The sequence below is a fragment of the Lentzea sp. NPDC051838 genome (assembly GCF_040681245.1).
Classification (GTDB): Bacteria; Actinomycetota; Actinomycetes; order Mycobacteriales; family Pseudonocardiaceae; genus Lentzea.
Genome location: NZ_JBFAYI010000001.1, coordinates 800022 through 910167, shown reverse-complemented (window position 1 = coordinate 910167; position 110146 = coordinate 800022). Strand labels below are relative to the sequence as shown.

General features: G+C 69.1%; 120 protein-coding genes and 1 pseudogene (2 of these 121 only partly in view). 62 read left to right on the top strand and 59 right to left on the bottom strand.

Annotated features, from left to right (window positions below):
• A protein-coding gene (locus AB0M24_RS04060; protein WP_363760742.1) for a hypothetical protein crosses the window boundary here: on the bottom strand, window positions 1–385 show its start. It extends 542 nt beyond the left edge of the window; 385 of the gene's 927 nt are visible here — the first part of the coding sequence; it begins with the start codon at window positions 383–385; its stop codon lies beyond the left edge, outside the window.
• Window positions 386–435: 50 nt separating this feature from the next.
• On the bottom strand, window positions 436–1002 hold the full coding sequence (locus tag AB0M24_RS04055; RefSeq protein WP_363760739.1) for a WHG domain-containing protein: 567 nt from the start codon (window positions 1000–1002) through the stop codon (window positions 436–438).
• Window positions 1003–1068: 66 nt separating this feature from the next.
• Here AB0M24_RS04055 and AB0M24_RS04050 point away from each other — a divergent pair, with 66 nt between their 5' ends.
• Together AB0M24_RS04050 and AB0M24_RS04045 are read left to right on the top strand one after the other, a co-directional pair.
• Window positions 1069–1560, top strand: coding sequence for an FBP domain-containing protein (locus AB0M24_RS04050; RefSeq protein ID WP_363760736.1), 492 nt, complete (start codon window positions 1069–1071; stop codon window positions 1558–1560).
• A gap of 9 nt (window positions 1561–1569) precedes the next feature.
• A complete protein-coding gene (locus tag AB0M24_RS04045; RefSeq protein WP_363760733.1) occupies window positions 1570–2346 on the top strand; it encodes a DUF6183 family protein in 777 nt (258 codons plus the stop codon).
• Between the two features lie 4 nt (window positions 2347–2350).
• On the opposite strand, the gene AB0M24_RS04040 is transcribed toward AB0M24_RS04045, so the two are convergent.
• Window positions 2351–2527, bottom strand: a complete 177-nt coding sequence (locus AB0M24_RS04040; protein WP_363760730.1) for a hypothetical protein — start codon at window positions 2525–2527, stop codon at window positions 2351–2353.
• A 159-nt stretch (window positions 2528–2686) separates the two neighbouring features.
• On the opposite strand from AB0M24_RS04040, the gene AB0M24_RS04035 reads away from it, so the two are divergent.
• The 3 genes from AB0M24_RS04035 (at window position 2687) to AB0M24_RS04025 (ending at window position 4764) form a co-directional block, all read left to right on the top strand.
• On the top strand, window positions 2687–3241 hold the full coding sequence (locus AB0M24_RS04035) for a sigma-70 family RNA polymerase sigma factor (RefSeq protein ID WP_363760727.1): 555 nt from the start codon (window positions 2687–2689) through the stop codon (window positions 3239–3241).
• Window positions 3238–3645: a hypothetical protein gene (locus AB0M24_RS04030; RefSeq protein ID WP_363760724.1), complete on the top strand. Its 408-nt coding sequence runs from the start codon at window positions 3238–3240 to the stop codon at window positions 3643–3645. The genes AB0M24_RS04035 and AB0M24_RS04030 overlap by 4 nt, the downstream gene beginning before the upstream one ends.
• Before the next feature lie 72 nt (window positions 3646–3717).
• Complete coding sequence (locus AB0M24_RS04025; RefSeq protein ID WP_363760721.1) at window positions 3718–4764, top strand: M4 family metallopeptidase; 1047 nt, start codon at window positions 3718–3720, stop codon at window positions 4762–4764.
• On the opposite strand, the gene AB0M24_RS04020 is transcribed toward AB0M24_RS04025, so the two are convergent.
• A complete protein-coding gene (locus AB0M24_RS04020; protein WP_363760718.1) occupies window positions 4761–5870 on the bottom strand; it encodes a nucleotide disphospho-sugar-binding domain-containing protein in 1110 nt (369 codons plus the stop codon). The two genes, AB0M24_RS04025 and AB0M24_RS04020, sit on opposite strands and share 4 nt — an antisense overlap.
• Before the next feature lie 267 nt (window positions 5871–6137).
• On the opposite strand from AB0M24_RS04020, the gene AB0M24_RS04015 reads away from it, so the two are divergent.
• The 5 genes from AB0M24_RS04015 (at window position 6138) to AB0M24_RS03995 (ending at window position 11799) form a co-directional block, all read left to right on the top strand.
• Window positions 6138–7043, top strand: coding sequence for a polyprenyl synthetase family protein (locus AB0M24_RS04015; protein WP_363760715.1), 906 nt, complete (start codon window positions 6138–6140; stop codon window positions 7041–7043).
• Between the two features lies 1 nt (window position 7044).
• The gene (locus AB0M24_RS04010; protein ID WP_363760712.1) at window positions 7045–8070 is read left to right on the top strand and encodes a hypothetical protein; all 1026 of its coding nucleotides are present in this window, start codon (window positions 7045–7047) and stop codon (window positions 8068–8070) included.
• Window positions 8061–9356: a cytochrome P450 gene (locus tag AB0M24_RS04005; RefSeq protein ID WP_363760709.1), complete on the top strand. Its 1296-nt coding sequence runs from the start codon at window positions 8061–8063 to the stop codon at window positions 9354–9356. The genes AB0M24_RS04010 and AB0M24_RS04005 overlap by 10 nt, the downstream gene beginning before the upstream one ends.
• On the top strand, window positions 9329–10468 hold the full coding sequence (locus AB0M24_RS04000; protein ID WP_363760706.1) for a class I SAM-dependent methyltransferase: 1140 nt from the start codon (window positions 9329–9331) through the stop codon (window positions 10466–10468). Before AB0M24_RS04005 ends, AB0M24_RS04000 begins: the two co-directional genes overlap by 28 nt.
• A gap of 68 nt (window positions 10469–10536) precedes the next feature.
• Window positions 10537–11799: a hypothetical protein gene (locus tag AB0M24_RS03995; RefSeq protein WP_363760703.1), complete on the top strand. Its 1263-nt coding sequence runs from the start codon at window positions 10537–10539 to the stop codon at window positions 11797–11799.
• On the opposite strand, the gene AB0M24_RS03990 is transcribed toward AB0M24_RS03995, so the two are convergent.
• The 3 genes from AB0M24_RS03990 to AB0M24_RS03980 form a co-directional block, all read right to left on the bottom strand.
• Entirely contained in the window at window positions 11784–11948 is a 165-nt protein-coding gene (locus AB0M24_RS03990; protein WP_363760701.1) for a DUF397 domain-containing protein, read from the bottom strand. The genes AB0M24_RS03995 and AB0M24_RS03990 overlap by 16 nt on opposite strands.
• Window positions 11926–12786: a Scr1 family TA system antitoxin-like transcriptional regulator gene (locus AB0M24_RS03985; RefSeq protein WP_363760698.1), complete on the bottom strand. Its 861-nt coding sequence runs from the start codon at window positions 12784–12786 to the stop codon at window positions 11926–11928. Before AB0M24_RS03985 ends, AB0M24_RS03990 begins: the two co-directional genes overlap by 23 nt.
• Before the next feature lie 88 nt (window positions 12787–12874).
• Window positions 12875–16552, bottom strand: a complete 3678-nt coding sequence (locus AB0M24_RS03980) for a TIR domain-containing protein (RefSeq protein WP_363760695.1) — start codon at window positions 16550–16552, stop codon at window positions 12875–12877.
• Window positions 16553–16616: 64 nt separating this feature from the next.
• Between AB0M24_RS03980 and AB0M24_RS03975 the strand changes: the two genes are divergently transcribed.
• Together AB0M24_RS03975 and AB0M24_RS03970 are read left to right on the top strand one after the other, a co-directional pair.
• A complete protein-coding gene (locus AB0M24_RS03975) occupies window positions 16617–17183 on the top strand; it encodes a TetR/AcrR family transcriptional regulator (protein ID WP_363760692.1) in 567 nt (188 codons plus the stop codon).
• 68 nt (window positions 17184–17251) lie between these two features.
• Entirely contained in the window at window positions 17252–18631 is a 1380-nt protein-coding gene (locus tag AB0M24_RS03970; RefSeq protein ID WP_363760690.1) for a carboxylesterase family protein, read from the top strand.
• Here the strand turns inward: AB0M24_RS03970 and AB0M24_RS03965 are convergent.
• Window positions 18628–19050, bottom strand: a complete 423-nt coding sequence (locus AB0M24_RS03965) for a hypothetical protein (protein WP_363760687.1) — start codon at window positions 19048–19050, stop codon at window positions 18628–18630. The two genes, AB0M24_RS03970 and AB0M24_RS03965, sit on opposite strands and share 4 nt — an antisense overlap.
• A gap of 154 nt (window positions 19051–19204) precedes the next feature.
• A complete protein-coding gene (locus AB0M24_RS03960) occupies window positions 19205–19963 on the bottom strand; it encodes an NAD(P)-binding domain-containing protein (protein ID WP_363760684.1) in 759 nt (252 codons plus the stop codon).
• 32 nt (window positions 19964–19995) lie between these two features.
• On the opposite strand from AB0M24_RS03960, the gene AB0M24_RS03955 reads away from it, so the two are divergent.
• From AB0M24_RS03955 to AB0M24_RS03945, 3 genes are read left to right on the top strand one after another with little or no spacing between them, the layout of a single operon-like run.
• Complete coding sequence (locus AB0M24_RS03955; protein WP_363760681.1) at window positions 19996–20352, top strand: hypothetical protein; 357 nt, start codon at window positions 19996–19998, stop codon at window positions 20350–20352.
• Window positions 20353–20407: 55 nt separating this feature from the next.
• Window positions 20408–21007, top strand: coding sequence for a thioredoxin domain-containing protein (locus AB0M24_RS03950; protein WP_363760678.1), 600 nt, complete (start codon window positions 20408–20410; stop codon window positions 21005–21007).
• Entirely contained in the window at window positions 21004–21540 is a 537-nt protein-coding gene (locus AB0M24_RS03945; protein ID WP_363760675.1) for a vitamin K epoxide reductase family protein, read from the top strand. Before AB0M24_RS03950 ends, AB0M24_RS03945 begins: the two co-directional genes overlap by 4 nt.
• On the opposite strand, the gene AB0M24_RS03940 is transcribed toward AB0M24_RS03945, so the two are convergent.
• Both AB0M24_RS03940 and AB0M24_RS03935 read right to left on the bottom strand, forming a co-directional pair.
• Window positions 21537–22022 carry a hypothetical protein gene (locus AB0M24_RS03940; RefSeq protein WP_363760672.1) on the bottom strand — a complete coding sequence of 162 codons (486 nt, stop codon included), beginning with the start codon at window positions 22020–22022 and terminating at the stop codon, window positions 21537–21539. The genes AB0M24_RS03945 and AB0M24_RS03940 overlap by 4 nt on opposite strands.
• Complete coding sequence (locus AB0M24_RS03935; protein WP_363760669.1) at window positions 22022–22837, bottom strand: helix-turn-helix transcriptional regulator; 816 nt, start codon at window positions 22835–22837, stop codon at window positions 22022–22024. Before AB0M24_RS03935 ends, AB0M24_RS03940 begins: the two co-directional genes overlap by 1 nt.
• 86 nt (window positions 22838–22923) lie before the next feature.
• On the opposite strand from AB0M24_RS03935, the gene AB0M24_RS03930 reads away from it, so the two are divergent.
• Window positions 22924–23691, top strand: a complete 768-nt coding sequence (locus AB0M24_RS03930) for an SDR family oxidoreductase (protein WP_363760665.1) — start codon at window positions 22924–22926, stop codon at window positions 23689–23691.
• On the opposite strand, the gene AB0M24_RS03925 is transcribed toward AB0M24_RS03930, so the two are convergent.
• Window positions 23688–24218, bottom strand: coding sequence for an HAD-IA family hydrolase (locus tag AB0M24_RS03925; protein ID WP_363760662.1), 531 nt, complete (start codon window positions 24216–24218; stop codon window positions 23688–23690). The genes AB0M24_RS03930 and AB0M24_RS03925 overlap by 4 nt on opposite strands.
• Window positions 24215–24952, bottom strand: coding sequence for a DeoR/GlpR family DNA-binding transcription regulator (locus AB0M24_RS03920; protein WP_363760660.1), 738 nt, complete (start codon window positions 24950–24952; stop codon window positions 24215–24217). The genes AB0M24_RS03925 and AB0M24_RS03920 overlap by 4 nt, the downstream gene beginning before the upstream one ends.
• 8 nt (window positions 24953–24960) lie before the next feature.
• Here AB0M24_RS03920 and AB0M24_RS03915 point away from each other — a divergent pair, with 8 nt between their 5' ends.
• From AB0M24_RS03915 to AB0M24_RS03895, 5 genes are read left to right on the top strand one after another with little or no spacing between them, the layout of a single operon-like run.
• A complete protein-coding gene (locus AB0M24_RS03915; RefSeq protein ID WP_363760657.1) occupies window positions 24961–26196 on the top strand; it encodes an MFS transporter in 1236 nt (411 codons plus the stop codon).
• A 10-nt stretch (window positions 26197–26206) separates the two neighbouring features.
• Window positions 26207–26878 carry an RraA family protein gene (locus AB0M24_RS03910; protein WP_363760654.1) on the top strand — a complete coding sequence of 224 codons (672 nt, stop codon included), beginning with the start codon at window positions 26207–26209 and terminating at the stop codon, window positions 26876–26878.
• Between the two features lie 4 nt (window positions 26879–26882).
• Window positions 26883–27449, top strand: coding sequence for a TIGR03086 family metal-binding protein (locus AB0M24_RS03905; RefSeq protein ID WP_363760651.1), 567 nt, complete (start codon window positions 26883–26885; stop codon window positions 27447–27449).
• A gap of 48 nt (window positions 27450–27497) precedes the next feature.
• Complete coding sequence (locus AB0M24_RS03900; protein ID WP_363760648.1) at window positions 27498–27896, top strand: VOC family protein; 399 nt, start codon at window positions 27498–27500, stop codon at window positions 27894–27896.
• A 5-nt stretch (window positions 27897–27901) separates the two neighbouring features.
• Entirely contained in the window at window positions 27902–28315 is a 414-nt protein-coding gene (locus AB0M24_RS03895) for a YciI family protein (protein ID WP_363761566.1), read from the top strand.
• A 129-nt stretch (window positions 28316–28444) separates the two neighbouring features.
• On the opposite strand, the gene AB0M24_RS03890 is transcribed toward AB0M24_RS03895, so the two are convergent.
• From AB0M24_RS03890 to AB0M24_RS03875, 4 genes are all read right to left on the bottom strand, one after another.
• Window positions 28445–31582 carry a S8 family serine peptidase gene (locus tag AB0M24_RS03890; protein WP_363760644.1) on the bottom strand — a complete coding sequence of 1046 codons (3138 nt, stop codon included), beginning with the start codon at window positions 31580–31582 and terminating at the stop codon, window positions 28445–28447.
• 113 nt (window positions 31583–31695) lie between these two features.
• A complete protein-coding gene (locus tag AB0M24_RS03885) occupies window positions 31696–32202 on the bottom strand; it encodes a hypothetical protein (RefSeq protein ID WP_363760641.1) in 507 nt (168 codons plus the stop codon).
• A gap of 45 nt (window positions 32203–32247) precedes the next feature.
• Entirely contained in the window at window positions 32248–32928 is a 681-nt protein-coding gene (locus AB0M24_RS03880) for an aspartate/glutamate racemase family protein (RefSeq protein WP_363760638.1), read from the bottom strand.
• Window positions 32929–32937: 9 nt separating this feature from the next.
• Entirely contained in the window at window positions 32938–33492 is a 555-nt protein-coding gene (locus tag AB0M24_RS03875) for a TIGR03086 family metal-binding protein (RefSeq protein ID WP_363760635.1), read from the bottom strand.
• 67 nt (window positions 33493–33559) lie between these two features.
• On the opposite strand from AB0M24_RS03875, the gene AB0M24_RS03870 reads away from it, so the two are divergent.
• Window positions 33560–34333, top strand: coding sequence for a helix-turn-helix domain-containing protein (locus AB0M24_RS03870; RefSeq protein WP_363760632.1), 774 nt, complete (start codon window positions 33560–33562; stop codon window positions 34331–34333).
• On the opposite strand, the gene AB0M24_RS03865 is transcribed toward AB0M24_RS03870, so the two are convergent.
• Window positions 34326–34763, bottom strand: coding sequence for a VOC family protein (locus AB0M24_RS03865; RefSeq protein ID WP_363760629.1), 438 nt, complete (start codon window positions 34761–34763; stop codon window positions 34326–34328). The two genes, AB0M24_RS03870 and AB0M24_RS03865, sit on opposite strands and share 8 nt — an antisense overlap.
• 108 nt (window positions 34764–34871) lie before the next feature.
• Here AB0M24_RS03865 and AB0M24_RS03860 point away from each other — a divergent pair, with 108 nt between their 5' ends.
• The 3 genes from AB0M24_RS03860 (at window position 34872) to infA (ending at window position 36610) form a co-directional block, all read left to right on the top strand.
• Entirely contained in the window at window positions 34872–35462 is a 591-nt protein-coding gene (locus tag AB0M24_RS03860) for a LysE family translocator (protein ID WP_363760626.1), read from the top strand.
• 178 nt (window positions 35463–35640) lie between these two features.
• Entirely contained in the window at window positions 35641–36399 is a 759-nt protein-coding gene (locus tag AB0M24_RS03855; protein WP_363760623.1) for a GNAT family N-acetyltransferase, read from the top strand.
• Window positions 36389–36610, top strand: coding sequence for a translation initiation factor IF-1 (gene infA / locus AB0M24_RS03850; RefSeq protein WP_363760620.1), 222 nt, complete (start codon window positions 36389–36391; stop codon window positions 36608–36610). Before AB0M24_RS03855 ends, infA begins: the two co-directional genes overlap by 11 nt.
• Here infA and AB0M24_RS03845 read toward each other — a convergent pair.
• The 13 genes from AB0M24_RS03845 to AB0M24_RS03785 all read right to left on the bottom strand — a co-directional run bounded on the left by AB0M24_RS03845 (window position 36594) and on the right by AB0M24_RS03785 (window position 47800).
• On the bottom strand, window positions 36594–37847 hold the full coding sequence (locus AB0M24_RS03845; RefSeq protein WP_363760617.1) for an RNA polymerase sigma factor: 1254 nt from the start codon (window positions 37845–37847) through the stop codon (window positions 36594–36596). The genes infA and AB0M24_RS03845 overlap by 17 nt on opposite strands.
• A 7-nt stretch (window positions 37848–37854) precedes the next feature.
• Window positions 37855–38085 (bottom strand): hypothetical protein, encoded by a 231-nt coding sequence (locus AB0M24_RS03840; RefSeq protein WP_363760615.1) that lies wholly within the window; start codon window positions 38083–38085, stop codon window positions 37855–37857.
• Window positions 38086–38147: 62 nt separating this feature from the next.
• Window positions 38148–38933 carry an HAD family hydrolase gene (locus AB0M24_RS03835; RefSeq protein ID WP_363760612.1) on the bottom strand — a complete coding sequence of 262 codons (786 nt, stop codon included), beginning with the start codon at window positions 38931–38933 and terminating at the stop codon, window positions 38148–38150.
• Window positions 38930–39769: an NAD(P)H-binding protein gene (locus AB0M24_RS03830; protein ID WP_363760609.1), complete on the bottom strand. Its 840-nt coding sequence runs from the start codon at window positions 39767–39769 to the stop codon at window positions 38930–38932. The genes AB0M24_RS03835 and AB0M24_RS03830 overlap by 4 nt, the downstream gene beginning before the upstream one ends.
• The gene (locus AB0M24_RS03825) at window positions 39766–40521 is read right to left on the bottom strand and encodes a TetR/AcrR family transcriptional regulator C-terminal domain-containing protein (RefSeq protein ID WP_363760606.1); all 756 of its coding nucleotides are present in this window, start codon (window positions 40519–40521) and stop codon (window positions 39766–39768) included. The genes AB0M24_RS03830 and AB0M24_RS03825 overlap by 4 nt, the downstream gene beginning before the upstream one ends.
• Window positions 40522–40587: 66 nt before the next feature.
• Window positions 40588–41235 (bottom strand): SGNH/GDSL hydrolase family protein, encoded by a 648-nt coding sequence (locus tag AB0M24_RS03820; RefSeq protein ID WP_363760603.1) that lies wholly within the window; start codon window positions 41233–41235, stop codon window positions 40588–40590.
• A gap of 48 nt (window positions 41236–41283) precedes the next feature.
• Window positions 41284–41979: a hypothetical protein gene (locus AB0M24_RS03815; RefSeq protein WP_363760600.1), complete on the bottom strand. Its 696-nt coding sequence runs from the start codon at window positions 41977–41979 to the stop codon at window positions 41284–41286.
• Between the two features lie 103 nt (window positions 41980–42082).
• On the bottom strand, window positions 42083–42307 hold the full coding sequence (locus AB0M24_RS03810; RefSeq protein ID WP_363760597.1) for a hypothetical protein: 225 nt from the start codon (window positions 42305–42307) through the stop codon (window positions 42083–42085).
• Window positions 42304–42816 (bottom strand): general stress protein, encoded by a 513-nt coding sequence (locus AB0M24_RS03805; RefSeq protein ID WP_363760594.1) that lies wholly within the window; start codon window positions 42814–42816, stop codon window positions 42304–42306. Before AB0M24_RS03805 ends, AB0M24_RS03810 begins: the two co-directional genes overlap by 4 nt.
• Before the next feature lie 39 nt (window positions 42817–42855).
• Entirely contained in the window at window positions 42856–44118 is a 1263-nt protein-coding gene (locus tag AB0M24_RS03800) for a GNAT family N-acetyltransferase (RefSeq protein WP_363760591.1), read from the bottom strand.
• Window positions 44100–45731 carry an MFS transporter gene (locus AB0M24_RS03795; RefSeq protein ID WP_363761564.1) on the bottom strand — a complete coding sequence of 544 codons (1632 nt, stop codon included), beginning with the start codon at window positions 45729–45731 and terminating at the stop codon, window positions 44100–44102. The genes AB0M24_RS03800 and AB0M24_RS03795 overlap by 19 nt, the downstream gene beginning before the upstream one ends.
• Before the next feature lie 85 nt (window positions 45732–45816).
• Window positions 45817–47073: a hypothetical protein gene (locus tag AB0M24_RS03790; RefSeq protein ID WP_363760589.1), complete on the bottom strand. Its 1257-nt coding sequence runs from the start codon at window positions 47071–47073 to the stop codon at window positions 45817–45819.
• A gap of 145 nt (window positions 47074–47218) precedes the next feature.
• Entirely contained in the window at window positions 47219–47800 is a 582-nt protein-coding gene (locus AB0M24_RS03785; protein WP_363760586.1) for a sigma-70 family RNA polymerase sigma factor, read from the bottom strand.
• Between the two features lie 114 nt (window positions 47801–47914).
• Between AB0M24_RS03785 and AB0M24_RS03780 the strand changes: the two genes are divergently transcribed.
• The gene (locus AB0M24_RS03780) at window positions 47915–48172 is read left to right on the top strand and encodes a hypothetical protein (RefSeq protein ID WP_363760583.1); all 258 of its coding nucleotides are present in this window, start codon (window positions 47915–47917) and stop codon (window positions 48170–48172) included.
• Window positions 48173–48371: 199 nt separating this feature from the next.
• Here the strand turns inward: AB0M24_RS03780 and AB0M24_RS03775 are convergent, their stop codons facing one another.
• Window positions 48372–48611 carry a hypothetical protein gene (locus tag AB0M24_RS03775; protein ID WP_363760580.1) on the bottom strand — a complete coding sequence of 80 codons (240 nt, stop codon included), beginning with the start codon at window positions 48609–48611 and terminating at the stop codon, window positions 48372–48374.
• A gap of 61 nt (window positions 48612–48672) precedes the next feature.
• On the opposite strand from AB0M24_RS03775, the gene AB0M24_RS03770 reads away from it, so the two are divergent.
• Window positions 48673–49404 (top strand): SDR family oxidoreductase, encoded by a 732-nt coding sequence (locus AB0M24_RS03770; protein ID WP_363760577.1) that lies wholly within the window; start codon window positions 48673–48675, stop codon window positions 49402–49404.
• Here the strand turns inward: AB0M24_RS03770 and AB0M24_RS03765 are convergent.
• Together AB0M24_RS03765 and AB0M24_RS03760 are read right to left on the bottom strand one after the other, a co-directional pair.
• A complete protein-coding gene (locus AB0M24_RS03765; protein WP_363760574.1) occupies window positions 49386–49889 on the bottom strand; it encodes a DUF2087 domain-containing protein in 504 nt (167 codons plus the stop codon). The two genes, AB0M24_RS03770 and AB0M24_RS03765, sit on opposite strands and share 19 nt — an antisense overlap.
• Before the next feature lie 67 nt (window positions 49890–49956).
• Entirely contained in the window at window positions 49957–50433 is a 477-nt protein-coding gene (locus AB0M24_RS03760; RefSeq protein ID WP_363760571.1) for a hypothetical protein, read from the bottom strand.
• A gap of 49 nt (window positions 50434–50482) precedes the next feature.
• Here AB0M24_RS03760 and AB0M24_RS03755 point away from each other — a divergent pair, with 49 nt between their 5' ends.
• Entirely contained in the window at window positions 50483–51451 is a 969-nt protein-coding gene (locus AB0M24_RS03755) for a YafY family protein (protein WP_363760568.1), read from the top strand.
• Here AB0M24_RS03755 and AB0M24_RS03750 read toward each other — a convergent pair.
• Genes AB0M24_RS03750 through AB0M24_RS03735 form a run of 4 tightly spaced genes read right to left on the bottom strand, consistent with a single transcriptional unit; the run spans window position 51439 to window position 55904 of the window.
• On the bottom strand, window positions 51439–52194 hold the full coding sequence (locus AB0M24_RS03750) for a DUF3626 domain-containing protein (protein WP_363760565.1): 756 nt from the start codon (window positions 52192–52194) through the stop codon (window positions 51439–51441). The two genes, AB0M24_RS03755 and AB0M24_RS03750, sit on opposite strands and share 13 nt — an antisense overlap.
• Window positions 52184–52813 (bottom strand): DUF2238 domain-containing protein, encoded by a 630-nt coding sequence (locus AB0M24_RS03745; RefSeq protein ID WP_363760562.1) that lies wholly within the window; start codon window positions 52811–52813, stop codon window positions 52184–52186. Before AB0M24_RS03745 ends, AB0M24_RS03750 begins: the two co-directional genes overlap by 11 nt.
• Entirely contained in the window at window positions 52810–53568 is a 759-nt protein-coding gene (locus tag AB0M24_RS03740; protein WP_363760559.1) for an SWIM zinc finger family protein, read from the bottom strand. The genes AB0M24_RS03745 and AB0M24_RS03740 overlap by 4 nt, the downstream gene beginning before the upstream one ends.
• Window positions 53568–55904, bottom strand: a complete 2337-nt coding sequence (locus tag AB0M24_RS03735) for a DEAD/DEAH box helicase (RefSeq protein WP_363760556.1) — start codon at window positions 55902–55904, stop codon at window positions 53568–53570. The genes AB0M24_RS03740 and AB0M24_RS03735 overlap by 1 nt, the downstream gene beginning before the upstream one ends.
• Before the next feature lie 41 nt (window positions 55905–55945).
• On the opposite strand from AB0M24_RS03735, the gene AB0M24_RS03730 reads away from it, so the two are divergent.
• The 7 genes and pseudogenes from AB0M24_RS03730 to AB0M24_RS03700 form a co-directional block, all read left to right on the top strand.
• Window positions 55946–56701, top strand: a complete 756-nt coding sequence (locus AB0M24_RS03730) for a TetR/AcrR family transcriptional regulator (RefSeq protein ID WP_363760553.1) — start codon at window positions 55946–55948, stop codon at window positions 56699–56701.
• Between the two features lie 106 nt (window positions 56702–56807).
• Window positions 56808–58049 carry a hypothetical protein gene (locus AB0M24_RS03725; RefSeq protein ID WP_363760550.1) on the top strand — a complete coding sequence of 414 codons (1242 nt, stop codon included), beginning with the start codon at window positions 56808–56810 and terminating at the stop codon, window positions 58047–58049.
• Window positions 58046–59002: a transporter substrate-binding domain-containing protein gene (locus AB0M24_RS03720; protein WP_363760546.1), complete on the top strand. Its 957-nt coding sequence runs from the start codon at window positions 58046–58048 to the stop codon at window positions 59000–59002. Before AB0M24_RS03725 ends, AB0M24_RS03720 begins: the two co-directional genes overlap by 4 nt.
• 11 nt (window positions 59003–59013) lie before the next feature.
• A complete protein-coding gene (locus AB0M24_RS03715; protein WP_363760543.1) occupies window positions 59014–61143 on the top strand; it encodes a tetratricopeptide repeat protein in 2130 nt (709 codons plus the stop codon).
• Complete coding sequence (locus AB0M24_RS03710) at window positions 61143–62111, top strand: protein phosphatase 2C domain-containing protein (RefSeq protein WP_363760540.1); 969 nt, start codon at window positions 61143–61145, stop codon at window positions 62109–62111. The genes AB0M24_RS03715 and AB0M24_RS03710 overlap by 1 nt, the downstream gene beginning before the upstream one ends.
• 55 nt (window positions 62112–62166) lie before the next feature.
• Entirely contained in the window at window positions 62167–62931 is a 765-nt protein-coding gene (locus AB0M24_RS03705) for a dienelactone hydrolase family protein (protein WP_363760537.1), read from the top strand.
• A 45-nt stretch (window positions 62932–62976) separates the two neighbouring features.
• Window positions 62977–64515: pseudogene (locus AB0M24_RS03700) on the top strand (glycoside hydrolase family 9 protein); the annotation flags it as partial.
• Window positions 64516–64603: 88 nt separating this feature from the next.
• Here AB0M24_RS03700 and AB0M24_RS03695 read toward each other — a convergent pair.
• Window positions 64604–65566, bottom strand: a complete 963-nt coding sequence (locus AB0M24_RS03695) for a helix-turn-helix transcriptional regulator (RefSeq protein WP_363760534.1) — start codon at window positions 65564–65566, stop codon at window positions 64604–64606.
• Window positions 65567–65682: 116 nt separating this feature from the next.
• Here AB0M24_RS03695 and AB0M24_RS03690 point away from each other — a divergent pair, with 116 nt between their 5' ends.
• Genes AB0M24_RS03690 through AB0M24_RS03680 form a run of 3 tightly spaced genes read left to right on the top strand, consistent with a single transcriptional unit; the run spans window position 65683 to window position 68224 of the window.
• Window positions 65683–66993, top strand: a complete 1311-nt coding sequence (locus tag AB0M24_RS03690) for an MFS transporter (protein ID WP_363760531.1) — start codon at window positions 65683–65685, stop codon at window positions 66991–66993.
• Between the two features lie 24 nt (window positions 66994–67017).
• Window positions 67018–67440, top strand: a complete 423-nt coding sequence (locus AB0M24_RS03685; RefSeq protein ID WP_363760528.1) for a hypothetical protein — start codon at window positions 67018–67020, stop codon at window positions 67438–67440.
• A gap of 16 nt (window positions 67441–67456) precedes the next feature.
• Complete coding sequence (locus AB0M24_RS03680) at window positions 67457–68224, top strand: alpha/beta fold hydrolase (RefSeq protein ID WP_363760525.1); 768 nt, start codon at window positions 67457–67459, stop codon at window positions 68222–68224.
• On the opposite strand, the gene AB0M24_RS03675 is transcribed toward AB0M24_RS03680, so the two are convergent.
• A complete protein-coding gene (locus AB0M24_RS03675) occupies window positions 68213–69241 on the bottom strand; it encodes a LacI family DNA-binding transcriptional regulator (protein WP_363760522.1) in 1029 nt (342 codons plus the stop codon). The two genes, AB0M24_RS03680 and AB0M24_RS03675, sit on opposite strands and share 12 nt — an antisense overlap.
• Before the next feature lie 157 nt (window positions 69242–69398).
• Between AB0M24_RS03675 and AB0M24_RS03670 the strand changes: the two genes are divergently transcribed.
• The 3 genes from AB0M24_RS03670 to AB0M24_RS03660 are packed head-to-tail and all read left to right on the top strand — an operon-like array spanning window position 69399 to window position 72190.
• Window positions 69399–70412, top strand: coding sequence for a sugar ABC transporter substrate-binding protein (locus AB0M24_RS03670; protein ID WP_363760519.1), 1014 nt, complete (start codon window positions 69399–69401; stop codon window positions 70410–70412).
• 3 nt (window positions 70413–70415) lie between these two features.
• The gene (locus AB0M24_RS03665) at window positions 70416–71429 is read left to right on the top strand and encodes an ABC transporter permease (protein ID WP_363760516.1); all 1014 of its coding nucleotides are present in this window, start codon (window positions 70416–70418) and stop codon (window positions 71427–71429) included.
• A complete protein-coding gene (locus tag AB0M24_RS03660; protein WP_363760513.1) occupies window positions 71426–72190 on the top strand; it encodes an ATP-binding cassette domain-containing protein in 765 nt (254 codons plus the stop codon). Before AB0M24_RS03665 ends, AB0M24_RS03660 begins: the two co-directional genes overlap by 4 nt.
• Here AB0M24_RS03660 and AB0M24_RS03655 read toward each other — a convergent pair.
• On the bottom strand, window positions 72159–72518 hold the full coding sequence (locus AB0M24_RS03655; RefSeq protein WP_363760510.1) for a DUF4440 domain-containing protein: 360 nt from the start codon (window positions 72516–72518) through the stop codon (window positions 72159–72161). The two genes, AB0M24_RS03660 and AB0M24_RS03655, sit on opposite strands and share 32 nt — an antisense overlap.
• Here AB0M24_RS03655 and AB0M24_RS03650 point away from each other — a divergent pair.
• Window positions 72513–72890 carry a helix-turn-helix domain-containing protein gene (locus tag AB0M24_RS03650; RefSeq protein ID WP_363760507.1) on the top strand — a complete coding sequence of 126 codons (378 nt, stop codon included), beginning with the start codon at window positions 72513–72515 and terminating at the stop codon, window positions 72888–72890. The genes AB0M24_RS03655 and AB0M24_RS03650 overlap by 6 nt on opposite strands.
• On the opposite strand, the gene AB0M24_RS03645 is transcribed toward AB0M24_RS03650, so the two are convergent.
• Genes AB0M24_RS03645 through hrpA form a run of 3 tightly spaced genes read right to left on the bottom strand, consistent with a single transcriptional unit; the run spans window position 72864 to window position 77800 of the window.
• On the bottom strand, window positions 72864–73379 hold the full coding sequence (locus AB0M24_RS03645) for a hypothetical protein (RefSeq protein WP_363760504.1): 516 nt from the start codon (window positions 73377–73379) through the stop codon (window positions 72864–72866). The genes AB0M24_RS03650 and AB0M24_RS03645 overlap by 27 nt on opposite strands.
• 17 nt (window positions 73380–73396) lie before the next feature.
• Window positions 73397–73915 (bottom strand): hypothetical protein, encoded by a 519-nt coding sequence (locus tag AB0M24_RS03640; RefSeq protein WP_363760501.1) that lies wholly within the window; start codon window positions 73913–73915, stop codon window positions 73397–73399.
• Window positions 73916–73933: 18 nt separating this feature from the next.
• The gene (hrpA, locus tag AB0M24_RS03635) at window positions 73934–77800 is read right to left on the bottom strand and encodes an ATP-dependent RNA helicase HrpA (RefSeq protein WP_363760498.1); all 3867 of its coding nucleotides are present in this window, start codon (window positions 77798–77800) and stop codon (window positions 73934–73936) included.
• A gap of 76 nt (window positions 77801–77876) precedes the next feature.
• On the opposite strand from hrpA, the gene AB0M24_RS03630 reads away from it, so the two are divergent.
• The 4 genes from AB0M24_RS03630 (at window position 77877) to AB0M24_RS03615 (ending at window position 80643) form a co-directional block, all read left to right on the top strand.
• Complete coding sequence (locus AB0M24_RS03630; protein ID WP_363760495.1) at window positions 77877–78449, top strand: DUF4240 domain-containing protein; 573 nt, start codon at window positions 77877–77879, stop codon at window positions 78447–78449.
• A 69-nt stretch (window positions 78450–78518) separates the two neighbouring features.
• Entirely contained in the window at window positions 78519–79100 is a 582-nt protein-coding gene (locus tag AB0M24_RS03625; RefSeq protein ID WP_363760492.1) for a DUF4240 domain-containing protein, read from the top strand.
• A gap of 650 nt (window positions 79101–79750) precedes the next feature.
• Window positions 79751–80317, top strand: coding sequence for a DUF4240 domain-containing protein (locus tag AB0M24_RS03620; RefSeq protein WP_363760489.1), 567 nt, complete (start codon window positions 79751–79753; stop codon window positions 80315–80317).
• Window positions 80317–80643, top strand: coding sequence for a hypothetical protein (locus AB0M24_RS03615; RefSeq protein WP_363760486.1), 327 nt, complete (start codon window positions 80317–80319; stop codon window positions 80641–80643). Before AB0M24_RS03620 ends, AB0M24_RS03615 begins: the two co-directional genes overlap by 1 nt.
• Here AB0M24_RS03615 and add read toward each other — a convergent pair.
• On the bottom strand, window positions 80610–81584 hold the full coding sequence (gene add, locus AB0M24_RS03610; RefSeq protein ID WP_363760483.1) for an adenosine deaminase: 975 nt from the start codon (window positions 81582–81584) through the stop codon (window positions 80610–80612). The genes AB0M24_RS03615 and add overlap by 34 nt on opposite strands.
• A 113-nt stretch (window positions 81585–81697) precedes the next feature.
• On the opposite strand from add, the gene AB0M24_RS03605 reads away from it, so the two are divergent.
• The 6 genes from AB0M24_RS03605 (at window position 81698) to AB0M24_RS03580 (ending at window position 87774) form a co-directional block, all read left to right on the top strand.
• Complete coding sequence (locus tag AB0M24_RS03605; protein ID WP_363760480.1) at window positions 81698–82732, top strand: DUF6461 domain-containing protein; 1035 nt, start codon at window positions 81698–81700, stop codon at window positions 82730–82732.
• 10 nt (window positions 82733–82742) lie between these two features.
• A complete protein-coding gene (locus AB0M24_RS03600; RefSeq protein ID WP_363760477.1) occupies window positions 82743–83114 on the top strand; it encodes a DUF4180 domain-containing protein in 372 nt (123 codons plus the stop codon).
• A 51-nt stretch (window positions 83115–83165) separates the two neighbouring features.
• Window positions 83166–84212 carry a beta-eliminating lyase-related protein gene (locus AB0M24_RS03595; protein ID WP_363760474.1) on the top strand — a complete coding sequence of 349 codons (1047 nt, stop codon included), beginning with the start codon at window positions 83166–83168 and terminating at the stop codon, window positions 84210–84212.
• Complete coding sequence (locus AB0M24_RS03590) at window positions 84209–85327, top strand: site-specific integrase (RefSeq protein ID WP_363760470.1); 1119 nt, start codon at window positions 84209–84211, stop codon at window positions 85325–85327. Before AB0M24_RS03595 ends, AB0M24_RS03590 begins: the two co-directional genes overlap by 4 nt.
• A gap of 367 nt (window positions 85328–85694) precedes the next feature.
• Window positions 85695–87203: a M4 family metallopeptidase gene (locus AB0M24_RS03585; RefSeq protein WP_363760467.1), complete on the top strand. Its 1509-nt coding sequence runs from the start codon at window positions 85695–85697 to the stop codon at window positions 87201–87203.
• Window positions 87204–87309: 106 nt separating this feature from the next.
• Window positions 87310–87774 carry a hypothetical protein gene (locus AB0M24_RS03580; RefSeq protein WP_363760464.1) on the top strand — a complete coding sequence of 155 codons (465 nt, stop codon included), beginning with the start codon at window positions 87310–87312 and terminating at the stop codon, window positions 87772–87774.
• Here the strand turns inward: AB0M24_RS03580 and AB0M24_RS03575 are convergent.
• Window positions 87729–88172 carry a nuclear transport factor 2 family protein gene (locus AB0M24_RS03575; protein WP_363760461.1) on the bottom strand — a complete coding sequence of 148 codons (444 nt, stop codon included), beginning with the start codon at window positions 88170–88172 and terminating at the stop codon, window positions 87729–87731. The two genes, AB0M24_RS03580 and AB0M24_RS03575, sit on opposite strands and share 46 nt — an antisense overlap.
• 107 nt (window positions 88173–88279) lie before the next feature.
• Between AB0M24_RS03575 and AB0M24_RS03570 the strand changes: the two genes are divergently transcribed.
• Both AB0M24_RS03570 and AB0M24_RS03565 read left to right on the top strand, forming a co-directional pair.
• Window positions 88280–88654, top strand: a complete 375-nt coding sequence (locus AB0M24_RS03570) for a YciI family protein (RefSeq protein ID WP_363760458.1) — start codon at window positions 88280–88282, stop codon at window positions 88652–88654.
• On the top strand, window positions 88651–89829 hold the full coding sequence (locus AB0M24_RS03565; RefSeq protein ID WP_363760455.1) for a sigma-70 family RNA polymerase sigma factor: 1179 nt from the start codon (window positions 88651–88653) through the stop codon (window positions 89827–89829). The genes AB0M24_RS03570 and AB0M24_RS03565 overlap by 4 nt, the downstream gene beginning before the upstream one ends.
• Here the strand turns inward: AB0M24_RS03565 and AB0M24_RS03560 are convergent.
• The 3 genes from AB0M24_RS03560 to AB0M24_RS03550 are packed head-to-tail and all read right to left on the bottom strand — an operon-like array spanning window position 89801 to window position 92377.
• Window positions 89801–90493, bottom strand: a complete 693-nt coding sequence (locus tag AB0M24_RS03560; protein ID WP_363760452.1) for a histidine phosphatase family protein — start codon at window positions 90491–90493, stop codon at window positions 89801–89803. The two genes, AB0M24_RS03565 and AB0M24_RS03560, sit on opposite strands and share 29 nt — an antisense overlap.
• Window positions 90494–90503: 10 nt before the next feature.
• A complete protein-coding gene (locus AB0M24_RS03555; protein WP_363760449.1) occupies window positions 90504–91331 on the bottom strand; it encodes an undecaprenyl-diphosphate phosphatase in 828 nt (275 codons plus the stop codon).
• Complete coding sequence (locus tag AB0M24_RS03550; protein ID WP_363760446.1) at window positions 91328–92377, bottom strand: LLM class F420-dependent oxidoreductase; 1050 nt, start codon at window positions 92375–92377, stop codon at window positions 91328–91330. The genes AB0M24_RS03555 and AB0M24_RS03550 overlap by 4 nt, the downstream gene beginning before the upstream one ends.
• A 71-nt stretch (window positions 92378–92448) precedes the next feature.
• On the opposite strand from AB0M24_RS03550, the gene AB0M24_RS03545 reads away from it, so the two are divergent.
• From AB0M24_RS03545 to AB0M24_RS03530, 4 genes are all read left to right on the top strand, one after another.
• On the top strand, window positions 92449–93414 hold the full coding sequence (locus AB0M24_RS03545; protein WP_363760442.1) for an aldo/keto reductase: 966 nt from the start codon (window positions 92449–92451) through the stop codon (window positions 93412–93414).
• 49 nt (window positions 93415–93463) lie between these two features.
• Entirely contained in the window at window positions 93464–94147 is a 684-nt protein-coding gene (locus AB0M24_RS03540) for a carbonic anhydrase (protein WP_363761562.1), read from the top strand.
• Window positions 94148–94217: 70 nt separating this feature from the next.
• Window positions 94218–94937, top strand: a complete 720-nt coding sequence (locus tag AB0M24_RS03535) for a hypothetical protein (RefSeq protein WP_363760439.1) — start codon at window positions 94218–94220, stop codon at window positions 94935–94937.
• On the top strand, window positions 94934–95146 hold the full coding sequence (locus tag AB0M24_RS03530; RefSeq protein WP_030465938.1) for a DUF5703 family protein: 213 nt from the start codon (window positions 94934–94936) through the stop codon (window positions 95144–95146). Before AB0M24_RS03535 ends, AB0M24_RS03530 begins: the two co-directional genes overlap by 4 nt.
• On the opposite strand, the gene AB0M24_RS03525 is transcribed toward AB0M24_RS03530, so the two are convergent.
• Window positions 95139–96071, bottom strand: a complete 933-nt coding sequence (locus AB0M24_RS03525; protein ID WP_363760435.1) for an aldo/keto reductase — start codon at window positions 96069–96071, stop codon at window positions 95139–95141. The two genes, AB0M24_RS03530 and AB0M24_RS03525, sit on opposite strands and share 8 nt — an antisense overlap.
• 70 nt (window positions 96072–96141) lie before the next feature.
• Between AB0M24_RS03525 and AB0M24_RS03520 the strand changes: the two genes are divergently transcribed.
• The 3 genes from AB0M24_RS03520 to AB0M24_RS03510 all read left to right on the top strand — a co-directional run bounded on the left by AB0M24_RS03520 (window position 96142) and on the right by AB0M24_RS03510 (window position 101174).
• Entirely contained in the window at window positions 96142–96864 is a 723-nt protein-coding gene (locus tag AB0M24_RS03520; protein WP_363760432.1) for a helix-turn-helix transcriptional regulator, read from the top strand.
• Window positions 96865–96910: 46 nt separating this feature from the next.
• Entirely contained in the window at window positions 96911–100549 is a 3639-nt protein-coding gene (locus AB0M24_RS03515; protein ID WP_363760429.1) for a hypothetical protein, read from the top strand.
• Window positions 100550–100736: 187 nt separating this feature from the next.
• Complete coding sequence (locus tag AB0M24_RS03510) at window positions 100737–101174, top strand: hypothetical protein (protein ID WP_363760426.1); 438 nt, start codon at window positions 100737–100739, stop codon at window positions 101172–101174.
• Window positions 101175–101199: 25 nt separating this feature from the next.
• On the opposite strand, the gene AB0M24_RS03505 is transcribed toward AB0M24_RS03510, so the two are convergent.
• The 9 genes from AB0M24_RS03505 to AB0M24_RS03465 all read right to left on the bottom strand — a co-directional run bounded on the left by AB0M24_RS03505 (window position 101200) and on the right by AB0M24_RS03465 (window position 109876).
• The gene (locus tag AB0M24_RS03505; RefSeq protein ID WP_363760423.1) at window positions 101200–102195 is read right to left on the bottom strand and encodes a hypothetical protein; all 996 of its coding nucleotides are present in this window, start codon (window positions 102193–102195) and stop codon (window positions 101200–101202) included.
• A complete protein-coding gene (locus AB0M24_RS03500; RefSeq protein WP_363760420.1) occupies window positions 102192–103298 on the bottom strand; it encodes a hypothetical protein in 1107 nt (368 codons plus the stop codon). The genes AB0M24_RS03505 and AB0M24_RS03500 overlap by 4 nt, the downstream gene beginning before the upstream one ends.
• Window positions 103299–103309: 11 nt before the next feature.
• Entirely contained in the window at window positions 103310–104143 is an 834-nt protein-coding gene (locus AB0M24_RS03495; protein WP_363760417.1) for an alpha/beta hydrolase, read from the bottom strand.
• 57 nt (window positions 104144–104200) lie between these two features.
• Window positions 104201–104983, bottom strand: a complete 783-nt coding sequence (locus AB0M24_RS03490) for an SDR family NAD(P)-dependent oxidoreductase (protein WP_363760414.1) — start codon at window positions 104981–104983, stop codon at window positions 104201–104203.
• Window positions 104984–104993: 10 nt separating this feature from the next.
• Window positions 104994–106319: a M20/M25/M40 family metallo-hydrolase gene (locus AB0M24_RS03485; protein WP_363760411.1), complete on the bottom strand. Its 1326-nt coding sequence runs from the start codon at window positions 106317–106319 to the stop codon at window positions 104994–104996.
• Window positions 106320–106338: 19 nt separating this feature from the next.
• Window positions 106339–107229, bottom strand: a complete 891-nt coding sequence (locus tag AB0M24_RS03480) for a glutaminase (protein ID WP_363760408.1) — start codon at window positions 107227–107229, stop codon at window positions 106339–106341.
• A 30-nt stretch (window positions 107230–107259) separates the two neighbouring features.
• Window positions 107260–107847, bottom strand: a complete 588-nt coding sequence (locus AB0M24_RS03475; RefSeq protein WP_363760405.1) for a DUF6801 domain-containing protein — start codon at window positions 107845–107847, stop codon at window positions 107260–107262.
• Window positions 107848–107991: 144 nt separating this feature from the next.
• Window positions 107992–109149, bottom strand: a complete 1158-nt coding sequence (locus AB0M24_RS03470; RefSeq protein WP_363760402.1) for a helix-turn-helix domain-containing protein — start codon at window positions 109147–109149, stop codon at window positions 107992–107994.
• Window positions 109150–109207: 58 nt separating this feature from the next.
• Complete coding sequence (locus tag AB0M24_RS03465) at window positions 109208–109876, bottom strand: GAP family protein (RefSeq protein WP_363760399.1); 669 nt, start codon at window positions 109874–109876, stop codon at window positions 109208–109210.
• A gap of 79 nt (window positions 109877–109955) precedes the next feature.
• Between AB0M24_RS03465 and AB0M24_RS03460 the strand changes: the two genes are divergently transcribed.
• Window positions 109956–110146 carry the 5' portion of a hypothetical protein gene (locus AB0M24_RS03460; RefSeq protein ID WP_363760396.1) on the top strand. Its footprint extends 220 nt past the window's final position, so only the first 191 of its 411 coding nucleotides appear in the window; its start codon is at window positions 109956–109958; its stop codon lies off the right edge, out of view.

Genomic DNA, 110146 nt, shown 5'->3' with positions numbered 1-110146 from the left:
GGCCGGTCTCGAGCAGAGCCAGCCCGACGACAGCGGCGTTGCGGTCGTGCGCCTTCCGCACGAGCCACTGTCCGGTTCGTCGGACGCGGGCACGTCCGGCGCGCAAGGCGGCTGCCCGGATGTGGTCGTTGGCGCGGATCGGGACGTCCAGGCGGGCCAAGGTCTCCGCGAGCTGCTCGGCTGAACCGGTGTCGGTGGCGAAGTACGCGTCGAGCACGGTGGCGACATCGGCGCCCTCGGCGCGTCGGTCCTGGTCGCGATGGTGACGTGCCCGGAAACCCTGGAAGCGGGCCTCATCCGGATACGGAGACCCGTCGAGAGGCAGAGGGCCGTCCGGGAACTGGCGGTGCAGTGCCACGGCGTGGTCGAAGAGAGATCCGCTCATGCGCGGACGCAGGACTCGATTCTGTCGATCATGGTCACGAGGTTAGCGCATCAACTGGGCCATGAGCGCAGAAGTGAGTCGAGTGCGTCGAGCGCACGGGTCCACGACGCCTCGACCCCGCGCGGATGGCTGTGGAACGCACCCGCGCGCTCCAGCGACACGTACCCGTGGAACGTGCTGTGCAGCAGCCTCACCGCGTCGGTCTGGTCGGGCTCCCACAGGTCGTAGCCGCGCAGCACCGCCCGCGTCATCTCGGCGTGCTTGCCGGCCGCGCTCAACGCCGCCGTATCGGGGTCGAGCGCCATCTGCGTCGCCGCGTACCGGCCGGGGTGCTCGTGCGCGTAGGAGCGGTAGGCGTTCGCGAACGCCACCAGCGCGTCCTTGCCGGAGCGGCCGGCCAGCTCCGAGGACACCCGGTCCGCCAGCTCGGCCAGTGCCAGCACCGCGAGCCGCACGCGCAGGTCGTGGGCGTTGCGGATGTGCGAGTAGAGCGACGCGTCCTTAACGCCGAAGCGCCGGGCGAGCGCGGACACGGTCACGTTCTCGAAGCCGACCTCGTCCGCCAGTTCCGCGGCCGCCTGCGTGAGGCGTTCAGCGGTGAGCCCCGCGCGTGCCATCCGTCACCCTTCCTAGGGTCCTTAATTATTTGCCTAGGACCTCTAGGAAGCCTAGCGTCCTGGGACGTGAAGCCGCTCAACGAACACGACATCCGCACGTCCTTCGTCAATTCCACCAAGGGCGAGGCGAAGCGCATGCACGTCCCCAAGGATCTTGCCGAACGGCAGTGGGACGACCTCGACTTCCTCGGCTGGCGCGACCCGGCCGCGCCTGATCGCGCGTACCTGGTGGTCGAGCTGGACGGACGGCTCGTCGGGATCGCGCTGCGCAGGGCGGCGCAGGCGGGGCGGGCGCGCAAGACGATGTGCGCGTGGTGCCTGACCACGCATCCTGGTGACGGGGTGTCGTTGATGACCGCGCGCAAGGCCGGGAAGTCCGGGCAGCTGGGCAACTCGGTCGGCGTCTACGTGTGCGCTGACCTGCAGTGTTCGCTGTACATGCGCGGGAAGAAGAGCGCTGGACCTGGGTCGCGGTTCAAGGAGTCGATCACGCTGGACGAGCAGGTCGAGCGGATGCTCAACGGCGTCAGCGCGTTCCTCGATCGAGTGAACTCGTAGGCTCCGCGCGTGGTTGATCACCGGCACACCGCTTCGATGCTCGCCTCGCGCGGCGCCGACCTGTCCGCGGCGCGGTCCACCGAGGAACGGGCGTGCCTCGTGCACGAGCTCGTGCTCAGGGGAACGCCTGGCCGCCCGCTCGGCGACCACCCGCTGGCCTGGCTTCCGCTGACTCGCTCTGAGCTGGAAGAACATGTCGATCTGCCGGAGTACGACGACGACGGCCACGCCCGGTTCACCCGGCCGAGGGGTCGGCAGTGCGGCTGGACGGTCATCGCCGGAGCACAGATCCCGGCCGCTCGGGAGACCGCGTGCCTCGATCACACGACGGCCGCGGTCGACGGCTGGACCAAGGGTTCCAACGGCACCATCGAGGCGAGGGGCTTCGAGTTCGACGAGCCCGTGCCCGCGGAGCTGCTCCCGAACGTGCTGCTCGGCCTGAAGCTGCAGTGCACGGACGGCGAGAAGAAGACGTTCTGGGTGGCCGAGGCGACACCGGCCGAGGTGTGGCGCGAGCTGTTCGCCGCCTCGTCACTGGGAGGCGCCTGCAACGCGGGCACGTACGGCGCTTACGGCAGGCTGGCTGCCTGGCGGTCGCTCGCCGGGCTCGTCGGGTTGGAGAACGCGGAGGCCGCGGACGTCGAAGCCCGCGTGAACGAGTGGCACTGGTATCGGTTCGACCCCGAGACCTGCTGGTTCGAGGGCGTGGACTGGGACCTCGCCGTCATCGCGTTGTCGCCGGACCGGACACGACTCACCGTGCTCGCGGCCACCGACACGGACTGAAGGATCAGAGCTCGAGCACCAGCTCGGCCGTGCACGCGCGGGCGCAGGGCCACGGGTCGCCGCACTCGGTGCAGCCGGTCGCGGCGGGCAGGTGCGTGTCGAGCACGTGCACGGCGCGGGTTCGGTAATGCTCCAGGTCAGACTCCCAGTCGTGGTGGGAGGACGCGGTCGCACTCGTCATGTTCATCAGTCCTCGGGTCGAGCTGCTGGACTTCAGCATGCACCCGAGACGCTCGTTTGTGACGCGCATTACGCCAAACAAGACCGTGTTCGTCGGAAATCAGACAACCGGGTGGTGGCGAACCCGCATCTGGGCAGGGCCGCGCGGCATCATGTCCACATGGACATCCCAGCGCTGGTGGCCGCGGCCGCGCGTGGTGACCAGTCCGCGTGGGACGCCCTGGTCAGGCAGTTCAGCGGGCTGCTGTGGTCGATCGCCCGCGCTTACCGGCTGAGCGACGCCGACGCGGCCGACGCCGTGCAGTGCACCTGGATCAAGCTGGTCGAGCACCTCGACCGCATCGCCGAGCCCGAACGGCTCGCGGGCTGGCTCTCGACCACGGCGCGGCACGAGTGTCTGCAGCTCATCCGCAGGTCAGGGCGGCTGCCGGAGCCCGCTGAGGAGATCGACGACTCCCCCGACCCGGCGCCGGCCGTCGACCACGAGCTGCTCGAAGGCGAACGCAACGCCGCGCTCTGGCACGTCTTCGACCAGCTGCCGGACCGGTGTCGGCGGCTGCTGCGCGTGCTGATGGCCTCGCCGCCACCCGCCTACGCCGATGCCGCGCTCGCCCTGGACATGCCGGTCGGCAGCATCGGGCCGATCAGGCAGCGGTGCCTCGGCAAGCTGAAAGTGCTGGTCGGAGGCAACGAGCTGCTTCGGGAGCGGTCATGAACGACGACGACTTCCTCGACGTCCTGCGCGCCGCGGCCGACGAGTTCGACCCGGTCCCGGCCGGCGTGCTCAGGGACGCGAGTGCCGCGCTCGCCCTCAGGACCCTCGACGCCGAACTGGCCGAGCTCACCGAACAGGAATCACTCGTCCGTGGACAAGACGGGCCGACGACACTCGCCTTCGAGTCCGAGCGCGTCACCGTGAGCCTGGAGATCAGCGACACGACCATCCGCGGGTTCGTCACGGGCGCGGAGGGCGAGGCGGTCGTGGAGACGCCGCGGTCACGCCGCCACGTGCCCATCGACGACGGCTGGTTCACCGCCACCGAGGTGCCGCCGGGACTGGTGCGCATCCGGGTGACGGCGCACGACGGCACGGAGGTCGTCACGCAGTGGGCCGGTTAGTGGAACGCCCTGTATTTGACGGCGATGCGGCGCCTCCTCCCCTGGTACAAGGGGAAAGAGGGGGAAACGCACATGGTCTGCTTCATCCTGCCCGCACACCTGCTCATCGAGCTCGCCGACGCCGGCAACATCGACGTCCGCGACACCATCCCGACCCTGCTCGCCTCGGCCGCCCTGCGCACCCAGCGCGACACGCTCACCGAGGCCGTCCAGTTCCTCGGCCTGAACGCCGGCCAGCTCCGAGGGCCCAGCGCGGAGTTCAAAGCCGTGCACGACGTCCAAGGCGGCGACGAGCGCAACCTGCCCGGCGTCCTGCGCCGCAAGGAGGGCGACGGCGCCAACAGCGACCCGTCCGTCAACGACGCCTTCGACAACGCCGACAAGACCTACGACTTCTACCGCGACGTCCTCGGACGGCACAGCGTCGACGGCAACGGGCTCAAACTCGTCAGCTCCGTCCACTTCGGACGCGGCTTCGACAACGCCTTCTGGGACGGCACCCAGATGGTCTACGGCGACGGCAGCGGCAAGGTCTTCCAGCCCGGCGCGCTGTCCCGCGACATCTCCGTGGTGGGCCACGAGATCACGCACGGCGTCGTGCAGTACACGGCGGGTCTGCGCTACCGCAAGCAGTCCGGCGCGCTCAACGAGTCGTGGGCGGACGTGTTCGGCTCGCTGGTCAAGCAGCACGCGCTCGGCCAGTCCGCCGACCAGGCCGACTGGCTCATCGGCGCGGGCATCCTCGGCACCCAGTTGCAGGGCGTCGCGCTGCGGTCGATGAAGGACCCCGGCAAGGCCCACCAGCTCGACCGCCAGCCCGCCCACATGCGCGACTACGCCGACCTGCCCGACGACGGCAACCCCCGCAACGACAACGGCGGCGTGCACATCAACTCCGGCATCCCCAACAAGGCCTTCTACCTCGCCGCGACGCGCCTCGGCGGCAACGCCTGGGACAGGGCGGGCAAGGTCTGGTACGACGCGCTGGCCACGAAACTCGGCGTGAACTCGAACTTCGCCGAGGCCGCCGCGGCGACGACGGCGAGCGCTCAGACGCTGTTCGGGGCCGACGTCGCGGCCACCGTCCGGTCGGCGTGGAGCGACGTCGGCGTCAACTAGAGCAGCGTCATCAGCTCGGCGACGATCTGCGCGGGAGAAGGCCTCGACGCGTTCTCCCGCGCCAGGTCCGCGGCCGCCTCCGCGAACGACGGGTCGGACAGCAACGACGACACCTGCCCCGCGACGCCCTCGACGTCGCCGATGAGCCCGGCCCCGGTCTTGGCGAGCTGCGCCGCGTTGAACTGCTGGTCACCCACCTGCGGCAGCACGAGCTGAGGCACCCCGGCGGCCATCGCCGTCATCGTCGTGCCTGCACCGCCCATGTGCACCACCGCGGCACACGACGGCAACACCAGGTGCAACGCGAGCTGCGGCGAAGCCAAGAACACGTTCGGCGGCAGCGGGCCGAATCTCGGGTGCGACGCCGGATCAGTGGTCACCACGACGTCGACGTCCAGCTCTCCCAACGCTTCCGCGACCTGAGGAGCCAGGAACAGATCGGAGCCCAGCTCCGCCATCAACGTGCCCCACGTGACGCACACCAACGGCCGAGATCCCGGCGTCCGCAGCCATTCGGGCAGCACCGCGTCACCGTTGTAGGGCACGAACCGCATCAACGCCCGCGGCGACGCGTCACCCGGCAGCTGCATCGCCGCCGGACACGGGTCGAGCACCAGGTCCGAGTCCGTCCGCAGGGCCGAGAGGCCGAACCGCGACGCCACCGCGGGATCGAGGCCGTAGATCGCGGTGAAGTCCGCCGCCCACAGGTGTTTCACCACCGGCACGCACAGGATCTGCGCCGCCGCCATCGCGGCCAGGTTGAACGGCTCGTGCACCACCACGTCCGGCCGCCACGACCGCCCGAACGCCACCAGGTCGTCCACGACCGCCTCGGCGTAGCGGACGATGATGTTGCCCGGAGTGATCTTGGTGGACTCCGTGTCGTGGGAGATCTCGCCCGCCGCGGCCATCTCCGCGTAGACCTTTGCCAGGTCGAGATCCTCGCCGACAGGCACAACGGGAACACCGGTCGCGGCGACCGCGGGCACGAGCGACGGCTGGCACGCCACCCTTACCTCGTGCCCCGCCGCCAGCAGCGCCCACACGAACGGCACGAGCGGGTAGTAGTGAGAACGCCAGGCCCAGGTGCTGATCAGAACTCGCATCGGGCAATGGTGGATAAAGGACGGCGACCTGTCACGAGCACGGCTCGGTTTGTTGCCCTTCGGCCATGGAAAGCGTCTTGATTCGGAGTTGCCGCGGAATGACTCGCTAATGTCCGGGCCTTCTCCGGAAGGACGGCGTCAATGACATCCCTGGCAGCACCGGTACGAACAACACACGATTTTCGCGCCCAGGTGGACAGGGCGCTCGAAAGGTTCTTCGCAGCCAAATCGGACGAGCTGCCCGGCGACGAGCACCTTGATCGTCTGATGACCGAACTGCGGGCATTCGTGTTCTCCGGCGGAAAGCGCCTCAGGCCGTTGTTGTGCCTGCTGGGCTGGCAGGGAGCGCTGAGCACGTCACCTCCGGACGAGCTCGCCGCGGCCGCCGCGTCGTTCGAGCTCTTCCACACCGCGGCACTCATCCACGACGACATCATGGACGCCAGCGACACCCGCCGCGGCCGGCCGGCCGTGCACAGGGCAGTCGGCGTCCCTGCGGCCATCATCGCAGGTGACATGTGCTGGGCGTGGTCTGACGAGATGCTGCGGACCAGCGGCTTGCCGGAGCGGAACCTCACCGCGGCGCTGCCCACGATCGCCACCATGCGCACCGAGCTGATGGCCGGGCAGTACCTCGACGTCAGCCCGCCGGGCCTGGAGGAGGCGAGGCTCGCGCACGCCCACCGGGTCAACCTGCTCAAGACCTCGCGGTACACCGTCGTGCGCCCCTTGCAGGTCGGCGGCATCCTCGCGGGTGCGTCGCCCGAGCTGCTGGAGGTCTACCAGCAGGCCGGTGAGCTGCTCGGATCGGCGTTCCAGCTGCGCGACGACCTCCTCGGCGTCTACGGCAGCCCATGCGAGACCGGCAAACCCAACGGCGACGACCTGCGCAACGGCAAGCGCACGGTCCTCGTCGCCCTGGCCCTGCGCGGCGCCGACGACCGGCAGACGCACCTGCTCCGCACCCACCTCGGCGACCCGCAGCTCACCGACGACGAGGCCGCCGCACTGCGCGACGTCATCACCGACACCGGTGCGCGCGCCGAGACCGAGCAGCTGATCGCCGACCAGACGAGTGCCGCGATCGCGTTGCTCACCAACGCGCCGATGCAACCCCACGGCCGCACCGAGCTGATCGACCTCGCCACCCGCCTCGCGTTCCGGAGCGTCTGACGTGCACCCTGACCTGCTCACCTTCTACTGCCCACTGCCCCAAGAGGTCAGCGAGCAGCACGACGACCTGCGCGAGAACACCCTCACCTGGGTGCGGAAGTTCGACCTGGCCGACGGCGACCCGCAGCGCACGATCATGCTCGCCTTCACCGGCGCCGCCTACAGCGCCTACGCCACCCCGCACGCCACCGGAGCGACCGCGCAGGCCCTGTCCGACTACAACGCCTGGGCCTGGGCCGCGAACGACGTCGCCGGATCCGACCTGGCCGCCGGTGAGCTGATCGTCCACCTCGGCCGCTGGGAACGCCTGATGCGCTCACCCGGCTCGTTCCCGCAGGCCACCGACCCCATGGACGTCGCCCTCGACGACGTCTTCTCCCGCCTGCGCGACCTACTGACGCCGGTCCAGTGGGAACGGTTCGTCGCAGGTCAGAGCCAGTGGCTCTACAGCATGGGCTGGGAGGTCGGGCTCCGCGAGCAAGGCGGCCCGGCGACGCTCAACGACTACCTCGCCGTGCGGATCGGCTCGGTCGGCTGCTACTCGGCCGTGTCCTACATCGACGCCGTGGAGGGCATCGAGCTCGACGAACAGCAGTGGGCGAGCCGCACGGTCCGCGCCGCCGCCGAGTCCGCGATGCTCGTCGCCGCCCTCGACAACGACCGCACCTCGTACAACCGCGAACGCAAGCTCTCGGTCCGCAAGCACAACATTTTCGACGTCGTCCGCGCGGAGCACCCCGAGACATCATTCGAGAACGCGGTCTCAACTGCGATCGGACTTCGAGATCGCGCCATGACGCTGTATCTGCAACTAAGGAAACGCATTCTGGACGGCGCGGACGACACAATGTCCAGGTACGTGGCGGGAATCGACCGGATCGTGAGCGGGAACATCGACCTCGCCACGGCCGCCGTGCGTTATCTGGATCCCGAGACGTCTCATTTGTTCCGCCGCGTCGACGTGCCTCAGTCCACCGCCGTTCCCCTTTCGGTTCCGACCGTCTCCTGGTGGTGGAAATGCGTCTGAGCAAGGTTCCCGGCGCGCTCCCGCTGGCCGGCCACCTCCACCGTCTCGTCCGCAACCCGCTCGACTTCCTGGCGTCCGTCCACGAACACGGCGACCTGCTCGAACTCAAGCTCGGCCCGCAGCGGGTGTTCCTGCCCTGCCACGGCGAGCTCGCGGGCGACGTGTTGCGCGACTCCGCGACGTTCGACAAGGGCGGCTTCGCCTACGACCGCGCCCGGCTGCTGTTCGGCAGCTCCGGCATCGGCACCTGCGACTACGCCCACCACCGCACGCTGCGCCCGCTCGTCCAACCCGCGTTCGCCCGGCCACGCCTGGAGCGCTACGCCGACATCATGCGCGAAGAGGTCGACGCGCTCGTCGACTCGTGGCACCCCGGCGACGTCCTCGACGTCAAACGCGTGATGGACGGCCTCTTCTGCCGCGTCACCGCCCGCACCCTGTTCTCGTCGGACCTCGGCGGCGCGGCGGTCGACGAGGTCGGGCACTGCATCCCGATCATCGTCGACGGCGTCTTCGCGCGGATGATGGACCCGACCGGCCTGTGGCCGCGCGTCCCCACCCCGGCCAACCGCCGGTTCGACGACGCCATGACCCGCCTGGCCGCTCTGACCGCGGACATCCTCGCCCGGCACCGTCGCAGCGGCGTCACCGACCACGGCGACGTGCTCTCCGCGTTGATCGCCGCCGGGCTCAGCGACACCGAGATCCACGAACAGATCATGGTTCTGCTGGTCAGCGGTATGGAGACCACCGCGACCACCATCGCGTGGACCCTCAACCTGCTCTGCGACCACCCCGACGTCGAAGACCGCATGCGCACCGAACTCGCGACGTCGGAACGCGCCGAGTACACCCGCCGCGTCATCAACGAGGTCCTGCGCCTCTACCCGACGGCATGGCTCTTCAGCCGCCGCACCACCTGCGACACCACGCTGGGCGGCCACCACATCCCGGCGCGCAGCATGATCGCCGTCAGCCCGTTCGTGCTGCACCGCGACCCGAAGGTCTTCCCGGACCCGGCCCGCTTCGACCCGGACCGGTTCCTGGAGCTGAACCCGGTGCAGCGCCAGGCCTACATCCCGTTCGGCGCGGGCGCCCGCAAGTGCATCGGCGACGTCTTCGGCATGACCCAGGCCGTCATCGCGCTCGCCGGAATCCTGTCCCGCTGGACGCTGCGCCGCGCACCCGGCGTGACCCCGCGCGTCGTCCCGAAAGCCGTGCTCGTCCCCGCGAACCTCTCCCTGATTGCTGAGGCCCGATGCACCTCGACCACCTCGAACGCCTGATCCTCGCGGCCGGCGGCTCCGAACGTCAGCTCACCGAGATCACCAAGGAGCTCGGCCTCGACGCCGTGGCTCTCGTCCTGGCCAACGAGATCGCCTTCCGCGCCTCGATCCGCCCCCACGCCTCCGAAAGCCTTGTGGCACTGGACGTCCACCACTCCGGCGCTATCGCCACGTTCGTCTTCACCGTGGGCTCAACGGTGACCGTCTCGCCGGGTTCCACCGACGACGTCGCGATGCGGCTGGAGTACGAGCTGCACGACCTGGTGCGCCTCATCTTCGGCCCGTCCCGCCCCCGCGCCACCGGCACGTTCGCCGCGACGTTCCTGCCTCCGTACGCCGGCGGCACCGCGCTGCCCGATCCGATGAGTGTGCTGTCGAGCTTGCAGGCCAACGGAACCGTCATGTCCGGTCTCTCGCAGCACCACCCGGACCTCGGCGACCTGGCCCGCACCCACCTCACCGACAAGTGGGGCGGCGTGCACTGGTTCGCCGACGTCTACGAACAGCACCTGCGCCCGTACCGCGACCTGCCCGTGCGCGTGCTGGAGATCGGTATCGGCGGCTACGGCCACCCCGCGCAGGGCGGCGAGGGCATGCGCGTGTGGAAGCGCTACTTCCACCGGGGCCTGGTGATCGGCGCCGACATCTACGACAAGTCCGGCGTCGACGAACAACGCATGATCACCGTGGTCGCCGACCAGAGCTCGCCGGACGCGCTGATCGCGATCGACGAGCAGTACGGCCCGTTCGACATCATCATCGACGACGGCAGCCACGTGAACTCCCACGTCCGCACGTCGTTCGAGACGCTGTTCCCGCGTCTGCGCAGCGGTGGGCTGTACGTGATCGAGGACCTGTACACGAGCTTCTGGCCCGGCTACGGCGGCAACCCGGCCGCCGGACCCACGACGTCGGTCGGGCTGGTGCAGTCGTTGGTCGAAGGGCTGCAGCACGAGGAACGGCCTGGGTTCGCACCGGGGTACTTCGAGCGGCACGTCACGGGCGTGCACGCGTACCACAACCTGGCTTTTGTGGAGAAGGGCGTGAACCTGGAGGGTGGCGTGCCGTCGTGGGTGCCGCGCGAGCCTCTGGGGTCAGATGCCCATTGGTGACTTGTCCTTGTTCTGGCACCTGTCGGCCGCCCTTCCCGCCACTACGCTCGATCTTGGGGAGGTGCTGGGTGGACGTGCCGATCGGATTCTTCATCCGGGCTTCCGCGATGCCGTTTCCCGCACCTGTACCTGAGCAACCACCACCGGCAGCTCAGGAACTGCCGGACGTCGAACTCGATCCCGAAGCCGCTGCGGACGCCTACGACAAGGCGCTCCAGCTCGAATGGGACTGGCCCGAGCGCGGCCCCGCCGTGCTTCCCGAGATCGAGAACCTGCTGAAGCTCGCCGCGTCGGCCGGCCATGCCAACGCCATGGCCAAACTCGGGCTCTTCGAGGAAGGCAGGACGCGCGCTTCGCTGGCGTGCGAAGACTCCTTTCGGGCGTCTCCGGCCCAGATCACGGCGGCCGAGCGCTGGTACTGGCTGTCCGCGCACAACGGGAGCGGTTTCGGCGCGATGCACATGGGTCGGATCGCGGAGGAAGAGCACGGCAACGCCGCAGAAGCCCTCTATTGGTACGAGAAGGGCGTCAAGCTCGGGTTCGGCAGGGCTCAGGAACGCTACGACGGACTGCACATGAGGCTGTCGCACGGCCTCGGTGCCCTCGCTGGAAGGAAGCCCATGAGCAACTCCCATCCCGCGTTCCTCGAGTGGTTGCGGGAGGAGTTCGAGGGCCGCGAAGCCATGGCGTTCGCGTTCCTGCTGGGCGATCTCGCCGACGCGTGCGGCGGCGCGTACGGCGAGTGGGGCACGTTGTCCGACAAGGAGCAGGTGACGCTGGTGATGCACTTCAGCGGCCTGCTCCCGACCAAGTTCATGCTGCGCGAGGCCGCGTTCGAGTACCACGAAGGCATCGGCGACGGAAACCTGCGCCGCGCTGTGGAGCGAATCGCCGCGAACCCCGGGCTGCCCGCCGCCGAGTTCGCGCCCGTCTGGTGGCAACGCAGGCTCGAGGGCCGAGTGTGCCGGGAAAAGGTCCGGTGCCGCGTCGAACTGACGATCGACGACTACGACCAGTGGTACGTCCTGCTGGCCGAGCTCTACAAAGGGCCGCCGCGCAGCGATGACAACCCGGAGACGAGGATCGACCTCAAGCTGATCCGCCTCATGATGGCCCGCCAACGTTCCCACGCCTTTCCCCTGGACAGGGAGAAGGACCTGTGGGAGTTCACCCTGTTGTTCACGCCGGGAGAGCTGGAACTGCTGCACAAGATCCACAAGATCTGCATCGAGCTCCCGGACAAGGGAGACGGCTTCCGCCAGTTCTGGAGCGGCATCGACGCGGCGCTGCGAGCAGCGGAGGCCACGTCGACGCCCTACTCCGACGACTGACTGACCTGGCTCAGCAGCCACGTCCACTGGTCCGCCGTGAGCGGGAGGTGCGTGGCGGGTGCCTTGCTGTCCCGGATGCCGACGCCACGGCCCACCTCGACGCAGTTGCCGTCGTTCGCGCTGTAACTACTCTTGCGCCACCTGGTCATGCTCGGACTCCTCACCGATGATGTCGGTGATCAGCTTCCTCGATCGCGCCTCGTCCAACGCCGTCCGTCCGAGTGACGTCACGACGTTCTCGTAGCGAGCGACGGAGATCTGGTCTTCGAGGAAGATGTTGGCGCCGTGGCTCTCCAGGTAGACGATCGGTGGGATCTTCTTGAAGGTGAGCAGGTCGAAGTCTCCCGCGAGTCCGGCGTGCGGGCCGTGCGCGGTGGGGATCAGCCGAATCGTGAGGTAGGGCCGCACCGAGAGGCGCAGCAGGTGATGGCGCTGCTCCGCCATGACGCTCGCGTCGCCGACCGGAAGCCGAAGTGCCTGCTCGTGCATGAAGACGGTGATCGTGCGACTGCCGTCGAGAACCGCCTGCTGCCGTCCGGACCGGGTGTGCACGACGTCGGGCACGTCTTCAGGCAGATCCACGGCCGAGTTCGCCAGGTGGAAGGTGTAAGCGGGCGACTGAAGGAGGCCGTGCACCACGTTCATCGACCAGCCGGTGATCGTGGAAGCGATCTTCTCGTGCTCGCGCAACGTCCGTGCTCGGTCCGAGCCGGAACCGATCGGCTGGACCCAGTCGCGCATGTGCGTTTCGCGGTGCAGCGCCATGAGGTGGACGAACTCGGCGGGCGGCGTCCGCAGCAACCCGAGCAGCTGAGCGAGCTCCAGCTCGGTCGTACCTTCCTTGCCGTTGATCAGCTCGGAGACCTTGGCTTCCTGCCAGCCCAACAGGTCGGCGGCGGCGCGGTTGGTCAGGTCGGCCGCCCGCAGCAACGCCCGTATCGCGTCACCGAACTCGCGGCCGCGCACCGTGGATCTCCGCAAAGGCATGCAGGGACGGTAGAACCGGGCGTCCGTTTGGCTCCACTCATTCCAAGCAGGTCAACCTGAAAGCATGCTGTTTGGCCGCCTTCCAAACTCACGAGCACGTGTCCCGGTAGGGCACGCCGGAGACGATCTGCTCCCAGTCCACTTCGGACAGGCCCTGGCCCACGATCGCGCACGCCGCGCGGACGGGGTCGTCCAGCACTGCTCTCAGCTCGCTGAAGTCCCACAGCTGTACGCCGTCGTGGCTGTCCGCGGTGGCGAGCAGCGTGCCGTCGGGGCTGAACGACAACGGACCGTTCGAGCGTCGCGGCAGGGGCTGGCCGAGCCGGCGAGGGCTGGCGGGATCGGACACGTCCCACAGCGTGACGGTACCGTCGGCGCTGCCCGTGGCGAGCAGGCGGCCTCGTGGGGCGAACGCCGCCTGGGCGACGTCCGGGATCGGCTGCCCGAGGCGCAACGGGGTCTTGGCGTTCCTCATGTCCCACACGAGTGCGTGGCCGCCGGCGCCCACGCTCAGCAGTACCTGGCTGTCCGCGGAGAAGGTACCGAGGGAGGTTGTGGTGACGTGGCCGCCGAGCCTGATCGGAGCGCTCGGTGAGTGCATGTCCATCACGTCGACGGAGCCCCCGCGACCCGAGACCACGAGCATGCGGCTGTCCGGGGAGAACGTGACTGCTTGCGCGCCGTAGGTGAAGAGCTCCGTCATGCGCGACTCGGGATCGCGGGCGTCCCACAGCGTCACGTTGCCGCTGCCCTTCGAGGTGGTCGCGAGGAGCTTGCCGTCCGCGGAGAACTTGATCTGGGAAGCCTCCATCCTGCGGGTCTGTCTGGGGTTGGCGGGATCCGTGACGTCCTGGATGGTGTCGCCCACCGCGAGTGCGCGGCCGTCGGCCGCGAACGCGACCTCGTTCGACCTGCCGCTCGACGAGGTGCCGAGCGTGCGCGGTGAGGCGGGGTCGGTGAGCTGCCACAGGGTGGCGCGGTCCACGCCACCCACCGCGAGCACCTTGCCGTCGGGGCTGAAATCGAGGCTGACGACGCCTCCTCCGAAGGGGACACCGGCAGGCCGTGGACGGAGACGGCCGGTGAGGTCCCACAACGCGCCCGCACGACCTCCTGCCGTGGCCAGGGTGCGGCCGTCCGGCGAGAACGAGACGGTGGCGACTTCGCCGCTGTGCCTGTGCGGGAGCTCGTCGAGCGGGCGGGGAGCGTCGGGGTCGCTGACATCCCACAGGGTGCTGCCGGACTGGCTGCCGACGGCGAGTGTGCGGCCCTGGGGTGAGAAGGCGAGGCTGGAGATCAACGCCGAGTTGTCCGGGAGCTGCCGCAGGAACCGCGGATGGTCCGGGTCGGCCACGTCGAACAGCACCACCGTGCCGTAAGAGAGACCCGCGAGGACTTTTCCGTCTGCGGAGAAGGCGACAGCCTGCACCGGTCCGTGCTGACCAGGAAGGTCTCCCAGGTGGCGGTTCGACGCGTCCCACAAGCTGCTTCCGATCACCACGGTGTTTCCGGCAGGTGAGTACGCCACGCCCTGGTCGTGCTTGTCTGCTCTGTGCAGGTCGGGTCCGGCGGCCTTGGGGTGAGCGGGGTCGGTCGTGTCCCAGCGCTGAACCGTGCCGCCGCCCGCGGCCACGAGGGTTCCGCTGTCCGGGGTGAACGTCAGATCGCTGCTGAAGGTGTAGTCGCCGGGCAAGGAGGGGCCCACTTGTCGTGGTGCCGTGCCGGTCAGGTCCCACAGGAGCACCTCGCGGTTGCCGGCGACAGCGGCCAGCAACCGGCCGTCCGGGGAGAAGGCCGGTGTGTGCAGGTGGGTTCCGGGGACGGCGAGCCGGTGGCTGGTCTCACCTCGGACGGTGATCGCGCCGTCGAAGCCCGTCGTCGCGAGGAGTGGGGAGTGACGTGCGTAGACGGCCTCGGTCTGGTCGGGCAGCTCACCCAGGTAGCCGGTGCCCGTGAGGGTCTGGGCGAGGCGGGACAGCGCCGTGCTGTTGCCGGGGTCCACGTGCCTGGCCACGACGGCGAGGCGCAAGGAGGCGGACGTGTAGTGGTCGCCGAGCGCGTCGGCTCTGGTGACGAGTTGCTGGGCCAGAGCGACGCGGTGGCGTGCCTCGGCTTCCGCTTGGCGGGTCTCGGCGATCTGCTGGCGGTTGTACGCGACCGCGGCGGCGATGAGGGCGAGCACGAGCAGGACGGACAGCACGACGACCGTGCGGGTGCGGCGAAAGCGGTCGTGGCGCAGGCTCGCGCGGAGGAAGTCGCCGGCGGTCCGGGAGAGGTCGATGCGACCGGTGACGTCCTCGTGGGCCGCGTGCAGGTGTGCGCCCTGCCACAGCCGTGACGACGTCCGGCCCGCGGTGGACCACTCACCAGCGGCGTGCTCGACCGCGCGGCGGGTGCGCAGTGCGGCGGCGTGCTCGACGATCGCTTCGGCGAGTGGCGGCCACTCGGTGAGGAACGCCTCGTGCGCGACGCCGACGACGTTGTTGCCCGCCACGGTGTCGGTGGTGAGCAGGTGGCGGGCGACGAACTCGGTGTGCTCCGGTAGCGAGTGGGAGTGTCGGCGCACGGGTTGGCCGTGTTCGTCGACCGTGACGAGGGACAGCAGCGCCGCGAGGACGGCACGTTCGGTGTGGCCGCTCGCGATGGTGGCGTGCAGAGCGGCGTTGGCTTGCTCGAGAAGGGCTCCGCGCACCCCGCCGAGAGCGTCGTAGCGTCCGGCCGAGAGTCTGCCGCCGCGGCGGACGCCTTCGCTGAGCTCGGCGAGGGTGTAGGCGAGCAGCGGCAGTGCCGTGCCGTCACCGGTGTCCGAGACCATGCGGGCAGTGAGGCGGTCGTCCACGGTGATGCCGGCGATCGCGGCCGGCTTCTCGATGATCTGCCGCAGGGCTTCCGCGCGCAGGGGCACGACCGGGTAGACGCGTCTGCAGAGGTCGCCGAGGTGCGGGTCGGACAGCAGCCGCGTGAGGTGTTCCGGGCGGATGGTGCAGACGGTTCGGGCGTTCAGCTCGCGAAGCCGTGCGGCCAGTGCCGCGCGTTCGTCCACATCGGACCGGCAGAGGACCTCTTCGAGCTGGTCGATCATCACCAGCGGGTGCTGTGCTTCGTGGTGGGCGAGCACGCGGATCGCGTCGTGACCGGGCACGACGACGGGGCTGACGCCGGGGAGGCCGGTCATCGCGGGAACCAGGCCTGCCCTCAGGAGCGACGACTTGCCGCAGCCGGACGGCCCGACGACGAGCGTGCCGCCGTGGTTCTCCGTGACCAGCTCGACGAGGTCGGCGACCTCGCGTTCACGGCCGAAGAAGACTCGGTGGCGGTCGATGTCGAGCGGCGCCAGGCCGGGGAACGGTGAGCGGCCGTCCGGCCAGTGCGGATCTCCTGCCGCGTCGATCTCGGCCAGCGCTCTGGCGACGCGCGCCCTCGCGGTGGCCGGGTCGGTGAGGTCGGTGTGCTGCACGTCGTCGAGCAGCGGGTGCACGACGATGCCGGGACGCACCGGCAGGATTCGCGTGCCGAGCAGGCGGGCGGTGTTGAGCTCGGCGGTGCACCACGAGGAGGCGAGGTAGTCCGTCGTGATCACGCAGAGCAGCGCGTTCGCCCAGCGCAGGCGCTCGTGCAGGCGGCGGACCCACTCGTCGCCGACCGCGATGCCGTTGCGCGGGTCGCGGTCGAGGAAGACCTCGTGGCCGTCTGCTTCCAGCCAGTCGTGCAGCTCCGCGGCCAGTGCCAGGTCCGGGCCGGCGTAACTGACGAACACCTTGGCCACTTGTTCAGCACCCCCGTTCGGACGCGAATGGTAGCGCCTTGCTCGGCCGTGCTAACTTTTGCTCATGCGAGCAAAGTCGGTCACGGAGCAGGCTCGGCGGGCGCAGATCGTCGCCGCCGCCATCGCGACGATCGCGGAGCTGGACTACGCGGAGACGTCGTTCAAGGCGATCGCGGCACGTGCCGGGCTGAGCAGCACCGGGCTGATCTCGTACCACTTCCGCAACAAGCAGGAGCTGGTGGACGTGGTGTTCGCCGACATCCTCGAGCGGTTTCAGGGGTTCGTGTCCGCGCGGATGGGGCAGGCGACGGCGCGCGAGGAGCTTTCCGCGTTCCTGCGGGCCAACGTGGCGTTCATCCGGGAGCACCGGGACGACATGCTCGCGTTCCTGCGCATCAGGGCGCACGCGGCGGTGACCGACGGGGGCATCGCCGACTCCGATCACGTGGGGCTCGCCGATCTTCTGCGGCAGGGGCAGGAGGCGGGCGAGTTCCGCGGGTTCGACCCGGACGTGATGGCGGTGTTCGTTCTCGCGATGCGCAACGGCGTCGTACTGCGGTCCGGGGTACTCGATCTCGACGTCTGCGAACAGGAGTTGATCGCGGCCGTCGAACTGGCCACAGGGGGTTAGTCATCTTGCGTCGGGGGATGTTCTTGGCCGCAGCGCTTCTGTTGAGCGCCTGCGGGAAGGGGGATGCGGTGCCGTCTGATGTCGTTTCGGTGGACACCGGGCAGGTTCGAGGGGATCAGCGCGACGGGCACCTGGTGTTCCAGGGGGTTCCTTACGCTCGCGCCTCGCGGTGGATGCCGCCGGAGCGGGCGGCGGCGTGGAGCGGTGTGCGGGACACGGTGACGCCGGGGAGTCCTTGTCCGCAGGTCGGATCCAGCTACTCGGAGACTCGGAGCACGGACGAGGACTGCCTGTTCGCGAACGTGTCCACGCCTTCGGTGACGGGTGCCAAGCCCGTGATGGTGTGGATCCACGGGGATGGCGCGATCGGCGCCGGGCACTTCTTCGACGCTGAACGCCTTGCGCGGCAAGGGGATGTCGTCGTGGTGACGTTCAACTACCGGATGGGCGTGTTCGGCGGGTTCGGGCTGCCGGGCCTTCCGCACTCCGGCGAGTTCGGGCTGCTCGACCAGCGGGCGGCGCTGGAGTGGGTGCAGCGCAACATCTCCGCGTTCGGAGGGGATCCGGGGAACGTGACGTTGTTCGGGGTGTCGTTCGGCGCCACGGCCGTCGGTTCGCATCTGATCGCGCGGCGGCCGCTGTTCCACCGGGCGATCATGCACAGTTCGTTCACGCTGGTGGACGTGCCTCGCGGCGCCTGGTACCCGGATCTGGAGGCGTTGCCGTCGCTGGCGTTCCGGCCGGTCGCGGAGATCCAGGAGATCGGCGCGGCGATCGCCGGCGAGCTGGGGTGTGCGGACGTTTCTTGCCTGAGGCGGCTGCCTGTGTCGAAGCTCCTGGACTACCCGCAGATCATGAACATCTTCCAACCGGTCGGGTACGGCGGCTCCGTGCTGCCTCGGCTGCCCGGCGACTCGTTGGAGGCGGGTGAGTTCCTGGACGTCCCGATGCTGGTTGGTGCCACACGGGATGAGCACAAGAGCTTCGTCGAACTGTTCCGGCCGGGCGCGATGTCCACTGAGGACTACTCGCGGTTGGTGCGGGAGGCATTCCCCGAACGTGCCGTGGAGATCTCACGGGAGTACCCGGTGTCGGCCTTCGCTTCGCCGAAGGACGCGTGGGCCACGCTGCTGACGGATCGTGTGTGGGCGCGGGCGACGTTTCGGCAGAACACGTTGTACGCGCGCAAGGCCCCGGTCTACGCCTTCGAGTTCGCCGCGCAGGACGCTGGGCATTCGGCGGACATCGAGTACCTGTTCCCGGAGGACGACTTCGCTCACGACCGTGCGCTGTCCGACTACATGATCAAGACGTGGACGGACTTCGCGCGGTCCGGCACCCCTGGGTGGCCGCGGTTCTCGGAGGGGCAGTACGTGCAGTCACTGGCTCCCGGTGCGATCGGGCGAGTCGACTACGCGGCCGAGCACAAGCTCGCGTTCTGGGGTTAGCCGAGGCTTTTCGCGAACTCCGACACTTCCTCGACCTGGTCGCGGGTCAGCCTTCGGACGGCCCAGACGATCTCGCCGAGACCCGGTATCGGTGTGCCTTCCGGGATGACTCCGGTCAGCTCGGCGAGATCGTCGGCCGCGATGTCCAGCAACGGCGCCATGTCGCCCAGCAGGTCAGGAGTGAGCTTCTTGCGGCCCATGCCGACCTGGTTGTAGCTGGAATGGGCCCAGTACCGGCGCCCCTCCGTGAGGTGGAGAATCGACTTGGACACACCGAGCGGGGACAGATTCCGGTTGGAGAGCAACCGCATGACGACGGCTCCAGGTCCGCTGCTCGCCATGAAGAGATCGAGACAACTTGGCATCATGGCGGGGCCTGGACGTTCCTGCTGCGGCAGCGAGTCTGCGAACGCGAGCACCTCCGCTCGCTGTTCGGATGTCAGCGACAGGCAAGAGTCCACCAGCCGATAGATCTGTCCGCCGGCCAAGCGCTCCTGTGGCATGAGGTGGCCGGGGACGGGTTGCCCGGCGAGGACCAGGCGGTCTGATTCGTGCAACGTCTCCCCCGGTGCTCTAGCGGCGCAGGATGGTCAGCAGTCCGTCGAGGGCCCCGCGCAACGCGTCGGAATTGGCCTCGTCGAACCAGGTCGTGCGGATGCGCTCGTTGCTGCCACCCGCGGTCTCGTGGTCGGCGGCGAGCTGGGCCAGCGTGCGGGTCTCGTCGCCCAACGACCGGCCGACGCCCTGGAAGAGGTCACGGAGGTACCGGTCGGCATCCCCGGAAACGATGCCATGGTCCGTGGCCCACGAGGCGAGCGTGGCGAGGTAGGCGTAGTGCGTGGTCAGCGTGCCGGTCAGCGCGGAGAACACGTCGAACGCCGCCTCGTCCGCGACCGGCAGAGCACCACCGAGGCGGTCGAAGAGGGCGTCGACGACCGGGTGCGACGGGTGGACGACCGTGATGGAGCGGCGTTCGCGGATGGCGGGCAGCGGAATGGCCCTGACCACCGGAGAGTCGGTGCCGAGTGTCTCGCGCAAATCCGCGACGCCGGCCATCACGTTGACGACGACTTTGCCGGAGATCCGGAGGCCGGCGAGGGCCTCGTGGTGGTCCTGGCGGCGCACGGCGATGATCACCAGGTCGGAGTTGTCGACGACGTCCTGGTTGGAGGCGCACACGTGCACGCCGGGGAAAGCCGAGGCCAGCGCGGCGGACGTGGTGGCACCGCGCGGGGACAGGTAGATCTCGATCGACGTGTCGCCGTCGTGACGCAGGCCTGTCACGAGTGCCCGGCCGATCTCGCCCACCCCGATGATGCCGACACGTTTCATGGTCGTCAGCGTAGGTCGCTACTCTGGATCACGTGACCTCCCGGACCCGTGCGTATCTCGTGCGCGTGTTCGCCGTGCTCGCGCTGGTGGCCGGGGTCGCGATGATGCAGGGCACTCCGTGTGAGACGGAGTTCGCCTGGACCGCGCAGTGTCCGACGTCGAGCACCCACGTGGTGGCGCACTCCGACACCGCCGACGACGGCGGGTTGATCGAGGGCATTCTCGTCGCGGGCGCGTGTCTCGTGGTGGCGCTGGCGGTGCTGATCGGGTTCGCCGTGCTGCGGCGCGCCGGGTCCGTGCCCGCACGCCTGGTCCCGGTGCCGGTCTGGTCTCGTCCTTCACGTCGGCTGGAAGTCCGGCTGGCGCAGCTCTGCGTGCTGCGCACATAGACCTCCCGAAGGTCCTCGGCCCATTTCCCAGCCTTCGTCGGAGGTTTCTTCAGCCATGTCCAAGAACGCCCGTCTGTCCCTGATCATCGTCGCCGTCGTCGCGGTGGTGGTCGCCGGTTTCTTCCTGTTCTCCCGCAACGACACCACGGCCGCGCCACAGTCGAGTGACGGCAAGGTGTCCGTCGTCGAGTACCTCGACGTGGAGTGCCCGTCCTGCCGCGCCGCCTACCCCGGCGTGGAGAAGCTCAAGAGCGAGTACGGCGACCGCGTCACGTTCGCCATCAAGCACTTCCCGCTGCCCATGCACCGCAACGCCGAGCTGGCCGCGATCGCCGTCGAGGCCGCCGACGTGCAGGGCAAGAAGGACGCGATGTTCAAGGCGTTGTTCGACTCGCAGCAGGAGTGGGGCGGCCAGCAGACGTCGCAGCGCGCCGCGTTCGTCGGCGTCGCGCAGCAGGTCGGCCTCGACACGGCCGCGTTCGAGAAGGCGCTCGACGACCCGGCGCTGCGGGACCGCGTGCTGGCGTCGCGGACCGAGGGATCGAAGCTCGGCGTGCAGGGGACGCCGACGTTCTTCATCAACGGCACCAAGTTCAGCGGCGCGCCGTCGTACGACAACCTCAAGGCCGCGATCGACCGGGAGCTCGCCAAGTGAACCGGATCGTCGCGTGGGTGCTCGCGCTCGGCGGGTTCGTCGGCCTGGTCGCCTCGTCCGTGCTGACGATCGAGAAGATCGCGCTGCTCAAGGACCCGTTCTACGTGCCGACGTGCAGCATCAACCCGGTGCTGAGCTGCGGCTCGATCATGAAGACCGCGCAGGCAGAGGCGTTCGGGTTCCCGAACCCGCTGATCGGCATCGCGGGCTTCGCGGTCGTGACGACCGTGGGCGTCCTGCTGCTCGCCGGGGTGACGTTGCCGCGGTGGGTGTGGATCGGGCTGCAGGTCGGCGTGACGTCCGGCGTGCTGTTCGTGCACTGGCTGATCTTCCAGTCGCTGTACGAGATCGGCGCGCTGTGCCCGTACTGCATGGTCGTGTGGGCGGTGACGATCCCGATCTTCTGGTACACGACGCTGCGCAACATCAAGCCGGACTTCCAGTACCACAGCGTCGTGCTGATCCTGTGGTACCTGTTGATCGCGGCCGGGGTGCTGCAGGCGTTCTGGTTCTACTGGTCGACGCTCTTCTAGAACCAGCGCGCCCATCCGGAGTTCGCGAAGATCGTCAGGCCTGGGCCGCCCGGCAGGATGTTGCGCTCGTTCAGCCGGGGCGCGTCCCAGTCGAGCACCATGCCGTCGTCGAGGTGCAGCAGCCCGAACGCCTCGGCCACCAGGGAGTCCACGTCACGCGCCTGCACCGTCCAGTACCGCCCCGCCAGCCAGTCGGGGTCGGCCTGGTGCGGGTGCGTGACGAGGAACGCCACCTCGCAGCGTGCCTGCACCGCCGTGTCACGGAAGTAGTGCGCGAACGGCAGCGCGGGGTCGTCGGCGAGGCGGGGTGTGGGTTCGTGGTCGCGGAGGCCGAGGAAGTCGTGCTGGCGGAACCACACCGTCGTGCACGTGTGGTCGTCGAGGCGTTCGGTCTTCGCGTCGACCAGGTTGAACGGGCCGAACGCGTCCAGGTCGAGGTGACCGGGCGCGTAGAACGCCGCGGCCAGCAGCTTGCGGCCCATCACCCAACCGTAGCGCCGAGCACTCCCAGGAACTCCAGGGCCTCGGCCGCCGGAGATCCGACCGGTGCGCTGTAGAGCACGAGGTACTGGTCGCGGTCCGTGAGCGCGAGCGAGTCGCAGTCGACGGTGATCGGCCCGACCACCGGGTGGCGGAACGTCTTCGTGAGCGTCGGCGCGGCCTGCACGTCGTGCCGATCCCAGAGCCGGGCGAAGTCCTGGTCGGCACGAAGCTCGTCGATGAGACCGGTGACCGCCGGATCCGCCGGGTAGCGGGCCAGGGTGGCACGCAGTCGCATCACGGCGTGGTGCCGGAACTCGGCGGTGTCGGAGACCCCCGACAACAGCGGTGGTCCCAGGAACACCCGGCGCGCGAGGTTGCGGTCCTGCGAGGCGAAGTCGCCCATCAGCGCGGCCGCGAGGTCGTTCCACGCCAGCACCTCGAACACGGCGGACGTCACGAACGCGGCGGTCTGCGGCAGCCGTTCGAGCAGCGCGAGGATGCTCGGCCGGACGTCGCGCCGATGCAGCCCGGTGCGGACCGGGGCACTGCCCGCGAGGACGTGCAGGTGGTCGGACTCCGCGTCGGTGAGCCGCAGCGCGCCCGCGAGACCGGCGAGGACCTCCCCCGACGGCCACGGCGCCCTGCCCTGTTCGAGCCGGATGTAGTACTCGGTGGAGATGTGCGCGAGGACCGCGACCTCCTCGCGGCGCAGGCCCGGTGTGCGTCGCCGCGGACCGGAGGGCAGACCGACGTCCTCCGGGGTGAGCCGTTCGCGGCGGCTGCGGAGGAACGCGCCGAGCTCCTGCTTGTCCATACCCCGAGTCTGCCCTTCTCGCGGCCGCTGATCCTGGTACTACCTGTGCCTGCATCCGTTCGGGGCGCCGCGCTGACATTGGTGTCATGACTCAGAACAACGCACTGCTCACCGGCAAGGTCGTCTTCATCACCGGAGCGAGCCGCGGCATCGGGGCGGCCGCGGCCAGGCTCTTCGCCGCCGAGGGTGCCTCCGTCGTGCTCGCCGCCCGCAGCCGGGAACCGCTCGACCTCCTCGTGAAGGAGATCCGTACGGCGGGCGGTGTCGCGGACGCCGTGACCATGGACCTCGCCGACCGCGCGAGCATCCGTGCCGCCGTCGATCGTGTCGAGGAGCTGCACGGACGGCTCGACGGCGCGTTCAACAACGGTGCCACCATCCAGCACCCAGGACCGCTCGACACCACCAGCGACGAGGACGTCGACGTGCAGTTCGCCGTGAACTTCCGCGCCCATTGGGTCGCGATGACGGCCGAGGCCGCGTTGATGCGACGGGGAGGTGCCGGCGCGATCGTCAACACGTCCAGCATCGGCAGCCGGCGCGCCAACCCCGCCCTGCCCGCGTACGCGGCGATGAAGCGGGCGCTCAACTCCCTCACCGAGACCGCGGCCGTCACCTGGGCGCCCCAGGGAATCCGGGTCAACGGCATCACGCCCGGCGGCACGGCCACGGAGATGATCGACGCGTGGGAGGCGGCGACTCCCGGTGTCGTCGACCGCATCACCGCTTCGACACCGTTGGGGCGCATGGCCGAGCCGCGTGAGGTCGCCGAAGTGGCCGCGTGGCTGCTCAGCGATCGCGCGTCGATGGTGACGGGCGCGATCGTGCCGGTCGACGGCGGCGCCGGGGCCTAGAGCAGGAAGCGCAGGCCGTCGATGCCGGTGAAGTGGTGGCCGCGCATGCCGAGCCGTTCGGCGGCCTCGACGTTCTCCTGCTTGTCGTCGACGAACAGGATGTCGTCGTCGCCGAGCCGTTCGCGGCACCACTCGAACGCCTCCGCTTCCGGCTTGGCGTGGCCGATGCGGCACGAGAACCCGCGCACCTCGAACAGGTCGAGCCACGCGTAGGTGCGTTCGAAGTTCCGGGCGTGGTCCTCGGGGATGTTGGACAGCAACGCGATCCGCTGCTCGGCCCGGTTCAGCGCGTGCAGGAACGCGACCATCTCGTAGTCGACCCGGCTCCAGCTCTGGACGTCCAGGTCGACGAGCGACGGGTGGCCGACGAGGTCCCAGTACTCGTCCGCGGTCACGTCGCCGCGGTCGTAGGCGGGGCGGTGCTCCCAGTAGGAGTCCCAGAACTCGTCCGAGGTGCTCATCTGCTGCATCACCAGGGGTGACTGGTCGCGTGCGATCACGCCGAACATGTCGAACAGCACGATCACGCCGTCACCACCGTCACGCCCGCGGATTCCAGGCCTTCGTCGCCGTCCGCGTCGGTCACCACCGCGTCCAAAGAGGACGCCGGCGCGACGAACGCCAGCGCGGTGCGGGTCAGTTTCGAGGCGTCGACGGCGGCGATCACGCGCCGGGCCGAGGCGATGGCGGTGCGTTTCACCGAGGCGTCCTCCAGGTCGAAAGCGGTGAGGCCGTGCGAGGCGGACAGGCCGCAGCATCCGATCACGGCGGTGTCGAAGCGCAAGGCCTGCAACGAAGCGAGCGTCAACGGTCCGGTCAGCGCGAGCTCGCCGGGCCGCGGTCGTCCGCCCGGTACGAGCAGCGTGAGAGAGGTGCTGGAGGACAGCGCGTTGACGGCGTGCAGCGAGAGAGGCATCACGGTCATGCGGCGGTCGTGCAGCAGACGAGCGACCTCTAGACACGTGGTGCCGCTGTCGAGCACGACCGACTCACCATCCGCGATCAGGCCCGCGACGGCCGCGGCGATGCGGCGCTTGGCGTCCATGTTCTCGTCGGTGCGCAGCGCGAACGGGGGCTCCTCGCCGCGCAACAGCAGGCTGCGGGCGCCGCCCCGATAGCGTTCGAGGACGCCCTGAGCTGCGAGAACCTCCAGGTCGCGGCGAATGGTCATCTCGGACGCACCGGTCAGCGTCGCCAGGTCGGCCACGCCGAGGGAGCCGGCGTCGCGCACGGCCTCGGTGATCTGCTTCAAGCGGGACACGATCGCGATTGAACATCAGTGGTGTTCGAAACACAACCTTTCGAACACGGCAACCGTTCGTTAGCGTGAAGCATGTGAACGCTCTCAAGGCCGCGCGGGTGGCCACCTTCACGTACTTCGCGCTCAACGGGTTCCTGCTCGGGCTGTGGCTCGTGCACATCCCGACCGTCGAGCAGCGCACCGGCATCGACCACGCCGAGCTCGGCCGGTTGCTGCTGCTGCTCGGCCTGGGCGCGTTCGTGGGCATGAGGGTCGGCGGCAGGATCACCGACAGCAGGGGCGTGAAACTGATCCTGCCGATCGCGGGCGTGTTCAACAGCGTCACGGCCGTGCTGCCCGGTCTGGCCGTCGGGCAGTGGACGCTCGGTGCGGCGCTGCTCATCTTCGGCATCGGCAACGGCCTGATCGACGTGAGCATGAACGCGCACGCCGTGGTGGTGGAGCGCCACTACGAACGCCCTGTCATGTCGGCCTTCCACGCGACGTGGTCGCTCGGCGGTGTGGCGGCGGCGTTGATCGGTTCCCGCACGCTCAGCTGGGAGCTCTCCCCCGCTGTCACGCTCGGGTCGGCGGCGGTGCTGGGTGTCGTGGTCAGCGTCGTACTGGCTCGGATGTTGCTCGACGAGAAGGAAGAGCAGCACGTCCAGGCCACCGGCAAGCGCAAGGTGCCGCGCCGGATCTGGGTGATGGCCGTGCTCGCGGGTCTGGTGATGCTGAGCGAGGGCGCGGCGTACGACTGGAGCGCGCTGCACCTGCAGGACGTCCTCGACGCGTCGCCGGACATCGCGGCGCTCGCGTACGGCGCGTTCGCGACGACGATGACCGGTGGGCGGCTGCTCGCGGACCGGATCACCGCTCGGGTGGGCTCCGTCGCGGTGCTGCGCTGGGGTTCGGCGATCGGTGCGGTGGGGATCGTGACGGCGGCGTTGTCGCCGTGGATCTGGCTGGCGCTCATCGGCTGGGCGATCGCCGGAGCCGGGCTCGCGGGCACGGTCCCGCAGTTGTTCAGCGCCGCCGGACACGCGGAACCGGGTGCGGCCGCGGCGAACATGTCGCGGGTGGTCGGGATCGGGTACGTCGGCGTGCTGGCCGGGCCGGCGGTGATCGGGTGGCTGACGCACCTGGTGCCGCTCAACATCGCGTTCTTGCTGCCCGTGGTGTTCTGCGTGGTGGCGGCGGTGTCGGCGAACGTGCTGCGGAACGACTCGCGCACCGAGTCCACCGAGAAAGCGGTGTCGGCGTAAGAATCTGCGCATGGATCTCGCTGAGTTGGATCTCACCACCGCGCACCTCGCCGACGCCTGCATCCGGGCGAACATCCCGGTCCGCACGGTTACCCTCACGCCGGTCATCCCCGGCACCAAGACGGCGGGCCGCGTCCTGCCCGCCCGGCACGCGGGCAGCGTCGACGTCTTCCTGGAGGCCGTAGAACGCTCGCAGCCCGGCGACGTGCTGGTCGTCGACAACGACGGCCGCACCGACGAGGCGTGCGTGGGCGACCTGATCGTCCTCGAAGCCCGCGCCGCCGGGCTCGCCGGTGTCGTGATCTGGGGACTGCACCGCGACACCCAGGACATCCGCGCGATCGGGCTGCCGGTGTTCAGCCTCGGTGCGAACCCCACGGGCCCGCTCAGCTTGCGGGACCGTGCGCCCGAGGCTCTCTCGACGGCGGAGGTCGACCAGTGGACGGTCACCACGGACGACGTGGTGTTCGGCGACGACGACGGCGTGCTGTTCGTGCCGGTCGCCGACGTCGAAGCCGTGCTGGCCAAAGCCGCCGGGATCCGTGACGTTGAACGAGCGCAGGCCGAGCGCGTCAGGCAGGGTGAGTCCCTGCGCAGCCAGCTGAAGTTCGGCGACTACCTGGCGAGCGGGCTGACGTTCCGCGAGCATCTGCGCAAGATCGGCGGCGCCGTCGAGGAGTGAGGCCATGATCGCGGACAGGTACCGGGCTCGTGCAGAAGCTTTCGAGGCAAAGGTCGCGGCAGTGCGCGCGGACCAGTGGACGAACGCGTCGCCGTGTGCCAAGTGGACCGCTCTTGAGGTCGTGGACCACGTCATCGAGATGCACGGCGTGATGCTCGGCGTCCAGATTCCGCGCACCGACGATCCTCTGACGGACTTCCGCGAGGCCCGGCGCCAGGTGCAAGAGGCGCTGGACTCGGATCGAGCGACGTCCGAGGTCGCGACGCCGATGGGCCCGATGATGCTGGAGGACCACGTCGACCAGGTCGTGAGCGACGACCTCGTGCTGCACGGCTGGGACCTCGCCCGCGCCACCGGCCAGGACGAGACGATCCCCGCACCCGACGTGGAACGCCTCTGGGCTTCGGCGCGGTCCGTGCCCGCCGACCTCATGGAACGCTTCCGCACGCCCGGCGCGTTCGGTCCGGACATCGAGGTCTACGGGCCCGAAGTCGTCGTCGGCGAGGACGCCCCGCTGCAGGACCGGCTGCTCGGGTATGTGGGTCGCGACCCCGTGTCGAAATCGGTCTGAGCACTTCGACGGGTCGGTGCAAGGCCACCGCTGAGAGGAACTTTCACCATGGACTGGACCCTGGAAGTCGTCGTCGTGCCGGTCTCGGACATCGACCGCTCCAAGCGCTTCTACGAAGAGCAGCTCGGTTTCAAGGTCGACCACGACACGACGTTCAACGAGGACACCCGCGTCCTGCAGCTCACCCCGCCCGGCTCCGGCTGCTCGATCGTGCTGGGCAAGGGCATCGTCAGGGGCGAGCCCGGCACGCTGAAGGGCGTGCAGCTGGTCGTCTCCGACCTGGAGAAGGCCCGCGCGCAGCTGGTCGAACGCGGCGTCGAGGTCGGCGAGATCGTGCGCATGAACGAGGCGGACGGCGGGTCGTTCATCTTCTTCGACGACCCGGACGGCAACAGCTGGGCCGTGCAGGAGATCAAGGCTCGCGCTACCGGTGGGGAGTGGAAGTGAAGTACATGCTGGTCAGCTACGGCGGCAACCAGGAGGACTGGGAGGGCCTCGCCGCGTGGTCGGACGAGGACATGCACCGCATGATCAACTACATGCGGGCGCTGGACGCCGAGCTGCGTGCGTCCGGTGAGCTGCTGCAGTCGGAGGGACTGAGCGGTCCGGCGCGGGCGTTCGTGGTGCGTGGCGGCGACGACGGCAAACCGAGCGTCGTGGACGGGCCGTTCGCGGAGTCCAAGGAGGTCATCGCCGGGTACTGGGTGGTCGACGTGGCCAGCGAGGAACGGCTGCTGGAGATCGCGCAGAAGTGCTCGGCGTGTCCTGGGCCTGGCGGGAAGCTCCTGAACCAGCCGATCGAGGTGCACCCGATCATGAGCGCGCCCGATGTCGACCCGGACACGTTGGCGCCGTACCAGAAGTAGAGGAACGGGGCCGGGCTGTCCGGGCGCGGTGGGGTGGGGCGACTGGGCGTGGAGCTGGGTCGCCGGACGCCGTGGAGTTGGGGGGAGGGGCCGGGTAGTCCGAGCCCCTCCCCCGCTATTTCCGTTGCGTCACTTCAGGTCGTACGCGCGGATGATGGTCTGCTGAACCTCACCACCCGAGTCCGCCGCCCGAGCCTTGAACGACACGTTCTTGGCCCCGTGCGGGTGGAACAACGTGACCTTCCAGCCGCCCCGCGTCTTCTGCAACGGCACCGGCTTCCACGTCTTGCCCTCGTCGAAGGACATCTGCACCGCCGGGTCCTTGATGTCGGTCACCACACCGGTTCCGTTGCGCTCCACCGTGATCGGCACGGTGACGACGCGACCGGCGCGGTTGAGCTCGTCCAGCCGGGGCGCGAACCGGACCGCCAGCAGCGGCACCGGCTTGTACTCCTCGCCCGCGACGAACTCCGACGTGAACTGCCAGTCGGCGGTGATCTGCGACGACTGCGAGTCGCGCGTGGCCTCGACGTGGGCCTGGTAGCGCTTCTTCTCCGCCGGCACGTCCGCGATGTTCGCCGAGCCCGCGTACGGCCGGTCGGAGATGACCTTGCCGTCGAGGGTCACGACGGTGCGGCCGGTGTGGGCGCCGCCGCCGAACATGCCCTGTGCGGCGAAGATCGGCACGTCGAGCCGCAGCCGGTTGCCGGAGCGGCCGGCGAACCGCACGTAGCGCGAGTCGTTCGGCAGACCGGGGCCGTAGACGGCGCTGTTCCAGTGCTCGGTGACCGGCTTGCCGAGCTTGAAGACGCGCGGCTGGGCCGAGTACTGGTAGCCGTGGCCGGGGTACTCGCCGAGCTTCGCGAACTCGGTGAGCGAGCCGGACCAGTCGACGTCGGGCGTGTAGAACTCCTTGAGCCGCAACGGCAACGGACCGGAGGCGCCGTTGTCGCGCTGGCCGATCGAACCCGGCACGCGGGCGTGCGTCACCGAGTTCACGCGAGCCAGGTCGCGGTCGCGCACCGTGCGCTGGACGTCCGCCGGCACGCGGCCCTTCTCGGAGATCCGCACGTGGTACTGGTACGGGCTGCCGTCGAACTTGCCGTTGGCGTCGGGCTTGGCCATGACCGTCTGCGCGTAGAACCCGAACTTCGGCCACGACGTCTTGGACGCACGGATGAAGAACCCGTCGAACGAGTTCATCAGCCAGGTGCCGCCGGTCTCGCCCCAGTTCGCCTGCATGTTGAAGCCCAGCTCAGCGGTCGCCGACTTGGCTTCCTGCTCCAGCGCGATCGACGGCTGGGTGGCCTGACGCGCGTCGAACACCAGGTCGGTCGGGCCCGTGATCTCCAGCGCCGGTTCGGTCAGCGTGGTGGACGAACCGCGTTGCGCCGGGTCGGCGGGAGGCGTGTAGATCGAGCCGTCGAGGAAGAACGTGCCCTTGGGCAGGCGCTGCACCAAAGTGCCCGACGGGTCGAACCGGAAGTACGCCATCGGCTGGTTCACGTCGACGAACCGGTAGGTGTAGTCCGGCGTCGCCTTGCCGTTGCGGTCGAGGAACGTGATCTTCACGTCGTAGCTCTCGACCTCCTTCACCACACCGATCGGCACGCGCACACCGTCGGACGACACCACGACGGCGCCGTAGATCGCGTCGGGTGCGGCCACGCGGGTGTCGGCGGTGACGACGGCGTCGGCGGACCCACCGGCGGGGATCGTCAGCTTCGACGGCGACACGCTGAACAGCGACCCGGCGGGCTTCACGTCGGCGACGCTCAGGTCGATCGTCACGTCCGTGGTGCCGCTGTTGCGGTAGGTCAGCTTCTGCGTGATGGCCTTGTCGTCGTCGTGCGGCCACAACGCCGTGCCCAAGGACAAGCTTCCCGCCGACGTCGTCACGGCGGACGACACCGCACGGGCCACGTCGAGACGTCCGGAACCCTGCTCGTAGACGGTCAGCGACGGGTTCGGCTTGGCGCTGTTCATCAGCGCGGCCTTCAGGTCACCGGCCTTCCACGACGGGTGCTGCGAGGCGAAGATCGCCGCCGCGCCCGCCACGTGCGGGGTGGCCATCGACGTGCCGGACAGCGCGACGTGCCCCTCGTCGACCGGCGTGCCGATCTGCCCGTTCTTCGCCTTCGCCGCCACGATGTCGACGCCCGGCGCGGTGATGTCGGGCTTGATCGCGTTGTTCACCCAGCGCGGGCCGCGCGAGGAGAACTCGGCGAGCTTGTCGTCGCGGTCCACGGCGCCGACGGTGAGGGCAGCGTCGGCGGACGCGGGTGAGCCGACCGTGCCACCGGAGTTGCCGGCGGCGACGACGAACAACGCGCCGGTCTGCTCGGTGATCTTGTTGAGCGCCAGCGACATCGGGTCGGTGCCCTCGTCGGGCCACGAGCTGCCGAGGCTCATGTTGATCACGCGAGCCTTGGTGGCGGCCCACTCCATGCCGGCGATGATGTCGCTCTCGCGGCCGCCGCCGTAGTCGCCGAGCACCTTGCCGTTGACGAGCTTCGAGTCAGGCGCGATGCCCTTGTACTTGCCCTCGCCCGTGATCGTGGAGGCGACGTGCGTGCCGTGGCCGAGGCGGTCGTCGGTGGTGTCGCTGTCGCTGAAGTTCTTCGACTCGACGACGGCGCCCGCGAGGTCCGGGTGCGTCTCGTCGACACCGGTGTCGAGCACGGCGACCGTGACGTCCTTGCCCGTCAGGCCCTTCGCCCACGCCTGGGGTGCGCCGACCTGCGCGGCGCTGCGGTCCAGCGACGCGGTGACCTTGCCGTCGAGCCAGATCTTCCCGGTGCCCGCCGCCCGAGCCCCGGTCCAGAATCCGCTGTTCTTCTCGACAGTGACGGCGTGTGCGTTGATGCTCGGCAACGACTCCGCGTTCGCCGCGCTGATCCCCTGCCCCTGCACGATCAGCGGAACGGTCTTGCTGGAGGCGTCGTCGTAACCGGATCTCGCGAGCAGCGAGACGTCGAACAGCCGCGGGTCGAGCTCACCGGAGTTGAGCCTCGCCTGCGCATCCTCGGGAACGACGTGGAGGTCGCCCTTCGGATCCTTGAAGGTGCGGAAACGGACGTTGTCCCTGCCCCTGACCTGGACCTTGCCGTTGGTGACGACGACCTCGTCACCGGTGACGAGCGTGACCTTGGTGGTCAGCCCGTCGGCCTGCACCTCTTGTTGTTGTGGTGCCGCGGAAACCGGAACGGCTGCCGTGGCGGCAACCACGACAGCCGTCAGACCCGCGGCCAGATGTGATCGTTTCAACGCGAACTCCCCTGGTTCACCGATGGAGGTATAGCCCTCAGTGACTAAGACCCCGCTCAGCGTGTCCGCGTTGGCACCTGCGCCACATCACTTCTTCACAGAATGGCCCGTTTTCAGGTGATCGGGCTGTTCGCCAACGACACGACGGTCCCGACCACCAAGATCGTCGCCACGGTCGGCATGAACCAGTGCGGAAGTGTCCGAGCACGCCACAACGTCCAGATCGCGACGAGCGCGAGCAGGATGCCGAACACGATGCTGCCGAGGTGGCCGATGTCGGTCAGCGGCCGCGCTTCCGGACACACGGGCGGGCAGTAGACGATCGGGAAGCCGTTGGTCAGCGCCGACCAACCGGCGCCGAGGATCCCTGCGCTGGCGACGCCGCCGCCGTTGCCCTGGGCACCAGCCGTGAACGAGATCGCCCACCAGAGCTGGATGAGCGCGATGCCGATCAGCGTGGTCGTCTCGGTCAGGCTCAGCGTCCCGTGCAGGTCGAACAGGCCGACGCCGAAGTCGATGACGATGTGCAGCACGCTCACGAACATCGTCAGCAGGCCGAGCCAGAGCCAGACCGGCATCCGCCAGTCGCGGCCGGACCACGCGAACTGCTCGCTGCGCATCCGTCCACTATCGGCCACGCGCGAGCGATCCGCGCCTCACGTCACTCAGATGGCGCGGTCCACCGCCGCTTCGACGTGCAGGCGAGTCGTCGGGAACACCGGCAGTGGCACGTCGTCCTGGCCGATCAGCAGCTCGATCTCGGTGCAGCCCAGGATGATGCCTTCCGCCCCGTCGAACCGGGCGATCACGTCCTGGTAGGCGCGGCGGGACTCGTCGCGGACGATGCCGAGGCACAGCTCGTCGTAGATGATCCGGTGCACCGTCGCGCGGTCCTCTTCGGACGGAAGCAGCACGCGAAGTCCGTGGGATTCCAGGCGTTCGCGGTAGAACGCCTGGTCCATCGTGAACCCGGTGCCGAGCAGTCCGACTGTGGTGAGCCCGGCCGCCTTGATCGCCGCTGCGGTCGTGTCGCCGAGGTGGATCACCGGGATGTCGACGGCGGCCTGCACCTGGTCGAACACCTTGTGCATGGTGTTGGTGCAGATGAGCAGGAAGTCCGCGCCCGCCGCCTGGACACCGGACGCGGCCTCGGCGAGCGCCTTGCCCGCGTCGTCCCAGCGGCCCTCGACCTGCATGCGTTCGATCTCGGCGAAGTCCACGGAGTGCAGCACGACCTTGGCCGAGTGCAGGCCGCCGACGCGTTCGCGTACCAGCACGTTCGCCAGCCGGTAGTACTCCGCGCTGCTCTCCCAGCTCATCCCGCCCAGCATCCCGATCGTCAGCATGCCGTCCAGTCAAGCACTCCAGCGCGGGTCACGGCCGGTGCGGGCGATCAGCCGCTCCATCGGCGACGCGTCGGCCGGCGGCTCCACGGGAGCCTTGAAGACGTTCCACTCGATGGCCGTCGGGCCCATCTGCGTGACGAGGTTCGAGACCTCGTCGAACACCTCGGTGTCCGGTTCGAAGCTCTGGCCGGTCGCCTGCGCGAGGTCCCAGACGTGGATCGTCAGGTCGAGCAACGCCAGTCCGCCGACGGTCTGCGCGGGCAACCCCATGTTCCCCGCGATGCCCTCGTCGGCACCGGGCTGTCCCCACGCGTCGACGAGCTTGCGCGACTCCTCCGGGTACTGCGCGCGCCAGTCCGGGTAGTTCGGCGTGTGGCTGAAGTCCGCGTCCTGCTTGACGGCGAGCTTCTGGAACTCCACCACGACGTGGAGCAGGTGGTCGAGCAGGGCGCTGACGTCGTAGTCGGCGCACGGGGTGGGCTTGGTCAGGTCGTCGTCGGAGATGGTCGCGATGACGGGCAACGCGTGGTCGCGGGCGCGGTCGAGCAGAACGCTGAGCTTCATGGTTCCGACGCTATGGCCGTGTGGGTTCCGCGCTCTTGAAAAAACGCGCCAACCTAGGATCGGTGCCGTGCCAGAGCCACGCCGCGACACCAGGGGAATCGTGGACGCGCGCGAGCTCTTCTCCCACGTGCGGTTCCGCCGCCGCATGCCGTGCGCCGAGCTCCAGCCGTACTTGGAGCACTACTGGCTGATCGACGGCACGCTCGACGAGCCCTACACCTCCTACGTGGTGCCGCATCCGTCCGTGAACATCGTCTTCGAACACGGGTACGCGCACCCGGAGATCGCCGGGGTGGCGCTGGGACTGTTCAGCCACGTGCTGGACGGGCGGATTCGGGTGGCGGGCGTGCAGTTCCGGCCCGGTGGGTTCCGGCCGTTCCGCGCTGAGCCGGTGTCGCAGTGGACCGGGAAGCGCGTGCGGCTTCCTGACGTGTGCGCGTCGCCAGTGCTGGACGTGGAGGACGAGGATTCCCGAGTGGCCGCGCTCGATCAGTTCCTGCTGGGGATGCGGCCGGTCGCTGATCCCCAGGCGACGTTGGCGATGGAGCTGGTCCAACGAATCCGGGAGGACCGCGAGATCCGCAAGGTCACCGGGTTCGCACAGTCAGCCGGGGTTTCGGTGCGGACGATGCAAAGGCTGTTCGCGGACTACGTCGGGGTGAGCCCGAAGTGGGTGATCCTGCGCTACCGGATCCACGAGGCGTTGGAACGCGCGGAGTCCGAGGTCGAGTGGGCTCGGCTGGCCGCCGACCTCGGTTACAGCGACCAGGCCCACCTCGTGCGCGACTTCACCCAGACCGTCGGAGTGTCTCCCACGGCGTATGCGCGGGCGCTCAGCTGAAGTACTCGCACAGCTCGATGAGCATTCCCTCGGGGCCGCGGACGTAGCAGGTCTTCAGCATGTCCTTGTAGGTCTCGACGTTGCACACCACCTCGCCGCCGTGCGGCTTGATGCGGGCGAGGGTGGCGTCGAGGTCGTCCACGACGAACGCGATGTGCCGCAGGCCCAGGGCGTTGATCGGGGCGTGCGAGCTGCCGTCGATGGCGTCCGGCGTCGCGAACTCGCTGAACTCGACGCGGTACTTGTCGTCCGGCGTGCGCATCATCGCGATCTCGCTCTTGGACCCGTCGAGGCCGATGACGCCGTCGACGAACTCGCCTTCCATGTGCGCCTTGCCTTCGATCTCCATGCCGAGGGCTTCGAAGAACGCGACGGTGGCCGCGAGATCGGTGACGGTCATGCCGACGTGGTGCATGCTCTTGATGCTCATGCCTCTGGGACGGTACTCGCCGCGAGTTCTCGACATCGGAAGTGGACCAACTTGGCGAGCCGATTTTGGCTCTGCTTTCTGGACCGCTTTGACGGCAGGGTGAACCGCATGAGCCTTGCATTCCTGGTCACGACGTTGATCGCGGTCGCCACCCCCGGAACCGGTGTGCTCTACACGTTGTCGGCGGGTCTCGCGCACGGACGGCGGGCGAGCGTCATCGCCGCGTTCGGCTGCACTCTGGGGATCGTGCCGCACGTGCTGGCCACCGTCACGGGGTTGGCGGCGTTGTTGCACGCGAGCGCGTTGGCGTACGAGATCGTGAAGTACCTGGGTGTGGCGTATCTGGCCTATTTGGCGTGGATGACGTTGCGCGACAAGAGCGAACTGGTCGTGGACACCGCCGCGGCGCCCGCGTCGGCGCGCAAGATCGTGGTGTCGGCGGTGCTGATCAACCTGCTCAACCCGAAGCTGACGATCTTCTTCGTGGCGTTCCTGCCGCAGTTCGCCACCGGGTTCGGTCAGATGGTGTCGCTCAGCGCGGTGTTCATGGCGCTGACGTTCGCGGTCTTCGCCGTGTACGGGGTGTTCGCGGCGTCGATGCGCGACCGCGTGCTGGCACGGCCGCGGGTGATGGTGTGGCTGCGCCGGTTCTTCGCCGCCTCGTTCGCAGCTCTGGGCCTCAAGCTGGCGCTGACTTAATTCGGTGGACGAGATCGCCTGATGCTTCTACGGTTCCGGCTGACTGTGACTCGACGCTCGGAGGTGAGACCCATGAACGCTGTAGCGATGTTGGGTGCTCCCCTCGTCGTCACGGTCGGGCGACCGTCGTAGGGGTTGCCGGGAGCGCCTTGATGAGGCACTTCTGAAAGGCGACCCCATGAACACCTTGCGCTTCACCGCGGGCGAACCCGCGGTGGAGATCACCCGGATCACGCCAGGACTGTGGCACGCGCTGGACGACGACCGGGTGACCGGCCGCGCCGAAGCCATCACCAGGCCGGACGGGCGGATCTTCCTCAGCGTCGACGCGTGGCACCGCTCGGTTTTCGACGAGCTGGCCCGCGCGATGCTCACCGCTCTACCCGAAACTCTGCACACCGTGGTCGACGAGACGGATCTTCAGCTGCTGGAAGGCTGGCAGCAGGCGGGGTTCACGATTCGCCGGCGTGAGTGGGAGTACGTCGTGCCCACGCATGTCGCTGAGGCTTCTCCTCCGCCAGGCGTGACGATCGGGCCCGCCGACGTCGATCCGTTGCGGGAGCTGGATCACGTGGTGCGGGCGGAGGTCTCCGCCGCTGTCGGCTGGGAGGAGATGCCGGCCGAGGTGCTGGTCCGTCCTCTGGAGACCGCGAACTACACCGTGGCCGTTCACGACGGCGAATACGCGGGGCTCGTCCGGGTGGCCCAGATGACTCGGCTGCCTCGGATCGGGCTGATAGCGGTGCGCACTTCCTTGCGACGCCGAGGAATTGGCCGTGCGTTGCTGACCCACACGCTCGGTGCTCTGGGCCGGGCCGGGATCCCGGCCGCGTCGGCCGAGGTGAACGAGGCGAATCTTGCTGCTGTGGCGTTGTTCGAGGGCATCGGTGCCCGGCGCGCCGGCAGCACGGTGGAGCTGGTGCGCCATGGCAGGTAAGGGCGGCATCGAGGTCGAGGGCACCGTGATCGAGTGCCTGCGTGACGCCAAGTTCACCGTCGAGCTGGAGAACGGGCACCAGGTCCTGGCGCACATCAGCGGCAAGATCAGGAAGAACTTCATCAAGATCCTGCCGTACGACCGGGTGCTGGTGGAGCTGAGCCCGTACGACCTGAACCGGGCGCGGATCCTGTTCAGGTACCGCAACTAGCGGCGCGCTCCAGCAGCAGCGTCTTCTCGCGCTCGTTGCGGGTGAGCTTCGCCGCCTTCTCGAACTCGGCCTTGGCCTCCTGGGTCCGGCCGAGCTTGAGGAGGAAGTCGCCGCGGACGCTGGGGAGCAGGTGGTAGCCCTGCAACGCCTTCTCCCCGGCGATCTCGTCGACCAGCGCCAGGCCGGCGGCGGGTCCGAAGGCCATGGCCAGGGCCACCGCGCGGTTGAGCTCGACGATCGGTGACGGCGAGATCTGCCCGAGCACCTCGTAGAGCGCGGCGATGCGCTGCCAGTCGGTGTCCTCGGGCTTGCGCGCGCGGCCGTGGCACGCCGCGAGAGCGGCCTGTACGTAGTAGGGACCGGGCGGCTGGTTCAACGCCTCCGCCCGTTCCAACGCCTTGAGGCCGCGGCCGATGAGCAGCCAGTCCCATTTGCCGCGGTCCTGTTCGAGCAGCAGCACGGGTTCGCCGCCGGGGCCGGTGCGGGCCTTCGAGCGCGAGGCCTGGATCTCCATCAACGCGACGAGGCTGTGGACCTCGGCCTCCTTCGGCGCGAGCTCGGCGAGAACCCGTCCGAGCCTCAACGCCTCCGCGCACAGCTCGGGGCGCATCCAGTCGTCGCCCTGGGTGGCGGAGTAGCCCTCGTTGAAGATCAGGTAGAGCACCTCGAGGACACTCGCCAGCCTGGTCTGCAGCTCCGGGCCTTCCGGCACCTCGAACGGCACTCCGGCGTCGGCCAGCGCCTTCTTGGCGCGCACGATCCGTTGCGCCACGGTCGAGTCGCTGACCAGGAACGCGCGGGCGATCTCCTCGGTCTTGAGGCCGCCGAGCATCTTCAACGTCAGCGCGACGCGTGCCTCGGTGCCCAGGACCGGGTGGCAGGCGGTGAAGATGAGGCTCAGCAGGTCGTCGCCGATCTCGTCGTCGACACCCTCGCTGGCGTCCGGCGTGGCCTCTTGGACGTCGCGCCCGATCTCCTCGACCTTGCGGTTGAAGTTCTCGCGCCGCCGGATCTGGTCGATCGCCCGCCGCTTGGCCGTCGTCATCAACCACGCGCCGGGGTTCTTCGGCACGCCTTCGTCCGGCCACTGCTCCAACGCCGCGACCAGCGCGTCCTGGGCCATCTCCTCGGCGAGCCCGACGTCGCGCGTGTACCGGGCGAGCGCGGCGATGACCTTCGCCGACTCCATCCGCCAAACCGCGTCGACGGTGCGGTGCACCGAGGTGGTAGCCCCCATGGAGGCATCAGACCACAGCCACCTGCCGTATTTCCACGACGCACGCCGGAAGGGGGATGCGCTTTATCCGCTCCACGGCTTCCTCGCGGTTGCGGACGTCGATCAGCCAGTACCCGGACACCCCGCAGGCGTGCGGGACGAGATCACCGGCGTCCAGCAGCACGCCCGCGCGTTCGAGGGAGTCGATGTGCAGCGCTGCCAACGGTTTCGGACTTCTGACCCACACCATGAACCGCACCGGGCCTCCTCGTTCGCTCCTACTCCGACGTCGAACGAGGAGGCCCGGAATCGACGCGATGATCAGAAACCGAGCAGAGATTCGACCGCGGCGGCCACACCGTCCTGCTCGTTGGTGAGCGTGCGGCGGTCGGCCGCGGCCAGGACGGCCTCGTGCGCGTTGCCCATCGCGCAGCCGATCCCGGCCCAGCGCAGGATCGACAGGTCGTTGGGCATGTCGCCGAACGCCACCACGTCCGCCGCGTCGACGGCTCGCCCGGCGCACAGAGCCGCGAGCGCCCCGGCTTTGCCCACCCCCGCCGCGCTCACTTCGAGCAGGCCTTGGCCACCGGAGTGCGTGAACTGCGCTGTGCCCGCCGCCACCGCCTCGGCCGCGGCGAGCATCTCGTCCGCGCTGTGGTCGGCCGAGTGAGCCAGGAGCTTCACGAACGGCACGGTCCACAGGTCGTCCGGCCCGGCGACCGGCACCTCGGCGGCCGCGTCCTCGGGCATCCTCAGCACGTAGGCGGGCTCGTACCTGACGTGGTGGCCGGTCTCGACACCGAACCCGACCCCGGGCACGGCCTCCCGCAAGGTGGCCGCCACGGTGCGTGCGGCGTCCACCGCGAGAGGATGCGAGCGGACCACCTCCCGGCTGCCGATGTCGTAGACGATCGCCCCGTTGCTGCAGATGGCCGTGCCCACGAGGCCGTCGGCGAGCGTGTCGACGAACCGCGGCGGCCTGGCCGTCACGAACACGACCTCGACGCCGGCCTCGACGGCGGTGCGCAGCGCGGTGACGGTGCGGCGCGACACCGTGCGGTCGTTGCGCAGGAGCGTGCCGTCGAGGTCGGTCGCGATCAGCTTCATCCCGCGGTGAAGTCGGCGCGGTGGTCGTGGGCCCACTGTGCGAACGTCCGGTACGGCCGCCCCATCAGGTTCTCGTAGTCCGGCGACACCACGAACTCGTAGTCGCCGAAGTCGTCCGGCTCGCCGCCCTCGTACCCGCCGAGCCCGAGGACGTAGCGGGCGATCTCTTCGGGCCAGCCGACGCTCACGTAGTAGGCGAGTGCCTCGTCGACCGTGACGTCCCGGAACCGCAGCTCACGGCCGAGCACCTCACCCAGGTCGCGAGCCATCTGCCGTTGGGTGCGCCGCGCGGGGCCGGACAGGTTGTAGGCCTTGCCCGCGTGGCCGTCCTCCCGCAGCACCTTGATCGCCACGTCGGCGATGTCGGCCTCGTGGATCGGCTGGCCGAACTCGTCGGGGTTCGGGTGCACGATCGTGCCGTCCGCGCGGATCGACGGGGCCCACAGGTCGATCTTGTTGACCGCGAACTCGCCCGGCCGCAGGTGGGTCCACTCGACGCCGGACGCCTCGACGGCCTGCTCGACCGGCAGGTGGTGACCGGTGTCGTAGCCGTAGGTCACGGCACCCGAGGACAACGTGACGATCCTGCGCACCCCGGCTTTCACCGCGCGTTCCACGACTTCGGCCGCGGTCGGCGGGTGCACGAACAGGTAGAGCTTCTCCACGCCGTCGAACGGGATGCCGTCCGGGTCGTCGAGGTCGCCGTGCACGACCTTTACACCGGCCGGGAACGACGCCTTCTCCGGGTGGCGGGTCATCGCCCGGACGTCACCGGTGAGCCCCCGCACCACCAGTCGGCCGACGTTGCCCGTCGCGCCGGTCACCAGGATCGTCATCGCATGCCCCCTTCGATTCCGTCCAGCAGCTTCTCCAGTCCGTAGTCGAACGAGGTGCGCACGTGGTCCGCGAGCGCGCCCTCGATCTCGTACGCCCCGGCGTTCCACAGGGTCGTCATGGTCGGATAGCGCTCGACGTCGAAGTAGTCGTCCCAGAACACCTGCCGCGCGCCCCACCACGAGTCGCCGGACTCGCCGGTCTTCTCCGCGAGCTGTTGATCGTCCACTTCGGACGCCGCCGCGCCGTGGACGAACCCCTCGATCGCCACGTGCGCCACGGTGACCAGGCGTGGCTCCAGGCCGGAGTCGGCGAGTGCCGCGAGCACGAACTCCTGGCCGTCCATCAGACCCGGCCCGAGCGGCGGGCGGACCATCGACACGTCACGCATCCACGGATGCGCCTGGTAGACCGCGCGTGTGCGGTCCGCATAGTGCTTGACGCGCTCACGCCACGTGCCGTCCGACGAGAGCGCGCGTTCCTGCAGCACCGTGTCCGCCATCAGGTCGATGAGCTCGCCTTTGCCGGGCACGTGCGTGTATAGCGACATCGTGCCGACGGTCAGCTCCTGTGCGACGCGGGCCATCGACATCGCGCCGAGCCCCTCGCGGTCGGCCACCGCGATCGCCGCGGTGACGATCTGGTCGACGCTCACCTTGGGCTTCCTGCCGACCGGTTTCGGCTCCGGCGGTGTGCGCCAGAGCAGCGCGAGCGTCCTGACCGGGTCTCCCCCGCCGCTGCGTTCGGAGGCCATCCGTCCACCCCATTTCCGTAGGCCATACGGAAACAATACCGTACGCCCTACGGAAATGGGTGCGGTTCAGTCGACCAGCTCCAGCCAGGCCTCCGCGAGAACGCTGTGACCTGCGGCGGTGGGGTGCACGCCGTCCTCGGACCACCGCTCCGGCTCACTCAGCGAGGTGAAGATGCGGTCGGCGTCGAGCAGCTCGGCGGAGTACCGGGCGGCGAGCTCGTGCACGACCTCGATCTTCGTCTCCAGGTCGGCGCGCCACTCCTCGCGTTCCTGGTCGCCGATCAGCACACCGTGAGGCCCTGCCTCGACCACGGCCGACACGTGCAGCAGGAACGGTTCGACGAGGATCAGCCGCGTGTCCGCCAACGGCTTGAGGAGGCGGTCGTAGGTGTCCGCGTACTCCTCGGTCGTGATCACGGGCGCTTCCGGGACGATCGTGCGCCTGCCGACGTCGTTGATCCCGACGAGCACGGTCAGCACGTCCGGCCGCGCGTCGAGGACATCGGTCTGCCAGCGCGCTTCCAGATCGGTGACCGCGTCGCCGGGGTGGCCGGTGTTCAGCCAGGTGATGGGCCGGCCGGGGTGGTCAAAGCACCAGCGTCCCGCGGCCTGCAGCGGGAACGACGCCCGGTCCTCGCCGGGCCGCCGGATGAAGCTGGTGATCGAGTCGCCGGTGAACATCACCGTGCTGCCGGCCTTGAGCGTGATCGTCATGGCCCGAGCGTGACGCGCGCCGCTGACAGGACGCGCACACCGCGCTGATCAGGCCCTGTTGACGTACCAGCGCACCCGCAGGCTGGTGGCGGACAGGTCCTTCAGCTCGGCGCACACCTCGCGGACCGACACCAGTCCGCTGGTCCGGCACAGCCGCTCGTTGCCGGTCCACGTCGTCGAAGCAGACGTGTATCCGTATGACGTCAGATGCGCGCGCATCACCTCGCCTGCCCGCTCACCGGTTGCCTCCGCCTCGCGCGCGCACTTGGCTCCGTGGCCGGAACCGCACTGGACGTCGCCCTCGTTCAGCTGCAACGCGGACGGTCCTGGCAGCACGCTTTCGTCGTGGGGCGCGTTGCCCTCGTAGTCGCCCAGCTTGAGCACCCCGGCACCCGCGAACCCCATCACCAGCACGGCCAGCAGCCACGGCGTCCAGGTCACCCCCTCGCCACGTTGGACGAGCACCCCGATCAGGCACACCACCACGGACAACACGGCGTAGAGCCAGAAGCTCTCGACTCTCGTCGGCACCCACGGTCCGGACCACTGGAGGTTGCGCGGCACCGCGAACCACGCCAGCAGCCCCAGCAGGACGAGTCCGACTCCTGCCCCCGTCCACCAGGTGCGCCCCAGCGCACACCACATCATCAGCGGAATGATCCCGAAGAAGCTGGTGTCGCGGGTCAGCCCGCAGATCAGCAGGCCCCCGACGAGCAGGCCTGCCCGCCACGAATGTTCCCCCACCTGGCCAGTATGTCCTTTTCTTGTGGAACGGTCCGCGCCAGTTGCGCGGCAACGCCGCCCCGAATGATCGGGACGGCGTTGCCTGTGTGGTGGGAGCTGGTCGTCAGGCCACTCGAAGATCCGCTCCGGCGGGTTCGAGCAGCAGCTGGGTGACCCGCAGCTGCTGGGCGGCAGCCCGCAGGTCCTTCACGATCTCGGCGACGTCGTGGCCCAGGTCGTGGTCGGCGCGGGAGGCGAGCCGATCGGCGGACAGGCCCAGGCGGGCGCTGGTCTGCCTGATCTCCTCGAGCGCGGTGCGCAGCTCGTCGACCGTCAGCGGGGTGCTCATGAGCGCCAGGCCAGCGACGTCAGCATCTGCTTGCCCTGCTCGGCGTTGCGCGGCTGGCTGAGCACGTCGTACCGGCCGGCCACGAGCTGGGTGACGGACGCGAAGTCGCGGCGGCCGCGCGTGGCTCCGTAGCGGACGGCGGCACCGGCGAGCCCGAAGGCCGTACCGGCGACGAGGCCCACGACGATCGGCGCGAGGGCGCCGCCCGTCGAGAAGAGTCCCAGCAGCAGACCGACGAACAGACCGAACCAGGCACCCGACGCGGCGCCGGCGCCGAGCACGCGGCCCCAGGTCAGGCGACCGGTGACGCGTTCGACGATCATCGGCTCGACGCCGACGATGGTGACGTCGGCGACCGGGAAGTCGTTGTCCGCCAGGTGGTCGACGGCCCGCTGCGCCTCTTCGTAGGTCGCGTAGGAACCGATCGGCCAGCCGGAGGGCGGCGTGGGCAGAGCGTTGACGCCTGCGGCGTTTCCTGCTCCTGCGGTGAACGGAGTCGCGGTGGTCATTTCCAACACCTCCGATATGCGATTCCCTTACACCACGTATTACGAACGCGCTCCCACGATTGTTCCCGCAGGTGAGCCGATGTGACTCAGCTCCCTCTCGGTAAGTGCGACGTCCAGCGATTCCAGGGTTTCCGAGAGGTTTTCAACCTGAGAATTCTCAGGTTTATTCCCCGCCCGCTCAATTGTCAGCGTCGTTCCGACCAATCGGCGGCTCAGTCCCGGTTCGAGCCGCATGACGACGAGCTGGCGGCTGAACGGCGACCGTTCGTGCTTCGACACGTAGAAGTTGGCCGCGAGGTAGTCGATGGGTCGTTGCTCGACGTCGGGTTCGAACTGGTGCTGCAGCACCCAGTCGTCCGCGGCCTGCTTCTCCAGCACCCACCGGTTCGCCTCACGACGCAACCGGTGCGGCCACCCGGCCTGGTCGACGACAGCGCCGTCGACCAAAGGCATCGGGTGCAGCATCCCGGCGCCGAAGCCGACGTCGACGAGGTGGTCGTCCACGAGGGAGATGAAATGCGTGCGCGGCCCGGTCATCGCCCGGCTCATGCGCCTCGCGACCGTGTACCCGAGGCGTTCCAGGACGGCGGTGAACAGCAGTTGGTGTTCGTAGCAGTAACCGCCGCGGCGCCGGCCGATCATCTTGGCCTGAATGTCCGCGAGGTCCAGCGACGGCACGAGACCGAGCATCACGTCGATGTTCTCGAACGGGATGGTGCGCACATGGGCCTCGTGCAGTTCCGTGAGAGAGCTCGACGCCGACGCTCCCGTGCGCGCGAAGTACGCGTCGAGGTCGACCAGGTCCGTCTGCCACATGTCCGCAGACTGCCATTCCTCTCTCGTGAGCGCGTACTCCACTTCACCGTGCTCACTGCCGGGGAGCGGGTCGTCCCAGTCGACGTGGAAGGTGCGCACGTGCCGCAGCCCGCACTTCTCCATCACCCGGCGGGAACCGGAGTTCACGAACATCGTCGTGGCGAAGATCCGCTGCACTCCGCCGGTGGTGAAACCCCGGCGGATCAGCGCTTTCGAGCCTTCGGTGGCGTATCCGGAACCCCAGAACTCGCGGTGCAGCCGGTAGCCGAGCTCGACTTCGCCCTCGCGGGTCTCCAGGAACTCGAACCAGCCGATGAACCGGCCGGTGGCCTTCTCGATCCCCGCGAGGAAGCAGCCCTCGTCGAGGACGTCCTGCGCGGAGTCCGGGTCGAGGTAGCGCATGACCTCGGGATCGGCGTGCAGCTTCTCCAGCTCCGGCAGGTCGGACGCGACCAGCGGGCGCAGCGTCAGGCGTTCTGTTTCCACCTGTCGATCGTCACCCTGTTGTCCACCGGTTTGCCGCACAGCAGCGACGCGACGGCCGCCACCAGGCACAGCACGATCGCGAACCCGAAGGCGATCGCGAGGCCCTGCGCGAACGGTGCGGAGATCAGGCTCGGGAAGAACCCGCGCCCGGTCAGGAACGCGGCCTGGTCCGGCGGCAGCGTCGCGAGCTGGTCGCCGAGCAGCTGCTGGATCGGGTTGTAGCCGAGGAACGCCGCGAACAGCACGGCGACCGCGGGCAGCGACGCGACCTGCGCGGCGGCTGCGGGTGAGACGCCGTGTTCGACGAGCCCCGTCCGCATCGCGCCGGGCAGCGACTGCGAGAAGCCGACGATGATCAGGCTGAAGAAGAAGCCGATGGACAGCACCATCGCGGTGTTCTGGAACGTGGTCATCATGCCGCTGCCGGACCCGCGGGCGTTGGCGGGCAACGAGTTCATCACCTCGGCGCGGTTCGGTGAGGAGAACATGCCCATCCCGATGCCGGTGCCCACCAGGATCAGCGCGAACGCCCAGTACGGGAAGTCGACGGGCAACGCGATCAGCAGCGCGAACGTGGCCGCCGCGATGAGGTTGCCGGCGAACGCGAGCATCCGGCTGCCGAGTCGGTCGGACAGGATCCCGGCGGTCGGCGCGGCGAGCAGGAACCCGACCGTCATCGGCAGCATGTAGATGCCGGCCCACAGCGGCGTCTCCTCGTAGGAGTAGCCGTGCAGCGGCAGCCAGATGCCCTGCAGCCAGATGATCAGGATGAACTGCAGCCCGCCGCGGCCGAGCGCGCTCGTGAAGTTCGCGATGTTGCCCCACGTGAACGACCTCAGCTGGAACAGGTGCAGGTCGAACAGCGGGTTCGGCACGCGGTGCTCGATCACGACGAACACCGCCAGGACGACCAGTCCGCCGATCAGGCAGGTCAGCACGAGCGGGCTGGTCCAGCCGGTCTGCGACGTCCCGTGCGGCTGGATGCCGTACGTGATGCCGACGAGCACCGCGATCAGGCCGACCGCGAACGTGATGTTGCCCCACCAGTCCATCTCGGCGTGCCGGCGCTCGCCCGTGTCGTGCAGCTTCAGGTACGCCCAGACCGTGCCGAACAGGCCGAACGGCACGGACACGATGAACACCAGGTTCCAGTCGACCGGCGCGAGCAGGCCGCCTATCACCAGCCCGAGGAACGAGCCGGCGATGGCGGCCACGCCGTTGATGCCCAACGCCATGCCGCGCTGGGTGACCGGGAACGCGTCGGCCAGGATCGCGCTCGAGTTGGCCATCAGGAACGCCCCGCCGACGCCCTGCACCACGCGCCAGCCGATCAGCCACAGCGCCGCGGCGTCGCCGTCGAACCAGGTCACCGCCAGCATGATCGAGCTCGCGGTGAAGATCGCGAAGCCGAGGTTGTACATGCGGGCTCGGCCGTACATGTCGCCCAGCCGCCCGAAGCTCACCACCAGCACCGCCGTGACGACCAGGAACCCCATGATCATCCACAGCAGGTAGCCGGTGTTGGCCGGGTCGAGCGGGTTGATCGCGATGCCCTTGAAGATGTCGGGCAACGCGATCAGCACGATGGAGGAGTTGATCGTCGCGATCAGCATGCCCAGCGTCGTGTTGGACAGGGCGATCCACTTGTACCCGGCCGGAGCCGCCTGCACGGTCACTTCGCCATGCTAATCAATCTGTCTAGGGGACGTCTTTCGGCTTGATCGTCTCCAGCACCGCGCCGTCGCCGTCCCGCACCACCACGCGCGAGTCGGGATGCCGGTCGATCAGCGGCGCGGCCAGCACGAACGTGCCGTTGCCGATCATCGCGGGCACGTCGGCCATGCCCGGCCGGGTGTAGGTGATCGACGCGACCCGCGGGTCGAGGACCAGGCCCACAGCCGCGTAGTGACTGCTGCCGCCGTCGTAGTACTCCCCCTTGTCGTTCACCTTGAACGGCTTGAAGTCGTAGAACGCCGCCATCGCCGCGATGGTCGTGCCACGGACGTCTTCCAGGTCGTCGACGTCGTACGCGGTGCCGGCCGTCGGGTCGTTGTCCGACTCGCGGCAGTAGACGAGCACGTCGCCGGACCTGCCGAGGATCATCGTGTCGGTGGCGCTGACCTGGGCGGTGAGCCCGAGGGCGACCTGGTCGGCGTCCGCGATCGCCCGGTCCTTCAGGCACGCGCCGAACCGCGCGGTCTCCGTGGTGTCGCGGGGGGCGGGCGGCAGCGGACGGTCGACGACGGACGAGGTCGGCTTCGGCACGCCCCGCACGGCGAAGTCCTCGCCGTTGACCAGGGCCTTCGTGCCGGTCTCCGCCTTGAGGTAGCCGCTCGGCGCGAGGAGCAGCCCGTCCACGATCGCGGGCATCGTGTTGTTCTGACCGGAGTCGGCGATCCGGGACAGGCTGAGGAGCTTCACGTCGGGCGAGACCAGCCCCGCCATTGCACCGCTCGGCGTGGTGAACAGGATCTTCACCTTGCGGCGGCCGTCCTCGATCTTGACCGGGGTGGGTTCGGAGACGGTCGTGGTGGTGGCGGTGTTCGCGCAGAAGAACAGGCCTGCCGGACTCTGGAACGCGGTGAGCACGGTGCCGTTCTTGCGGCTGGTCGCGACCGGCTGCCACTGGTCGGCCGGCGGGTGCGCCTTGGCGGCGGCAGTGCAGCGGGCGAGCGCGTCGGGGGCGACCTTGCCGCGTTCGACGTGGTTGACGACCGCGCGGTCCTTGCCGACGAACTCGCCGTTGTACTGCACCGGCGGGGCGGCGACGTCGGCGCCGCCGTAGAGGGCTTGACCTGCGAAGACGGTGCCAGCGGCGAGCATGCAGACGCCTGCGGCGATCAGGATCGGCCGGCCGTTGCGGGCGGTGGGGTGCATGCCTTCGGAGAGGCGTTGGCGGGCACGGACGCGGATGTCGTCCGGCATCGTGCGGTTCTCGGGCAGCTGGTCGATCACGGGGTGTCCTCGGGGCTAAGGCGGGCGTCGGCGGGCGGCTGGTCAGCCACGCGGTGCCTGCGGGGCGCGAAGTGGGCGGGCGGCTGCGCGATCACTCGTCGTCGCCAGGGAGCGAGGTCGCGTGGACGAGCGCCAGTTGTGGGCATCACTCGGTGCCCCCTGGAGCGAGATCCCGCAGGTGAGCGCGGGTGCGGGACACGCGGGCCCGCACGCTCGACTCCGTGATCCCCAGCAGCGTCGCGGCATCCGCGGCCGTCACGTCGCCGAGCAGGCAGAGCTGAGCGATCTCGCGTTCGGAACGCGGCAGCCGGGCGATGGCGGCCACCACGGCGGCGAGGCGGCGCTGGGCGTCGGCGCGGGCCGCGACCTCGTCGGCGTGGTCGCGCTCGTTCTGCGGCACCAGCTTGCCGACCAGCCGCAACGCTCTGCGCGACGCCCGCCACTCGGTGCGGGCGAGGTTCGCCGTCACCGTGTAGAGCCAGGGCAGGGCGGAGTCGCGCACCAGCTGGGCCCCGCCGCGCTTGCGCCACGCGGTCAGGAACGTCGCCGACAGCAGGTCCTCGGCCTGCGACCACGAGGCGGTCAGGCGGTAGGCGTAGTTCCACACCGCCTCGGCGTGGCGTTCGAACAGTTCGGTGAACGCGGCGTGCGAGCCCTCGGCGATCTGGCCCCAGAGGTGCGCGTCCGGCGGCGGACCCACGTCCGCGCGCTCGGTCGTCTCAGTCATCACACTCCGCTTGGGGCCGTCACCGATCAGTGTGCTGCGTGACCCCGGTCACGCACATACCGGTCGGTAGGCCCTACGCGCAGGCGTGGATCAGAGCGATGGCAAGATCGTGGTGTGCCGATCGAGCAGCAGCAGTCCGGCAGTGCCGAGCCGGAGACCCAGGTGTTCGCGAGAATCCCGATCGAGGAACCGACCGTGCCGGCCACAGCACCCGCCACACCGCCCGCGCCCGCTCCAGCACCGGCGGTCCAGACTCCCGTGACGCAGACTCCCGCGGCGCAGAAGCCGACGACCGCACCACGTCCGCCCAAGTCGCTGGCCAAGAGGATCGCCCGCAGGATCCTCGGCCCGACCTTGATGACGAAGAAATAGCCTCGGCTACCGGTCTGGGACCTGGCCGATCCCACCGCAGACACGGCAGGCGGTCCGGTCCTCGTTGAGCCCAGAACCAAGGCAACGGCTGCACTCCTTCACAGAAGAACAGTGTCCGCTTCTACTCCGAGTGGACGCAGCCGCCAAGCAGGGACCCTGACGGCAATAATGGGTGACCCCCATCGTTCACGCTCGGTGATCAGGCCGGGGTGGACGGTCCGGCCGGGATCTCGTTGGCAGAAGCCACATTGCCTGCGACAACCCCTGGGACGATGCCTCCGCGATCGCCGTGCGGGAGCTTCCACCAGCCGGAGCAGCCTCTGGGGCACGGGTGCGACATCTCGTGCAGCACAAGGCCTTCCGGGCCGGGAACGGGTTGCTGCCACGACATGGTGCCGGTGCCCGCGCAGAGCAGGCAGGTGTCCTCTTCGCACTCCACGCAAGGTAATTACTCCACACGGGACACTGAGGGCAATCGCTGAATCGAGGGGAGATCACCGATGGCGGTCGCGGTCGTGACAGGAGCGGGTTCCGGCGTGGGTCGCGCGGCGGCGCGAACCCTGCTGGCGGCGGGATTTCAGGTCGCGCTGGCGGGCAGGCGCGAGGACGCGCTGCGGGAGACGGGAGAGGGCTTTCCCGACACAGCGCTCGTTGTACCAACCGATGTGTCGCATGAGGACTCGGTGGCAGCGCTCTTCGCCGCCGTGGTCGAGAAGTGGGGCCGCGTCGACGTGTTGTTCAACAACGCGGGCACGAACGTGAGGGCCACGCCGATCGAGGAGTTCAGCCTCAGCGCGTGGGAGAAGGTCGTCGGCGTGAACCTCACGGGCGCGTTCCTGTGCGCGCGTGAGGCGTTCAAGGTGATGAAATCCCATGGTGGCGGCCGGATCATCAACAACGGCTCGATCTCGGCGTCGGTGCCGCGTCCGCACGCGGTGGCGTACAACGCGACCAAGCACGCGATGACCGGGCTGACGAAGACGCTCTCGTTGGAGGGCCGCGCGCACAACATCGCGTGCGGGCAGATCGACATCGGCAACGCGGCCACGGAGATGACCGCGCGCATGAGCCAGGGCGTGCTGCAGGCGAACTTCGAGACCAAGCCGGAGCCGACGTTCGACGTGCAGCACGTGGCCGACGCGGTGCTGTACCAGGCTCAGTTGCCGTTGAACGCCAACGTGCAGTTCATGACGGTGATGGCGACAACGATGCCCTACATCGGGAGAGGCTGAGCCTGGTAGAGGCCGCCACCACGTTCCAGCAACCCGAGATCCACCAAATACCGGCGGATCGTCACGTGGTCGACCTCTCCCCCGTCGCACCACGTCCGGAGCCGCTCGTTGATCTCCTTCTCCTCGTAGTACGTCTGCGGGACGAAGGCCTGCGCGGCGACGTGCTCCAGGATCTTGCGGCGGCGTTCGAACGCGACCGGCAGCGAGACCAGCTTCTCGCCGCGCACGAACGGCGCGAGCCCGTCGGCGGGCATCGACTCGGTCAGCGTCGCGGCGAGCGGCTTCAGGTCGGCCGGCCGCGCAGGGTCGCCCTCGACGAGTCCCGCCTCGCGGAGTTTCAAAAGCGCTATGCCCGCGTCCTTGACCTTGAGCCCGGACGCGGCAGCGACCTCGGTCAGCGTCGAAGCGCCGAGCACGACGGCGGCGAAGGCCTTGAGACGAGACGGTTCGGCCAGCACGCGCACAACGGACTCCGGGGTGGTCATGTCTGCGACCGTAACCACCCCGTCCACCCGATTTTTCAGCGTGACGGAGCGCCCTGCCAGTCGTCGCTCATCTGCCCACCAGCCCCGGCGCCATCGTGTCCTTGAGGTAGGAGTCGAAGTCGGGCTCGTCGGGCTCCAGCACGTGCCGCACCCACGCGTCGCGCTCGTAGGACAGCGGCGGCAACTCCCAGACGCAGCCGATGAGGTCCTTCGGGATGACGCTGAAGTGCGTGAGGTCGGGGTCGGTGGAGCCGAGGAACGGCTGGTCGCCCGAGACGGCGGTGCGGCAGTGCAGGACGTTGTCCCAGACCCAGTTGTAGGCGTTGAGGTACATCCCCGCGGCACTGCGATGCAGGACCGTGACCGTGGCGGGCGGCGTCGGGTCCTCGAAGTCGGGGTAGATCGTCGGCAGGAACGCGTAGGCGGCCGCGCGGATGTCGTCGCTGATGCTGAGGCCGGGTGTGACGACCTCGTAGCGCTTGACGTGTCGACCCGCGATGACCAGCGGTTCCTTCACCGCCAGGTGCTTGTCGTAGAAAGCCATGCGTCGAACATATGAGCTATCACTGACACCTTGTGGCAGTGTCTCTGTCATGCGTGCGAGCCGGTTGGTGTCACTGCTTCTGCTGCTGCAGACGAAGGGGCGGATGACCGCGCAGACGCTGGCCGACGAGCTGGAGGTCTCCGTCCGCACGATCTACCGCGATGTCGAGTCGCTGCACGCGGCAGGCGTGCCACTGTACGGCGACGCGGGACCGCAGGGCGGCTACCAGCTCATCGACGGCTACCGGACGCGGCTGACCGGGTTGACCGAGCAGGAGGCGGAGTCGCTGTTCCTGGCCGGGCTGCCAGGGCCTGCGGCCGATCTGGGGCTCGGCGACGCGGTCTCGGCGGCGCAGCTCAAGCTGATGGCGGCGCTGCCGTCGTCGATGAGGGACCGGGCGACGCGCATGACCGAGCGGTTCCACCTGGACGCGCCCGCCTGGTACTACGACCCGGAGCGGTCGCCGTTCCTGGAGGTCGTGGCGGACGCGGTGTGGCGGGAACGGCTGCTGGAGGTGTCGTACCGGCGGTGGCAGGCGCCGGAGGAGGTGACGCGGACACTGCGGCCGTTGGGACTCGTCTTGAAGGCCGGGCGCTGGTACCTGGTCGCGCAGGGCTCGTCGCGGATCTCGACCTACCGGGTGTCGCAGATGCAGGCGGTGACCGTGCTGGACGAGGCGTTCGAGCGACCGGCCGGGTTCGACCTGGCGGCGCACTGGACGGCGTCGCTGGAGGAGTTCCAGTCGCGGCAGTACACCGGCGAGGCGGTGATCCGGTTGTCCGCGCGGGGCTTCGAGTCGTTCGCGTCGAACGTGCTACCCGCGGTGGCTCGCGCTGCTTCGGAGTCCGCGGTGCCCGACGGCGAGCGGGTGCGCGTGACGATCCCCATCGAGTCGATCGGGCACGCGGCGGGGATGCTGCTGCGGATGGGCGGCGAGGTCGAGGTACTGGAGCCCGCGGAGCTGCGCGAGCACGTCACGGACGTCGTGCGCCGGCTGGCGGCGATCTACCTGCCGTAGCCGAACCGCGCGAGGTGGTGCCACAGGTGCTTCACGACCTGGGGGTCCGCTTCGGCCTGGTCGAGCAGGTGGGGGTCGATGAACCCGTCCCGCGCGATCTCGAGGCCCAGCGCGACCGACTCCGGGGTGCGGTAGCCGGAGTTGCGCTCCAGGTCCTCGGTGGAGAGCCGGAAGCCCGCGTGCCACTCGACCGGGAGTTCTGGCCGTTCGAAACTCGGGTCGAGCACGATCGCTTCGACGTCGTCGAGCGTGACGGGGCCGTGGACGTGGGCCTCGACGTAGTCGTCCAGCGGGTCGCGGTCACCGGTCAGTTCGATCAACGCGAACCGGTGCGCGGTGCCGAAGTCGACCGGGTCGAAGACGCTGTCCGGGTAGCAGAACGTGGTGCGGTCGAGGACGTCCTCCTTGAGCCGCAGGTGGGCCGAGCCGAAGCGGGGTGCGCCGCCCTGCGGTTGCCCGCGGTGGTTGAGAGCGCCGTATTTGGGCCGGTCAGCGGGGTTCGCGTGGTCGTAGGCGCCGCCGAAGAGCCGGCTCTCCCACTCCCAGCGGGCGCCGCCGGGGTGAGCGGTGAGACCTCCGTTGCTGGTGCCCGTCTCGAACTGCGACCGGTACACACCTTCCCGCGCCAGCTTCGCGAGCACGCCGCGGCCGGGGTGGAAGTTGAGCGTCACGCGCAGGTCACGCGGCAACGGGTCGCCGACGGAGAGCGCGTCGACGTGCGCGATGGCCTCGTCAGAACTCACGGGCGAGCTGCCGGTCGTGCACCCGCGACAACGTCAGCTGGGCGGCGAGGGCTCCGAGCAGGGCCATGAACATGTCCCACTGGGTGTCCCAGACGTCGCCCTGGGTGCCGAGGAACTCGTCCGCCGCCGAGCCGCCGATGACCGCCGACGCCCATTCGAGCAGCTCGTAGGTGGCGCTGAACCCCAGGCACACGCAGACGACGAGGAAGAACAACCAGCCGCCGGGTCGCAGCGGGGTCTTGCGCAGCAGCACCTCGCGGGCGAGCAGGGCGGGCACGAAGCCCTGGACGAAGTGGCCGAGGCGGTCGTAGTGGTTGCGGGCGAGGTCGAACAGGTCCTGCGCCCAGAAACCGAGCGGCACGCGGGCGTAGGTGTAGTGGCCGCCGAGGATCAGGACGAGGGCGTGCAGGAACAGCAGCCGGTAGAGCAGGCGTGTGAGCGGGAAGCGCCGGTAGGTCGGGATGAGGATCGCCGCGCCGATGATGACGGGTGCGACTTCGAGGTACCACGTCGTGCGGCTGTAGGGGTTGATACCGGACACGACCAGGGCGACGGCGGTGAGGGCGAGCAGGATCAACGGCTCTGCGGCGGATCGGTCCCGCCCGCCCTCTGTCGTCATCCGTCGAGAGTGCCCGATCGCAGCAGACCCCGTGCCCTCTTCACCGCGATTTCCACCAACGCGGTCAACTCCGCGGGCTCGAAGCCGGGCGGCGGCTCGACGGCGAGCACCACAGGTGTGGTGGTCGGCAGTCCCGGACGAGCAGGCAGTTGACCTGCCGGTTCCGCCGAAACCACCACAGGTGTTCTGGTTCCGACGGGTCCGGCGACGCGTTGCTTCAGCGCGTCGAGCAGTTCGGCCTCCGGCTTGCCCTTGAGTAGCAGGAGCACGAACGGGTCCGCGTCGAGCAGCCAGCCGACCTGGAACGCGAGCGCGGCCGCGTGCCGGCACGGGAGCTCCCAGCCGTCGCAGTCGCACGACGGTTCGAGGTCGCCGATGCCCGGCAGCAGGTCCACTCCGGACTCTTCGGCCGCTGCGACGAGATCGCGCGGCATGTCGTTGTCCAGCAAGGCGGCGATGTGGCCGGGTTGTTCGGCGACGCGGTCGAGGAACCGTCCCCAGTGGACTTCCGTCAGCACCGGCACGTGCACGGTGGTGTTGTGGGCGGTGCCGGAGTCGTGCACCACGGCGTGCAGCACGCCGGGGCTGACGGTGATCGGTCCGACGACGCCGGCGTGGGCGTAGCGGCGGCCGAGGCGGACCATCGCGCCGTCGAGCGCGGTGTCCTCCAGGGCCTTCACCCAGGCCTTGCCCCACCACGTCGTGGCGACGCGGCGCGTGACCTTGGGGAACGCGGTGAAGCCGCGGGCGGTCATCAAAGGCTCCTGAGCTGGACGAGTTCGGCGAGTTCGGCGTCGGTGAGTTCGGTGAACGCGGCTTCTCCGCCGTGCAGGACGGCGTCGGCCAGCGAGCGCTTCTCCTGCAGGAGCGCGGCGATGCGTTCCTCGACGGTGCCTTCGGTGACGAGCTTGTGCACCTGGACCGGGCGGGTCTGGCCGATGCGGTAGGCGCGGTCGGTGGCCTGGTCCTCGACGGCGGGGTTCCACCAGCGGTCGAAGTGGATCACGTGGTCGGCTCTCGTCAGGTTGAGGCCGGTGCCGGCGGCCTTGAGCGACAACAGGAACACGGGCGCCCGGCCCTGCTGGAAGTCGTCGACCATCCGCTCCCGCTGGTTCACGGGTGTGCCGCCGTGCAGGAACCTCGTGGGCTGCTTGATGTGCTGTTCCAGCAGCTTCGCCATGCCGACGTACTGGGTGAAGATCAGCGCCGAGCCGTCCTCGGCGACGATCGTGTCGAGCAGTTCGTCGAGCAGGTCGAGCTTGCCGGACGTGCCCTGCAGGGTGTCGTGGCCGAGGTAGTGCGACGGGTGGTTGCAGATCTGCTTGAGCCCGGTGAGCAGTTTCAGCACCAGGCCGCGGCGTGCCATGCCGTCACTGTTGGCGATCTGGTCGAGGGTTTCCCTGGTCAGAGCCTCGTACAGCGCGGCCTGCTCGGTGGTGAGCGAGACGGGCAGGTCGGTCTCAGTCTTGGCGGGCAGCTCGGGGGCGACGCCGGGGTCGGACTTGCGGCGGCGCAGCAGGAACGGTTTGACGACCTTGGCGAGCGTGTCGTCGGGTTCCGGCCAGCGGGTGCGGAACGCGCGGTGCGTGCCGAGCAGGCCCGGTGTCGTCCAGTCCAGAATGGACCACAGCTCGGACAGCGAGTTCTCCACAGGAGTACCGGAGAGCGCGACACGGGCACCTGACGGGATGCCGCGCAGTGCTTTGGCGGTGCCGGAGTGCGGGTTCTTGACGTGCTGGGCCTCGTCGGCGACGACCATGCCCCACTCGTGGTTGCGGAGTGCTTCGGCGTCCAGGCGCATGGTGCCGTAGGTCGTGAGCACGATGCCTTCGGTGGCGAGTGTCCGTTGTGGACCGTGGTAGCGGGTGACTCGTACGTTGGGCGCGAACCGGTGGATCTCGCGCTCCCAGTTGCCGAGCAGCGAGGCCGGGCAGACGACGAGCGTCGGCTCCTGCTTTCGGTGCAGGTGCAGGGCGATGAGCGTGATGGTCTTGCCGAGGCCCATGTCGTCGGCGAGGCACGCGCCGAGGCCGAGCGAGGTCATGTGGGCGAGCCAGCGCAGGCCGTGCAGCTGGTAGTCGCGGAGTTTCGCCTGGAGCTCGGCCGGGGCCGGGATCTCGGGGACGGCCGTGATCGCGGTGGTGAGGCTGTGCGGGGCGACCTCGACGGGTTCGCCGTTGATGATCGCGGTGCCGGCGAGCGCGGCGGTCACGGCCTGGACGGCGGTGATCGGGGCGAGCTGCTGCTGGGCTTTCTTCTTGAGCTTCGGGTCAACGAGCACCCACTGGTCGCGCAGCCGCACCACGGGCCGGCTGGCTTCGGCGATGACGTCCATCTCGGCGTCGGTGAGTGCTTCGCCGCGGAGCGCGAGCTGCCAGTTGAACGTCAGCAGGTCGTCGGCTTTGAACTGGCCGCTGGGCTCGCCGATGACGGCCTTCGCCTTGAGACCGGTGGTGAGGTTCTTGGGCCAGTGGACCTCGAGGTCGGTCTCGAGCAGCTCGGCGACCTCCTGATCAGTGAGGTCGGCCTGGTCGAGCAGTCGCTGCAACGGCGGCCAGGTGGCACGCCCGATCGCGCGGATGGCGTCGAGCTCGCGGCCGGAGCCGCGCACGTCCCGCGGGTAGGGGTCGGTGATGCCGCGGACCTGGACGATCGCGCGGAACCGCAGGTCGTCGGTGGTCTCGATGCGCAGGGAGAGTTTTATCTGTGCGTCAGCCCAAGGCTTCAGCTCCGGAACGAGTCGGGGTTCCGCGCCCGCGAAAGGGGCAGCTCCAGGGAGTGCGGAGGCGTCGGCAGCAGCGAAAGGGTCTTCCTCCCATCCGCGTGGCAACACATCCGCCACCGCGTCCAGATACGCCCTCAGCTCGTCGTAGTCGCCGTGCGCCGCGAGCTGCCGCAGGTGCATCTCGTCGGAGTGGTCGAGCGGCCCGATCCGCCAGGTGTCATACCCATCAGCCGTCACGCTCGGCACGATCCGGCCCCGCGCGACGAGGTTGAGCGCGGTCGCCGTGGCCACTCCCCAGTAACCGGAGTCGCTCAGCGCGTCTGGCAGGGCTTCGAACAGGGCTTTCCCCCGGAGCTGTCCGAACATACCATGTACCGTACACCATACGGTACGGTAGGGTCGCGCTCGTGATCGAACACACGGGCAGCGGTGACCCGGCGCGGACGCTGGCGTTGCTGTGGCGCACGCAGGAGCGGGTGTCCAGGAAGGGCAAGCCCGACCTGAGCGTGGACCGCATCGTGCAAGCGGGTGTCGCACTGGCCGACGCCGACGGGCTGAAGGCGCTGTCGATGCGGCGCGTGGCCGAGCAGCTCGGCGTCGGCACGATGTCGCTCTACACCTATGTACCGGGCAAGGGCGAGCTGATCGACGTCATGGTCGACACGGTGCAATCCGTGACGGGACGTGCCCTCGCTGACGGCTGGCGCGCGCACCTCACCTACGTGGCGCGCGAGAACCTCGCTCTGTACCGCAAGCATCCGTGGTTGTTGCAGGTCGCGCCGTCGCGCACGGTGCTGGGCCCGCAGGTGGCGGCGAAGTACGACTTCGAGCTGCGCGGCCTGGAGGGCATCGGCCTCACCGACATCGAGATGGACTCGGTGCTCAACCTGGTCCTGGGCCACGTGCAGACGTCGGCGAGGGGGCTGACCGCGGCGGCCGTGACCGAGCAGGAGACGGGGCTGACCGACCAGCAGTGGTGGGACGCGGCGGCGCCGGTGCTGATGACCGTGTTCGACCCGGCGCGCTTCCCGGTCGCGGCTCGGGTGGGCGGCGCGGTGGGTGAGGCGCACCAGAGCGCGTTCAGCCCGGAGCACTCGTTCGAGTTCGGTCTGGAGATGATCCTCGACGGCGTCAATCGGCTGATCGAGTCGCGGCAGGGGTAACACCTGAGTGACACCTGGCGGGATGCGTCGTTAATTCCCACGCGGTGTCCTGTGGGTGCCTACAGTTACGCCACGCCGATCAACTTCACCGTCGGGAGGCCCGCTCGTGGTGATCGACTCGCAGCCGCGACAGGCGCTGGTGCGCCGGGTCACCGGTCTGGCGCGGTCGACACCGGGGCGGCTGAGCCTGATCATCCTGGTGCTCGTGATCGCGAGCCTGGCCAGCGGCGCGCTGACCACGTGGAGCGTCAACCGGCAGGAGCGCGCGCTCGAAGACCTGGCGACGCGGTCGGAGCCTCTCGCGCACGCCGCGCAGGAGGTCTACCGGGCGTTGCAGGACGCCGACGCGACGGCCGCGAGCGCGTTCCTCTCGGGTGGCCTGGAGCCTCCTCAGCTGCGGGAACGCTACGAGGCGGACATCGCGCAGGCTCAGGCCGCGCTGTCGGTCGCCACGGCGTCCTCCCCCGACCTCACCGCGACGCTGGCGGCCCAGCTGCCGGTGTACACGGGGCTGATCGAGACCGCGCGGTCCAACAACCGGCAAGGTTTCCCGGTCGGCGCGGCGTACCTGCGGGAAGCGTCCGGGCTGATGCGCACGCAGCTGCTGCCGGCGGCGCAGGAGCTGTACCGGGCGGAGACGGACCGGGTCGCCGCGGCCCAGGACGAGGCGAACTTCCCGTGGGGCTCGATGAGCGTCGCGCTGGCGTTCGTGATCGCGCTGGTGCTCACCCAGCGTTACCTGACCCGCAAGACGAACCGGCTGCTCAACGTCGGCCTGCTGATCGCGACGGGCGCGGCGGGCCTGTCGCTGCTGTGGGCCACGACGGTGTCGGTGCTGGTGATCAACGACGTGGCGGACTCGCGCACGGCGTCGGAGAAGGTCGACGTGCTCGCGCAGGCTCGGATCGCGACGCTGACGGCACGAGGCGAGGAGACGTTGACGCTGGTCGCGCGCGGGGCCGGGCAGGCGTACGAGAAGAACTTCGTCGAGGTGTCGGAGAAGCTGGAAGGTCTGCTGGACCAGGCGAAGCGGCTGGACAACACCGAGGCCGTCGACCAGGCGATGCGGCACTTCCGGCAGTGGCAGCAGGTGCATCAACGCATCCGCGAGGCCGACGACGCCGGGCAGTACACCGACGCGGTGGCGTTGATCAACAACCCGTACTTCGACTCGCTGGACCAGGACCTGGTGCGGGCGATCGGCGAGGCGCGGCAGGACTTCAGCGACGAGGTGGCGGTGGCGCGGGCGTCGCTCGCGGGCACGGTCGTCGGGGTGCTGGTGCTCGCGGTGATCGCCGCGGTCGGGTCGACGATGGGGTTGTGGCAGCGGCTCAAGGAGTACCGATGAGGCGCCTGACTCTGGTGGCGGTGCTGCTCACCGCAGCTTGTTCGGCGGGTCCGGCGCCGAGCGAGGTGATCCCGCGCAGCGCTCCGGCACCCCAACCGGCCAACGCCAGCACGGTCACGGCCGCGCCGAGCAGCACAGCAGGCCCGTCCCCGTCGTGCGACGCGACGGCGAGCCTGCGACCGGGAGCACTGCCTCCTGCGGGTCAGATGCCGGCGGGGTCGAACATGGAACGGATCCTCAAGCGCGGCCGGTTGATCGCGGGCGTGGACCAGAACTCGTACCTGATGGGGTTCCGCAACTCCTTCACCGGCGAGCTGGAGGGATTCGACGTCGACGTGGCCCGGCAGCTCGCCAAGGCCATCTTCGGCGACGAGAAGAAGGTCCAGTTCAAGGTCGTCACGGCGGCGGAACGGATCGGCGTGCTGCAGAAGGGCGACGTGGACGTCGTGGTGCGGACGATGACGATCACCTGCGACCGGCTCAAGGACGTCGACTTCTCGCAGGTCTACTACCAGGCGGGGCAGCGGGTGCTGGTGCGCCGCAACTCCGCCATCAGCGGCGTCGAGAGCCTCAAGGACAAGAAGGTGTGCGTGGCGTCGGGCTCGACGTCGCTGAACAACGTGATCAACCGCGTCAAGACGACGGTGAGCGTGCCGAACTGGACGGACTGCCTGGTGATGCTGCAGCAGGGGCAGGCGGACGCGATCTCCACCGACGACACGATCCTGGCGGGGCTCGCGGCGCAGGACCCGTACACCGAGGTGGTCGGGTCGCGGTTCACCGAGGAGCCGTACGGGGTGGGCATCCCCAAGGGCCAGGAGGACCTGGTCCGGTTCGTCAACGGCGTGCTGGAGCAGATGCGGGTCAACGGCACGTGGAGCGGGATCTACTGGCGTTGGCTGAACACGCTGGGTCCGGCACCAGCGCCGCCCGTCGCTCGTTATCGGGACTAGGGGGTGGCGACATGAGCGAGGATCTGGATCTTCCCGCCACGGGACCGTCGACGGCGCCGGGGACCGCGGCCTGGTCGGTGTCGCAGGAGGTCTCGCGCTCGAACTCGGGCCGCACGCGCCGGGGCAGCGCGCGGTCGATGAGCCGCGGCCGGTTGGGCGCGGGGCTGGTCGAGGTGCCGCGGGTGCCGTACCGGGATCCGAAGACGGCGGTGCTGGAGAACCCCGAGGTTCCCGAGGCGAAGCGGTTCTGCTCGAAGTGCGGCAAGAAGGTCGGGCGGCGCAAGGACGGCAAGCCGGGCCGGGTGGAGGGGTTCTGCCCGCAGTGCGGTCATGCGTACTCGTTCACGCCGAAGCTCGCGCCGGGTGAGGTGCTGCACGACCAGTACGAGGTGCTGGGGTGTCTCGCGCACGGTGGCCTGGGGTGGCTCTACCTGGCGCTGGACCACGCGGTGAGCGACCGGTGGGTGGTGCTCAAGGGCCTGCTCGACTCAGGTGACGCCGATGCGATGGCGGCGGCGCTGGCCGAGCGGCGGTTCCTGGCCGAGGTCGAGCACCCGAACATCGTGAAGATCCACAACTTCATCCGTCACGAGGATCGCGAGACCGGCAAGCTCGTCGAGTACATCGTGATGGAGTACGTCGGCGGCGAGTCGATCAAGGACATGATCACGCGCCGGCGCCGGGACGGTCGTGGTGACGAGGCGTTGCCGCTGGCGCAGGCCATCGCGTACGTGCTGGAGATCCTGCCCGCGGTCGGTTATCTGCACGGTGTGGGGTTGCTGTACTGCGACTTCAAGCCGGACAACATGATCCACACCGAGGAGCAGCTCAAGCTGATCGACCTGGGCGCGGTGCGGCGGATCGACGACCACCACTCCCCCATCTACGGCACGATCGGCTACCAGGCGCCGGAGATCGGCACGATCGGGCCGTCGATCTTCTCCGACATCTACACGATCGGGCGAGCTTTGGCGGTGATGAGCTTCCCGTTCGACTTCCGCGGCCGCTGCAAGGACAGGCTGCCGACAGTCGACGAGGAACCGCTGCTGGGCCGCTTCGAGTCGTTCCACCGGCTGCTGCTCCGCGCGACGAATCCGAACCCCGAGCTGCGGTTCTCGTCCGCGGAGGACATGGCGGACCAGCTCACGGGCGTGCTGCGCGAGGTGCTGGCGATCGAGGACGGCGTGCAGCGGCCGGGCCCGTCGCGGCAGTTCACGCCGGAGCGCCGCCGGTTCGGCGTCGAGGGCGCGCTGGACCTGGCCGAGGTCGCGCTGGCGCTACCGGCGCCGAGCGTGAGCACCTCGGACGCGGCGGCCTCGTGGCTCGCGACGGCGACGACGTCGGATCCGGCGGGCCTGCGCAAGGCGCCCGAGGTCACCGTGGAGGTGCGGCTGCGGATCGTCCGGGTGCTCATCGAGTCCGGCGACACCGAGGCCGCTCTGCGCGAGCTGGAGGCGTTGACGGCACCGTCGATGTTCGACGAGTCCGAGCTGGACCCCGAGGACTGGCGGCCCGACTGGTACCGGGGCCTGGCGGCGTTGATCGACAAGCGGGCGGAGGACGCGCTGCGGTTCTTCGACGCGGTGTGCTCGGCGGTGCCGGGTGAGGCGGCCCCGAAGCTCGCGCTGGGCGTCTGCTACGAGGCCACGGGTGATCTGAAGTCGGCGGCGGGCTGGTACGAGCTGGTGTGGCGGACGGATCACGCGTACGTGTCGGCGGCGTTCGGGCTGGCGCGCGTGCTGCTGGCGTGCGGGGACCGTTCGCGAGCTGTCGACGTACTGCTGTCCGTTCCGGACACTTCTTCACAACACCTGGCGGCGCAGATCGCGGCGGTGCGCGCGCAGCTCGGTGACTGCGGTGCCGAGGACCTCGTCGCGGCCGGGGAACGGTTGCACGCCTTGGACATCGACGTCCATTCGCACACCCAGCTGTCGGCGGAGGTGCTGGAGGCGGCGTACGACTACGTGACCCGCAATCAGGACGCCGAGGGCAAGGTGCTGGACTGTGCACTCTCCGAACACGAGCTTCGGCTGGGTCTCGAGCGGCGCTACCGCACGCTGGCCCGGTTCGCGGCCACGCCGGAGGAACGGATCGCATTGGTGGACCGCGCGAACGCGGTAAGGCCTAGGACGTTGGTTTGATGGACACCCTGAAGTGCCCGGAGTGCTTCGCGCCCGTCGCGCAGGAGGACCGGTTCTGCGAGGCCTGCGGGCGCAACCTGCTGGTCCGCCGCACGCCGCTGGGCGGGCCGACCGGTCCCGCGCAGGCCTCGTGCATCCTGTGCGGGTCTCCCGACATCGATGACGAGGACTACTGCACCCAGTGCGGCCGTCACCAGCCGTCGGCGCGTGATCGGGTCGAGTACACGCTCGGCGCGGTCTCGGGTGTCAGCGATCGGGGCAAGCGGCGGGCGCGCAACGAGGACTCGATGGCGTTCGGGCACGTCGCGGGCAAGGGTGTCGCCGCCGTCGTCTGCGATGGCGTGGCGTCGTCCGAGCGCGCCGAGCAGGCCTCGCAGGCTGCCGCCGACGCCGCGGTGGACGTGCTGCTCAACGCGCTGATCGAGACCGCGGACCCGCAGGAGGCGATGGTCGACGCCGTCGCGGCGTCGTGCCTGGCGGTCGAGCAGCTGGTTGAGGCCGAGCCGATGGAGGCGGGCGCACGGGGTGTGGCGCCGTCGTGCACGTTCGTCTCCGCGCTGGTCACGGAGACGTCGGTGACGATCGGGTGGGTCGGTGACTCGCGCGCGTACTGGCTGGCCGAGGAGGGCTCCAAGCAGCTCACCACCGACGACACGTGGGCCGCGCAGCTCGTCGCGGAGGGTGTGCTGACCGAAGAGCAGGCGCGCACGGACCGCCGGGCGCACGTGCTGTCGCGGTGGATCGGCGCGGACGCCGGGCGGGTGGAGCCGCAGGTCGTGCAGCTGCAGCCGACGACGCCGGGTGTGTTCGTGCTGTGCTCGGACGGGTTGCACAACTACCGCCCGCAGCCCGAGGACCTGCAGCCGCTGCTGGGATCGGGTCCGGACGAGTACGTGAAGGTCGCGCTGGACGCGGGTGGCCACGACAACATCACCGTGGTGCTGGTGCCCTTCGCCCCGGCCCCCTGACGGGACTGAGTATCATCGTCTTCGGAAGCTTTGTTCCTTCTGGAAGGACGAGCAGTTGAAGCGTGCAGTGCAGGGCACGACCGTGGACGTGATCACCGAGGACGGCACCGCGGACGCCTACCTGGCACATCCCGAAGGCGACGGCCCGTTCCCCGCTGTCCTGTTCTACATGGACGCGTTCGGCTTGCGCCCGCACCTGGAGAAGATGGCCGACCGGCTGGCCGGCGCCGGGTACGTCGTGCTGGTGCCCAACGTGTTCTACCGGGCCGGACGGGCACCGGTGGTCGAGCTCCCCGAGTACATCGACCCGGCCGCGCGGCCCGGGTTGTTCGAGCAGATCATGCCGATGCTGCGGTCGTTGACGCCGGATTCGCTGATGAGCGACGCTCGCGCCTACCTGCAGTTCCTGGCGGACTCGCCGCTGGCCGCTGACGGTCCGGTCGGTGTCACGGGGTACTGCATGGGCGCGGGTCTGGCGTTGCGGACGGCCGGAACCTATCCCGGTCGGGTCGCCGCGGCGGCCGGATTCCACGGCGCGAACCTGGCCTCCGAGGCCGACGACAGCCCGCACCTGCTGGCCGGTTCCGTGACGGCCGAGCTGTACTTCGCGCACGCCGACCAGGACGCTGCCATGCCCGCTGAGCAGGTCGAACGTCTGGAGAAGGCGCTCACCGACGCCGGCGTGACGCACCGCTGCGAGGTGTACGCCGGGGCGCACCACGGCTACACCCAGGCGGACACCGCCGCGTACAACGCCGAGGCCGCGGAGCGTCATTGGACCGAGTTGTTGGCCCTGTTCTCGCGGACTTTGAAGTCGTAGTGTGATCACGCCGCCGCCCTCCGTAATGCTTTGGAGGCGTACGGGATGGGCACTGCGAGGCGTTCTTTCCTGCTGGGAACGGCGGGAGCCTTAGCCGCTGCGGGCACGGCGTCGGCCGCTCCAGGTGGTCTGACGTGGGTGTTGACGAACAACGTCGGGTACGAGGCCGAGGGGCCGAAGCGGGCGGTGATCGCCTGCACGACCCCTGGCCCGCACCGGTTCGAGCTCGTGGAGCACGGCACGGGCAAGGTCGTGCACCGCGGCTCGGCCAAGGCTGTGGGCGCGGTGGCGGACTGGAAGGCGAACCAGTTCCCGGCCGTGCCGTCGTTCTACTCGGTCGTCGACTTCTCGAACTTCACACGTTCCGGTGAATTCGTGTTGTCGACCGAGGGTGGGGTGTCGCGGCCGTTCGTGATCGAGCCGCTCGTTCTGGAGCGGCGGACGCTCCCCCACGTGGTCCGATTCTTCAAGGACTCGCGGTCGTTCGGCGAGTACGACCGGGTGGACCGGTCGCTGCCCTACGAGCCGGATCCGTCGGTCCGCGTCGACGCGCACGGCGGCTGGTACGACGCGGCGGCGGACTGGTCGAAGCACTTCACCCAGCTGTCGAAGTACTCGTTCTGCAACACGCTGCAACTGCCGTTGACCGCGTACGTGCTGTGGACGTCGTACGACGAGCTGACGCGGCGCGACAACCCGGACTTCCGGCATCTGCGGGAGCTGCTGCACGACGAGGCGGTGTACGGGGCGGACTACCTGGTGCGCGTGCAGATGCCGGGTGGGTCGTTCTACGGCTCGGTGCGGCAGCCGCAGGAGGACGACATCGGCATCGACCCGGCGAAGCGGTTCCTGCGCAAGGGTCCGCTGAACTACCGCGAGGGGTGTGGGGTCGCGATCGCCGCGCTGGCACGGGCGGCGCGGGGCAGTGTGGACGGTGAGTTCCCGCGGTCTCGCTATCTCGCGGCGGCCGAGGCGGCGTTCTCGTTCCTGCAGGTCAACAACGTGCGGTTGACCAACGACGGCAAGGAGAACATCCAGGACGACTACAACGTGCTGCTGGGCGCGGTGGAGTTGTTCAAGGCGACGTCCAAGCCCGAGTACAGGGCGGAGGCGGATCGTCGCGCGGCCGCGTTGGTCGCGAGGATCCTGCCGCGCGGGCACTTCCGGGCGGACGACAAGGATCGGCCGTACTTCCATCCGTCGGACGCGGGCATGCCGGTGGTGGCGTTGCTCGCCTACCAGTCGCTCGGTGGCGTGGACGTGCTGCCGGCGATCCGGAAGTCGCTGGAGTTCGAGCTGGCGGTCACGGGCGCGGTGCCGAACCCGTTCGGTTATGCGCGGCAGGTGGTGCAGACGGCGGCGGGTGAGCGGTTCGACGGGTTCTTCTTCCCGCACGACGCGGCGGGCACGTGGTGGCAGGGCGAGAACGCGCGCCTGGCTTCGCTCGCCGCGGCGGCACGGTTGGCGGCGCCCAAGTTCGACGCGGCGTTCGCTTCCAAGCTTCGGGCGTACGCGGCGGATCAGCTGAACTGGATCGTGGGCTGCAACCCGTTCGACGTGAGCATGCTGGAGGGCAGCGGGCGGACGTCGCCGATCTACCTGGAGTACCCGGACGGGTCGGCCACGGGTTCGTGGCGGTGGATCCGGGCGGCGGGCGGGATCGTCAACGGGATCACCGGGCGTGCGGCGGACGGTCGTGGGATCGAGTGGGATCCGGGGGTGGCGTCGTCGGGTCCGAACACGGACTGGCGGTGGCTCGAGCAGTGGATCCCGCACTCGACGTGGTTCCTGTACGCGGTGGCCGCAGGCTAGAAGCGAGGTCCAGCAACGTCATGGCGTCGTGGTCGGGTGTGCCGGGCGTGGCGAGGTAGACGATGAGGCGCTGGCCCTGGGCTCGGTTCAGGGTCAGCCCCTCGTGCGAGAGCGTCATGGTGCCGACCTCGGGGTGGTGCATGGTCTTCTCGCCGTCGCCGATGGTGCGGACCTCGTAGCGTTCCCAGTGCCGGTTGAAGTCGGGACTCTTGACGATGAGCTCGCCGACGAGCGCGGCCAGGTCCGGCGCGTCCGGATCGGTGCCGGCGATGGCGCGCAGCTGGGCGACGCACGCCTTGGCCTTCACGTCCCAGTCGTTCCACAGCTCGCGGGCGTTGGGATGCAGGAAGGTGTACCTGATGGTGTTGCGCTGTTTCTCGGGCCAGTCCTCGATGCCGTGCAGCAGGCGCAGTCCGCCGGGGTTGGCGGCGAGCAGGTCGTTGGTGCGGCTGACGACGTAGGCGGGGTTGGGCCGCAGGGTTTCCAGCAGCAGCTGCATCGTCGGGCGGACTTTGCGGGACGGCAGCGCGCGGGGTTCGGGTGCCTGGCGTGCGGCGGTGGCGGCGAGCTCGCGCAGGTAGGTGCGTTCCTCGCAGTTCAGGCGCAGCGCTTCGGCGAGCGAGTCGACGACGGATGGACTCGGTCGGGTCTCCTTGCCGCGTTCGAGGCGCACGTAGTAGTCGATGCTGACTCCGGCGAGCGCGGCGACCTCCTCGCGGCGCAGGCCAGGGGTGCGGCGGGGACCGGTTCTGGCCGGGAGCCCGACGTCGGCCGGGCTGATGCCGCCGCGGCGTGCTCGCAGGAACCTCCCGAACTCGGTCATGCGCTTCAGTCTGCCAGCGGATCGTCGTCGTTCCCTGGCCGTGTCACACCCCCTCTCGCACTACCCGGAAGATCGCGGTCTGCCGCGCGTTGGTGATCATCGCGAGTGTTGGTGCCGTGACAACTCTCTTAACCGCCAGGCCGGCCGCGAACCCGAAGCTGGTGCTGGCGACGGCGTTCCTGGGCATCTTCCTGCTCAACCTCGACTCGATGGCGATGAACGTCGCGTTGCCCGGCATCGGTCGTGAGCTCGGTGGCAGCACGGCGGGTCTGCAGTGGATCGTGGACGCCTACCTGCTGATGTTCGCCGCCCTTCTGCTGTCCGCGGGTGCTTTGTCGGACCGGGTCGGGGCGAGTCGTGCGTTCGGTGTCGGGACGGCGATCTTCACGTTCGCGTCGGCGGCGTGCGGCCTGGCACCGGGCCTGGCCGAGCTGATCGGCGCTCGACTGCTGCAGGGCGGCGCGGCGGCGATCATGCTGCCGTCGTCGCTGGCCTTGGTGCGGCAGGCTTTCCCGGACGCGGCTGAGCGCGCGCGGGCGATCGCGTTGTGGACGGTCGGCGGTGCTCTGGCGATCGCGTGCGGTCCCGTCGCCGGTGGGGTGCTGACGGGCACGCTGGGCTGGCGGTCGATCTTCTTCATCAACGTCCCGGTCGGCATCGCGACCCTGGTGGTGCTGGCTCGCGCTCCTCGGTCACCGCAGGTGCCTCGACCGCTGGATCCGCTGGGCCAGATCACGGCGATCGTGGCGCTGGCGGCGTTGACGTTCGGGGTGATCGGCGGCTCTCTCGTGGCCTTCGGTGCGGCTCTCGTGGCCGCGATCGCGTTCGTGGTCGTTGAGTCGCGGGTGGCGGCGCCGATGGTGCCGCTGAGCCTGTTCGTGTCGCGGACGGTGTCGTTGTCGGTGGTGATCGGGTTCGTGGTGAACGCGGCGTTCTACGGGTTGGTGTTCGTGCTGAGCCTGTTCTTCCACGACGTGCTGGGGCTGTCGCCAATGGCCGCCGGGTTGGTGTTCCTGCCGATGACGGCGGTGATCGCTTTCGCCAATCTGGTGTCAGCGCGGCTGGCGGCTCGGTTCGGGCCTCGGGTGCCGATCGCGGTGGGGCCGGTGATCTGCGGGCTGGCGATGGTCTCGCTGCTGTGGGCGGGCACGGCTCCGGTGATCGCGGTGTTGCTGGTGCCGGTCGGGTTCGGGCTGGGGATGGTGGTGCCGTCACTGACCGCCGTCGTCATGGGCGAGGTGGCGGCGGATCGCGCGGGGATGGCGGCCGGGGTGCTGAACTCGGTGCGGCAGACCGGTGGGGCGCTCGCGGTGGCGGTGTTCGGCGCGGTGGGCGGGGTTCAGGTCGCGCTGGTCGTGGCGGTGGTGTTGCTGGTGGCGGCGACGGTGGCGGCGTTGCTGCTGCCACGCCGATTTACCACCGCCTAACTGGCCGCAGGCACCGTCGCCTCCGTGAGATTCGTTTCTGTCGCGGCGGTGGCCGCGTTCGTGCTGGCCGGCTTGTCGTCCGGGATCGCGCACGCCGAGTCGGCGCCGGGCTGCGACCGGGTGACGCAGATCGGGAGGACCGCCTACATCGACATGGGCGGTGGCCCGGTGGCGTCGGTCAAGCAGTTCAAGGGCTGCGGGAAGAACTTCGCCTACGTGTGGGTGTGGGACTCGTGGATCAAGCCGGGCCGCTCCTACGAGGTGCAGGCGTCGATCTACCCGGACGGCCGCAACCCGGCGGGTGGCGTGCGGGTGCGCAACAAGCAGGAGGTGTGGTCGAAGGGCACGGACACGCTGGACGTGTGCACGCGTGCGTCGGGCACGCTGGTGGACCTGGTGGGCGACCCGAGCTACGGCTGGCAGGCGTTCACCGACAAGCGCTGCTGAGCCTCATCATGGGGTGATGTGGAGGCCGGTGTTGATCGCGGCGGCGGTGGTTGTCACCATCGTCGCCGTGGTCTTCGGCTTTCAGCGCAAACTCGTCTACTTCCCCTCCCCCGGCCCGCTGCCGTCCGCGGAGGAGGTTCTCCCCGGTGGGCGCGATGTTCGGCTGGTGACGGCGGACGGGTTGATGCTCGACGGCTGGCACTTCGAGGTGCGGGACGCGCCGGCGACGGTGATCGTGTTCCCGGGCAACGGCGGCAACCGCGAGGGGCGGGTGCCGATCGCGCGGGCGTTGACCGATCGCGGGTTGTCGGTGCTGCTGTTCGACTACCGCGGTTACGGCGGCAACCCCGGCCAGCCGTCGGAGGAGGGTTTGACCTACGACGCGCGGGCGGCGCTGGATCTGATCGACGGGCCGGTGATCTACCTCGGCGAGTCGTTGGGCGCGGCCGTCGCGGTCGAGCTGGCGACGCATCGGCCGCCCGCGGGCCTGGTGCTGCGGTCGCCGTTCACCTCGCTGGCGGCGGTCGGGTCGCACCACTACCCGTGGCTGCCGGTGAAGATGTTGTTGAAGGACCAGTACCCCGTGCTGGAGCGGGTGTCGACTGTGGACGTTCCGACCACCGTGATCCTCGGAACCGCGGACTCGGTGGTGCCGCCCGCGCAGAGCCGTGAGGTCGCCACCGCCGCCAAGGCCCGGTTGATCGAGGTCGCGGGAGCTGATCACAACGACGACGTGCTGGCGTCGGGGTCGCAGGTGATCGACGCGGTGCTGTCAGTGAGGTGAGATCTCGCCGGACCCGCGCCGCACCAGCGACGCGGGGACGACGGCGTGCACGGGTGGTGAGGTGTCGCCGTCGATGCGGGCGAGGATGAGCTCGGCGGCTTTGCGGCCGATGCCGGGGACGTCCTGGCGCACGACGGTGATGCCGGGTTCGAGCATGTCGGCGAGCGGGAAGTCGTCGAAGCCGATGAGGGCGACGCGGTGGTGCAGGCCTCGGGCCCGCAGCACGCGCATGGCGCCGACGGTGACGAGGTTCTGGGCGGTGAACAGCGCGGTGGGTGGCCGGTCGAGGTCGAGCAGGTCCGTGGCGGCGGCGTCGGCGAGGTCGGCGCCGTGCAGGTCGGTGCGCACGAGCTCTTCGCGCAGGGTGAGGCCTGCTTGGGCGAGGCCTTCGAGGTAGCCGGTGTAGCGCTCCTGGCTGGTCCACAGGGTGCGGCGGTCGCCGAGGAACGCGATGTCGCGGTGGCCGAGCGAGGCGAGCTGGGTGACGGCTTCGCGGGAGCTGTCGCGGTTGGTGGTGGTGACGCAGTCGGTGCCGTCGAAGGTGGGTGGCCGGTCGACGAGGACCATCGGGGTGCCGCGTTCGCGTTCCTGCTGCAGGGCGTCCTGGTGTCCGCCGGCGGCCATGACGACGACGCCGTCGACGCGGCGGGCCGAGAGCGAGATGAGCAGTTCGCCCTGCAGGGTGCGGTCGTCCTCGCTGCTGCCGGCGAGCACGAGGACGCCGTTGTGGCGGGCGCGGTCCTCGACGGCGCGCAGCAGGGCGGAGTCGAACGGGTTGGAGAGGTCTTCGAAGAGCACGCCGATGGTGGCGGTGCGGCGGTCGGAGCGGCGCAGTCCGCTGGCGGCGAGGTTGGGCCGGTAGCCCAGAGTGCGGGCGGCGGCGCGGACGCGTTCGACCACTTCGGGCCCGGCGCCGGGCAGGTCGTTGATGACGCGGGAGACGGTCTTGGTGCTGACCTTCGCCAGCGCCGCGACGTCGCGCATCGTGGGTTCGCGTCTTTCCCCTGCTTGATCCATGTCCACCCACTTCGGGTAACGCTTGTGTAACGGCCTGTTGTGGCGTCTTCTCCGGGAAAGCTAGCGTCAACGATGACGTAAGGGAATCCCCTCTTAACCCGTAACCGCGCCCGAGTTTTGTCCGGTCGGTTACGTCAACGTTGACGTAGGAGGAGTCATGTCGCGCAGAGCGTTCGGTCTGACGGCGGCGGCGGTGCTGGCGCTGGTCGCGGCGGCGTGCGGGAACGGCGGTTCGTCGGGCGGCACGCTGGTCGGCCTGGTGACCAAGACCGACACGAACCCGTTCTTCGTGAAGATGAAGGAGGGCGCGCAGCAGGCGGCGACCTCCGCGGGTGCGACGGTGCAGTCGTTCGCGGGCAAGCAGGACGGCGACAACCAGGCGCAGGTGGACGCGATCGAGAACCTGATCGCGTCGGGCGCGAAGGGCATCCTGATCACGCCGTCGGACTCGAAGGCGATCGTGCCGTCGGTGGACAAGGCGCGGGCGGCGGGTCTGCTGGTGATCGCGCTGGACACGCAGCTGGAACCGGCGTCGGCTGCGGACGCGACGTTCGCGACGGACAACTTCAAGGCTGGGCAGCTGATCGGCGCGTGGGCGAAGGCGAAGTTCGCGAAGGACGGCAAGCAGGCGAAGATCGCGTTGCTGGACCTGAACCCGAACCAGGTGTCGGTGGACGTGCAGCGCGACCAGGGGTTCCTGCAGGGCTTCGGCGTGGACGTGAAGGACAAGAACAAGATCGGTGACGAGTCGGATCCGCGGATCGTGGGCCACGACGTGACGAACGGTGATCCGTCCGGCGGGCGCACGGCGATGGAGAACCTGCTGCAGAAGGATCCGGGCGTCAACCTGGTCTACACGATCAACGAGCCCGCGGCGGCCGGCGCGTACGAGGCGTTGAAGGCGGCGGGCAAGGAGAAGGACGTTGTGATCGTGTCGGTCGACGGCGGCTGTCCCGGCGTGACCAACGTGAAGGCCGGGGTGATCGGGGCGACGTCGCAGCAGTACCCGTTGAAGATGGCGCAGCTGGGTGTGGAGGCGGTGACGAAGTTCGCGAAGGACGGGTCGAAGCCGCAGGACACGGACACGGGCGTCACGCTGATCACCGACCAGCCGGCCGAGGGCGTGGAGTCGAAGGACTCGGCGTTCGGCCTGCAGAACTGCTGGGGCTGAGCCGTGGCCGCAGTGATGGATCCGGTGGTGGAGACGCGGGAGACCTCGCCGTTGACGCGGGTGCAGCACCTGTTGCACGCGCAGGCGACGATCGGGCCGGCGGTGGTGCTGCTGGTGTCGGTGGTCGTGTTCGCGTTGCTGTCGGAGCGGTTCCTGACGCCGGGCAACATCTCGCTGATCCTGCAGCAGGTCGCGGTCGTGGGGACGCTGGCCGTGGGGCAGACGATCGTGATCCTGACGGCGGGGATCGACCTGTCGTGCGGGGCGATCATGGTGCTGACGTCGATCGTGATGGCGAAGGTGGCGGCGGAGACCGGGTTGCCGGGTTTTCCCGCGCTGCTGCTGGGTTTCCTGGTCGGCACGGTGTGCGGGTTGCTCAACGGGCTGCTGGTGACCCGGTTGAAGCTGCCGCCGTTCATCGTGACTCTCGGGACGTTGAACGTGTTCTTCGCGCTCAACCTCTGGTACTCCGAGAGCGCCACCATCCGCGGTACGGACATGCCGTCGCTGCTCTTGTGGACCGGGCAGACCTTCACGGTCGGCGGCACGCGGATCACCTACGGGTCGATCATGCTGGTGCTGCTGGTGGCGGCGATGGCGTTCGTCCTGAAGAACACCGCGTGGGGCCGGCACGTCTACTCCACGGGTGACGACCTGGAGGCGTCGCGCCTGTCGGGTATCCGGACCGCGCGGGTGCTGCTGAGCGTCTACGCGACGGCGGGGCTGGTGTACGCCGTGGCGGCGTGGACGTTGATCGGCCGGATCGCCTCGGCGTCACCGCAGGCCGGGCAGACCGACAACCTGGACTCGATCACCGCGGTGGTGATCGGCGGGACGTCGCTGTTCGGCGGCCGTGGCGCCGTCGTCGGGTCGCTGATCGGCGCGTTGATCGTCGGTGTGTTCCGCAACGGCCTGGCGCTCGCGGGTGTCGACGTGCTGTGGCAGACGATGGCGGTCGGTGTGCTGATCATCGTGGCGGTGTCGCTGGACCAGTGGATCAGGAAGGTGAAGGCATGACCACGCCGGTGCTGCAGGCCCGCGGCCTGGTCAAGCGGTACGGGAAGGTGACGGCGCTGGCGGGCTCGGACATCGAGCTGCTGCCGGGCGAGATCCTCGCGGTGATCGGCGACAACGGCGCGGGCAAGTCGTCGCTGATCAAGGCCCTGTCCGGGGCGGTGATCCCGGACGAGGGCTCGATCTTCGTCGACGGCGAGGAGGTGTCGTTCTCGACGCCGCTGGACGCGCGGCGGGCGGGGATCGAGACGGTGCACCAGTCGCTGGCGGTGTCGCCGTCGCTGGACATCGCGGCGAACCTGTTCCTGGGTCGTGAGCGGCGTCGTCCGGGTGTGCTGGGGTCGGTGTTCCGGATGCTGGACCGGGCCGGGATGCGGGAGGAGGCGCGCCGGCAGCTCGACGCGCTGGGGATCATGACGATCCAGAACCCCGGTCAGGCGGTCGAGACGCTGTCCGGTGGTCAGCGCCAGGCCGTGGCGGTGGCGCGGGCGGCGGCGTTCGGCAGCCGGGTCGTGATCATGGACGAGCCGACGGCGGCGCTGGGTGTGCGGGAGTCGCGGGCGGTGCTGGACCTGATCCTGCAGGTGCGGGAGCGGGGTCTGCCGGTGATCCTGATCAGCCACAACATGCCGCACGTGTTCGAGGTGGCCGACCGGATCCACATTCAGCGCCTGGGCCGCCGCAAGGCCGTCGTGGACCCGAAGTCGGTGTCCATGTCGGACGCGGTGGCGATCATGACCGGGGCTCAGGAGCCGCCGGACTAGTGCCGAAGGGGTTGTCGATCACGTACCGCCACCGGCCGTCCGCGCCTTTGCGCGCGACGTCGGTGGCGGTGCCTGTCACGTCGCCGATGGTCCAGTCGACGATGAGCAGGGCGATGCCGTCGTGTTCGTAGACGTGGCGCGGGGTGACGGTGATGGGCAGTCCGAGGTCGAGAAACCGCTGGTTGGCGGCTTGCCGGGCGGCGCCGCTGACGGTCTGGCCCGGTGCGGGGACGAACAGGCCGCCGGGTTCGTAGACGGCGTCGACGGCGTCCGCGTTCTGGGAGTTGAACGCTCGGGCGAACTCTTCGGCCACACTGACGGGATGCATGCCGACAGCGTCGCGTTCGCGGAAGTGGGTCACCAAACGGTGACCTGGGACCGGCCGTCCGAGGACTGCCCGGTGGAAGTGGCGCTGGCGGCGGTGTCCGGGCGGTGGGCGACGCTGGTGCTGCGCAACCTGATGCACGGCCCGCAGTCGTTCTCGGCGTTGCGCGCGTCGCTGCCGTCGTTGAGCGCGAAGGTGCTGACGGAGCGCCTGGACTCGTTGGTGGCACAGGGTTTGGTGTCGTGCACCCGCTCCCCCGGTTTCCCGGTGCGGACCTCCTATGCCGTCACGGCGAAGGGGTTGTTGCTGCGGCCGTTGCTGGTGGAGCTGTACCGGACGGGCGAGGCGCTACTGGGCGAGGTCGCGGATCACTGACTCCAGCGGCGCGAGCACGGCGCGGGAGTACTTGAGCTGCTCGGACACCAGGACGATGTCGCGGTTGAGGCGACGCCAGAAGCCGCCCTGGACCGGGATCTCGATCAGGGTCAGCGCGAACAGGGGTGTGTGGCCGAGTTCGGTCGTGAGCCCGTCGACGATCTCGTTGAGCAGCTCGGAGAAGGCCTGCCTGCCCTCGGGCATGGCCGGGGTGGGTCGCCAGGCGGCGTGGGCGTCGCGGAGTTCCTCGGTGACACCGCTCGGCCAGCGGTCGGGGATGTTCTGGGAGCCGGTCGACATCAGGGACTGCGCGAACCAGCGGTCCCACTCGTCCCCGTCGACCGTCGTGGTGCTCTCGCGGGGCACGTGCGGGGTCAGGGGCGGGATGGAGTCGGCGGTGGGGGTGCTGACGCCGAGCGCGTCGCGGACGTAGAGGGTGAAGGTGTCCCCGGTGCCGCTGGAGACGACCCATTTGTTCCTGAGGTCCATATCCGACGGTACCGGCGTCAGCGGGCGAGGTCGCGGATCACCGACTCCAGCGGCGCGAGGACGTTGCGGGAGCCCATCAGCTCCTCGGACACGAGCACCTTGTCGCGGCTGAGCCGGCGCCAGAACTGTCCTTCGACGGGGATCTGGAGGACGTCGAGCGTGAAGATCGGCCGGTGGCCCAGGTCCTGTTCGAGCTCGCTGACCACTTCGTACAGGACGGTGGAGAACGCGGTGGCGGGCGCGCGCCGGTCGCGGATCGGCCCGCTCCACCGGGTGTAGGCCTCGCGCAGCCCCACCGTGATGCCGATGGGTTCGCGGCCCCACCCGTTCTGGGTGCTGTCGCGCCACCAGCGGTCCCAGTCCGGGGTGAACTCCGGCGGCACGAGGACGCCGGTGACGGGCGGGACCGCCGGGGTCAGGCGTGGGATGGAGTCGGCGGTCGGTGTGCTGATGCCGAGTGCGTCTCGCACGAAGAGGGGGAACGTGCCACCGTCTCCGCTCGAGAGCACCCACGTGGAATCCCCCGAGAGGTTCATGCTCCACGGTAGCTCTCTTTACAAGGGCACGGCGTCCAAAGCCTTGTAGATGCGCTTGTCGCTGACCGTGTAGCGGGTGGGGATGGTCTGGGCGAAGTACGACAGGCGCAGTTCCTCGATCATCCAGCGGATCTCGTCGAGCTCGGGCGCGGGCTCGTCGGCCGGGGTCTGGGCGCGCAGCTCCCGGTATTCGGCGTGGACCTGGTGGATCTTGTCGGTCCAGTCGAGGTCGCGGCGCGGGTTCTCGGGCAGTTTCTCGATCCGCCGCGAGATGCCCTTGAGGTAACGGACGAGGTCAGGCAGCCGGTCGTAGCCGGTGTGGGTGACGAATCCCTTGTACACCAGCGAGTTGAGGTGCGCCCGGATGTCGGCGACCGAGTCCGGCGCGTTCTTGAGGCCGGCCAGTTTCAGTTCGGCGTCGTGCGCGGCTTCGAGGACCTTGCGTACTTCCTGCACGACGACCCAGGTGGTGTCGTTGAGCGCGGCCTGGACCTTCTTCAGTTGCGCCGCATAGGTTTTGGCGTCCCAGGCGGGGTCGCCCATGAGCCGGTCGACGGCGGCCATGATGCAGTCGGACAGCAGCTGGGCGACGCCGCCATGGGGATTGCGGGTCAGGGCGAGCTTGGCGGCGTTGTCGAGGTGGCGTTGCAGGTGTTTGACGGGCGAGTTGATGCCCATCAGCAGAAGCCTGCGCACGCCGCGTCGGTGCGCGTAGGTCTGGCGTCCGGGGGTGTCGAGGACCTTGATCGCGACGGCGGAGCTCTGGTCGACCAGCGACGGGTACGCGGTGACGGTGATGCCGGACTGGCGTTGCTCGATGGTTCTGGGCAGGGCGTCGAAGTCCCAGGTGGTGAGGCCGGTGCGTTCGAGGTGGCCGGCGGCCTGGCTGAGCGACTCGCGGACTTCGTCGCGCAGTTTCTCCTTGAGCACGGCGATGTCCTTGCCCTCGGCGAGGGTGCGGTTGTGCTCGTCGACGACCTGGAAGGTGAGCTTGAGGTGGTCGGGGACGGCGTCGAACTGCCAGTCCTCGCGCTGCACCGTGACGCCTGTGAGGGCTTTGAGCTCGCGTTCGATTCCGTACAGCAGGCTCGTTTCCTCGGGCTTGATGCGGGCGAGCACGGCCGTGGCGACGTCGGGGACGGGCACGAAGTTGCGGCGGATCTGCTTGGGCAGTGACCGGATGAGCGCGACGACGAGCTCGTGGCGCAGGCCGGGGATCTGCCAGGAGAACGCGTCGTCGTCGAGCGTGGTGAGCGCGGGGAGCGGGAGCTGGACGGTGATGCCGTCCTTCTTGGTGCCCGGTTCGAAGTGGTAGCTCAGCGGCAACGTGAGCTCGCCCTGGCGCCACTGGTCGGGGTAGGCGTCCGGGGTGACGTTCGCGTTGTCGTTGACCAGCATGTTCTTGGTGAAGGTGAGGACGTTCTTGTCCTTCTGCTTCTTCCACCAGGAGTCGAAGTGGCGCGCCGAGACGACCTCGGGGGCGACGCGCTGGTCGTAGAACTCGAACAGGGTCTCCTCGTCGACGACGATGTCTCTTCTGCGGGCCCGGTTCTCCAGCTCCCCGACTTCTTCGAGCAGGGCGCGGTTGGTGTGGAAGAACTTGTGGTGCGTGGTCCACTCCCCCTGCACGAGCGCATGGCGGATGAACAGCTCGCGGGACAGTTCGGGGTCGATGCGGCCGTAGTTGACCTTGCGGTCGGCGACGATCGGCACCCCGTACAGCGTCACCTTCTCCAAGGCGACGACGGAGCCGCGTTTGGTTTCCCAGTGCGGTTCGGAGTACTGGCGTTTGACGACGTGTTCGCCGAGGCGTTCGGCCCACTCGGGTTCGATCTTGGCGACGATCCGGCCCCAGAGGCGGCTGGTCTCGACGAGCTCGGCGGCCATCACCCATTGCGGTGGTTTCTTGGCGAGCGCGGAGCCGGGGAAGATCGCGAACTTGGCGTTGCGGGCGCCGAGGAACTCGGTCATCGGCCGGCGTTTCTCGCCCGGTGCCTGCTTTTTGAGGATGTCTTTGACGCCGATGTGGGACAGCAGTCCGGACAGCAGGGCGATGTGGATGTTGCGCGGGTCGCCGGGCTGGTCGTTGAGGTGCATCCCGATCTGCTTGGCGACCTGGCGCAGCTGCAGATAGATGTCCTGCCACTCGCGCACGCGCAGGTAGTTGAGGAACTCGGCCTTGCAGCGCTTGCGGAACTGGTTGCCGGACAGTTCCTTCTGCTGCTCCTTGAGGTACTCCCAGAGGTTGAGGAACGTGACGAAGTCGGATTCCTTGTCGACGAACCTCGCGTGCTGCTGGGTGGCGGCTTCCTGGTGTTCCTGAGGTCGTTCGCGGGGGTCCTGGATGGACAGCGCCGCGGCGATGATCATGACTTCTTTGAGGCAGCCGGTGGTGTCGGCTTCGAGCACCATGCGGCCCAGGCGCGGGTCGACGGGCAGCGCGGCTAGCTTGCGGCCGGTCGGGGTGAGCTTCTTCTCGGCGGCGTTGATGGCGCCGAGCTCCTGCAGCAGGCCGATGCCGTCGTTGATGTTGCGGCTGTCGGGCGGGTCGATGAACGGGAACTTGGCGACGTCGCCGAGGCCGATGTTCGTCATCTGGAGGATGACGCTGGCGAGGTTGGTGCGCAGGATCTCCGCGTCGGTGAACTCGGGGCGTGCCTCGAAGTCCTCCTCGGAGTACAGGCGGATGCAGATGCCTTCGCTGACGCGGCCGCAGCGGCCCTTGCGCTGGTTGGCGCTCGCCTGGCTGATGGCCTCGATGGGGAGGCGCTGGACCTTGAGGCGGTGGCTGTAGCGGGAGATGCGGGCGTTGCCGGGGTCGATGACGTACTTGATGCCGGGGACGGTGAGGCTGGTCTCGGCAACGTTGGTCGCGAGCACGATCCTTCTGCCGGTGTGCCGCTGGAAGACCCGGTGCTGCTCGCCCACTGAGAGACGTGCGTAGAGCGGGAGGATCTCGGTGTTCTTGAGGTCTTCTTGTTTGAGGGCGTCGGCGGTGTCGCGGATCTCGCGTTCGCCGGACAGGAAGACGAGGACGTCGCCGGGGCCCTCGGCCTGCAGTTCGTGGACGGCGTTGATGATGCCCTGGGTCTGGTCGTCCTCTTCGTCGAGCGGCCGGTAGCGGGTCTCGACGGGGTAGGTGCGGCCGGAGACCTCGATGATCGGGGCGTTCTCGAAGTGCGCGCTGAAGCGTTGCGGGTCGATCGTGGCGGAGGTGATCACGATCTTGAGGTCGGGGCGTTGCGGCAGCAGCTGTTTGAGGTAGCCGAGCAGGAAGTCGACGTTGAGGCTGCGTTCGTGGGCCTCGTCGATGATGATCGTGTCGTACTTGGAGAGCGTCCTGTCGGTCTGGATCTCGGCGAGCAGGATGCCGTCGGTCATGAGTTTGACGAGCGTGTCGTCGCCGGACTGGTCGGTGAAGCGGACCTTGTAGCCGACGGTGTCGCCGAGCTTGCCGTTGAGCTCCTCGGCGACGCGTTCGGCGACGGTGCGGGCGGCGATTCGTCTCGGCTGGGTGTGGCCTATCTGGCCGGTGATGCCGCGGCCGAGCTCGAGGCAGATCTTGGGCAGCTGGGTGGTCTTGCCCGACCCGGTCTCGCCGGCGACGATCACGACCTGGTTGTGCGCGATCAGCTCTTTGATGTCGTCCTTGTGCTGGCTGACCGGCAACTCTTGCGGGTAGGTGATCTTGGGGACGGACTCCCTGCGCAGCGCGACCTTGAGCGCGGCCTCGTCGATCTGGGCGGCGATCTCCTCGGTGATCTTCTTGCGGGCGAGCGGGTCCTTGACCCTGCGTACGCCGTCGAGGCGCCTGGCGAGCCGGCGTTGATCACGCGGCATGAGCTCGGGCAGGCGTTTGTGCAGTTCAGCGAGCGGGGTGTCCATTTGGGCTCAAGGATAGTCAGCCGCCGCGAATCGTTCGCGCCAATAACTGTCGGACCGCGTCGCTAGCGTTGCGCGCATGGATACCGGGGGCTTCTGGAAGCTGGTCGACCACTCACTGGGGAAGTCCGCTGACCTGGCCGAACAGCGGGCGTGGCTGTGCGGGCGGCTGGCGCTGTTGCCGGCGGGTGAGATCGCCGACTTCGCGGTGCGGCTCGACGAGCAGCGGCGGCGGGTGGACACGTGGGCGCACTGGCAGGCGGCGACTCTGATCTGCCACGGCCTGTGCGGGATGGACTCGTTCTTCTACTTCCAGGCGTGGCTGATCGGTCAGGGCAGTGCGGTGTTCGAGTCGGTGGTCGCGTCGCCGGACGCGCTGGCGTCGGTGGCTCAGGTCGTGCGGCTGTCGTCGCTGGGCGGTGTGGACGGCTGGGCCGACGCGGACTGGCCTGAGTGGGAGGCGCTGTACCGGGTGCCGGACGACGCGTACTCGGCCGTGTTCGGCGGGGACCTGGACGACCTGCTGGACTCGCGGGGGCAGGTGCGGGCGTTCGACGTGTCGCCCGGTGGTGAGGACGTGGAGATGGAGGATCCGGCGGACATCGCGCTGCGCATTCCGCGTTTGTGGGAGTTGTTCGGGAAATCGTCGTAGTTGCGTGCCTGCGGTGGTCCGATCGGCGGCGTCCAAAAATTGTCAGACCCCTCCGATAGCGTTGCGGTTATGGACCTCGACGTCTTCTGGGACCTCATTGAACGCTCTCGTGCTTCCACCTCTGACCAGCATGAACGCCGCTTGTGGCTGACGTCGCAGCTGGCGTCGCTGCCGCCTGCCGAGATTTTGGGCTTCGAGACGTTGTTAAGTGCGTCACGTGGTCGCGTAAACACGTTCTCACACTGGCACGCGGCTTATGTGCTGTGCGACGGGTTGTGTTCCTTGGACCAATTCTTCGCCTTCCAGTCGTGGGTGGTCGGGCTCGGCCGGTCGGTGCTGCGCGAGGTCGCCGCGGTGCCGGACGCGCTGGCCGACGTGCCGGCGGTGCGGACGCTGCTGGCGGTGGGCGCGGACTCGTGGCCGGACAGCGCGTGGCCGCTGTGGCCTGGTCTGGGCCGGGTGTCGCACGACGCGTTCTTCGAGTCGACGGGCCGCTCGCTGGAGAACGCCCTGAAGGTCCTGGGGTGTGTCCGGGCGACGGAAGCCGGCCCGTTCACGGGTCCGGTGTGGGACCTGGACTCGCCGTTGGAGGCGGCGGTGCGGCTGCCGCGGTTGTGGGAGCTGTCCGCGGGGATGGAGGAGGCGGCGTGATGGCGGCGCTGCCTTCTCCGGCTCGTCTGGTGCGGCGGGGCCGAGCAGGTCATTGCCTGGTGGCCTCGCCGAGCTGATCGCTCTCAGCCCGTTCGCGAGGCCGATCGCTGAGCGGTTTCCTTCCTCTGGGTCATTGCCCGGTCCCTGCTCCTCGGCCGTCTCATCCTGGTCGTTCCCCTCTTCGGGACAGTCCGTGTTTCCCGTTCCCGGCCGTCTGACCCCTCGGCCGTTTCCTTCGTCAGGCCAGTCCGCCTTTCCCGTTCCTCTCCGCCGCATCCTCCGGGCCGTGCCATCTCCTCTGTCTTGTCCCCCAGCCTCTTGCCGTTTCGGCCTCCGGCTCGATCCCCGGTTCCCACTCCCCGGCCCTTCTCGCCACCTCTGTCCCATCCCCTTTCCGTCCTGCCCCTTCCGTCTCGGTCTCCGTCCGTTTCGGGCCTCCGACTCGACCCCCGGTTCCCGCTCCCTTGCCTTCCGTCCCCTTCCGTCTCATCCCCCGTCCGCCCCCTTCTTCGGGCCAGTCCGCGTTTCCCCTCCCGTCCGCCGCATCCCCTTCGTCTCCTCTCCCCGTCCACACCCCGGTTCGCGACCCCTGACCAGGCACGACGCCGGGCCTCCGAAAATTGTCAGACCCCCTCGCTAGCGTGCTGCGCATGGACCTGAACGCGTTCTGGGCCCTGCTCGAGAGGTCGGCTTCCGAGACCTCGGGCCAGGACCGGCGGCTGGAGTGGCTCGTGACCGCTCTGTCCTCCACGGCCTCCTCTGCGGAGGAAGCCGTGGAGTTCGCGCTGCGCCTGGACGAGGTGCGGCGCCGGGTAGACACGTGGGCGCATTGGCAGGCGGCCGACGTGATCTGCGGCGGGCTGTGTTCGGACGACGGGTTCTTCTACTTCCAGGCGTGGCTGGCCGGTCAGGGCCGTGCGGTGTTCGAGTCGGTCGCCAAAAATCCGGACGCGTTGGCTGATCTGCCGCACGTCCGGCATCTGGCGTCGCGTGGTGGCGTGCACGCGTGGGCTGATGACGACTGGCCGGCGTGGGAGGGCCTCGACTACGTGGCGGCCGAGGCATTCGACGGTGATCTGGAGGCCGTGCTGGCGGCGCGTGGCCTGGAGGTGCTGGTGTCGCCGGAACCTGTGGGTGAGCGGTGGGATTTCGCGGATCCGGCGGAGATCGCGGCGCGGGTTCCGCGGTTGGGTGCGTTGTTCGGGAAGGTGGCGTGATGGACGTGCCGGTGGATGTGGTGGTGTGGCGGGCTCCTGGTCCGGCGTCGTCGGCGGAGGCGGCGGCCCGCTACGCCGAGCTGCGGTCCTCGCCGTTGGGCGCGTTCGACCCGCGGGTGGCGGCGTTCGTGCGCGAGTTGCGCCAGACCTCGCCGGATCCGTCGTCGGCGGTGTCGTGGAACGAGGCGATGACCGTGGGCACGGACGCGGTGATCGTGCACGTGGTGTGGCCGGGCCACCAGCAGGTGCTGGATCTGGTGGCGCTGCTGGCGTCGCGGCACGGCCTGGTGTGTTACGAGCCGGCGCGCCAGGTGGCGATGTCCTGACGCAGCGAGGCTTTCGTGGTCTCGGGCGCGAAGGAGGCGTCGGCGGCATTGGTCGCGATCCGCGCGATGAGGTCGTCGTCGAAGCCGAGCTCGTCGCGCAGCAGCTGGTACTCGCTGGTCAGCGTGGCGCCGGTGGACGCGGGGATGTCGGTGCTGAGCGTGACGGTCAGCCCGGCTCGCATGAGCAGTGGCAACGGATGAGAGGAGACGGATTCGACCAGTCCCAGCAGGACGTTGGACGAGGGACACACCTCCAGCGGAACGGCGCGGTCTCTGAGCAGCGCGACGACGTCCGGATCGTCGAGTGCCCGGAACCCGTGCCCGATCCGGTCGGCGAGTCCCAGGGTCACGGCCTCGGCCACGCTGTCCGCGCCGCACTGTTCTCCGGCGTGGTGCACGAGCCCGACCCCGGCTTCCTTCGCCTCCCGGAACACGGCGGCGAACGGCGCGAGCGGGTAGTCCTCCATGCCCGCCGTCCCCACGGCCACCACCTCGGGGTGTGTGACCGCGAGTCTCACCGACTCCCTCAGTCGAGCGACTGACCGCTTCCTGGGGTGGTCCACGATCACACGGCATTCGATGCCGTGGGCGGCCTGTCCTGCGGCGAGCCCGGCCAACACCGCCTCGAGCGGCATGTCCGGATCCCGAAGCCGTTCCCCGTGCGCTGCCGCGGTGAACGTGACTTCGGCGTACCGGGTCCCCTGCGCTGCTTCCTCGGCGCAGAACTCGTACGCGATCCGGCTGAAGTCCTCGGCTCGCCGCAGGCAGTCCCGCACGGCCCCGTTGTGCGCGGCGAACTGCGCGAAGTCGCCGTACGCCGCGGCACCGCGCGGCACGTCGACGCCGTGGTGGTCGGCGAGCTCGGCGACGGTGTCCGCGCGCACCGTGCTCTCCAGGTGCACGTGCAGGTGAGCCTTGGGCAGGGCGGCAAGATCACGCATGTGCGGCGACGCTACCCAGCGCCGCGGTTCGGCGCGCCCGCATTTCGCCCGAGGCGGGCCCGGCGTCCTCAGTTGACCACCGCGTCACCGCCCGAGTCCTACCCTCGGCAGGCGTGACGCGAGCTGTCGATCACTACTTCGAGCTGCTGTCCGCGGACCTGCTGCCGTCCGACGCGTTCTGCCTCACCGCGGTGCGAGGCCTGACGGTCGACGAGGCCCTGGAGCGCTTCGACGGCTACCCGGGCTGGGCGAGCGCGACCGTCGCCGAGCTGGGTGAGCGCGCGGTCGCCGTCTACCCCGACGAGCTGCCCGCCGTCGTCGCGGACGAGGTCGACGGCTGGGTTCTGCTCGCCGAGAACAACGGGTGGCACGGCGCGAAGGACTCGGTGCTGCGGCGGTTGTCGCACGGCACGGTGGTGGCGTCGGCGTTCTGGAACGTCAACCGGGACAGCGCCATCAGCCTCGCGCGCGACGGGGAGGTGCTCGCCGCGTTCGACTTCGTCATCGGCCGGGACAAGCCCGCGGCGCTCGTGCCGTACCTGGACGGGCTGGACTTCACCGACGCGTACCGCTCGACGGCGGAGGCACTCGCGTTCGTGGAGGGTGTCTCGGGTGTGAGGCTCACCGCGCAGTGGGCGGAAGGGAGCCATCCCGCTTCGGTCGTGGGTGACCTGTGGCGGTTCCGGCAGTCCGATCCGGTGGGCTGGCTCGACCTCACCGCGCCGGACCTGGCCTCGGCGGCCACGACCATCGCTCCCGCAGAGGTCAGGTCGGTGGCGGAGAGGGCGGTGTCGCTGACGGCCGCGGGTGTCGAGACGGGCGGGATGTCGTTGGAGCAGGCGTATCGGCGGGTGCTGGAGCTGCGGTGGGACCGAGGCCGGCCTCCTGACCGCACGAGGGATCCCGTCGCGTTGCTGCAGGAGGAGGTCCTCCGTCGCCGCACGGAACCCGTGCGGGAGCGCCAGGCGGAGACCGCGGCACATGTGATCGCGGCGCGGATCGCTCTGCGCGAGCGGGAGCCGGTGGTCGCGCTGGCCGGGGCGATGTACAACGCGTGTCAGGCCGATCGGGCGCGCTGGCCGGCGTTGCTGGCGGAGGTCCGGGGGTGGCCGGAATTCGGCGCGACACCGGGCCGGGACCGGCACTAGGTTCCGGGCCATGCCTGATGTTGTGCAGACGCGCCATGGCGCGACCGTGCTGATGTGCGCGCCGGACGGGCCGCCGGTCAACGACGAGCAGTCCGCTGTGGACCTCATGGCCACCTTGTGGGGGCAGGAGGTCGGGTGGCTGGTGCTGCCGGTGGCGCGGCTGACGGAGGACTTCTTCGTGTTGCGCACCAGGGTCGCGGGCGCGGTGGTGCAGAAGATCCAGCAGTACGGCTTCAGGATGGTCGTGCTCGGTGACATCGCCGAGCACGTCGGGCGGAGCACGGCGTTGCGGGACTTCGTGTACGAGTCGAACCGGGGGCGGCAGCTGTGGTTCGTCGCGGACGAGGCGGAGCTGGACGCGCGACTGAGCGCAGCCGCCTGACCACGACAAAGACTCTATTGCCAGCTACTTGCAACAAGTAGGCTCGGCGGTATGGACATCCGCCGTTCCCTGTCGAACCACGCCGGTCCGCGCCGGTCGCCGCACGAGGTGCTCAGAAGGCTCGCCGAGCGGATCACGCCGGACACGACCGCCGACGGGCCGGTGCGGGAGCTGGAGGCGCGGGTCGCGGGCCTGCTCGGCAAGCGGAAGGCGTTGTTCTTCCCGTCGGGGACGATGGCGCAGCAGACGGCGCTGCGGGTGCATGCCGAGCGGCGCGGCAGGGTCGCGTTCGCGGGGCATCCGCAGTCGCATCTGCACGTGTGGGAGAACCAGGGGTACAGCGTGGTGCACGGGTTGCGGTTCCATCCGGTGGGTGACCGCAACGCGTTGCTGACGCTGCGGGACCTCCAGACCGTCAAGGAGCCGCTCGCGGCGGTGGTGTTCGAGCTGCCGCAGCGCGACATCGGCGGCCAGTTGCCGAGTCTGCGGGACCTCGCCGAGCAGACGAGCTGGGTGAGAAGCGCGGGAGCGGCAGCGCACTGTGACGGTGCGCGGATCTGGGAGGCGCAGACCGGTTACGAGGCGACGCTTCCGGAGCTCGCGGGTCTGTTCGACACGGTGTACGTGTCGCTCTACAAAGGACTCGAGGGCGTCAGGGGTGCCGTGCTCGCGGGTGACGCGGAGACGATCGAGCACGCGGAGGTGCGGCGCAGGAGGCTGGGCGGCGCGATCGTGGACGCGTGGCCGTTGGCGGCGATCGCGTTGATGGGCCTGGACGAGAACCTCGAGCGCATGCCGGAGTTCAAGGCCCACGCGCAGGCGCTGGCGAAGGCGATCAACGACGACGGCTTCGCGCACACCACTCCGCGCACACCGCAGACTCCCCTGTTCCACGTGCATCTGCCGATGTCGCAACAGGAAGCGCAACGGGCCGCGGAAAACCTCGCGGAGGAGACCGGGATCAAGCTCTTCCTGTACGCGAGGTCGAACCCGGACCCGGGCAGGTGCAGTGTCGAGGTGAGCGTGGGGATTCCGGCGCTGGAGTTCACGCCACGGGAGGTGGCGGAGTTGATCAGAGGACTACCATCGCGGGTGTGAGTCTGCCCGAACCCGTTCAGCACGCGCTGGTGCGGGTGTCGCACTCGGTGCTGATCGACGTCGACGCGCTCGCGAGGGTGCGCGAGAGGTTCGACGACGAGCAGGCGGCCTCGCTCAACCACTACCTGCGCAGTGCGCAGTCGCCGAACACCGTGCGCGCGTACCGGTCGGACTGGATCGCGTGGGCGGGCTGGTGTCAGGCGGAGGGACGTCAGGCGCTGCCGGCGGACCCGCTCGACGTCGCCGTCTATCTGGCGGCCGCGGCGGACACGATCAAGGACGACGGCTCGCCGGCGTTCGGCGCGTCGACGCTGGAGCGCAAGTCGGCGGCGATCTCGGCGGTGCACGCGGCGAACGGGTTGCCGAGCCCGACGCGCAGCGATGTCGTGCGGCTGACGCTGCGGGGTATCAGGCGTACCCGCAAGCAGCAGCCGAAGCGGAAACGTCCGGTGCTGCTCGACACGCTGGAGGCACTGCTCGCCGAGCGACCGGACGAAGGGCCGGCACGGGTGCGGGACGCGTTGCTGCTGCTCGTGGGGTTCGCGGGCGCGCTCAGAAGGAGTGAGCTGGCGCGGATCGAGTTCGAGGACGTCACCGTCGACGTGGATCCGCGCACGCACGAGCCGTTGCTGCTGATCGGGCTGGGGACGACGAAGACCGACCAGACGGGCAAGCATCAGCAGCAGGTGGTGCTGCCCCGCGGCAGTCGCCGGCCGACGTGTCCGGTGTGCGCGTTCGCGGACTGGGCGGACGTCCTGGGGAACAAGGAGATCACCGAGACCGGGCTGCATCGCTGCCATGGCTTCCAGGCGGCGCACCGGCAGGGGGCGTTGTTCCCGGTGATCAACCGGCACGGCGGCATCGGGCAGAAGGCGATGTCGGGGCGCGCGGTGGCGGAGCTGGTGAAGCGGTACGCGCTCAAGGCGGGGCTGGATCCGGAGCTGTTCGGCGGGCATTCGCTGCGGGCGGGGTTCGCGACGCAGGCGGCGCTGGGCGGGGCGAGCGACCGGGAGATCATGCGGCAGGGCCGGTGGACGAACCCGCGGACCGTGCACCGCTACATCCGGACCGCGAACCCTCTCGAGGACAACGCCGTTACCCGTCTGGGCCTCTAGATCTGTGACCCAGGTCTCACCGTGGGCGTTTAACTCTAAACAAGATCCCCTCCGGTAGGGCTGCACCAAACGGCGCAGCGCACTGGGCCACAAGCACGTGCGAACCGAGAAGTTTCCGTCGTGTTTCCACGCTGGTTGAGCTGGTGTTTTGTTCCACCATTCGGACAAAACCCGATCTCCTGACCTGCGCGGCAGCTCAATTCGTGAATCCATCTCGCACTTTGGGAGTGGCTGGTCGCATGCACTGAGAGCAATACGATCACCACGCCCGGTCATCGACGATGGTCGGGATGTTCCACGGTGGTCGACCCGGCACCCCTGTAACGCCGGAGCGATCACTCCCTGCACCGGAACAAGGAGCATGTGCATGAAGCGCAAAACCCTGGGCATCACCACCGCCCTGATGTCCGCGGCGGCCCTGGCCACCACGGGCACGCTGGGAGCCAGCGCGGCGCCACAACAGGCCGCGAACCCGCTGTTCTCGGCGGCCGAGCAGGCGGGGACGATCTCCACCGCTCTCGGCCTGTCCGGCGGCGAGCAGCTCGTCCCGCGTGACGTCGTGCGCGACGCCGACGGCACCGCCCACTTCCGGTTCGACCGGACCCTCAACGGCCTCAAGGTCATCGGCGGCGACCTGGTCGTCGCGCAGAAGGCCGGACAGGTCAGCAGCGTCGTGAAGGCGACCGAGGCCTCCCTCGCCGGCCTCGACACCTCCGCGCCGCTCGCCGCCCAAGCCGACTCGAAGCTCGTCGTGTTCGCGCTGGACCACGCGCCCGTGCTGGCGTGGGAGACGGTCGAGCACAGCGTCAAGGAAGACCAGACGCCGAGCGCGGTCCACACGTTCACCGACGTCAAAACCGGTGAGACGCTGCTGACCTACGACGACATCCACGTCGCGGAGGGCACCGGCCAGTCCACCTTCAGCGGCACGGTCCCCCTCAACACCACCCAGTCGGGCAGCACGTTCCAGCTCAAGGACCCGGCGCGCGGCAACCAGGCCGTGAACAACCTCAACAACGGCTCCGGCACGGGCACGCTGTTCACCGACGCCGACAACAAGTGGGGCAACGGCACCTACACCGACAAGGCCACCGCGGGTGTCGACGCGGCGTTCGGCGCCGCGAAGACCTGGGACTACTACAAGAACGTCCACGGCCGCAGCGGCATCAAGAACAACGGCGTCGGCGCGCTGAGCAAGGTCCACTACGGCAACAACTACAGCAACGCCTTCTGGAACGACTCGTGCTTCTGCATGACCTACGGCGACGGCGCGAACAACCAGAAGCCGCTGACCTCGCTCGACGTCGCGGCCCACGAGATGTCGCACGGCGTCACCTCGGCCACCGCGGGCCTGATCTACTCCGGTGAGTCCGGTGGCCTCAACGAGGCCACCAGCGACATCTTCGGCTCCACCACGGAGTTCTACGCCAACAACGCCGCCGACACCGGCGACTACCTGATCGGCGAGAAGATCGACATCCGCGGCGACGGCAAGCCGTTGCGCTACATGGACAAGCCCTCCAAGGACGGCCGCAGCCTCGACAACTGGTCCTCCACCGCGGGCAACGTCGACGTGCACTACTCCTCGGGCATCGCCAACCACTTCTTCTACCTGCTGTCCGAGGGCAGCGGCAAGAAGACGATCAACGGCGTCGCCTACGACTCCCCCACCTTCGACAACCAGCCCGTCACCGGCATCGGCCGCGCCAAGGCCGAGAAGATCTGGTACCGCGCGCTGACCACCAAGTTCACCTCCAGCACCAAGTACGCCGCCGCCCGCACCGGCACCCTCGCCGCCACGGCCGACCTCTACGGCGCCTCGTCGCCCGAGTACGCGGCGGTCAACCGGGCCTGGGCCGCGGTGAACGTCAAGTAGCAACCAGCACAGACCCGCCACAAGAAGACCGAGGGCCCGGACCGCACCCCCTGCACGGTCCGGGCCCCGGCATATCTGCGTTGCGCCCCAACGGACAATCAGTCCCATGGGGATGTTCAGCTTCGTCAAGGTCCGCGACCTCGAATGCCCGAAGTGCCACCACGTCGACGACTACGACGTGCAGTTCTACTTCGGCGGCTGCGACCTCGACTACTTCGAGGTCGGCGAACCGCTCAGGTGGGGCGCGTACGACCGGGGCGAGGCCGGCCATCCCCTCGTGGTCACCGACGGCTTCGGCCAGGCCTGCACCGGCTGCGGCGGCCCCTACGTCCTGCCCGACCCGCCTCCGGAGCCGTGCGAGGTCACAAGCCCCGACCAGTTCGACATCTTCATCGAGAACGACGTGATCGTGCACGCCACCTGGAGCACCGGAGAATTCCCCTACTACAACGATGACGTGGCGACTCCCAGCCGAAGCGCCTCCTACATCGTGCTCCAGGAACGTCCGCCCTTCCTCCCGCCGAGTCAGGGCTCCAGGTCGGTGGCCGCCAAGAACGACCCGTCCATGTAGAACGGCACCGACACGTGCTCGTGCGTGATCAGCCACCGCCCGTCGCGCCGCCGCAGCCCCACGGTGATCCGCGTCCACATCGAGAACCCCTCCGGATACCCGACCGGCACGGCCGAGAGCCGCTGCAACCCGTGCACGAACGCGAGGTCACCGGACACCTCCACCGACAGGTCGCGGTGCTCGATCGCGATCGGTCCCTCGAACCCCGCCATCCACCCGGCCACCGCGTCCGGGTCGCGGGCGTCCAGGCCGGTGTTGCGCAGCGGCGGCGCCAGCGTGCACGTCACCGCGTCCTCGGCGTACCGGGCGACGACGCGCGCGGGCGAGCGGTCTCGCATGCCTTCGACGAGCGAGGTGAACAACCCCAGGATCTCGTCCTGCACCAGCGTGTGAGTCATCTCGAAGCCTTCCGATCAAGTTGGCTGACACACCGATGTCGAAGCACGGCCCGCGGTCTCGACATGGCGGTGAGAAGATTTTCTCTGGGCTCAGAGCGGAGGCCGAAGTGAAGTACCTGATCCTCATCTACAGCAACCCGAAGTCGCGGGCGGCGTGGGAGAAGCTGACCGAAGAGCAGCAGATGCAGTTCGGCCAGGACCACTACGACCTCAGCGACAAGCTGCGCGCGTCCGGGGAGCTGATCGTCAGCGAAGGTCTGCCCGGGCCCGAGACCGGCAAGGGTGTGAGCATCAGAAACGGTGAGGTGGTGGTCACCGACGGGCCGTTCGCCGAGGCGAAGGAGTACCTGGCCGGGTTCTACCTGGTCGAGGCCGACTCGATCGACCAGGTCATCGCCCACGCCGCAACGCTGCCGGACGCGCACAACGACGGCATCGAGGTCCGGCCCGTCTGGGACATGTCGATGCTGGACGACATGTGAGGACCACGCCACGCGTCGAGGACCTGCTGCGGGAGCTCGCGCCGCAGGTCCTAGGCGTGCTCGTCCGCCGCCACGGCCAGTTCGACGTGTGCGAGGACGCCGTGCAGGAGGCGCTGCTCGGGGCCGCGCAGCAGTGGCCGGAGCAAGGGATACCGGACAACCCCAAGGGCTGGCTCATCACCGCGGCGAGCAGGAGGTGGATCGAGCAGTACCGGTCGGATCTGGCCCGCCGTCAGCGCGAGGAGAAGGTCACCGCGCTCACGCCGCCGCCCGCCGATCCGGCGCCCGCCCACGACGACACGCTCACGATTCTCGCGTTGTGCTGCCACGAGAGCCTCACGACAGCAAGCCAGATCGCCCTCACGCTCCGGGCGGTCGGCGGGCTGACCACGGCCGAGATCGCGCGGGCGTTTCTCGTGCCGGAATCGACTGTGGCGCAACGGATCAGCCGCGCGAAGCAGAAGATCAAAGGCGCCAAGTTCCGCACCCCGCAAGACCTGACGGCGGTGCTGCACGTGCTGTACCTGATCTTCACCGAAGGCTCGACCGCGAGCTCGGGCGACGACCTCGTCCGAGTCGACCTCACGGCGGAAGCGATCCGGCTGACCCGCCAGCTGCACCGCAGACGGCCCGACGACGGCGAGCTCACCGGGCTGCTGGCGTTGATGCTGCTCACCGACGCCCGCCGGCCCGCCCGCACCGACGAGCAACAAGCACTGATCCCACTGGCGGACCAGGACCGCACCAAGTGGGACCGCGACGCCCTCGACGAGGGCACCGAGCTCATCCAGAAAGCCCTCAGCACCGCGCAGATCGGCCCCTACCAGCTGCAGGCGGCGATCGCAGCGGTGCACGCCGAGGCGACAACGGCGGAAGACACCGACTGGCACGAGATTCTCGGCCTCTACGAGCTGCTCACGGTCACCGCGCCCGGCCCGATGGTGTCACTCAACCGGATCGTCGCGGTCGCGATGGTCCACGGGCCACAGCAAGCACTCGACGAACTGTCCACACTGGACCTCGACCACTACCGCGTCCACGCGGTCCGAGCGCATCTCCTTGACCTGCAAGGAAAACACACCGAAGCCCAGCAGGAGTACGAGAAGGCCGCGAAGCTGACGTTGAGCGTCCCGGAGCGGCGCTACCTCAGCTCCCGGTCGCGCCGCCCACGGTAGCGTCCGACGACGGCTCCTCCTGCGGCGGCGCCTGAGGCACCACACCCGCCAGATCGCCGCCGTTGTCGTTGACGCGCAACACGAACGGCCGCGTCTGCGTGTACTGCACGACGGAAATCGAGCACGGGTCGACGACGATGCGCTGGAACCCGTCCAAGTGCACGCCGAGAGCGTCCGCCAGCACTGCCTTGATCACGTCACCGTGCGAGCACAAAACCCACACCGCGCCCGGCCCGTGCTCCGCCGTGATCCGAGCATCGTGCGCGCGCACAGCGGCAACAGCACGCGCCTGCACATGCGCGAGCCCCTCACCCTCGGGGAAGACCGCGGCGGACGGATGCTGCTGCACCACCGCCCACAAAGGCTCGTTGAACAGATCCTTCAACGCCTTGCCGGTCCACGCCCCGTAGTCCACTTCGGACACATCCGGCTCCGCGACCGCCTCCAGCGCACGGTCCGCCAGCAGCGGGGCCAGCGTCTCCTCGCAACGCTGCAGAGGAGACGACACCACCGCGCTCACCGGAATGTCCTTCAACCGGCCGACGAGTGCCGCGGCCTGCGCCTGCCCCCGCTCGTCCAACCCCACACCCAACGACCGCCCGGCGAGCACACCGGAACCGTTGGCAGTGGAACGAGCATGTCGAAGCAGAATCACCGTGGCCACGACATCCACCTTAGATCGGCTGCAGCAACCCCATCGACAGCAGCCCCATCAGCACGAGGCCCAGCATCAGCCGGTACCACACGAACGCCGAGTAGGAGTGCTTCGACACGTACTTCAGCAGCCACGCGATCGTCGCGTAGCCCACCACGAACGCGATGATCGTCGCCACGATCATCTGCGGAACCGACGCCTGCACACCCTCACCCGAGCGCTCCAGCACGTCCGGGATCGAGAACAACCCCGCCCCGAACACCGCCGGAATCGCCAGCAGGAACGAGTACCGCGCCGCCGCCTCCCGCGTCAGCCCCAGGAAAAGACCCGCCGTCAACGTGCCACCCGAACGGGACACGCCCGGGATGAGCGCCAGCGCCTGCGCCAGACCCATCCCGATCGCGTCCTTCATCCGCAGCTCGTCACGCTGGTGCTTGGCCAGCTGGTCCGCCAGACCCAGCAGCAGACCGAACACCACCAGCATCGTCGCGGTGATCCACAGGTTCCGCGCCGACGTCCGGATCTCGTCCTTGAGCAGGTAACCGAGAACCGAGATCGGCACGGAACCGATGATCACGTACCAGGCGAGCTTGTAGTCCTTCTCCTTGCGCGCTTCCGCGCTGAACAAGCCCCGGAACCAGGCGCTGATGAAGCGCCCGATGTCCTTGGCGAAGTAGATCAGCACCGCCACCTCGGTACCCAGCTGGATGACCGCGGTGAACGAAGCGCCCGCGTCGTTGCCGAAGAACAGCGTCGACGTGATGCGCAGGTGCGCACTGCTGGAAATCGGCAGGAATTCCGTCAGTCCTTGGACCAGTCCGAGGACCAGAGCCTGCAACCAGCTCAACTACCCACTCCTGCCAGATCCAGAGCCTCGGCCGCGGTGCGAAGGCCCGCGATCCCCTGCTCCAGATCTTGCAGCATCGGCGAAATGGACAGCGTGGTGACCCCCGCGCCAGCGAGAGCCTTCATCCTGTCTGCTATGCGCTCCTTCGGACCCAGCAACGACGTCGCGTCCAGGAACTCCAGCGGGATCGCCGCCATCGCACCGGCGTAGTCCCGGGCCAGGTACTTCTCCTGGATCTCCTCGGCCTGAGCCGGGAAACCCATGCGCACCATCAGGTTGTTGTAGAAGTTCTGCTTGCGCGAACCCATACCGCCCACGTACAGCGCCGTGTACGCGCGAACCGGGTCAGCGCACGTCTTCCAGTCCTCACCGACGATCAACGGCACCGTCGGCACGACGTCGAAGCCGTCCATCGTCTTGCCGGCCTTCTCCCGGCCCGCCTTCACGCTGGCCAGGGACTCACCGGAGAACTCGGGCGAGAAGAAGATCGCCAGCCAGCCGTCCGCGATCTCACCGGTCAGCTCCAGGTTCTTCGGGCCGACCGAGGCGAGGTAGATCGGGATCTGCTCGCGCACCGGGTGCACGGTCAGCTGCAGCGCCTTACCAGGACCATCCGGCAACGGGAGCGTGTAGTGCTCGCCCTCGTACCGCAGCTTCTCCCGCGACAGAGCCTTCCGCACGATCTCCACGTACTCACGCGTGCGCGCCAGCGGCTTGTCGAACCGCACACCGTGCCAGCCCTCCGACACCTGCGGACCCGACACACCGAGCCCCATCCGGAACCGGCCACCCGACAGCGTGTCCAGCGTCGCCGCGGTCATCGCCGCCATCGCCGGCGTCCGCGCCGGAATCTGGAAGATCGCGCTGCCGACGTCGATGCGTTCGGTCTGCGCGGCCACCCACGAGAGCACCGTCGGCGCGTCGGAGCCGTAGGCCTCCGCGGCCCACACCACCGAAAAGCCGAGCCGGTCGGCCTCTTTGGCCAGCTCCAGGTTCGCGGCGTCGTTGCCGGCGCCCCAGTATCCGAGGTTCAATCCGAGCTTCACGGGCGAGACCCTACCGGTCAGTAACACCGATTGCCAGGCTCAGCCGATGATCACCCCTTAGCATCGCGCACGTGGAACAGCGATACCTCGGCCGCAGCGGCCTCCGCGTGTCCAGGACGGCACTGGGCACGATGACGTGGGGCCGCGACACCGACGCGGACGAGGCCGCCACCCAGCTCATGGCCTTCGCCGACGCCGGCGGCACCCTCATCGACACCGCCGACGTCTACGTCGAAGGCGAGTCCGAACGCATCCTCGGCGGCCTGCTCGGCGAAGTCGTCCCCCGCGAAGAACTCGTCATCGCCACCAAAGCCGTCGCCCGCCGCACCGAAGGACCGTTCGGCGGAGGAGCCTCCCGCGGCGCACTGCTCAACGCACTCGACGGATCCCTGCGACGCATCGGCGTCGACCACATCGACCTCTGGCAACTCCACGCCTGGGACGCGAACGTGCCCGTCGAGGAATCGCTGTCCGCCCTTGACCACGCGGTCTCCTCCGGCAAGGTCCGGTATGTCGGCATCTCCAACTACAGCGGCTGGCAACTCGCCACCGCCGTCATGACGCCCTCGACGTTCCCGCTCATCTCCACCCAGCACGAGTACTCGCTGCTGGAACGCGGCATCGAACGCGAGGTCGCCCCAGCGGCGCTGCACCACGGCCTCGGACTGCTGCCCTGGGCGCCCCTCGGACGTGGGGTGCTCACCGGCAAGTACCGCAACGGCACCCCACCCGACTCGCGCGGCGCGTCGTCGCACTTCGCGGGCTACGTGGAGCAGCACCGCAACGAACGCGCCGCCCGCATCGTGCAGGCCGTCGCGACCGCCGCGGACGGGCTCGGCACCTCGGCGTTGTGCGTGGCCCTGGCGTGGGTGCGGGACAGGCCCGGGGTCGTCGCACCGGTGGTGGGAGCGCGCGACACCAACCAGCTGATCGCCTCACTCGAAGCCGAGCAGCTCACGCTCCCACCCGCGATCAGGGCCGCGCTGGACGACGTCAGCGCCATCGAGCTCGCCTATCCCGAACGCCCGATGCCGTAGCAGGACCCCGGCACATTAGGCCGAACGGAGCAGGTCTACTTTGCGCGCCGTGCCCGAATTAACCCGCCGCGCCTTCGTTGGCCTCACCGCAACAGCCCTGGTCACCACACCCGCAGCCGCCACAGCGACACCGAAGGCGGCCGACGACGCCTGGACCCGCCTCCTCGAAGGCAACAGCCGCTTCGTCGAAGGCCGCCAGATCCACCCCCACGCCACCGGCCACTGGCGCGAACAGCTCGTCGACGGCCAGCACCCCTTCGCCTGCGTGCTGGGCTGCGCGGACTCCCGCGTCCCGCCCGAGATCGTGTTCGACGACGGCCTCGGCGACATCTTCACCATCCGCGCCGCCGGCGAAGTCCTCGACTCCAGCGTCATCGGCAGCATCGAATACGCCGTGCAACACCTGCACGTGCCCCTCGTCGTCGTCCTCGGCCACGCCAACTGCGGCGCGGTCAGCGCCACCATCGACGTCGTCCGAGGAAAAGGCCACGTCACCGGCGACATCAGCACCCTGGTCCGCACCATCGAACCCGCCGTGCGCGCCACCACCCCGGACGCCGACGACCAGCGGTTCCTCGCCGCGTGCGTCGCCGAACAGGCCCTCCGCACCGCCGAGATCCTGCAAGAACGAAGCGTCATCATCCGAGAGGCCGTCGCCGGCAAAACCCTCAGCGTCTTGGCTGCTTCTTATGACCTGGGTTCCGGTCGGGTCGTACGTCTCGGGAAACATTAGTTTTAGCCGACACTGAAGCAATAGAGATAACTACCAAACAGGGCCGAACGGGTTTCACACCACCCCTTGCGTGACCTCCGACCGAACGTCGTGGATGCTGGTAGACCACGACGTACCTCAGGAGGAACCGATCTTGCGCCGGCTCGCTGCTCTGATCTTGACCACCGCCACGCTGACCGCGTGCGGGCAGAGCGAGGGGTCACAGGATCCGCTCCAGGTCGCGGAAACGCTCGAAGCCGCCAAACCCGCCCACTCCCCCGCCCAGAACGGCACCCCGCCCGGCGAGATCAAGCCCGGCGGCACGTTCCAAGACGGCGGCACCACGCTGAAGTTCCAGGTCAACGGCAAGGACGTCGAGCTCGACCGGCTCCGCAGCGCGGTGTTCGAGATGACCAAGGACGACAAGGGCGCCGAAACCCGCGGCGCGGGCCTGAGGGCCGGTGACGGCGCCACCAACGCCGTCGCGGACCGCTACGGCCGGCTCCTCGTCGTCGACACCCGCGGCGGCGAGTTCATCGCGTTCAGCATCAACCCGCTGATCATGCGCCAGCGCTACCCCGTCCCCGGCAGCCCTTACGGCATCGCCTACGACGCCAAGCGCGACATCGCGTGGATCACGCTCACCGAGCGCAACGAGGTCGTCGGCCTCAACGTCGCTGCAGGCGAACCGGCCGAGAAGTACCGGTTCTCCACCGTGCGTCAGCCCAACACGGTCAGCGTCGACCAGGAATCCGGACGCGTCACCGTCACGTCCGGCGACAACGGAGGGATACAGGTGATCTCGCCATGAACGAAGGGGTGATCGACGGGGACTGGGAGTACCGGCCACTGCGTCTGCCGCCCGGCATCTCCCGCCGCACCGCGACCACGCAGCTGGCCATCCACGCCGAGTTCGCGGGCTGGGAACTGTCCCGCACGCTGCTCTACGGCGACGGCTCCCGCAAGGTCTGGCTCCGTCGCAAACGCCAGCCCGCACTGTTGCCAGGCCTGATCACCTGACGACAACGCCCGACCCGAACGCGGAGGGCTCGCACTCCGCGATGAAGTCCGCCGGAAAGCCCCGCACGAACGGGGCCGCCGCCGACAGGCGCGCGACCGCTTCCGGCGGCAGATCAACCTCGCCCAGGCAGTCCGCCACCTGCCCCGGCGTCCGCGCGCCCACCAACGGCAGCGCCCCACCCCGGCGCACCCACGCCAGAGCCACCTGAGCCGGCGTCGCGCCCAGCTCACCCGCGACCTCCCGCACGGCCAGCGCCACGGCCTCCTCCCGCGCCGTCAGCTTCCCCGCGCGAACTGTGCCCCCGGACAGCTTCCCCGCGGCCAACGGACCCCACGCCGCCACACTCATCCCCAACGCGTCAGCCATCGGCAACAACTCACGCTCCACATCGCGCTGCAGCAGGCTGTACGGCACCTGCAACCCCGCGAACGACGTCCACCCCCGCCACTCGGCCAGCGTGTTCGCCCGCGCCACGAACCACGCCGGCGCATCGGAGACCCCCACGTACAGAACCTTCCCCGCACGCACGACGTCGTCCAACGCGCGCATGGTCTCCTCTGCCGGCGTGTGCCGATCCCACAAGTGCACCCACAGCACGTCCACGTAGTCCGTGCGCAGCCGTCGCAACGACTGCTCCAACGACAACACCAGGTTCTTGCGGTGGTTCCCGCCCGCGTTCGGATCGTCCGCATCCCGCGACAACGAGTACTTCGTCGCCAGCACGAACCGATCGCGCCGCCGCAGCACCGCCCCCAGAATCTCCTCGCTCTCCCCGTATGCCGAAGCGGTGTCGAGGAAGTTCCCGCCGGCGTCGGCGTACACGTCGAGAACAGCGCGCGCCGACTCCGCAGAACGCAACGTCATCGTGCCCAGCAACAACTCCGAGACCCGCAAGCCGGTCTGCCCGAACAGTCGGTATCGCATGATCCACAGCATCACCCGCTCCCCCGCACGACAGGGAGACCGGCTCAGGGCCCCTCTAAACTCGGCGATCATGGCCGACAACGCACTGGGCCGGTTCCTGCGCGCCCGCCGCGAAGCCACCCCACCACCGGACCGGCACCGCCGCCGCACCCCAGGGCTCAGAAGAGGCGAGCTCGCGGACCGCGCGGGCATCAGCGTCGAGTACCTGACCCGCCTCGAACGCGGCACCGACCGCTCCCCCTCCGGCCAGGTCCTCACCTCCCTCGCCGAGGCCCTCGACCTCACCGCGGACGAGCGCGTCCACCTGTACAGGTTGATCAAGGCGGACCAGACCTGCGCACCACCCGCTCCCTCGCCGCTGCGCCCGACCGTCCTGAAGATGCTCGAAGCCCTCGAACCCACCGCGGCTTGCGTGCTCAACGCGACCAGCGACGTTCTCGCCAGCACCGAACGGTTCCGGCAGATCTCCGGCCTCGACGACGAACCGAACCTCGTCCGCTTCGCCTTCAGCACCGAGGCCAAAGCCCTCTACCCCGACTGGCCGCAGATCGCGAACGACCGCGCGGCATCCCTGCGAGCCGCCGCCGACCTCGGCGACCACGCCGCGACGGCCCTCGCCTTCGAACTGTCCATCACGGCCGGCGCACCGTTCACCACCAGGTACGAAGCAGCATCTTCGCTCCCTCCCACCACCGGCACCGAACGCTGGGGCCCTCGTCTCCTGGCGTTCGAGACGCTGCTCCTGCCAGGCGACACCGAGTACAGGTTGATAGCGTACTTCAGTCAACACTGAAGCTATAGAGCATGACGATCTGAGAGCGGATGGAAGAATCCCTGTCATGCCTCGCCCGGAACGACCGCTCGACCCCTTCGCCGGGCCTGTCGAACAGTTCGCCTTCGACCTCCGCAAACTCCGCGAGAAAGCCGGCTCCCCCGGCTACCGCGAGCTCGGCAAGCTCAGCCACTACTCCGCCAGCACCCTCGCCGACGCCGCCCGCGGCCAGCGCCTCCCCAGCCTGGCGGTGGCGCTCGCGTTCGTCCGCGCGTGCGGCGGCGACGAGGAAGCGTGGGAACAGCGCTGGCGTGAGATCGGCGAGCAGGACGGCGAGGCGCCCGGCCCCGACTCCCCCTACGTCGGCCTGAAGGCGTTCACCGAGCAGGACGCCGACCGCTTCTTCGGGCGGGAGAAACTCCTCGGCAAGCTCCTGGCCAAGCTCGAGCACCACCAGACCGTGCTGGTCGTCGGCGCCTCGGGCTCAGGCAAGTCCTCGCTGCTCAGGGCCGGTCTGCTGGCCCGCGAAGAAGGCGAGCTGATCACTCCGGGCACCCACGACACGCTCCCCCAGGCCGAACTGCTCGTCGTCGACCAGTTCGAGGAGATCTTCGCGCTCCCCCACCGCGACGAATTCATCGCCGAACTGACGCAGCGCGAGGGCCGGACCGTCATCGGCATGCGCGCCGACTTCTACGGCCACTGCGCCCGCTACCCCGACCTCGTCAGCGCCGTCGAGGACGCCCAGGTCCTGGTCGGCCCCATGACCACGGACGAGCTGCGCCGCGCCATCACGCAGCCCGCCGTCGAGGTCGGCTGCGCGCTCGAAACCGGCCTCGTGGCGCGGCTCATCGCGGACGCCACCGGCGAACCCGGCGTCCTCCCCCACGTCAGCCACGCGCTTCTCGAGACGTGGCAACGCAAACGCGGCAACACCCTCACGCTCACCAGCTACCACGAGAGCGGCGGCATCGCCCGTGCCATCGCCAACACCGCCGAGAACGCGTTCACGAGCCTCGACGAAGAGCAGCAAACCCAAGCGCGCCAAGTGTTCCTGCGCCTGATCAACCCCGGCGACGGCACCGAGGACACCAAACGGCACGTCAAGAGGGAGGAGCTCGCGGCGGACGAGGTCGTCGAGCACCTCGCGAACGCGCGCATCCTCACCGTCGACGACGACAGCGTCGAGATCAGCCACGAAGCCGTCATCCGCGGCTGGCCCCGCCTCAAGGACTGGCTCGCCGAGGCACGCGAGGACATGCGCGTGCACCGCAGGCTCACCGCCGCGGCCGCCGACTGGGAAGCGCACGACCGCGACCCCGGCTCGCTCTACCGGGGCGTCCCGCTCGTCCAGGCGAGCGGCTGGGCAGCCAGGGAACCCGGCGCGCTGAACGCCGCCGAGCAGGCGTTCCTCGACGCCAGCAAGGCCGCCGCACAGCAGGACCTCGCCACCGAGAAGCGCCGCACCACCACCCTGCGCCGCGTCGTCGCCCTGCTCGCCGCGCTGCTGCTCGTGGCCACCACCGCCACCGTGTTCGCCGTGCGCGCGCAACGCCAGACCACCGAACAACGCACCATCGCGCTCGCCCAGAAAGCGATCGCCGACGCCGACAGCCTGCAGGACCGCGACCCCGGCCTCGCGAGCCAGCTCCGCCTCGCCGCCTACCGCCTGACCGGCCTGCCGGTCGCGCGCGACAGCCTGCTCAGCACCTTCGCCGCACCCCAGGTGACCCTCGTCAAAGGCCACGCGGATGCCACCGCGTTCGCGATGTTCAGCCCCGACGGCAAGACCATGGCCACGGTCGCCGACGACAAGCAGCTGATCCTCTGGGACATGGCCGACCCCCACCACCCCGCCGAGCTCGGCCGCGTCCACTCCGGCGACGACGCCACCCACGGCATGGCGTTCAGCCCGGACAGCCGCACCGTCGCCGCGGCGGGCTGGGACGGCCTCATCCGCCTCTTCGACGTCTCCAACCCTGCCCGCCCCATCGAGAAGGCCCGCATCACCGGCCACGAGGGCCAGGTCCAGGCCGTCCAGTTCACCCCGGACGGCCGCACGCTCGTCAGCAGCGGCCAGGACAAGACCATCCGGGTCTGGAACATCTCCGGCCCCGCCACCCTCGTGCGCACCATCCAGGCGCACGGCGACGTGGTGCACAGCATCTCGCTCAACCGAGCGGGCACCCTGATCGCGTCCTCGTCCTGGGACGGCACGGTCAAGCTGTGGGACCTCGCGACCGGCGAGCAGCTCTCCGCGGTCGACCCCGCCCCCGGCACCTTCGAGTCCGACGGCGTCGCCTTCCACCCCAACGGCCGCATCATCGCGACCGGCGCTGACAACGGCGACGTCGTGCTGTGGGACGTGAGCAACCCGCGCGCCCCGACGAAGCTCGCCGAGGCCACGAACCGCAACCTCTCCATCCACACCATGGCCTTCTCCCCCGACGGGAAGTTCCTCGCGAGCGGCGGCGGCGACAAGACCACCCAGATCTGGGACGTCACCGACCCCGCGAAGCTCCGGCCCGTCACGGCGCTGGCCGGCCACACCGACACCCTCTGGTCGGTCGCGTTCAGCCCCGACTCCCGGCAGCTGGTCACCGCCACCACCGACGCCGAGGTTCGTGTGCTCGACCTCGCCAACCTCAACTACGCGCACCACACGTGGACGGTCTGGAAGCTCGACTACGACAAGCGCGGCCGCTACTTCGCCAGCGTCTCCTCCGACGGCACCATCAAGCTGTGGCGTCCCGACGACCGCCACGCCCAGGAGATCTCCACCCTGCCCAAGCTCACGCCGGACGACGAGGCGCTCACCGTCGACGTCCACCCCGAACAGGACGTCGTGTTCGGGGCGACGATGGCGGGCAACGTCCTGTGGGACGTCACCGACCGCAACAAACCCCGCGAGCTCAGCCGGGCGATCAGCGGCAGCAACCCGATCGTCGCCGCGACCTTCAGCCACGACGGCAAGATGCTCGCCGTCTCCGAGGACACCGGCGTGCTCGGCCTCTGGAACGTCGAGGACCCCGCGCACCCGGTGAAGGCGGGCAGCTTCGCCGTGCCGAAGACCTACACCGTGTGGCAGGTCGAGTTCTCCCAGGACGACCGCACCATCGTCGTCGCGAACGGCAGCCACGAGCTGCAGCTGTGGGACGTCAGCAACCCCGCCTCGCCCCGCGCGTACCCGGCGTTGCGCACCGACGACAACCCGAACCCGATCCGCCGCGGTGGCCAGGCCGGGCGCGAGGAGGTCATGACCGTCGTCATCCACGGCAACGTCCTGGCGTTCGCCAACACGGGCAACAGCGGCGCGCTCTACGACATCAGCGACCCCGCCCAGCCCCGCAAGCTCGGCACCCTGCCGAACGACGGCGGGCCGCTGCAGCGCCTCGCCTTCTCCCCCGACGGCACCATGATCGCGGCCGGCACGACCGACGACCTGGTCCGCGTGTGGGACGTGCGCGATGCTCGCAACCCCCAGTTGCGAGCAGTGCTGCACGGCCACGCGGAACGGGTGTGGGGCGTGGCCTTCGCACCGGACAACCACACCCTGGCGACGGCCGGCGCGGACCGCACCGTCCGCGTCTGGGACATCGACGTCGAGGCGACCGCAGCCCGCGTGTGCGCCACTACGACGGCGCACCTGTCCAATCAACACTGGGAGCAGTACTTCCCCGGCGTCGAGCCGAGGCCTCTTTGCTGAACAACACCCTCACCGTTCCTCTCGACGCCATTTGTAGTGCGAAAACGTTGTGTGGTGTCGATGCGGGTTCGTCGTACAACAACGTCTGTGCAACTGCGCGCCCAAGTTGGGCGAAGGTGAGCCTTCAGTCAACACTGAAGCAATAAAATTCTCCGAACTAGTTGCCGATGTGATCAGATTCGGTGTCATGGAGCTCGTGCCGCATGAAGTCGGGGTCGCGCACAGCGCACTGCCGCACGACGAAACGTCCGTCAGAGCCCTGCTCGCCGAAGCCGCGGCGCAGGGCCTGCACACAGTCGTCGTCACCGCTGACGAAGGCGACGAACAAGCCCTCACCGTGCTGCGCGAACTACGCGCCGAATGGCACACCGAGGACGGCAAGGTCACCGCGTCGCTCGACACCGACGCCCAGGGCCAGCTGGCCCACCTGTGGGGCCTGACGGAGGACGAGCGGGCCGCGTGGCTCGCCGCGTTCCCCCGCCACGACGACCCGAACTGGTGGATGCACCGGCTCCTGGTGCTCAACCACCACCCGGAGTGGGCGCCGCTGAAGGACTGGCTGGTCGGCGAGCACGTGCGCCTCTTCGGCCGACCGCCCGGCCGCGCCCGCCGCTCCCCCGTCTAACTGCTGCCCGCTCGCCCCTCCCCGGTCAGCCGGGGAGGGCGCTGAAGTCCGGCTGCCGGTAGCGCCGCCACCACGGCATGGGGTCGCTGCGCCGGTCGGCCCTGCCCGGTCGCACGACGGCGAAGGTCAGCACGTTCATTCCCGGCACGCCCACGGCGAGGACTCCCTTGTGCGTGCCGGCGATCCACATCACCTCGGTGGCGGCGATGTTCGCGATCAGGTCTGGTGGCGGCTGCGGGAACCGCACCAAGGCCGGTCCATCGGGAAGGTCCGCGATGCCGGCGACGTAGTACCCGCGCTGCCACCGGAACAACGTCATCGGCACGGGAGTCCACTGCTCCGAGCCCGCCACCGCCTTGGCGAGCGCGCGTTCGCGCCAGCCCGACTCGACCACAGCGGGGACGCCGAGCACTCCCGGCAACCACAGCGCGGCCGCGAGCAGGCCCGTCGGCGCGAGTGGTGACAGGCTCGTCGACACCAGCAACCAGAAGATCCCGGCGCTGATCGCCATCAACACCCAGCGGAACGGCCCCAGCTGACGGCTCAGCCTGAGCACGTCCTGGATCCCCTTCTCGTCGCCAGGACGGTCGAGCGCGGGCTCCACCTGGTCGAGAGCGGGGTACTCCCCCGCGTCACCCTGGACCTTGCGCATCGACGTCCAGCCGGGTGCCCGCACCAGCGCGCGGCCTTCCGCGTCCGGGCCGCAGACGAAGACCTCCCGCTCGTCCGCCGCCGGCACTCGCCGCCACGGCTGGTCCAGCAGCCCCCGCCGCACCGCTCGCTTCACCCCGCGGTTCACCAGGAACATCGGCACGTACATCACCAACGACACACCCAGGACGACCCTCGCCACGAAGTTGCCGGACGTCGCCGGCACGGCGAAGGTGACGACGAACAGCACCGCCGTGATCAGAACCCTGACGCGGTCCTCCAGGCCGATGCGGATGCCCACGAGCGCCAGACGGGTCGACCAGTCGTCCTTGGCGGGCACGTCCGTCCGCGGTTCCAGGTACCTGATCACCGGGGCAGCCCGCTGAAGTCCGGCTGGCGAAGGCGTTGGATCCACGGGACAGGTGCCTCTTTCGGTGTGTCGCTGTCAGGTTGGACCGCCGCGATCGTCAGCACCGGCAGTGCAGGCACCCCGACGGCGATCACGTCGTCGTGCATCCCGGCGATCCACATCGTGCCGGTGTGGGCGATGTTGGCGATGACGTGCAGGTTCGGGTCGACGAACTGGACCAGGGCGAGCCTGCCGCCCTGCATGGTGGCGAGGCCCGCGACGAGGGTGCCCGGCTTCCACGGGAACAACGTGACCGGCACCGGCGTCCAGGCCTGCGCGGCGTGCACGCCCTTGACGGCGTCGCGGTACCAGCGGCTCAGTTCGATCAGCGACGGCAGCAGGAGCAGCGACAGGACCAGGACCAGGCCGCCGACGACGAGCCCGGCCGGCGCGATCGGCCACAGGCTCATCAGCACGATCACCGCGCCGATCACGGCCGGGATGGTCGCCCCGAGCGTCGCGCGCGTGCCCGCCACCAGTCCCGAGAACGCCTTGAGCACCGCCGGGTCGGCGAGCGGACGTCCGATCTCGTGCGGCTCGACCGGCTCCCGGTCCACGAACGCGGCCGGGCGCGCGACCTTGGCGTTCGCCGTCTCGGCGAGTCCCGCGGCCCGCACGACCGCCTTGCCGTTCTCGTTCGGACCGCAGATGAAGATCTCACCGCGGTCGCGCACCACGTCCCGCGCGTCGTCGGTCATGAAGCTCTCGAGCACGACGTCCGGCAACCGCACGTAGGTGGCGTACTTGTCGTCGGGGTTGTCCACGAGAGTCGCCCGGCATCGCCGCCACGGCTGCTCCAGCAGTCCCCTGCGCAGCGGCAACGTCTGGACGCGGTGCATCACCGGACCGATCGCGCCGACCAGTGCCAGCAGCGACAACACCACGATCGCCGCGATGTTGCCCATCGTCATCGGCAGGAACAGGCAGCCCACGATGCCGGCAGCCGACACCAGCGCGATCACCGACAACGTGCCGCGCACCAGGCCTAACTCCTGCAGGATCAGGCCGGTGGACCAGTCGTGTTTCGCGGGCACGTCCGTCCGCGGTTCCAGGTACTGCAGCACCAGCCCCCCAGCTATGCCTTGGCGGCCACCTCGCGGATCAGGTTCGCGAGCTCAGCAGGCCGTTCCAAGGGGAGCATATGCCCTGCATCGGTCAAAACGACCGCCGTACCACCGAACTTGATCGCGTCCGACTCCGGCACGAGCCGGTCCTCGTCCCCCACCACCGCGACCACGGCCTTCTCCTTGGCCACGGTCAGCCCGGCCTCGCGGTCGTACCGGTCGACGGCGGGCCGGAACAGCGCGACCGTCTCGGGCCACTGCCCCCACACCATGTCCGCGGTCAGCTCGACGTCCTGCTCGTCCGGCTGGTCACCGAACAGCCACCACCGCAACCCCGCGGTCTTGGTCGGCTCGATCCTCTCCCGCACCGCGCGCACGATCGGCCCGAACGCCCTTTCGAGCTCCCGGACGAGCTTCCCGACCGCCTTCGGCCACGCCAGCGAGGTCTCCGAACGCCCGCTCGCCGCCGTCGACACGAACACGTTGCCCAGCACCCGTTGCCGGAACAGCCGCGGCCTGCGCTCGGCCATCGCGAGCGCCGCCATGCCACCCATCGAATGCCCGGCGATCACGACCTGCCCCTGCGGGACCGCGCGTTCGATCAGCTCCCCCAGGTCGTCGCCGAGCTGCTCGATCGTGGCCGTCTCCTTGGTGGCACCGCCCGACTTCCCGTGCCCGCGGTGGTCGTACGCGATGACCTGGAACTCCTCGCTCAGCGCGGCCACGACCTTGTGCCAGCTGCGGTGGTCGAGCGCGTAGCCGTGTGCCAGCACGACCGTCACCGGTGCCTCGGGATCACCCGCGCGCACCACGTTGAGCTCGGTCCCGTCCTCCAGCCGCACCATCGGATTCCCTTCGCCGTGTCGTCTGATTGTCCTAACGAGACAACACGGAACCGGTTATCACGCTCGCCCGAGCACCACATCGGGTGGCATCTGCCCGACCCCTGGCACCCCGCGGAACTGATACGCCGAAGCCTTCCCGCCCGCCTGGATGATCCACGCCTCCCCCGGCTCGGCCTCCGCGATCACCGACTCCAACGCGTCCGCGATGTCCGTGGGCGTCAGCAACGGGAACGAGACCGCGACGAACTCCTCCTTCGCCGCCCCGAGCAGCAACGTGTCCACGAACCCAGGACACAACGCGGCCACCACGATCCCGTCCGCGGCCAGCGCCTTCCCGGCAGCCCGCACGTACCCGACGACCGCGTGCTTCGTGAGTGTGTACAACGGATCCGAAGGCATCGCCGCCAGCCCGGCCAGCGACGACGTGATCACGATCTTCCCGCCCCCGGCACGCCGCAACGCCGGCACCGCCGCACACAACCCGTAGACGACGTGGTCGACGTTGACCCCGACGAGCTTGCGGTACCGCGCGACGTCCAGCGCGTCGTCGACCCCGGCCTGCCCGCCACCGATCCCGGCGTTCAGGTGCACGATGTCGAGCCGCCCGAACTCCTTCTCCACCTGCGCGACCACCGCGGGCATCACGTCGGGGTCCGTGACGTCACCGACCACCGCGATCCCGCCGACCGCGGAAGCGATGCGTTGTGCCCCTGCGGCATCGAGGTCCAGCACGGCCACCGAGGCCCCGAGCCGGGCGAGGCGGCGCACCACCGCCGCGCCGATTCCGCCCGCGCCGCCCGTCACCAACGCGACCCGGCCTGTCAGATCCACAGTGGACACAACGCACTCCTCAGCTGTTGCGAAGGAAACGGTCCAGAACGCGCACACCGAACCTAAGTGCATCCACCGGCACGCGCTCGTCCACGCCGTGGAAGAGGCCGGAGAAGTCGAGGTCCGGCGGCAGCTTCAACGGCGAGAAGCCGAAGTTGCGGATGCCGAGCTGCTGGAACGACTTCGCGTCCGTGCCACCCGACAGCATGTACGGCAGCACGCGCGCACCAGGGTCCTCGGCGATGATCGACGCCGTCATCGCGTCCACCAACGCCCCGTCGAACGTCGTCTCCACCGGCGGCAACCCGACCCACTCGCGCTCGACGTCCGGCCCGAGCAGCTCGGCGAGCTCGCGGTCGAACGCCTCCTCGCGGCCCGGCAGAATCCGGCAGTCGACCGTCGCCTCGGCGGTCGACGGAATCACGTTCGCCTTGTAGCCCGCGGACAACATCGTCGGGTTCGCCGTGTCCCGCAGCGTCGCGCCGATCATCCGCGACAACGCGCCGAGCTTGCCGAGCGAACCCTCGAGGTCGTCCTCGGGGAAGTCGAGCCCGGTGATCTCCGTGACGCCGTCCAGGAACTCGCGCACCGACGGCCGCACGATCAGCGGCCACTTGTGCTGGTCCAGCTTGGTGACCGCGGCGGCCAGCTTCGCCACCGCGTTGTCGTGGTGGATCATGCTGCCGTGACCCGCGGTGCCCTTGACCCGCAGCTTGAGCCAGCGGATGCCCTTCTCCGCGGTCTCGACGAGGTAGGCGCGGACGTCGTCCTTCAGCGTGATCGAGAACCCGCCGACCTCGGAGATCGCCTCGGTCACGCCCTCGAACAGCTCGGGCCGGTTCTCCACCAGCCACTTCGCGCCGAACAGACCGCCGGCTTCCTCGTCGGCGAGGAACGCGAACACGATGTCGCGCGGCGGGACGATGTTCTCCCGCTTGAAGTGCCGGGCCAGGGCCAGCGTCATGCCGACCATGTCCTTCATGTCGACCGCGCCGCGCCCCCACACGTACCCGTCCTGCACAGCGCCGGAGAACGGGTGCACCGACCACTCGGAAGCGTCCGCGGGCACGACGTCGAGGTGACCGTGCACGAGCAACGCGCCACGACTCGGATCCGCCCCGGCGAGCCGCGCGATCACGTTGCCACGGCCGCGAGCACCAGACTCGACGTACGTGGTCTCGTACCCGACCTCGGACAGCTTCTCCGCCACCCACTCGGCGGCCTCGCGCTCCCCCACCAGCGTCGCGGGATCACCCGTGTTCGTGGTGTCGATCCTGATCAGCTCGCTGACCAGGGTGACTGCCTCTTCTTCTGCCAGCGCCAGTGCGTTCCCCGTTGTGCTCACATGGTCTTCCTACCACCAGTCAGAACACCGACCAGCCTGTGAGAGTGGTGAATCGGTCCAAGGCGTCCAAGCCCGCCACGGAGTTCCCGCGCCCGTCCAAGCCCGGACCCCACACGCAGATCGCGCACTTCCCGGGCACGACGGCGACGATCCCGCCCCCGACACCGCTCTTGCCCGGCAACCCGACCCGGTAGGCGAACTGACCGGCCGCGTCGTAGGTGCCGCAGGTGAGCATCACGGCGTTGACGCGCTTGGCCCCACTGACGCCCAACAGCCGCGTGCCGTCGTTACGGACGCCATGACGGGCCAGGAACAGCGTGGCGCGAGCAAGATCCGCGCAGCTCATCGCGATCGAACACTGCCGTACGTACTCGTGCAGCACCACGTCGACGGAGTGGCGCATGTTGCCGTACGAGGCCATGAAGTGGGCCAGCGCGCGGTTGCGATCGGAGTGGTCCAGTTCGGACTTGGCGACCTCGGGATCGACGTCGATCGCACCGTTGCCGCTCTCCGCGCGCAAGAAGGCCAACAGCCGGTCGGACGCACCCAGCCCCAGATGGTCGGTGACGACCAGAGCACCGGCGTTGATGAACGGGTTGCGCGGGATGCCCTGCTCGCTCTCCAGTTGGACCAGCGAGTTGAACGGCGACCCCGACGGCTCACGGCCGACGCGCGACCACACGTCGTCAGAGGCGTGCAGCGCCAGAGCCAGCATGAACGCCTTCGAGATGCTCTGGATCGAGAACGGCGTCAGGTACTCCCCAGCGCCGAAGACCTCGCCGTCCAGTGTGGCGACGGCGAGGCCGAAGGCGTGCGGGTCGATCCTGGCGAGCGCCGGGATGTAGTCGGCGGCCTCGCCTCCTGGCGTGACCTCGGCGGCGATGCAGTCCACCAGTTGCTGGAGCTCCATGCCGCCGATCCCATCACAGGACCGGTACTGCTACGACACCGGGAAAGTGTAGAAACTCGTGTTCTGACCGGCCTTGACAGTGCACGGAACGGTGATCGTGCCGAGCCACGTCGGCGAGCCGTCGGCCTGGCGCGGCGTCAGCTTGAGCGTCGCGTTGCCGAGCGAGATCGTCGCCGAACCGACGTTCGCCAGCGTCATCGCCGGGAACGTGCCGGTCGCCGTCACGTCGAACGTGCCGCTGGACGGCACCGCCGTGTTCGGGATGGTCGACACCGACGTCAGCGTCTGGGTGGCGCCGCCGTTGGTCACCGGCACGTTGCTGGTCATCGTGCCGTCCACCGACTTCGCGCCGAGCCAGCCCAGCGTGGTGGTGGCGTCCTCCGACACCGTGCTCTTCACCGTGGTGTTGGACACCGCGGTCGGCACCCCGACGGTCGCGGAGTCCGGCAGGTCCGCCGAGCTGACCGTGGTCGGCATGTCCTGCGCACCGATGATCGAGAAGTTGCAGGAGTAGGCGATGTTCAGCGACGCGGACGCGGCGAAGCTGGGGACGGCCGTCACGACGCTCAGCGCTCCGGCGGCGAGAACGCAGGCAGCGGCGCGTGCGAGGGTCTTCATCTGCAGGGACCTCCATGAGTACGACATTGAACTGCAAGAAGGCGGGTCTTGTTTACTCGCCAGTAAAGTAGCGACCCCGGATTCCGCAATGCAAGAGAAAACCCGCTTTTGTCACCTGCGTACGAATTGACTCGTGACGATTTATCAGTCGCGATCCAATAAATAGTGCGCGCGCAGTGCCAGCTCCAGCGTGAACCGCTCCTCGGCGTCGTGCATTCGGTCGCCGAAGAGTTCGTCCAACTGGTTCACCCGGTAGCGAACGGTCTGCGGATGCACCTGCAGCCGAGCGGCGACCTCGGGTGCGCCGCCGCGTGCCGACAGCCAGACGAGGAGCGTTTCCGCGAGTTTCGTGCGTTGCCGGTCTGTCAACGATGCCAACGGCGCCAACGCCCGTTCGGCCAGCTGCCGGGCGAGGAACTCGTCCGCGAGCACGGTCAGCTCGACCAGATGATCAGCGCAGTCCAGCACCGGCCGGTCCGGCAGCACCTTCTCCCGCGCCAGCGCCAGCACCCGGCGTGCGCTGGCCAGCGACCTCGGCGCCTCGGCGGGCACGACCGGCACCCCGATCGCCGCCCGCCACCCCGGCAGCGCGCGACGGATCCAGCGCGTCACCGCGACCGGGTTCGGCACCAGCAGGTACGGCGTGGCGTCCTCGAAGTTCACCAGCACGTCCGGCGGCAGGTCGTCAGGCGGTGCGGCAGACGGCTCAAGCGCCACCGCGCACAGCCGGTCCGGCATCGGCCACGCCGCGGCGCCGGCCGCGTCCAGCACCGCCTGCCAGTTGCTCGACGGATCACCGACCAGCAGCTCCATCAGCTTGCGCCGCTTGCGTTCCAGCGTGCCCGCCGCACTCGCCTGGGCGGCCGCGTACCCCTCCACCGACAGGCTCACCAGCTCGTCGACGTGCGCGATCATCGCCTCGCCCAGCACCGACATCAGGCGCAGCGACAGTTCCCGCTGCTCGGCGAACCCGCACACGTGCCGCCACGCCACCCGCGCGCCGATCCGGTACGCCGCCTGCAGGCTGTCGAGGCTGCGGCCGGACTTGAACTCCCACGCCCCGAGCTTGCGGTGGATGTCGTCGTGCGGATCGGGCTCCGACTCCGGTTCGGCGATCCTGTCGACGAACTTCACCAACGCCTGTCGAATGCCGTCGACGACGTTGTCCCTGAACTGGCCGTATTCCGGAATCGATTTCTCGATCGCTTCGAAAATGCTCACCGAGACCGGCGCGACTTCCATTCGGAGCAACGGCGCCAGCTCCCGCGGGACCGATCTGCGGGGATCGTCCAGCCCAGTCATCCTCGCGAGTGTAGAAGAAAAACGAAACGCGGTCGTTCAGCCAGTTGGACCAAATGGTTCACATCAGGAACAGCCGAGCGATGGCATCGCGCGCCACCAGGAACCCGGCGATGCCGAGAATCCAGCCGGTCATGCCGGCGCCCTTCTCCGCGAACCACGTGCTGATGCGACTCAGCAACGGCTCGATCTTCGCGCGCAACGCCAGCCTGCCCCCGAGCAGAACCACCGCCGGCACGATCATGACCAGGCAGTATCCGGCGAGCAGCAGCCCGATCTGCGGTGCGCTCAGGTCGGCGGCGCTCATCATCCCGATCGCGCCGAGGTACGGCAGCATCGTCGCGAGCTCGACGACACCGGCGAGCACCGCGATGCCCGCCAGCGCGGCCACGGAGCCGTTGGCGTTGATCCGCTGCTGCCACTTCCCCGTGTTGGTCTGTTTCTTGCTGTCGAACCGGAAGCTGATCGCGAACAGGAACACGCCGATCACCAGCTGGACCCACAGCGCGATCCTGCTGTCGAGGTGCCCGATCACCTGCGACGCGCCCAGCACGATCAACACGCCGACACCGAAGTAGAAGACGGTGATCGTGCCGAGGTAGACACCGAACCTGCCGAGTTTCAGCCGGCCCGGCGTGAGCATGAGCCAGATCGGGATGAACAACGTCCCGATGCTCGTCGAGTCGAGCAGCGCCAGCCCGGCCAGCGCGGCCACCAGTCCCAGTGTCATACGATCCCCCCATTATTTAGCACGGTCGTGATAATACAGGCCGCGCAACCACCGACCCGAGCAAGGCGTCAAGATCGGCATGAGGCGTTGGGTGTGGGCGGCCGGGACCGTGGTGGCGGTGGTCGCGGGTGTCGTGGTGTGGCAGACGACGACAACGGAGTGGACGACGGTGATCACCGCGATCCATCCCGACGGCACCGTGGAGTGGGTCGAAGGCGAGGCGCGGCACACGGAGGAGAACAACTCCTACGTCTTCGAACTGCCTGGGCA

Coding starts and splice junctions, on each gene's coding strand:
- AB0M24_RS03630 (WP_363760495.1), top strand. CDS start 77,877: ATGGATACCGGGGGCTTCTGGAAGCTGGTCGACCACTCACTGGGGAAG.
- AB0M24_RS04020 (WP_363760718.1), bottom strand. CDS start 5,870: ATGCGAGTTCTGATCAGCACCTGGGCCTGGCGTTCTCACTACTACCCG.
- AB0M24_RS03580 (WP_363760464.1), top strand. CDS start 87,310: ATGGGGATGTTCAGCTTCGTCAAGGTCCGCGACCTCGAATGCCCGAAG.
- AB0M24_RS03895 (WP_363761566.1), top strand. CDS start 27,902: ATGCTGGTCAGCTACGGCGGCAACCAGGAGGACTGGGAGGGCCTCGCC.
- AB0M24_RS03900 (WP_363760648.1), top strand. CDS start 27,498: ATGGACTGGACCCTGGAAGTCGTCGTCGTGCCGGTCTCGGACATCGAC.
- AB0M24_RS03475 (WP_363760405.1), bottom strand. CDS start 107,847: ATGAAGACCCTCGCACGCGCCGCTGCCTGCGTTCTCGCCGCCGGAGCG.
- AB0M24_RS03885 (WP_363760641.1), bottom strand. CDS start 32,202: ATGCGCAGCGAGCAGTTCGCGTGGTCCGGCCGCGACTGGCGGATGCCG.
- AB0M24_RS03985 (WP_363760698.1), bottom strand. CDS start 12,786: ATGCCTTTGCGGAGATCCACGGTGCGCGGCCGCGAGTTCGGTGACGCG.
- AB0M24_RS03670 (WP_363760519.1), top strand. CDS start 69,399: ATGTCGCGCAGAGCGTTCGGTCTGACGGCGGCGGCGGTGCTGGCGCTG.
- AB0M24_RS03650 (WP_363760507.1), top strand. CDS start 72,513: ATGCATGCCGACAGCGTCGCGTTCGCGGAAGTGGGTCACCAAACGGTG.
- AB0M24_RS03820 (WP_363760603.1), bottom strand. CDS start 41,235: ATGACGATCACGCTCAAGGCCGGCAGCACGGTGATGTTCACCGGCGAC.
- AB0M24_RS03855 (WP_363760623.1), top strand. CDS start 35,641: ATGAACACCTTGCGCTTCACCGCGGGCGAACCCGCGGTGGAGATCACC.
- AB0M24_RS03620 (WP_363760489.1), top strand. CDS start 79,751: ATGGACCTGAACGCGTTCTGGGCCCTGCTCGAGAGGTCGGCTTCCGAG.
- AB0M24_RS03520 (WP_363760432.1), top strand. CDS start 96,142: ATGGCCGACAACGCACTGGGCCGGTTCCTGCGCGCCCGCCGCGAAGCC.
- AB0M24_RS03935 (WP_363760669.1), bottom strand. CDS start 22,837: ATGGACAAGCAGGAGCTCGGCGCGTTCCTCCGCAGCCGCCGCGAACGG.
- AB0M24_RS03990 (WP_363760701.1), bottom strand. CDS start 11,948: ATGACCAGGTGGCGCAAGAGTAGTTACAGCGCGAACGACGGCAACTGC.
- AB0M24_RS03720 (WP_363760546.1), top strand. CDS start 58,046: ATGAGGCGCCTGACTCTGGTGGCGGTGCTGCTCACCGCAGCTTGTTCG.
- add (WP_363760483.1), bottom strand. CDS start 81,584: ATGCGTGATCTTGCCGCCCTGCCCAAGGCTCACCTGCACGTGCACCTG.
- AB0M24_RS03680 (WP_363760525.1), top strand. CDS start 67,457: ATGTGGAGGCCGGTGTTGATCGCGGCGGCGGTGGTTGTCACCATCGTC.
- AB0M24_RS04025 (WP_363760721.1), top strand. CDS start 3,718: ATGGTCTGCTTCATCCTGCCCGCACACCTGCTCATCGAGCTCGCCGAC.
- AB0M24_RS03860 (WP_363760626.1), top strand. CDS start 34,872: ATGAGCCTTGCATTCCTGGTCACGACGTTGATCGCGGTCGCCACCCCC.
- AB0M24_RS03810 (WP_363760597.1), bottom strand. CDS start 42,307: ATGAGCACCCCGCTGACGGTCGACGAGCTGCGCACCGCGCTCGAGGAG.
- AB0M24_RS03760 (WP_363760571.1), bottom strand. CDS start 50,433: ATGGCTTTCTACGACAAGCACCTGGCGGTGAAGGAACCGCTGGTCATC.
- AB0M24_RS03905 (WP_363760651.1), top strand. CDS start 26,883: ATGATCGCGGACAGGTACCGGGCTCGTGCAGAAGCTTTCGAGGCAAAG.
- AB0M24_RS03845 (WP_363760617.1), bottom strand. CDS start 37,847: ATGGGGGCTACCACCTCGGTGCACCGCACCGTCGACGCGGTTTGGCGG.
- AB0M24_RS03770 (WP_363760577.1), top strand. CDS start 48,673: ATGGCGGTCGCGGTCGTGACAGGAGCGGGTTCCGGCGTGGGTCGCGCG.
- AB0M24_RS03530 (WP_030465938.1), top strand. CDS start 94,934: ATGAACGAAGGGGTGATCGACGGGGACTGGGAGTACCGGCCACTGCGT.
- AB0M24_RS03785 (WP_363760586.1), bottom strand. CDS start 47,800: ATGACTGAGACGACCGAGCGCGCGGACGTGGGTCCGCCGCCGGACGCG.
- AB0M24_RS04015 (WP_363760715.1), top strand. CDS start 6,138: ATGACCGAACTGCGGGCATTCGTGTTCTCCGGCGGAAAGCGCCTCAGG.
- AB0M24_RS03645 (WP_363760504.1), bottom strand. CDS start 73,379: ATGGACCTCAGGAACAAATGGGTCGTCTCCAGCGGCACCGGGGACACC.
- AB0M24_RS03515 (WP_363760429.1), top strand. CDS start 96,911: ATGCCTCGCCCGGAACGACCGCTCGACCCCTTCGCCGGGCCTGTCGAA.
- AB0M24_RS03585 (WP_363760467.1), top strand. CDS start 85,695: ATGAAGCGCAAAACCCTGGGCATCACCACCGCCCTGATGTCCGCGGCG.
- AB0M24_RS03575 (WP_363760461.1), bottom strand. CDS start 88,172: ATGACTCACACGCTGGTGCAGGACGAGATCCTGGGGTTGTTCACCTCG.
- AB0M24_RS03660 (WP_363760513.1), top strand. CDS start 71,426: ATGACCACGCCGGTGCTGCAGGCCCGCGGCCTGGTCAAGCGGTACGGG.
- AB0M24_RS03930 (WP_363760665.1), top strand. CDS start 22,924: ATGACTCAGAACAACGCACTGCTCACCGGCAAGGTCGTCTTCATCACC.
- AB0M24_RS03655 (WP_363760510.1), bottom strand. CDS start 72,518: ATGCATCCCGTCAGTGTGGCCGAAGAGTTCGCCCGAGCGTTCAACTCC.
- AB0M24_RS03865 (WP_363760629.1), bottom strand. CDS start 34,763: ATGAGCATCAAGAGCATGCACCACGTCGGCATGACCGTCACCGATCTC.
- AB0M24_RS03950 (WP_363760678.1), top strand. CDS start 20,408: ATGTCCAAGAACGCCCGTCTGTCCCTGATCATCGTCGCCGTCGTCGCG.
- AB0M24_RS03675 (WP_363760522.1), bottom strand. CDS start 69,241: ATGGATCAAGCAGGGGAAAGACGCGAACCCACGATGCGCGACGTCGCG.
- AB0M24_RS03595 (WP_363760474.1), top strand. CDS start 83,166: ATGGACATCCGCCGTTCCCTGTCGAACCACGCCGGTCCGCGCCGGTCG.
- AB0M24_RS03600 (WP_363760477.1), top strand. CDS start 82,743: ATGCCTGATGTTGTGCAGACGCGCCATGGCGCGACCGTGCTGATGTGC.
- AB0M24_RS03765 (WP_363760574.1), bottom strand. CDS start 49,889: ATGACCACCCCGGAGTCCGTTGTGCGCGTGCTGGCCGAACCGTCTCGT.
- AB0M24_RS03805 (WP_363760594.1), bottom strand. CDS start 42,816: ATGACCACCGCGACTCCGTTCACCGCAGGAGCAGGAAACGCCGCAGGC.
- AB0M24_RS03830 (WP_363760609.1), bottom strand. CDS start 39,769: ATGACGATCCTGGTGACCGGCGCGACGGGCAACGTCGGCCGACTGGTG.
- AB0M24_RS03525 (WP_363760435.1), bottom strand. CDS start 96,071: ATGCGATACCGACTGTTCGGGCAGACCGGCTTGCGGGTCTCGGAGTTG.
- AB0M24_RS03625 (WP_363760492.1), top strand. CDS start 78,519: ATGGACCTCGACGTCTTCTGGGACCTCATTGAACGCTCTCGTGCTTCC.
- AB0M24_RS03835 (WP_363760612.1), bottom strand. CDS start 38,933: ATGAAGCTGATCGCGACCGACCTCGACGGCACGCTCCTGCGCAACGAC.
- AB0M24_RS03755 (WP_363760568.1), top strand. CDS start 50,483: ATGCGTGCGAGCCGGTTGGTGTCACTGCTTCTGCTGCTGCAGACGAAG.
- AB0M24_RS03795 (WP_363761564.1), bottom strand. CDS start 45,731: ATGCTGATCGCGACGATCAACTCCTCCATCGTGCTGATCGCGTTGCCC.
- AB0M24_RS03465 (WP_363760399.1), bottom strand. CDS start 109,876: ATGACACTGGGACTGGTGGCCGCGCTGGCCGGGCTGGCGCTGCTCGAC.
- AB0M24_RS04030 (WP_363760724.1), top strand. CDS start 3,238: ATGAACGACGACGACTTCCTCGACGTCCTGCGCGCCGCGGCCGACGAG.
- AB0M24_RS04040 (WP_363760730.1), bottom strand. CDS start 2,527: ATGACGAGTGCGACCGCGTCCTCCCACCACGACTGGGAGTCTGACCTG.
- AB0M24_RS03910 (WP_363760654.1), top strand. CDS start 26,207: ATGGATCTCGCTGAGTTGGATCTCACCACCGCGCACCTCGCCGACGCC.
- AB0M24_RS03825 (WP_363760606.1), bottom strand. CDS start 40,521: ATGGCCTCCGAACGCAGCGGCGGGGGAGACCCGGTCAGGACGCTCGCG.
- AB0M24_RS03715 (WP_363760543.1), top strand. CDS start 59,014: ATGAGCGAGGATCTGGATCTTCCCGCCACGGGACCGTCGACGGCGCCG.
- AB0M24_RS03495 (WP_363760417.1), bottom strand. CDS start 104,143: ATGGTGCGGCTGGAGGACGGGACCGAGCTCAACGTGGTGCGCGCGGGT.
- AB0M24_RS03695 (WP_363760534.1), bottom strand. CDS start 65,566: ATGACCGAGTTCGGGAGGTTCCTGCGAGCACGCCGCGGCGGCATCAGC.
- AB0M24_RS03470 (WP_363760402.1), bottom strand. CDS start 109,149: ATGACTGGGCTGGACGATCCCCGCAGATCGGTCCCGCGGGAGCTGGCG.
- AB0M24_RS03710 (WP_363760540.1), top strand. CDS start 61,143: ATGGACACCCTGAAGTGCCCGGAGTGCTTCGCGCCCGTCGCGCAGGAG.
- AB0M24_RS03880 (WP_363760638.1), bottom strand. CDS start 32,928: ATGCTGACGATCGGGATGCTGGGCGGGATGAGCTGGGAGAGCAGCGCG.
- AB0M24_RS03640 (WP_363760501.1), bottom strand. CDS start 73,915: ATGAACCTCTCGGGGGATTCCACGTGGGTGCTCTCGAGCGGAGACGGT.
- infA (WP_363760620.1), top strand. CDS start 36,389: ATGGCAGGTAAGGGCGGCATCGAGGTCGAGGGCACCGTGATCGAGTGC.
- AB0M24_RS03940 (WP_363760672.1), bottom strand. CDS start 22,022: ATGGGCCGCAAGCTGCTGGCCGCGGCGTTCTACGCGCCCGGTCACCTC.
- AB0M24_RS04055 (WP_363760739.1), bottom strand. CDS start 1,002: ATGGCACGCGCGGGGCTCACCGCTGAACGCCTCACGCAGGCGGCCGCG.
- AB0M24_RS03615 (WP_363760486.1), top strand. CDS start 80,317: ATGGACGTGCCGGTGGATGTGGTGGTGTGGCGGGCTCCTGGTCCGGCG.
- AB0M24_RS04035 (WP_363760727.1), top strand. CDS start 2,687: ATGGACATCCCAGCGCTGGTGGCCGCGGCCGCGCGTGGTGACCAGTCC.
- AB0M24_RS03745 (WP_363760562.1), bottom strand. CDS start 52,813: ATGACGACAGAGGGCGGGCGGGACCGATCCGCCGCAGAGCCGTTGATC.
- AB0M24_RS04005 (WP_363760709.1), top strand. CDS start 8,061: ATGCGTCTGAGCAAGGTTCCCGGCGCGCTCCCGCTGGCCGGCCACCTC.
- hrpA (WP_363760498.1), bottom strand. CDS start 77,800: ATGGACACCCCGCTCGCTGAACTGCACAAACGCCTGCCCGAGCTCATG.
- AB0M24_RS03875 (WP_363760635.1), bottom strand. CDS start 33,492: ATGAAGCTCAGCGTTCTGCTCGACCGCGCCCGCGACCACGCGTTGCCC.
- AB0M24_RS04000 (WP_363760706.1), top strand. CDS start 9,329: ATGCACCTCGACCACCTCGAACGCCTGATCCTCGCGGCCGGCGGCTCC.
- AB0M24_RS03740 (WP_363760559.1), bottom strand. CDS start 53,568: ATGACCGCCCGCGGCTTCACCGCGTTCCCCAAGGTCACGCGCCGCGTC.
- AB0M24_RS03975 (WP_363760692.1), top strand. CDS start 16,617: ATGCGAGCAAAGTCGGTCACGGAGCAGGCTCGGCGGGCGCAGATCGTC.
- AB0M24_RS03480 (WP_363760408.1), bottom strand. CDS start 107,229: ATGGAGCTCCAGCAACTGGTGGACTGCATCGCCGCCGAGGTCACGCCA.
- AB0M24_RS03735 (WP_363760556.1), bottom strand. CDS start 55,904: ATGTTCGGACAGCTCCGGGGGAAAGCCCTGTTCGAAGCCCTGCCAGAC.
- AB0M24_RS03510 (WP_363760426.1), top strand. CDS start 100,737: ATGGAGCTCGTGCCGCATGAAGTCGGGGTCGCGCACAGCGCACTGCCG.
- AB0M24_RS03960 (WP_363760684.1), bottom strand. CDS start 19,963: ATGAAACGTGTCGGCATCATCGGGGTGGGCGAGATCGGCCGGGCACTC.